The 113297-nt window shown below is 71.5% G+C and carries 94 protein-coding genes (2 of these 94 running past the window's edge); 36 read left to right on the top strand and 58 right to left on the bottom strand.

Annotated features, from left to right (window positions below; genetic code table 11):
• Nucleotides 1-1291, bottom strand: partial view of a MocR-like pyridoxine biosynthesis transcription factor PdxR gene (pdxR, locus tag SSP08S_RS06885; RefSeq protein ID WP_019066839.1) — the 5' portion only. The gene continues 113 nt to the left of window position 1, outside the view; 1291 of the gene's 1404 nt are visible here — the first part of the coding sequence; the start codon lies at nt 1289-1291; the stop codon falls past the left edge of the window.
• Nucleotides 1292-1337: 46 nt separating this feature from the next.
• Between pdxR and SSP08S_RS06880 the strand changes: the two genes are divergently transcribed.
• Together SSP08S_RS06880 and SSP08S_RS06875 are read left to right on the top strand one after the other, a co-directional pair.
• A complete protein-coding gene (locus SSP08S_RS06880) occupies nt 1338-1835 on the top strand; it encodes a carboxymuconolactone decarboxylase family protein (protein ID WP_019066838.1) in 498 nt (165 codons plus the stop codon).
• Complete coding sequence (locus tag SSP08S_RS06875) at nt 1832-2581, top strand: isocitrate lyase/PEP mutase family protein (RefSeq protein ID WP_019066837.1); 750 nt, start codon at nt 1832-1834, stop codon at nt 2579-2581. Before SSP08S_RS06880 ends, SSP08S_RS06875 begins: the two co-directional genes overlap by 4 nt.
• An 11-nt stretch (nt 2582-2592) precedes the next feature.
• Here the strand turns inward: SSP08S_RS06875 and SSP08S_RS06870 are convergent, their stop codons facing one another.
• The 5 genes from SSP08S_RS06870 to SSP08S_RS06850 form a co-directional block, all read right to left on the bottom strand.
• Complete coding sequence (locus SSP08S_RS06870) at nt 2593-3540, bottom strand: ABC transporter substrate-binding protein (protein ID WP_026178248.1); 948 nt, start codon at nt 3538-3540, stop codon at nt 2593-2595.
• Nucleotide 3541: 1 nt separating this feature from the next.
• Nucleotides 3542-5488 (bottom strand): ABC transporter permease, encoded by a 1947-nt coding sequence (locus SSP08S_RS06865; protein WP_019066835.1) that lies wholly within the window; start codon nt 5486-5488, stop codon nt 3542-3544.
• Complete coding sequence (locus tag SSP08S_RS06860) at nt 5488-6558, bottom strand: quaternary amine ABC transporter ATP-binding protein (protein ID WP_026178247.1); 1071 nt, start codon at nt 6556-6558, stop codon at nt 5488-5490. The genes SSP08S_RS06865 and SSP08S_RS06860 overlap by 1 nt, the downstream gene beginning before the upstream one ends.
• Nucleotides 6558-8087: a GMC family oxidoreductase gene (locus SSP08S_RS06855; RefSeq protein WP_019066833.1), complete on the bottom strand. Its 1530-nt coding sequence runs from the start codon at nt 8085-8087 to the stop codon at nt 6558-6560. The genes SSP08S_RS06860 and SSP08S_RS06855 overlap by 1 nt, the downstream gene beginning before the upstream one ends.
• Before the next feature lie 123 nt (nt 8088-8210).
• Nucleotides 8211-9767 carry an aldehyde dehydrogenase family protein gene (locus SSP08S_RS06850; RefSeq protein ID WP_019066832.1) on the bottom strand — a complete coding sequence of 519 codons (1557 nt, stop codon included), beginning with the start codon at nt 9765-9767 and terminating at the stop codon, nt 8211-8213.
• A 196-nt stretch (nt 9768-9963) separates the two neighbouring features.
• Between SSP08S_RS06850 and SSP08S_RS06845 the strand changes: the two genes are divergently transcribed.
• Nucleotides 9964-10875 (top strand): bifunctional helix-turn-helix transcriptional regulator/GNAT family N-acetyltransferase, encoded by a 912-nt coding sequence (locus SSP08S_RS06845; protein WP_019066831.1) that lies wholly within the window; start codon nt 9964-9966, stop codon nt 10873-10875.
• Here SSP08S_RS06845 and SSP08S_RS06840 read toward each other — a convergent pair.
• Nucleotides 10830-11804, bottom strand: coding sequence for a LysR family transcriptional regulator (locus SSP08S_RS06840; RefSeq protein WP_019066830.1), 975 nt, complete (start codon nt 11802-11804; stop codon nt 10830-10832). The two genes, SSP08S_RS06845 and SSP08S_RS06840, sit on opposite strands and share 46 nt — an antisense overlap.
• Before the next feature lie 103 nt (nt 11805-11907).
• Between SSP08S_RS06840 and SSP08S_RS06835 the strand changes: the two genes are divergently transcribed.
• Together SSP08S_RS06835 and SSP08S_RS06830 are read left to right on the top strand one after the other, a co-directional pair.
• Nucleotides 11908-13365, top strand: coding sequence for an MFS transporter (locus SSP08S_RS06835; protein WP_051105861.1), 1458 nt, complete (start codon nt 11908-11910; stop codon nt 13363-13365).
• On the top strand, nt 13347-14036 hold the full coding sequence (locus tag SSP08S_RS06830; protein WP_019066828.1) for a siderophore-interacting protein: 690 nt from the start codon (nt 13347-13349) through the stop codon (nt 14034-14036). Before SSP08S_RS06835 ends, SSP08S_RS06830 begins: the two co-directional genes overlap by 19 nt.
• Before the next feature lie 31 nt (nt 14037-14067).
• Here the strand turns inward: SSP08S_RS06830 and SSP08S_RS06825 are convergent, their stop codons facing one another.
• The gene (locus SSP08S_RS06825) at nt 14068-14886 is read right to left on the bottom strand and encodes a serine/threonine kinase C-terminal domain-containing protein (protein WP_019066827.1); all 819 of its coding nucleotides are present in this window, start codon (nt 14884-14886) and stop codon (nt 14068-14070) included.
• Between the two features lie 196 nt (nt 14887-15082).
• Between SSP08S_RS06825 and SSP08S_RS06820 the strand changes: the two genes are divergently transcribed.
• The 4 genes from SSP08S_RS06820 to SSP08S_RS58120 are packed head-to-tail and all read left to right on the top strand — an operon-like array spanning nt 15083 to nt 21914.
• Nucleotides 15083-15484 carry a CU044_2847 family protein gene (locus SSP08S_RS06820; protein WP_019066826.1) on the top strand — a complete coding sequence of 134 codons (402 nt, stop codon included), beginning with the start codon at nt 15083-15085 and terminating at the stop codon, nt 15482-15484.
• Nucleotides 15485-15487: 3 nt separating this feature from the next.
• Nucleotides 15488-17638: a VMAP-C domain-containing protein gene (locus SSP08S_RS06815; RefSeq protein ID WP_019066825.1), complete on the top strand. Its 2151-nt coding sequence runs from the start codon at nt 15488-15490 to the stop codon at nt 17636-17638.
• Nucleotides 17635-18585, top strand: a complete 951-nt coding sequence (locus SSP08S_RS06810) for an AAA family ATPase (RefSeq protein WP_019066824.1) — start codon at nt 17635-17637, stop codon at nt 18583-18585. The genes SSP08S_RS06815 and SSP08S_RS06810 overlap by 4 nt, the downstream gene beginning before the upstream one ends.
• A complete protein-coding gene (locus SSP08S_RS58120) occupies nt 18582-21914 on the top strand; it encodes an SAV_2336 N-terminal domain-related protein (protein WP_051105858.1) in 3333 nt (1110 codons plus the stop codon). Before SSP08S_RS06810 ends, SSP08S_RS58120 begins: the two co-directional genes overlap by 4 nt.
• Nucleotides 21915-21978: 64 nt before the next feature.
• On the opposite strand, the gene SSP08S_RS06800 is transcribed toward SSP08S_RS58120, so the two are convergent.
• The 5 genes from SSP08S_RS06800 to SSP08S_RS06780 all read right to left on the bottom strand — a co-directional run bounded on the left by SSP08S_RS06800 (nt 21979) and on the right by SSP08S_RS06780 (nt 26643).
• A complete protein-coding gene (locus SSP08S_RS06800) occupies nt 21979-22968 on the bottom strand; it encodes a malate dehydrogenase (RefSeq protein WP_019066823.1) in 990 nt (329 codons plus the stop codon).
• Nucleotides 22969-23295: 327 nt separating this feature from the next.
• Complete coding sequence (locus SSP08S_RS06795) at nt 23296-24462, bottom strand: helix-turn-helix domain-containing protein (protein WP_019066822.1); 1167 nt, start codon at nt 24460-24462, stop codon at nt 23296-23298.
• A 128-nt stretch (nt 24463-24590) separates the two neighbouring features.
• Nucleotides 24591-25043: a helix-turn-helix domain-containing protein gene (locus tag SSP08S_RS06790; RefSeq protein WP_019066821.1), complete on the bottom strand. Its 453-nt coding sequence runs from the start codon at nt 25041-25043 to the stop codon at nt 24591-24593.
• Between the two features lie 258 nt (nt 25044-25301).
• The gene (locus SSP08S_RS06785; protein WP_019066820.1) at nt 25302-25754 is read right to left on the bottom strand and encodes a DUF3017 domain-containing protein; all 453 of its coding nucleotides are present in this window, start codon (nt 25752-25754) and stop codon (nt 25302-25304) included.
• 34 nt (nt 25755-25788) lie between these two features.
• A complete protein-coding gene (locus tag SSP08S_RS06780) occupies nt 25789-26643 on the bottom strand; it encodes a bifunctional methylenetetrahydrofolate dehydrogenase/methenyltetrahydrofolate cyclohydrolase (protein ID WP_019066819.1) in 855 nt (284 codons plus the stop codon).
• Nucleotides 26644-26921: 278 nt separating this feature from the next.
• Here SSP08S_RS06780 and SSP08S_RS06775 point away from each other — a divergent pair, with 278 nt between their 5' ends.
• Together SSP08S_RS06775 and SSP08S_RS06770 are read left to right on the top strand one after the other, a co-directional pair.
• The gene (locus tag SSP08S_RS06775; protein ID WP_019066818.1) at nt 26922-27569 is read left to right on the top strand and encodes a hypothetical protein; all 648 of its coding nucleotides are present in this window, start codon (nt 26922-26924) and stop codon (nt 27567-27569) included.
• Nucleotides 27570-27793: 224 nt separating this feature from the next.
• Nucleotides 27794-28462, top strand: a complete 669-nt coding sequence (locus SSP08S_RS06770; protein WP_019066817.1) for an RDD family protein — start codon at nt 27794-27796, stop codon at nt 28460-28462.
• 84 nt (nt 28463-28546) lie between these two features.
• On the opposite strand, the gene purH is transcribed toward SSP08S_RS06770, so the two are convergent.
• On the bottom strand, nt 28547-30112 hold the full coding sequence (gene purH, locus SSP08S_RS06765; protein WP_019066816.1) for a bifunctional phosphoribosylaminoimidazolecarboxamide formyltransferase/IMP cyclohydrolase: 1566 nt from the start codon (nt 30110-30112) through the stop codon (nt 28547-28549).
• Nucleotides 30109-30738 carry a phosphoribosylglycinamide formyltransferase gene (gene purN / locus SSP08S_RS06760; protein WP_019066815.1) on the bottom strand — a complete coding sequence of 210 codons (630 nt, stop codon included), beginning with the start codon at nt 30736-30738 and terminating at the stop codon, nt 30109-30111. The genes purH and purN overlap by 4 nt, the downstream gene beginning before the upstream one ends.
• A gap of 275 nt (nt 30739-31013) precedes the next feature.
• On the opposite strand from purN, the gene SSP08S_RS06755 reads away from it, so the two are divergent.
• Nucleotides 31014-31808, top strand: coding sequence for a hypothetical protein (locus SSP08S_RS06755; RefSeq protein ID WP_019066814.1), 795 nt, complete (start codon nt 31014-31016; stop codon nt 31806-31808).
• A 13-nt stretch (nt 31809-31821) separates the two neighbouring features.
• Here SSP08S_RS06755 and SSP08S_RS06750 read toward each other — a convergent pair whose 3' ends face one another.
• The gene (locus tag SSP08S_RS06750) at nt 31822-33552 is read right to left on the bottom strand and encodes a cell division protein PerM (RefSeq protein ID WP_019066813.1); all 1731 of its coding nucleotides are present in this window, start codon (nt 33550-33552) and stop codon (nt 31822-31824) included.
• A gap of 96 nt (nt 33553-33648) precedes the next feature.
• On the opposite strand from SSP08S_RS06750, the gene SSP08S_RS06745 reads away from it, so the two are divergent.
• Nucleotides 33649-34785: a helix-turn-helix domain-containing protein gene (locus SSP08S_RS06745; protein WP_019066812.1), complete on the top strand. Its 1137-nt coding sequence runs from the start codon at nt 33649-33651 to the stop codon at nt 34783-34785.
• A gap of 226 nt (nt 34786-35011) precedes the next feature.
• On the opposite strand, the gene sucD is transcribed toward SSP08S_RS06745, so the two are convergent.
• The 7 genes from sucD to SSP08S_RS06710 form a co-directional block, all read right to left on the bottom strand.
• The gene (gene sucD / locus SSP08S_RS06740; RefSeq protein ID WP_019066811.1) at nt 35012-35896 is read right to left on the bottom strand and encodes a succinate--CoA ligase subunit alpha; all 885 of its coding nucleotides are present in this window, start codon (nt 35894-35896) and stop codon (nt 35012-35014) included.
• Between the two features lie 21 nt (nt 35897-35917).
• On the bottom strand, nt 35918-37096 hold the full coding sequence (gene sucC, locus SSP08S_RS06735) for an ADP-forming succinate--CoA ligase subunit beta (RefSeq protein ID WP_019066810.1): 1179 nt from the start codon (nt 37094-37096) through the stop codon (nt 35918-35920).
• A 363-nt stretch (nt 37097-37459) separates the two neighbouring features.
• Complete coding sequence (locus SSP08S_RS06730) at nt 37460-37675, bottom strand: hypothetical protein (protein WP_019066809.1); 216 nt, start codon at nt 37673-37675, stop codon at nt 37460-37462.
• A gap of 79 nt (nt 37676-37754) precedes the next feature.
• On the bottom strand, nt 37755-38615 hold the full coding sequence (locus SSP08S_RS06725) for a hypothetical protein (RefSeq protein ID WP_019066808.1): 861 nt from the start codon (nt 38613-38615) through the stop codon (nt 37755-37757).
• 82 nt (nt 38616-38697) lie between these two features.
• A complete protein-coding gene (locus SSP08S_RS06720; RefSeq protein ID WP_245607835.1) occupies nt 38698-39915 on the bottom strand; it encodes a VWA domain-containing protein in 1218 nt (405 codons plus the stop codon).
• Nucleotides 39916-40060: 145 nt separating this feature from the next.
• Nucleotides 40061-42715, bottom strand: a complete 2655-nt coding sequence (locus SSP08S_RS06715) for a DUF5682 family protein (RefSeq protein WP_019066806.1) — start codon at nt 42713-42715, stop codon at nt 40061-40063.
• Nucleotides 42716-42781: 66 nt separating this feature from the next.
• Nucleotides 42782-43921, bottom strand: coding sequence for an ATP-binding protein (locus tag SSP08S_RS06710; protein ID WP_019066805.1), 1140 nt, complete (start codon nt 43919-43921; stop codon nt 42782-42784).
• A 156-nt stretch (nt 43922-44077) separates the two neighbouring features.
• Between SSP08S_RS06710 and SSP08S_RS06705 the strand changes: the two genes are divergently transcribed.
• On the top strand, nt 44078-45430 hold the full coding sequence (locus tag SSP08S_RS06705) for an SWIM zinc finger family protein (protein WP_043259281.1): 1353 nt from the start codon (nt 44078-44080) through the stop codon (nt 45428-45430).
• Nucleotides 45431-45497: 67 nt separating this feature from the next.
• Nucleotides 45498-47102 (top strand): DUF5691 domain-containing protein, encoded by a 1605-nt coding sequence (locus SSP08S_RS06700; protein ID WP_019066803.1) that lies wholly within the window; start codon nt 45498-45500, stop codon nt 47100-47102.
• A gap of 58 nt (nt 47103-47160) precedes the next feature.
• On the opposite strand, the gene icmB is transcribed toward SSP08S_RS06700, so the two are convergent.
• On the bottom strand, nt 47161-47577 hold the full coding sequence (gene icmB / locus SSP08S_RS06695; RefSeq protein WP_019066802.1) for a coenzyme B12-dependent isobutyryl CoA mutase small subunit: 417 nt from the start codon (nt 47575-47577) through the stop codon (nt 47161-47163).
• A gap of 401 nt (nt 47578-47978) precedes the next feature.
• Here icmB and SSP08S_RS06690 point away from each other — a divergent pair, with 401 nt between their 5' ends.
• Nucleotides 47979-48845, top strand: a complete 867-nt coding sequence (locus SSP08S_RS06690) for an esterase/lipase family protein (RefSeq protein WP_019066801.1) — start codon at nt 47979-47981, stop codon at nt 48843-48845.
• Nucleotides 48846-49403: 558 nt separating this feature from the next.
• Nucleotides 49404-50912: a M23 family metallopeptidase gene (locus tag SSP08S_RS06680; RefSeq protein WP_043259293.1), complete on the top strand. Its 1509-nt coding sequence runs from the start codon at nt 49404-49406 to the stop codon at nt 50910-50912.
• Nucleotides 50913-50924: 12 nt separating this feature from the next.
• Here SSP08S_RS06680 and pcrA read toward each other — a convergent pair whose 3' ends face one another.
• Nucleotides 50925-53426 (bottom strand): DNA helicase PcrA, encoded by a 2502-nt coding sequence (pcrA, locus tag SSP08S_RS06675; protein WP_019066798.1) that lies wholly within the window; start codon nt 53424-53426, stop codon nt 50925-50927.
• Between the two features lie 231 nt (nt 53427-53657).
• Here pcrA and SSP08S_RS06670 point away from each other — a divergent pair, with 231 nt between their 5' ends.
• Together SSP08S_RS06670 and SSP08S_RS06665 are read left to right on the top strand one after the other, a co-directional pair.
• Nucleotides 53658-54467 carry a C40 family peptidase gene (locus SSP08S_RS06670; protein ID WP_019066797.1) on the top strand — a complete coding sequence of 270 codons (810 nt, stop codon included), beginning with the start codon at nt 53658-53660 and terminating at the stop codon, nt 54465-54467.
• Between the two features lie 125 nt (nt 54468-54592).
• On the top strand, nt 54593-55582 hold the full coding sequence (locus SSP08S_RS06665; RefSeq protein ID WP_019066796.1) for a tellurite resistance/C4-dicarboxylate transporter family protein: 990 nt from the start codon (nt 54593-54595) through the stop codon (nt 55580-55582).
• Here the strand turns inward: SSP08S_RS06665 and SSP08S_RS06660 are convergent.
• Entirely contained in the window at nt 55560-55913 is a 354-nt protein-coding gene (locus SSP08S_RS06660; RefSeq protein WP_019066795.1) for a hypothetical protein, read from the bottom strand. The genes SSP08S_RS06665 and SSP08S_RS06660 overlap by 23 nt on opposite strands.
• A 414-nt stretch (nt 55914-56327) precedes the next feature.
• Between SSP08S_RS06660 and SSP08S_RS06655 the strand changes: the two genes are divergently transcribed.
• On the top strand, nt 56328-57404 hold the full coding sequence (locus SSP08S_RS06655; protein WP_019066794.1) for a C40 family peptidase: 1077 nt from the start codon (nt 56328-56330) through the stop codon (nt 57402-57404).
• A gap of 57 nt (nt 57405-57461) precedes the next feature.
• On the opposite strand, the gene SSP08S_RS06650 is transcribed toward SSP08S_RS06655, so the two are convergent.
• Both SSP08S_RS06650 and SSP08S_RS06645 read right to left on the bottom strand, forming a co-directional pair.
• The gene (locus tag SSP08S_RS06650) at nt 57462-58181 is read right to left on the bottom strand and encodes a LuxR C-terminal-related transcriptional regulator (RefSeq protein ID WP_019066793.1); all 720 of its coding nucleotides are present in this window, start codon (nt 58179-58181) and stop codon (nt 57462-57464) included.
• The gene (locus SSP08S_RS06645; protein WP_174479370.1) at nt 58178-59506 is read right to left on the bottom strand and encodes an ATP-binding protein; all 1329 of its coding nucleotides are present in this window, start codon (nt 59504-59506) and stop codon (nt 58178-58180) included. Before SSP08S_RS06645 ends, SSP08S_RS06650 begins: the two co-directional genes overlap by 4 nt.
• Before the next feature lie 185 nt (nt 59507-59691).
• On the opposite strand from SSP08S_RS06645, the gene SSP08S_RS06640 reads away from it, so the two are divergent.
• Both SSP08S_RS06640 and SSP08S_RS06635 read left to right on the top strand, forming a co-directional pair.
• A complete protein-coding gene (locus tag SSP08S_RS06640; RefSeq protein WP_019066791.1) occupies nt 59692-61128 on the top strand; it encodes a PspC domain-containing protein in 1437 nt (478 codons plus the stop codon).
• Entirely contained in the window at nt 61115-61357 is a 243-nt protein-coding gene (locus SSP08S_RS06635) for a hypothetical protein (RefSeq protein ID WP_019066790.1), read from the top strand. The genes SSP08S_RS06640 and SSP08S_RS06635 overlap by 14 nt, the downstream gene beginning before the upstream one ends.
• A gap of 7 nt (nt 61358-61364) precedes the next feature.
• On the opposite strand, the gene SSP08S_RS06630 is transcribed toward SSP08S_RS06635, so the two are convergent.
• From SSP08S_RS06630 to SSP08S_RS06620, 3 genes are all read right to left on the bottom strand, one after another.
• Nucleotides 61365-61895, bottom strand: coding sequence for a DoxX family protein (locus SSP08S_RS06630; RefSeq protein WP_026178244.1), 531 nt, complete (start codon nt 61893-61895; stop codon nt 61365-61367).
• A gap of 140 nt (nt 61896-62035) precedes the next feature.
• Nucleotides 62036-62524, bottom strand: coding sequence for a hypothetical protein (locus SSP08S_RS06625; RefSeq protein ID WP_019066788.1), 489 nt, complete (start codon nt 62522-62524; stop codon nt 62036-62038).
• Between the two features lie 8 nt (nt 62525-62532).
• A complete protein-coding gene (locus SSP08S_RS06620) occupies nt 62533-63813 on the bottom strand; it encodes a hypothetical protein (RefSeq protein ID WP_019066787.1) in 1281 nt (426 codons plus the stop codon).
• A gap of 218 nt (nt 63814-64031) precedes the next feature.
• Between SSP08S_RS06620 and SSP08S_RS06615 the strand changes: the two genes are divergently transcribed.
• Nucleotides 64032-64925, top strand: coding sequence for a DUF4429 domain-containing protein (locus SSP08S_RS06615; RefSeq protein ID WP_019066786.1), 894 nt, complete (start codon nt 64032-64034; stop codon nt 64923-64925).
• A 16-nt stretch (nt 64926-64941) separates the two neighbouring features.
• Here the strand turns inward: SSP08S_RS06615 and SSP08S_RS06610 are convergent, their stop codons facing one another.
• Nucleotides 64942-65736 (bottom strand): class II aldolase/adducin family protein, encoded by a 795-nt coding sequence (locus SSP08S_RS06610; RefSeq protein ID WP_019066785.1) that lies wholly within the window; start codon nt 65734-65736, stop codon nt 64942-64944.
• Nucleotides 65737-65855: 119 nt separating this feature from the next.
• Between SSP08S_RS06610 and SSP08S_RS06605 the strand changes: the two genes are divergently transcribed.
• Entirely contained in the window at nt 65856-66329 is a 474-nt protein-coding gene (locus SSP08S_RS06605) for a pyridoxamine 5'-phosphate oxidase family protein (protein WP_019066784.1), read from the top strand.
• Between the two features lie 17 nt (nt 66330-66346).
• Here the strand turns inward: SSP08S_RS06605 and guaA are convergent, their stop codons facing one another.
• Nucleotides 66347-67915: a glutamine-hydrolyzing GMP synthase gene (gene guaA / locus SSP08S_RS06600; RefSeq protein ID WP_019066783.1), complete on the bottom strand. Its 1569-nt coding sequence runs from the start codon at nt 67913-67915 to the stop codon at nt 66347-66349.
• 386 nt (nt 67916-68301) lie between these two features.
• Here guaA and SSP08S_RS06595 point away from each other — a divergent pair, with 386 nt between their 5' ends.
• On the top strand, nt 68302-68559 hold the full coding sequence (locus SSP08S_RS06595; RefSeq protein ID WP_019066782.1) for a chorismate mutase: 258 nt from the start codon (nt 68302-68304) through the stop codon (nt 68557-68559).
• A gap of 592 nt (nt 68560-69151) precedes the next feature.
• Here the strand turns inward: SSP08S_RS06595 and SSP08S_RS06590 are convergent.
• Nucleotides 69152-70318 (bottom strand): hypothetical protein, encoded by a 1167-nt coding sequence (locus SSP08S_RS06590; protein ID WP_019066781.1) that lies wholly within the window; start codon nt 70316-70318, stop codon nt 69152-69154.
• A 176-nt stretch (nt 70319-70494) separates the two neighbouring features.
• Between SSP08S_RS06590 and SSP08S_RS06585 the strand changes: the two genes are divergently transcribed.
• The gene (locus SSP08S_RS06585; RefSeq protein ID WP_019066780.1) at nt 70495-71559 is read left to right on the top strand and encodes an LAETG motif-containing sortase-dependent surface protein; all 1065 of its coding nucleotides are present in this window, start codon (nt 70495-70497) and stop codon (nt 71557-71559) included.
• Nucleotides 71560-71633: 74 nt separating this feature from the next.
• On the opposite strand, the gene SSP08S_RS06580 is transcribed toward SSP08S_RS06585, so the two are convergent.
• The 4 genes from SSP08S_RS06580 to SSP08S_RS06565 all read right to left on the bottom strand — a co-directional run bounded on the left by SSP08S_RS06580 (nt 71634) and on the right by SSP08S_RS06565 (nt 77659).
• The gene (locus SSP08S_RS06580) at nt 71634-73412 is read right to left on the bottom strand and encodes a GMC family oxidoreductase N-terminal domain-containing protein (protein ID WP_019066779.1); all 1779 of its coding nucleotides are present in this window, start codon (nt 73410-73412) and stop codon (nt 71634-71636) included.
• Between the two features lie 29 nt (nt 73413-73441).
• On the bottom strand, nt 73442-75073 hold the full coding sequence (locus SSP08S_RS06575) for a succinic semialdehyde dehydrogenase (protein WP_019066778.1): 1632 nt from the start codon (nt 75071-75073) through the stop codon (nt 73442-73444).
• A gap of 148 nt (nt 75074-75221) precedes the next feature.
• On the bottom strand, nt 75222-76754 hold the full coding sequence (locus SSP08S_RS06570) for a serine/threonine-protein kinase (protein WP_019066777.1): 1533 nt from the start codon (nt 76752-76754) through the stop codon (nt 75222-75224).
• 44 nt (nt 76755-76798) lie between these two features.
• Nucleotides 76799-77659, bottom strand: a complete 861-nt coding sequence (locus SSP08S_RS06565) for an MBL fold metallo-hydrolase (protein ID WP_019066776.1) — start codon at nt 77657-77659, stop codon at nt 76799-76801.
• 102 nt (nt 77660-77761) lie between these two features.
• On the opposite strand from SSP08S_RS06565, the gene SSP08S_RS06560 reads away from it, so the two are divergent.
• Entirely contained in the window at nt 77762-78658 is an 897-nt protein-coding gene (locus SSP08S_RS06560; RefSeq protein WP_019066775.1) for an AraC family transcriptional regulator, read from the top strand.
• On the opposite strand, the gene SSP08S_RS06555 is transcribed toward SSP08S_RS06560, so the two are convergent.
• The 7 genes from SSP08S_RS06555 to SSP08S_RS06525 all read right to left on the bottom strand — a co-directional run bounded on the left by SSP08S_RS06555 (nt 78655) and on the right by SSP08S_RS06525 (nt 91472).
• On the bottom strand, nt 78655-78999 hold the full coding sequence (locus SSP08S_RS06555; RefSeq protein ID WP_019066774.1) for a hypothetical protein: 345 nt from the start codon (nt 78997-78999) through the stop codon (nt 78655-78657). The two genes, SSP08S_RS06560 and SSP08S_RS06555, sit on opposite strands and share 4 nt — an antisense overlap.
• Nucleotides 79000-79027: 28 nt before the next feature.
• The gene (locus SSP08S_RS54875; RefSeq protein ID WP_019066773.1) at nt 79028-80767 is read right to left on the bottom strand and encodes a LamG domain-containing protein; all 1740 of its coding nucleotides are present in this window, start codon (nt 80765-80767) and stop codon (nt 79028-79030) included.
• Between the two features lie 93 nt (nt 80768-80860).
• Nucleotides 80861-82447, bottom strand: a complete 1587-nt coding sequence (locus tag SSP08S_RS06545; RefSeq protein WP_019066772.1) for a serine/threonine-protein kinase — start codon at nt 82445-82447, stop codon at nt 80861-80863.
• Nucleotides 82448-82530: 83 nt separating this feature from the next.
• Entirely contained in the window at nt 82531-84186 is a 1656-nt protein-coding gene (locus SSP08S_RS06540) for a serine/threonine-protein kinase (protein ID WP_026178242.1), read from the bottom strand.
• Nucleotides 84187-84215: 29 nt separating this feature from the next.
• Complete coding sequence (locus SSP08S_RS06535) at nt 84216-85922, bottom strand: serine/threonine-protein kinase (protein ID WP_019066770.1); 1707 nt, start codon at nt 85920-85922, stop codon at nt 84216-84218.
• Between the two features lie 157 nt (nt 85923-86079).
• Nucleotides 86080-88887, bottom strand: a complete 2808-nt coding sequence (locus SSP08S_RS06530; RefSeq protein ID WP_026178241.1) for a serine/threonine kinase C-terminal domain-containing protein — start codon at nt 88885-88887, stop codon at nt 86080-86082.
• Between the two features lie 164 nt (nt 88888-89051).
• Entirely contained in the window at nt 89052-91472 is a 2421-nt protein-coding gene (locus SSP08S_RS06525; protein ID WP_026178240.1) for a serine/threonine-protein kinase, read from the bottom strand.
• A 170-nt stretch (nt 91473-91642) separates the two neighbouring features.
• Between SSP08S_RS06525 and SSP08S_RS06520 the strand changes: the two genes are divergently transcribed.
• Nucleotides 91643-92686 (top strand): serine hydrolase domain-containing protein, encoded by a 1044-nt coding sequence (locus SSP08S_RS06520; RefSeq protein WP_019066767.1) that lies wholly within the window; start codon nt 91643-91645, stop codon nt 92684-92686.
• 131 nt (nt 92687-92817) lie between these two features.
• Here the strand turns inward: SSP08S_RS06520 and SSP08S_RS06515 are convergent, their stop codons facing one another.
• Nucleotides 92818-94533 (bottom strand): glycerol-3-phosphate dehydrogenase/oxidase, encoded by a 1716-nt coding sequence (locus tag SSP08S_RS06515; RefSeq protein ID WP_026178239.1) that lies wholly within the window; start codon nt 94531-94533, stop codon nt 92818-92820.
• A 271-nt stretch (nt 94534-94804) separates the two neighbouring features.
• Here SSP08S_RS06515 and SSP08S_RS06510 point away from each other — a divergent pair, with 271 nt between their 5' ends.
• Together SSP08S_RS06510 and SSP08S_RS06505 are read left to right on the top strand one after the other, a co-directional pair.
• Nucleotides 94805-96013: a nucleotide sugar dehydrogenase gene (locus tag SSP08S_RS06510; RefSeq protein ID WP_019066765.1), complete on the top strand. Its 1209-nt coding sequence runs from the start codon at nt 94805-94807 to the stop codon at nt 96011-96013.
• A gap of 136 nt (nt 96014-96149) precedes the next feature.
• Complete coding sequence (locus SSP08S_RS06505) at nt 96150-96737, top strand: hypothetical protein (protein WP_019066764.1); 588 nt, start codon at nt 96150-96152, stop codon at nt 96735-96737.
• A gap of 678 nt (nt 96738-97415) precedes the next feature.
• Here the strand turns inward: SSP08S_RS06505 and SSP08S_RS06500 are convergent.
• From SSP08S_RS06500 to SSP08S_RS06485, 4 genes are all read right to left on the bottom strand, one after another.
• Nucleotides 97416-98540, bottom strand: a complete 1125-nt coding sequence (locus SSP08S_RS06500; RefSeq protein WP_019066763.1) for a GuaB3 family IMP dehydrogenase-related protein — start codon at nt 98538-98540, stop codon at nt 97416-97418.
• Between the two features lie 104 nt (nt 98541-98644).
• Complete coding sequence (guaB, locus tag SSP08S_RS06495; protein WP_019066762.1) at nt 98645-100150, bottom strand: IMP dehydrogenase; 1506 nt, start codon at nt 100148-100150, stop codon at nt 98645-98647.
• 161 nt (nt 100151-100311) lie between these two features.
• On the bottom strand, nt 100312-100899 hold the full coding sequence (locus SSP08S_RS06490) for a sigma-70 family RNA polymerase sigma factor (protein WP_019066761.1): 588 nt from the start codon (nt 100897-100899) through the stop codon (nt 100312-100314).
• A gap of 266 nt (nt 100900-101165) precedes the next feature.
• Nucleotides 101166-101777: a response regulator transcription factor gene (locus tag SSP08S_RS06485; RefSeq protein ID WP_003948568.1), complete on the bottom strand. Its 612-nt coding sequence runs from the start codon at nt 101775-101777 to the stop codon at nt 101166-101168.
• Nucleotides 101778-102157: 380 nt separating this feature from the next.
• Here SSP08S_RS06485 and SSP08S_RS06480 point away from each other — a divergent pair, with 380 nt between their 5' ends.
• Nucleotides 102158-102484: a WhiB family transcriptional regulator gene (locus tag SSP08S_RS06480; RefSeq protein ID WP_019066760.1), complete on the top strand. Its 327-nt coding sequence runs from the start codon at nt 102158-102160 to the stop codon at nt 102482-102484.
• A 51-nt stretch (nt 102485-102535) separates the two neighbouring features.
• Here the strand turns inward: SSP08S_RS06480 and SSP08S_RS06475 are convergent, their stop codons facing one another.
• Nucleotides 102536-103435 (bottom strand): LysR family transcriptional regulator, encoded by a 900-nt coding sequence (locus SSP08S_RS06475; protein WP_026178238.1) that lies wholly within the window; start codon nt 103433-103435, stop codon nt 102536-102538.
• Nucleotides 103436-103515: 80 nt separating this feature from the next.
• Between SSP08S_RS06475 and SSP08S_RS06470 the strand changes: the two genes are divergently transcribed.
• The 3 genes from SSP08S_RS06470 (at nt 103516) to SSP08S_RS06460 (ending at nt 105845) form a co-directional block, all read left to right on the top strand.
• Entirely contained in the window at nt 103516-104184 is a 669-nt protein-coding gene (locus SSP08S_RS06470) for an MOSC domain-containing protein (RefSeq protein WP_019066758.1), read from the top strand.
• Nucleotides 104185-104292: 108 nt separating this feature from the next.
• Nucleotides 104293-105066, top strand: a complete 774-nt coding sequence (locus tag SSP08S_RS06465; RefSeq protein ID WP_026178237.1) for an SDR family NAD(P)-dependent oxidoreductase — start codon at nt 104293-104295, stop codon at nt 105064-105066.
• A gap of 71 nt (nt 105067-105137) precedes the next feature.
• Nucleotides 105138-105845, top strand: coding sequence for an ester cyclase (locus tag SSP08S_RS06460; RefSeq protein ID WP_019066756.1), 708 nt, complete (start codon nt 105138-105140; stop codon nt 105843-105845).
• Between the two features lie 93 nt (nt 105846-105938).
• Here SSP08S_RS06460 and groL read toward each other — a convergent pair whose 3' ends face one another.
• The 6 genes from groL to SSP08S_RS06435 all read right to left on the bottom strand — a co-directional run bounded on the left by groL (nt 105939) and on the right by SSP08S_RS06435 (nt 110408).
• Entirely contained in the window at nt 105939-107564 is a 1626-nt protein-coding gene (gene groL, locus SSP08S_RS06455) for a chaperonin GroEL (RefSeq protein ID WP_019066755.1), read from the bottom strand.
• Nucleotides 107565-107679: 115 nt separating this feature from the next.
• Entirely contained in the window at nt 107680-107988 is a 309-nt protein-coding gene (groES, locus tag SSP08S_RS06450) for a co-chaperone GroES (RefSeq protein WP_019066754.1), read from the bottom strand.
• Nucleotides 107989-108305: 317 nt separating this feature from the next.
• On the bottom strand, nt 108306-108728 hold the full coding sequence (locus SSP08S_RS06445; RefSeq protein WP_019066753.1) for a hypothetical protein: 423 nt from the start codon (nt 108726-108728) through the stop codon (nt 108306-108308).
• 26 nt (nt 108729-108754) lie between these two features.
• Complete coding sequence (locus SSP08S_RS54870) at nt 108755-109204, bottom strand: hypothetical protein (protein WP_019066752.1); 450 nt, start codon at nt 109202-109204, stop codon at nt 108755-108757.
• Nucleotides 109165-109440, bottom strand: a complete 276-nt coding sequence (locus SSP08S_RS64760) for a hypothetical protein (protein ID WP_439654570.1) — start codon at nt 109438-109440, stop codon at nt 109165-109167. The genes SSP08S_RS54870 and SSP08S_RS64760 overlap by 40 nt, the downstream gene beginning before the upstream one ends.
• A complete protein-coding gene (locus tag SSP08S_RS06435; protein WP_019066751.1) occupies nt 109437-110408 on the bottom strand; it encodes a polysaccharide deacetylase family protein in 972 nt (323 codons plus the stop codon). Before SSP08S_RS06435 ends, SSP08S_RS64760 begins: the two co-directional genes overlap by 4 nt.
• 101 nt (nt 110409-110509) lie before the next feature.
• On the opposite strand from SSP08S_RS06435, the gene SSP08S_RS06430 reads away from it, so the two are divergent.
• Both SSP08S_RS06430 and SSP08S_RS06425 read left to right on the top strand, forming a co-directional pair.
• Nucleotides 110510-111700: a THUMP-like domain-containing protein gene (locus SSP08S_RS06430; protein ID WP_019066750.1), complete on the top strand. Its 1191-nt coding sequence runs from the start codon at nt 110510-110512 to the stop codon at nt 111698-111700.
• Nucleotides 111701-111740: 40 nt separating this feature from the next.
• Nucleotides 111741-112109: a S24/S26 family peptidase gene (locus SSP08S_RS06425; RefSeq protein WP_019066749.1), complete on the top strand. Its 369-nt coding sequence runs from the start codon at nt 111741-111743 to the stop codon at nt 112107-112109.
• Here the strand turns inward: SSP08S_RS06425 and SSP08S_RS06420 are convergent.
• A protein-coding gene (locus tag SSP08S_RS06420) for an RNA polymerase sigma factor (protein ID WP_019066748.1) crosses the window boundary here: on the bottom strand, nt 112106-113297 show its 3' portion. It continues 122 nt past the right edge of the window; the window shows 1192 of its 1314 coding nt (coding positions 123-1314); its start codon lies off the right edge, out of view; the stop codon is at nt 112106-112108. The two genes, SSP08S_RS06425 and SSP08S_RS06420, sit on opposite strands and share 4 nt — an antisense overlap.

Raw genomic sequence — 113297 nt, 5'->3', positions numbered from 1 at the left:
GGTAGGACGAGAGCGGGTGGAGGGCCAGGCCCTGCCAGGCGGCGGCCTGGACCACGGACTGTTCGGTGCCGGGCGGGAGGCTGAGGACCGCGTGGAAGCCGGCCGCGATACCGGTGACGTGGACCTCGGGGGCGTACTGGGCCAGGGCCTCGACGAGGCTGTCGCGGCGGCGGCGGTAGCGCAGGCGGGCGGCGCGGACATGGCGGTCGTGGGCGCCGGAGGTGATGAACTCGGCGAGGGTCAACTGGTCCAGGACGCCGCAGGTGTCGACGCCGCCCTTCGCCTTCACGACCTCCTCGGCGAGTGACGGGGGCAGGACCAGCCAGGCCAGACGGAGACCCGGGGCGAGGGACTTGCTGGCGGTGCCGAGGTAGACGACATGGTTGGGGTCGAGGCCCTGGAGGGCGCCGATCGGCTGACGGTCGTAGCGGAACTCGCCGTCGTAGTCGTCCTCCAGGACCAGACCGCCGGTGCGCCGGGCCCAGTCGACGACGGCGGAGCGGCGGTCGTGGCGGAGCGGGACGCCCATGGGGAACTGGTGGGCGGGGGTGAGCAGGACGGCCGGCTCGTCCGTCAACTGCCCCGGGTTCGTGCCCAGTTCGTCGAAGGGGAGCGGGCGGGTGCGCAGACCGGCCCCGTCGAGGATCCCCCAGTGCGCGGGCAGGCCGTAGGACTCCACCGCGATCGAGTGGGCGCCGCGGGCCCGCAGTGCCGTGCCGATCAGCCGCAGGCCGTTGGAGATGCCCGCGCTGATCACGATGTGCTCGGGGTCGGCGCGGACACCGCGGGCCCGGGCGAGGTAGGCGGCGAGGGCGGTGCGCAGTTCGGCACGGCCGCGGGGGTCGCCGTAGCCGAGGGCCTGGTAGGGGGCGGAGGTGAAGGCGCGGCGGGCCGCCTTGAGCCACTCGGTGCGGGGGAAGGAGGCGAGGTCGGGGGTGCCGGGGACGAGGTCGTAGGCGGGGCGGGTGTGGAGGCGGCGGGGCGGGGTCGTGTCGGCGGGCGGGACGACAGCGCGGTCGGCGACGCGGGTGCCGGAGCCCTGGCGGGCGGTGAGCCAGCCCTCGGCGACCAGGTCGGCGTAGGCGTCGGCGACGGTGTTGCGGGCCACGCCCAGGTCGGCGGCGAGGGAGCGGGAGGAGGGCAGCCGGGTGCCGGGAGCGAGGCGGCCGGTGCGGACGGCGTCGCGGAGCGCGTCCGTCAGGCCCCGGCGGACACCTGTGCCGGTACCCGTACTGGTGCCGGTCGGTTCGAGGTGGAGGTCTACGCCCAAAGTGGCCCATGATTTCGCCATGGAAATGGACCATACTCCTGGGCTGCCTGGCTTCTAGGGTCGAGACATGACCACAGCACAGGAAGCTCCTTACGCCCCCGAACACAGCCCCCGTCTCAACTGGGCCGAGCACGCCCCCGAGGTCTACAAGGCGATGGTCCGCCTCGACGCGGCGGCCCGTCGGGGGCTCGACCCGAAGCTGCTGGAGCTGGTGAAGATCCGCGCCTCGCAGCTCAACCACTGCGCGTTCTGCCTCGACATGCACACCAAGGACGCGCTGGCGGCGGGCGAGAGCGTGGAGCGGATCATCCAGCTGGGGGCGTGGGAGGAGTCGCGGCACTTCTACACCGAGAAGGAGCTCGCGGCGATCGAGCTGACCGAGGCGATCACGGTCCTCACGGACGGTTTCGTGCCGGACGAGGTGTACGACCGGGCCGCCGCCCAGTTCGAGGAGGCCGAGCTGACCCAGCTGATCGCCGCGATCACGGTGATCAACGCGTGGAACCGGTTCGGGGTCAGCACGCGGATGGTGCCGGGGCACTACAAGGCGGGACAGCACAAGTGACCGTGCGGGCACGGGGGTCGGGCGGCAGCGGGGTCGGGCTGTTCCGGAGTCTGCATCTGCGGCGGCTGCCCGGTGATCCGCTCGTGCTGCCCGGGCCCTGGGACGCCGTGAGCGCGCGGGTGTTCGTCGACGCCGGATTCCCGGCGCTGGCCACGCCCAGTGCCGGGGTCGCCGCCTCGCTGGGGTACGAGGACGGGGCGACTCCGGCGGACGAGATGTTCGCGGCGGTCGCGCGGATCGTGCGGGCCGTGGACGTTCCGGTGTCGGCCGATGTCGAGGGCGGATACGGGCTCGCGCCCAAGGAGTTGGTGGAGCGGCTGCTGGAGGCGGGTGCCGTGGGGTGCAATCTTGAGGACTCCAACGGGGGTGTTCTCAAGGACCCACGGCACCACGCCGAATGGCTCGCCGAGGTGCGGGCGGTGGCGGCGGACCAGTTGTTCGTCAACGCCCGCGTGGACACCTTCCTGCATGGCGACGGCGATCCCGAACGGGCCATCGAGCGGGCCGCGTTGTATGTCGCGGCGGGTGCGGACTGCGTCTATCCGATCGCGGCGCCCACCGCGGTGCTGCCGTTGCTGCGGTCCGGTATCCAGGGGCCGGTCAACGTGTTCGCGCGGGCGGACGGCGAGGGCCCCTCGCCCACCGAACTCGGTGAACTCGGGGCCACGCGCGTGACGTTCGGCCCGGGGCTGCAGCGGTGGACGGCACGCGCGTTGCAGGGGATGGTGGCCGGGCTGAAGCGCTGAGCCGGCAGCCGTCAGGACAGCCATGCCTTCCACGTGGCGGGGTGGCTGTCCACCCACTTCTTCGCCGCGTCGGCCGGGGACAGCTTCTGGTCGGCGATCATCAGGGAGACCTCGTTCTGGTCCTCGGTCGTCCACTTGAACTTCTTCAGGAAGGCCGCCGCCTTGCCACCCTTCTTCGCGAAGTCCGTGTTGAGGTACTTCTGCAGCGGGGTGTGGGGGTAGGCGCAGGCGACCTTGGCGGCGTCGGCGTCGCAGCCCTCCTTGTAGGCAGGGAGCTTGACCTCCGTCATGGGCACCTTCTTGAACAGCCACTGGGGTGCGTACCAGTAGGTGAGGAAGGGCTTCTTCTCCTTGGCGAACTGCTTCATCTGGGTGATCTGCGCGGCCTCCGAACCGGCGAACACCACCTGGTAGTTGAGCTTCAGGTTGGCCACCAGCGCCTTGTCGTTGGTGACGTAGGAGGGCGAACCGTCCATCAGCTGGCCCTTGTTGCCGCTCTCCGCGGTGCGGAAGAGCGAGGAGTACTTGTCGAGGTTCTTCCAGTCCGTGATGTCGGGGTGCTGCTTGACCAGGTACGTCGGAACGTACCAGCCGATGTGCCCGGTCACCCCGAGGCCGCCCGCACGCGTGATCGTCTTCTTGTCGTCGACGTAGCGCTTCTCCTGGTCGGGGTGGCCCCAGTCCTCCAGGATCGCGTCGACCCGGCCCTGGCTGAGCGCGTCCCACGCGGGGACCTCGTCGACCTGGACGGTGTCGACGCGGTAGCCGAGCTTGTGCTCCAACAGGTACTGCGCGACGGCCACGTTGGCCTGTGCGCCGACCCAGGACTGGACGGAGAGCGTCACGGTCTTGGCGCCCTGCGCGTTGGCGAAGGGCGAGGCCTGCTTGGTCATGTCGGCGGCGCCGCAGCCGGTGAGCAGCACCAGCGACGCCACGGCAGCGGTCGTACGGACTCGCATGTCAGGCTCCCTTCCTGGTGCGGCGTTCGGTCGGCTGGGTCACGCGGTCGAGCATCAGGCCGAGGCAGACGATCGCGGCGCCCGCGACCAGGCCGGTCGCCAGGTCGCCCTGGGCCAGGCCGAACACGGCGTCGTAGCCGAGCGCGCCGCCGCCGACCAGGCCGCCGATGATGACGACGGCGAGGACGAGGACGACACCCTGGTTGACGGCGAGGAGCAACGCCGGGCGGGCTAGCGGGAGTTGGATCTGCCGCAGCTGCTGGGCGCCGGTCGCGCCGAGCGAGCGGGCCGACTCCAGGGCGGCCGGGTCGACCTGGCGCAGACCCTGGGTGGTGATGCGGACGACGGCGGGCAGCGCGTAGACGACGGCCGCCGCGACGGCGGGGGCGCGGCCCACGCCGAAGAGGGCGACGACCGGGATCAGGTACACGAACTGCGGCATCGTCTGGCAGACGTCGAGGACGGGGCGCAGGGCCCGTTCGAAGCGGTCGCTGCGGGCGGCGGCGATGCCGGTCGCGAAGCCGAGGACGAGGGTGACGGCCACGGCGGCCAGCACCTGCGACAGCGTGTCGAGCGACGGCTTCCACACGCCGAGCACACCGATCGCGGCCATGGCGAGGACGGCCGTGAGCGCGGTGCGCCAGGTGCCGATCACCCAGGCGAGGGCGGCGACGATCAGCAGCACCGACCACCAGGGCAGCCATTGCAGGCCGTCGCGTACGGGGTCCAGGACCCAGGTGGTGAAGTGGCCGGCCCAGTCGGCGGTGCCGCCGAGGTAGGGGACGCCGGAGTAGAGGTGGGCGGTCATCCAGTCGACGACGCGGTTCACCGGTTCGGCGATGTCCAGGGTCCAGCCGGAGGGCCAGTCGAGGGCGCCGGCGAGCCGGACGGCCACCGCCACGGCCACGGTGGCGCCGAGTGCGTACAGCCACCGGCGCGGGTCCGAAGCCGTGGGTTCGTCGGTCTGCTCGCCCGCCGCCGCCGTGACCCGGTCGAGTACGACGGCCAGCAGCACGATCGGGATGCCGGCGGCCAGGGCCGCGCCCACGTCCACGGAGGCGAGGGCCTGGTAGACGCGGTCGCCGAGGCCTCCGGCGCCGATCACGGAGGCGATGACGGCCATGGAGAGGGCCATCATGATCGTCTGGTTGAGGCCGAGGAGGAGCTGTTTGCGGGCCAGCGGCAGCCGCGCGGTCAACAGGCGTTGGCGTCCGGTGGCGCCCAGGGACTCGACGGCCTCCAGGACCTCCGGGTCGGCGTTGCGCAGGCCGAGCGCGGTGAGGCGGGCCATGGGCGGGGCGGCGTAGACGACGGTGGCGAGGACGGCGGCGGGGACGCCGATGCCGAAGACGAGGACGACGGGGAGGAGGTAGGCGAAGGCCGGGAGCACCTGCATGGTGTCCAGGACCGGGCGCAGCGCGCGGTCCGTGCGCTCGGAGAGGCCGCCGGCCAGGCCGAGCAGCAAGCCCACGACGACCGAGGTGAGCACCGCGACCACCATGAGCGCGAGCGTCTGCATGGTCGGCACCCACATACCGAGCAGCCCGCAGACGAGGAAGGCGACACCGGTCCCGACCGCGAGCCGGACGCCCGCGACCCGCCAGGCGACGAGCGCGCCGAACGCGGTGACGCCCGCCCAGCCCGCGGCGAGCAGCACCAGGTAGACGGCGCGTACGGAGAGGACGACGGCGTTGCTGATGTAGCCGAAGAAGTAGAGGAACAGCGGGGAGCTGTCGCGGTTGTCGATGATCCAGTCGTTGGCCCGGCCCAGCGGACCGGACAGGTCGACGGTGAGGGCGCCCGGCCAACTGCCGCTGGACCAGTGGGCGTCGGCGAGCGGTACGAGGACGGCCGCGGCGAGCGCGAGCAGCAGCAGCTTGTGTGCGGCCCGGTGCCGGAGGATTCCGGGGAGGGCGAGGCGCGGGACGGATGCGGTGACCGTGGCCATCAGACCGCCTCCTTGCCGATGCCGGCGAGCTCCGCCCCTGCCACGACGTCCAGCAGTCGCGCCTGGTCGACCACGCCCAGACAGCGGCCGTTCTCCACGACACAGGCGGGACGGCCGCTGCGGGACACGACCTTGATCGCCTCGGCGACGACCGCGTCGGCCGCGAGCGCACCGGGGTGCTCCGCTCCCCCGCAGTCCCCGGGCCGCATCGCCGTACGGACCGTCATGACGTCCGCGCGCGGTACGTCCCGTACGAACTCGCGGACGTAGTCGTCGGCCGGGGAACCGACGATCTCCTCGGGGGTGCCGAGCTGGACGATCCGGCCGTCGCGCATCAGGGCGATGCGGTCGCCGAGTTTCAGCGCCTCGTTCAGGTCGTGGGTGATGAAGACCATCGTGCGGCCCTCCTCGTGGTGCAGCCGGACGACCTCCTCCTGCATGTCACGCCGGATCAGCGGGTCGAGCGCGCTGAACGGCTCGTCGAAGAGGAGGACTTGGGGGTCGACCGCCAACGCCCGGGCCAGGCCCACGCGTTGGCGCTGGCCGCCGGAGAGCTGGGCGGGGCGCCGCTGCTCCATGCCCTCCAGGCCGACCTTGGTGACGACCTCGGCGGCCCGGCGGCGGCGCTCGGCCTTGCCGATGCCCTGGATCTCCAGGCCGTAGGCGACGTTGTCGAGGACCGTGCGGTGCGGGAGGAGGCCGAAGTGCTGGAAGACCATCGCGGCGCGGTGGCGGCGGAGTTCGCGCAGCCGGGACCTGTCCATGGCGCGGACGTCCTCGCCGTCGATGGCGATCGAGCCCGCGGTCGGTTCGATGAGGCGGGTGAGGCAGCGGACCAGGGTGGACTTGCCGGAGCCGGACAGGCCCATCACCACGAAGACCTCGCCCTTGCGCACGTCGAAGGAGACGTCACGGACGGCGGCGGTGCAGCCGGTGCGGGTGCGGAGTTCGGCGGTGCCGAGGGCGGCGAGTTCGGGGTCGGCGGGGATGTGGTCGGCCTTCGGGCCGAAGACCTTCCACAGGCCCTCCACGGAGAAGACGGGACTGTTCGCGGCAGTTGAGGTACTCATCACGCACCGCCCCCGATCAGGTCGACGGCCCGTTCGCCGACCATGAGCACCCCGATCATCGGGTTCACGGCGGGCATGGTCGGGAAGACGGAGGCGTCGGCGATACGGATGCCGTCCAGGCCGCGGACCCTCAACTCCGGGTCCACCACGGCCAGTTCGTCGGCCTCGGCGCCCATGCGACAGGTGCCGGCCGGGTGGTAGACGGTGTGCGCGACCTTGCGGGCGTACTCGCTCAGCTCGGCGTCGCCCAGGATCTCCGGGCCGGGGGCCACTTCCCGCTTGAGCCAGCCCGCGAGGGGCTCGGTGCGGGCGACCTCACGGGCGATGCGGATGCCGTCGACGAGGGTGCGGGCGTCGTAGTCGTCCTCGTCGGTGAAGTAGCGGAAGTCCAGGGCGGGTTTGACGGCAGGGTCGGCGCTGGTCAGGTAGAGGCGCCCCCGGCTCTTCGGCTTGGGGATGTTCGGGGTCATGGAGACGCCGAACTCGGGGCGTTCGTAGCCGAGGCGCTCGGGGTTGTCGGTGAAGGGGACCTGGTAGAAGTGGAACATCAGGTCCGGGCCCGGGCGCCCCGGGTCGCGGCGGACGAACAGGCCCGCGTCGGAGTCCATCGCGGAGTTCTCCGGGATCGGCCCGTTCGTCTCCCAGACGATCACCGACTCGGGGTGGTCGAGGAGGTTCTCGCCGACGCCCGGGAGGTCGACGGCGACCGGGATGCCGAGCGCTTCGAGGTCCTTGCGGGGGCCGATGCCCGAGTGCAGGAGCAGGCGCGGGGAGTCGACGGCCCCGGCGCAGAGGACGACCTCGCGGCGGGCGCGTACGAGAAGTTCCTCGCCGTCCTTGGTGCGGACGTGCACGCCCTCGGCGCGGGTGCCGTTCAGCTCCAGCCGGTGGGCCCAGGTCTCGAGGAAAAGGGTCAGGTTGGGGCGCTCGTCCATCACCGGGTGCAGATAGGCCACGGACGCGCTGGACCGCTTGTTGTTCTCGGGGTGGTAGGCGAGGTCGAAGAAGCCGACGCCGTCCGTGAAGGGGGCCTTGTTGAAGCCCTCGACGCGCGGGACGTCCAGCGCCTGCTGCGCCGCGTCGACGAAGTCGCGGGCGATGGCGTTCCGGTCCTTCTCGTCGACCGGGACGATGTTGTTGAGGAGGCGGGCGTAGTACGCCTCCATCGAGATCGCGCCCCAGCCCTTGGCGCCGGCCGCCTCCCACTCGTCCCAGTCGGACGGCAGCGGCTTGAAGGCGATGAGGGTGTTGTGCGAGGAGCAGCCGCCGAGGACGCGGGCACGGCTGTGCCGGATGTGGGAGTTGCCTCGCGGCTGCTCGGTGGTGGGGTAGTCGTAGTCCAGTTCGCCGCCGAGGAGGCCCATCCAGCGGCGCAGGGTCAGTACGTCATCGCGGCCGACGTCGCTGGGGCCGCCCTCGATGACGGCGACGGTGACGTCGGGGTTCTCGGTGAGGCGGGAGGCGATGACGGAGCCGGCTGTTCCGCCGCCGATGACGACGTAGTCGTATACGTGGGGGGTCTCAGGCATGGAGCAACTCCGGGTAAGGGTGGTCTCGTCGGGTGCGGGTGCGTTGTGGCTGGTCGCGCCCACGCGGCGGAGCCGCATATCGGCACAGTCCCGCGCCCCTTAGGTGGGCTGCAGATTCCGGCGTCAGCCGGCGAACCAGCGCACCGGCCCCGGCGCCAAGTTCTGGTAGACGTGCTTTGCCTCGCGGTACTCGGCGAGGCCGGCGGGGCCCAGCTCCCGGCCCACGCCGCTCTTTCCGAAGCCGCCCCACTCCGCCTGGGGGAGGTAGGGGTGGAAGTCGTTGATCCAGACGGTGCCGTGCCGGAGCCGTCCGGCGACGCGGCGGGCGCGGCCCGCGTCGGTGGTCCAGACGGCGCCCGCGAGGCCGTAGTCGGTGTCGTTGGCGAGCGCGACGGCCTCGTCCTCGGTGCGGAAGGTCTCGACGGTGAGGACCGGTCCGAAGACCTCCTCGCGTACGACGGTCATCTCGCGGTGGCACTGGTCGAGAACGGTCGGCTCGTAGAAGTAGCCGGTGGCGGGGCGTTCGGCAGAGGGCTCGGGGCGCCGGCCGCCGGAGCGCAGCACCGCGCCCTCGGCGAGGGCACCGGCGACGTACGACTCGGTCCTGGCGCGCTGCTGTTCGGAGACGAGCGGGCCGCACTCGACGCCGTCCTCGGTGCCGCGGCCGAGGCGGATCTTCGCGGCGCGGCGGGCGAGTTCGGCGACGAAGCGTTCGCGGACGGTCTCCTCGACGATGAGCCGGGAGCCGGCCGAGCAGACCTGGCCACTGTGGATGAAGGCGGCGTTGAGGGCCTGGTCGACGGCGGTGTCGAAGCCCCCCTCGGTGGCGCAGGCGTCGGCGAAGACGACGTTGGGGTTCTTGCCGCCGAGTTCGAGGGCGACCTTCTTGACGGTCACGGCGGCGGCCTGGGCGACCTTCGTGCCGCTGACGAGGCCGCCGGTGAAGGAGACGAGGTCGACGTCGGGGTGTTCGGCGAGGCGTGCGCCGACCGTGTGGCCGGGGCCCGTGACGATGTTGGCGACACCGGCGGGCAGTCCGGCCTCGACGAGCAGGTCGATGAGGGCGATCGTCGTCAGCGGGGTGATCTCGCTGGGCTTGACGACGAAGGTGTTGCCGGCCGCGAGGGCCGGCGCGATCTTCCAACTCGCCTGGAGGAGAGGGTAGTTCCAGGGGGTGATCAGCGCGCACACGCCGACGGGCTCGTGCACGACGACGCTGTGGACGTCGGGCGTGCCCGCGTCGACGACCCGGCCGGGGGCCTCGGCCGCGACGAGGTCGGCGAAGTAGCGGAAGGCGTCGGCGACACAGTCGATGTCGACCCGGCCCTCCTCGACGGTCTTGCCCGCGTCCCGGCTCTCCAGCAGGCCGAGCCGTTCGCGGTCGCGCACCAGCAGGTCGGCGACGCGGCGCAGCAGGGCGGCGCGCTCGGCGACGGGGGTGCGCGGCCAGGCGCCCTCACCGCGAACCCCCGCACCACCGCCCGCCTCGCCCCCGTCGAAGGCGGCGCGGGCGGCGGCGACGGCTATGTCGGTGTCCTTCTCGTCGCCCTCCGCGACCACGGCGAACGGCAGCGCGTCCGCGGGGTCGATGATCTCGCGGGTGGCGCCGGAGACCGCTTCCAGCCACTCGCCGCCCGCGTGAATGGTCTTCCCCGCGTGCTGTTCCGTCGTGTCGGCCATGATCGGTATTGCCTTCCGTTCCTGTTCAGCGCCCGAGCGTCACCTAACTGTCACTCTCGGGGACTGCGAGCGCCTGCCCGGACCGTCCGTATGCATGCGCGATCCCTGGCCGAAAGTGGTCCGGATCACTGAACAGGGGCACAAAAGCCGCACCACCATGGACTCCGACGACTCCTTTGACTAAAGTCAAAGAAATATGGAGCCAGTAACGGAATCCGCGCCGGTACGACCGGAGGACATCGCCGCCCTCCGCCGCTTCAACCGCTACTTCACCCGCCGCATCGGCGCCCTCGACGACCACTACCTCGGCCAGGACCGCCCGCTCGGCGAGGCCCGGCTGCTCTTCGAGATCGGCGACGGCGCCTCACTGCGGGAGCTGCGCGCCCGGCTCGCCCTGGACGCGGGCTATCTGAGCCGGATGGCGAAGGCCCTGGAGGCGCAGGGCCTGGTCCGGCTGACCGTGCCCCCGCACGACACCCGGCTGCGCCTGATCGAGCTGACGGCCGCCGGACGGGCCGAGGTCGAGGAGCAGCACCGCCGCGCCGACGCGCTCGCCACCGGTCTCCTCACCACCCTCACCGCACCCCAACGCACCGAACTCACCCACGCGTTGGCGACCACCCAGCGCCTGCTCCGGCTGGCCGCCATCACGGTCGCCCCGGTCGACGGCGCCGCCGAGGACGCCCGCGCCTGCCTCGACGCCTACGCCGCCGACATCGACGCCCGCTTCCCCGAGGGCTTCGACAAGACCGATCTCGTACGGCCGGAGGAGGTCACCGGGGAGGCGGGCGCGTTCTTCGTCGCGTACGAGGAGGGACGGCCGGTCGCGTGCGGGGCGCTACGGACCCTGGAGCCCGGAGTCGGCGAGATCCGGCACGTCTGGGTCCACCCCGACGCCCGCCGCCTGGGCCTCGCCCGCCGCATCCTCACCGAACTCGAACTCGCCGCCGCGGCCCACGACTTCGCCGTTGTACGACTCGACACGCACGCGACGCTCACGGAGGCGCAGGCGATGTACCGGGCGTGCGGCTACACGGAGATCCCGGCCTACGTCGACCATGTCTACGCGTCCCACTGGTTCGAGAAGCGGCTGGCCGGCGCCCGCTGACCCACCTCCCCCAGCAACTCCCTTACGCAGGCCCGCAACCACGCGTGCGCCGGGTCGGCGTCATGCCGTGGATGCCAGGCCAACCCCAGCTTCAGGACGGGGAGTCGCAGCGGCACGTCGAAGGTGACCAGGCCCAGGGAGGCCGCCAGCGGAACGGTCCAGTAGCTGATCAGACCGATCAGGTCGGTGTCGCGCAGCACGAACAGTGAGGCCGGGAAGGTGCCGACGGTGCCCACCACCCGGCGTTCCAGGCCGAGTTCGGCGAGCCGCTCGTCGACGGGACCGTGCAGCTTGCCGCGCCGCGAGACGATCAGGTGGTCGGCCACCCCCGCGAACCGCTCGGGCGTCAACTCCCCCTCCAGCAGCGGGTGTCCGGCCCGGACGACGCCGACCATCCGGTCCTCGTAGATGAGTTCGTGGTGCACCTCGGGCGACGTCGCGTCCACGACCCCGACCTCCAGGTCCGCGGTCCCCTGCCGCAGGACGGGCGCGTCCACATGGCTCTCGGCGAGGAAGCGGATCCGGATGCCCGGCGCCTCCTCGGCGGCCCGCGCGAGCAGCCGGGCGCCGTAGAGGGCGGCGAGCGCGTCGTGTCCGATGATCGTGAGCGTCCGGCTGACGGTCCTGAGGTCGGCGCCCCGGCCCGGCGCGAACAGCGCCCGCGCCCGCTCCACCACCGCGCTCACCTCGGCCCGCACGGCCAGCGCGTGTGGGGTCGGCACCATCCGGCGCCCGGCCCTGACCAGCACGGGATCGCCGAGCGCCTTGCGAATGCGGCCCAGGGTGCGGCTCATCGCGGGTTCGGAGAGATGCAGCCGCCGGGCCGCGCCCTGCACGCTCTGCTCCTCGAGCAGCACGTCCAGCGCGACCAGCAGATTGAGGTCCAGGCTCCCCGGGCCACCGGAGCTCACGGATTGCGTCACACGCATTCGCCCCTTGCAAAGGTTGCACTGGATAGCAGGTCAGTGCCGAGCCTACGGTGACAGGGCATCCCCCACCACACCGACGCTCCCCGGAGGAGCCATGTCCGCCATGCCCGCGCCCGCCCTGAAACGGTCCACCCTCCTCACCCTCTGCGCCTGTGTGCTGGTCGCGCAGAGCATGGTCGCCGCCATCAACCTCCTTATCCCGCAGCTGAGTTCGTCCGCCCTGCACCCCTCCCACACCGAACTCCTGTGGACCGTCGACGCGTACGTCATCGTGTTCGCCGGGCTCCTCATCCCGGCCGGCGCGCTCGGCGACCGGCACGGCCGCAAGGGCGCGCTGCTCGCCGGGCTCGCCCTGTTCGCGGCGGGCGCCGCCACCAGCGCGTTCGCCCAGAACCCGGCGACACTGATCGCGGGCCGCGGGCTGTCCGGCGCGGGCGCGGCGCTGATCACCCCGGCGACGATGTCGATCCTCGTCCACCTCTCCGCCCCGGAGAACCGGGCCCGCGCGATGGGCAGTTGGACGCTCGCGCTCGGCCTCGGCGGTCTCGCCGGGAACCTCGGCGGCGGCCTGGTCGGTCAATTCCTGTCCTGGCGCGCCCTGTTCGGGGCGATGGTCCCACTGGCCGCCCTGCTGGCCCTCGCGGTCGTCCTCACCACACCCCGCACGGAACGCGCCGCGCACAGCAACCTCGACCCCACCGGCACACTCCTCCTGACCACCGGCCTGGTCGCGGTCCTCTTCGGCATCATCGAGGGCCCGACCTACGGCTGGACCTCACCCCGCATCCTCACGGCCTTCACGACAGGCGCCGCCCTCACAACGGCCTTCACCCTCCACGCCCTCCGCTCCCGCACCCCGCTCCTCGACCCGCGCGTCTTCACCTCCCCCACCCTCCGCGCGGCCACCCTCGGCACGGCCACCGGCTTCTTCGGCCTGTTCTCCCTCTTCTACGTCAACTCCCAGTACCTGCAAGGCATCAAGGGCTACGGCGCCGCCGTCACCGGTGTCGCGATCGTGCCGTTGACGATCGGCATGGCCCTCGTCCCGAAGCTCGCCGTCCGCTGGTCGCACCGCCCGCGTCCCGTCATCGGCACGGGTCTCGCCCTCATCGGCCTCGGTCTGCTCGGCGCGTCCACCGCCGACGCGGGCACGCCCTACTGGACGTACGCCTGCTGGCTGCTGGTGATCTCGGCGGGCACCGGCCTGTCGATGCCCGCGCTCACGGTCGGCGTCGTCACCTCGCTGCCGCCGCACCGGACGGGCCTCGGCTCCGGCCTGGGCACCTCGGCCCGCGAACTCGGCGCGGCCCTGGGCGTCGCGGTCACCGGTACGATCCTGGCCGCCCACCCCGACCTCGCCCACGGCATGGGCCCGGCACTGCGCACGGTGGCCCTGATCGTCCTCGCGGCGACGGCAGTTGTGATCGTCGGCTACCGCGACCGCACCACCACACGTACTATCGCGTCCGGCGAGAAACGCGTAATATCGCGTCGCATCCGATCATCAACTCCCCTCACGCACCGCCCAGTTGAGGAGCCCCCGTGCCCACCGCCCTCCTGAACCCCGTCCTCGACCTGCTGACCCTCCGAGCCACCCTCACCGCCGCCGAACCGTTCACCGCCCGGATGCGCCGCCTGCGCGTCGAGGGCGACACCCTCGCCGGCCTCGACGTCCGCCCCGGCCAGCAGGTACGCGTCCTGGTCGCCGGCCTGACCCTTCGTACGTACTCGGTGTGGCGCTACGACCCGTCCGGCGCCGTCGAGTTGTGCGTGCTGGACCACTCCGAGGGGGGACCCGGGGCCCGTTGGGGGAAGAGCGTCGGCGTCGGTGAGCAGGTGCGGCTGCGGAAGCCCGAGGGCACCTTCACCCTCCGGCCCGACGCCACCCACCACGTCTTCGTCGGCGAGGAGACGGCCTCCGTCGCCTTCGGCGCGATGCTGGCCGCGCTGCCCGAGGGGGCGCGGATCTCCGGTGCCGTAGAAACGGAGTCGGACACGGACCGGCTGCCGCTGGCCCACTCCGACCACCTCAACTGGCTGACCAGGGGCGGGACTTCACTCCCGGACGCGGTGCAGGACCTCGCCCCCGAGCCGGGCGGGATCGCCTACGTCGCCGGGGAGGCCAGGACCGTGCAGGCCGTACGGCAGGTGCTCGTACGGGAGTTGGGCTGGGACCGGAGGTCCGTGCTCACCAAGCCGTTCTGGGCGCCGGGGAAGCGGGGGCTGGAGTAGGGGCAGCGGGTCGGCAAGTCGCCCCCGCCGGTCAGCAGTTCGCGCCCGCCGGACAGAAGGAACCGATCGCGGCGGTGAGCGGGGCGCGGACCAGCGCGGGATCGACGGACTCGGGGCCACTGGACCGGATCGCGTAGAGCGAGCCGTCCACCGCCTCGAAGCGGTGGTCGATCACCCGGCGGGCGCCCTTGTCCTGGTCGTCGTAGCGGTAGGTGAGTTCGGCCCAGGTGGGGCCGGAGGCGCGGTCGAGGACCCGGTAGCCCGGCTGGCCGGTGAAGCCGTAGCCGGGGTCGTTCTCGGCGAGATCGAGCGACACGGCCGGAGAGTTCTCGGTGATCCGGAAGATCTGCAGGCGGCGGGTGCCGTCCGGGGAGTCGTAGGAGATCACCGGGGCCTTGGCGCCCTGCCGTTGGGCGCGGGTCCAGCCACGAGGGATCTCAACGGTGTAGCCGGTGGGGTCCTGGGCGGTGCGGTAGGACGATCCGGGCCCGGTCGCGCCGCCACTCGCGCCCGCGCTCGTCCCCGTACCCCTGCCCGCACCAGCGCTCGCGCTCGTGCTCGTGTCCACGCGGTCATGGGTGACGCGCTCGTGCGTGAGGTACCAGAAGCCGCCACCCGCACCCGCGCCCAGCACCACCGCGGCGACGACCGCGAGGACCACCCGCCGGACCCGATGGTCGGGAGCGGGGGCGGGAGTGGAAACCGGGGCCGGGACAGGGGCCGGCGGCGACACCCACGCCGGCGGGGTGAGCGAGGTCTGGGTCTCCGCCGTCGACCACACCGACCAGGGCGCCTGCCCTCTCTCCTCGCTCGGCCCGCGCTCCGCCCCGAAGCCGTTCCAGTTGCTCATCACGAAACCCCCGAATCGCGCCACCCTGTACTGCCCCGTACTGCCTGCGACGGTAGTGACGGAAAGAGGAACGATCATGTTTCGTCGCAAACCGGGACAGTGCGCTTGCAGATTTGTGACGGCGAAGTGACCGAAGGCGACGATCAGGAGCTGTGAACTCGCTGTCCAATGAAGCGGGTTGGTCCACAATGTTGGCGTGGTCACCGCGATGCAGTCAGAGTTCGACGACGGTACGCCCGTACGGTTCCTGCTCTCTCCCGCGCCACCCGGTGCGGCCTCCGGGCGGGACGACGATCTCCCCGAGGGAATGGGGACGGCGGTGCCCGTGGCCGCCGGGCGGCGGGGCGTCGCCGACTTCGCGACCGGTGCCCTGCGCAGTGCCCTGGCCCCGCTCGGCGTACTGCTCCAGGAGGTGCACGGCACCGTCAACGCCGTGGCGGAGCCGCCGAGCGAGATGAGTGTGACGTTCGGCGTGCAGGTCGGGCACGACCTGAAGTTCGGGATCGTGAGCGGTGGCGGGCAGGCGCATCTCACGGTCACCGCGACGTGGCAGCCGCCCCGGGCCGACGGAGGCACGGCGACTCCGGGCACGGGGTGAGCCATGGGCTGGTTCCTGATGGCCGGGACGGCACCGGACGACGATCCCGCCCGCCATGTCGTGACCGTGCGGCGTAAGGACGACGGACTGGTCGCGGGGGCGGGCCTGGTGGTCGGCGCCGACACCGTGCTCACCTGCGCCCATGTCGTCAACGACGCGCTGGGGAGGCCCCTGTTCGACCCCCGTGAACCGGAGCGGTCGGTGATCGTCGTGGAACTGCACGGGATGCTCGGCGCCCGTCAGTACTTCGCGCACGTCGAGCACTGGATCCCACCGCGGTCCGAGGACGGCGGGCGGGTACTCAAGGGAGACGTCACCTGGCTCGGCGACCTGGCGGTGCTGCGGCTCCAGGCGACCGCCGGTGAACTGCCCGCACCACCGCGCCGGACCGCGATGTCGCCGGACCAGAAGGTGCAGGCATGGCACGGCAGCGGGAACGAGGCCACGTTCGCCGACCTCACCGTGACCCTGCTCGTCGGCCCCTTCGGCTACGTAGACGGATCGCCCACCGGCATGGCCGTGGGCCCCGGCTACAGCGGCGGCCCCCTGTGGTCCCCGTACCACCGTGCCGTGGTCGGGCTGGTGGCCGCGGCCTTCCTGCCGGGCCGGGACCCTGACTCCGGGGCCCAACTGCCGTACAGCCCCCAGGACATGACCCGCCGTAGCTGGGCCATCCCCTGGCAGCGCGTCGAGGCCGAACTGCGCGCGCTGGGCTTCCTGGACGCGCTGTCGCCCAAGCCCGTCGACCCGGAGGACCCGGCGTTCGGGATACTGGCGGACCTCGTCGCGGACCTGCTGCCTTCGGGGAACACGCGTGTCGAGTTCGGCCGTCGGCTGGCCCGCGCGTGCGGTGTCCGGTACGGCAGCGACGTCACACCGCCCACACCCGAGGAGTTCGCCTCCTTCCTGCTCGCGCATCCGCGGGCCCTGGCCGCGCTCGCCGCGGTGCTGCGCCGCGAACCCGGCGGCGCCTCCCGGCGGGTCCTGGCCGCAGCCGGTCTGGTCCGCTCCGCCAAGCTGCTGTCCCCGCAGGAGTACGTCGAACTGCGCGAGCGGCTGCGGCTGTTGGACCCCGCCGTGCTCGGGCGGCTGGCCGAGGCGGTGCGGGCCGCGCTGCCGCATCTCGCGGTCTTCCCGGACGGCGAGGATCTCGACGCGCTGCTCGACCAGTTGGAGGCACACCCCGGCGACGGCCGTTCCGCCGGCGGGGAGGCCAGGGTGCCGGCGCTGCTGCGGGTCATGGAGTACGTCGCCGCGCTCTGTGTGGAGCCCCAGCAGTCGGAGCTGCGCCTGTGGGCGAACGGGGTGACCTCGCGGCTGGGTGTCGCACAGGCCGCCCTGGACGAGCGGCGCTGGGACGCCAAGGTGTGGGCCCGCTCGGTGCGGGACCGGGCCACGCGCGGGCGGGTCCTGGTGGAGGTGACCCGGGCCGAGCGCGGCCGCCACCGGCTGGGCATCTGGTGCGACGAGGGCTCCGGGCCCCGCCGGGTGTCGGCCGAGAGCGTCGGATCGTACTCGTCGCCGGAGGCGGCCAGGGAGGTGCTGCGGGTCGTCACCTCCCTCACCTCCGACGCCAAGGACGCCCGGCCGCCGCTGGTCGAGGTGCTCGTGGACCGCAAGAGCCTCGATCTGCCGGTCGACGAGTGGAAGGCCCGGGTACCGGGCGAACTGGTGCCCGGTGTGCTCGGCGTGGAGTTCCCGCTGGTCGTGCACTGCCCCGAACTCCTGCGCCGGCACGGACGGTTCCTGCCCCACTGGCGCACCCGGTGGAGCCGGATCGACTCGGGGCGGACGTTCCTGGTCGACGAGTCCACCGACCCGGACTCGCTCTACCCGACTCTGCTCAACCAACTCGACACGGTCCGCGTCTCCGTGGACGTGAGCCCGGGTCCGGCGCGGGACCGGATCGTGCAGACGTGTCTCGTCCTGGGCATACCCGTGGTGGTGTGGGACCGCAGTGCGGACGGGCGGTCGCACGCCGTCCAGCACATGGCGGAGCTCGCCACCCGGGAACTGCCAGACGGGGTACGCAGCTACCGCGCGGACGCCTTCGCCAACCGGCCCGAGTTCCCCGGCCGTCCGGTCCTCGCCTGGGCCGACGCCGACCGCACCGTGCCCCGACTCCAACTGACCGAACCACAGGAGAGCGCATGACATCGGCCCCCGAGGCGGACTGGCGCCTCTTCCGCGGCGACGGCGTCCCCAGGGCCGTCGCGCTGCCGTCCGCCCCGCCGTGGCGCCGCTTCACACCCGTGCCGGCGCTGCGCCCCGAACTGCCGTATCTCATCGAGCGGCAGCACGCGGACGTCGTCAACGCCGCGCTGCATCTGCGCCGTCCGCTGCTGGTCACCGGTCCGGCCGGCACCGGCAAGTCGTCGCTGGCCCACGCGATCGCGCACGAGCTGCAGCTGGGCGAGCTGCTGGAATGGCCGGTCAACAGCCGCTCCACCGTCAAGGACGCCCTGTACCAGTACGACGCGATCGGCAGGCTGCGCGAGACCACGCTCAGCCGGGACGCCGGTGAACGGGAGCCGTCCATCGGCACGTTCGTCCGGCTCGGCCCGCTAGGCACCGCGCTGGTGCCGTCGGACACCCCGCGCTGTCTGCTCATTGACGAGATGGACAAGGGCGACGTCGACCTGCCCAACGACCTGCTCACCGTCTTCGAGCGTGGTGTCTTCGACATCCCGGAGCTGACCCGGCTCCCGGAGGACATGGCCGACGTCGAGGTGCAGACCTACGACCACGGGGGCACCGCCCAGGTGCACCAAGGGCTCGTTAAGTGCCCCGATTTCCCCGTCGTCGTCATCACCAGCAACGGCGAGCGGGACTTCCCGCCCGCGTTCCTGCGCCGCTGCATCCGGCTCCAGTTGCCGGTGCCGGACAAGGAGCGGCTGCGGGCCATCGTCGAGGCGCATCTGGGCGCGGAGGCGTTGCGCGCGGCGGACGACCTGATCGACGCGTTCCTGCGCCGCCGCGCCCCGGGCGAACTCGCCACCGACCAACTGCTGAACGCGGTGTTCCTGCGCACCGGCGGCGTCGACCTGAACGCGGAGGGGCTGCTCGACGCCGTACTGCACCAGTTGACCGGGGCGATGTGACCGTGGCGGGCGGCGAGGAGCGGTTCGGCGAGGCGCTGCGGGTTCTGGCGGCCTGCGGCCACGACCTGGACGCCGACCAGATCCTCGACGTGCTGTGGCTGGCTGCCCGGCTGCCGGTGGGCGAGGACGCGCCGCTGCGCCCCGAACCGTCCGCCGACCGGCGCCCCGCCCCGCCGCCCGCCCCCGAGCCGGACCGCCCCGCCGAGCAGCCGCCGCCCGACCCCGACGACCCGGACCTGCCGGACCTCATCCCGCCGACCCTGTACGCGGCCGCCCGCCAGACCCCGGCCCCGCGGCCGCGCTCCGGGCGGACCGGCCCGGAACCTCGCAGGGCCATGCCGGTCCGGGTGCCCGAGGGCAAGGCGCTCACCGAGGAACTGGCCGTCAGCCGGGCGCTACGGCCGCTCAGGCGCCGTCTGGACAGCCGGCACCGCCTGGAGATCGACGAGGAGCGCACCGCCACCCAGTTCGCCGAGACCGGGTTGCCGGACGTGGTGCAGCGCCCGGTGCGGGAGCGCTGGCTGCATCTGGTGCTGCTCGTCGACGACGGCCTGTCCATGCTGCTGTGGCACCGGCTCGGCGCCGAGCTGAGGGTTCTGCTGGAACGCCTGGGCGCGTTCGCCTCCACCCGGGTCCTCGGCCTCGACACGCGCGGACGCCGGCCGCGCCTGCACGCGGGCCCGTTCCGGCCCGACAGCCCCGAACTGCCGCTGAGCACCGTCAACGACCCCTCGGGCCGCACCCTCCTCCTCGTCGTCAGCGACGGCATGGGCGCCGCCTGGCGAGCCGGCTCGATGCACGCCCTGCTCGCCGGGCGGGCGGCGCACGGACCGGTCGCGGTGCTGCACACCCTGCCGCCGGAGATGTGGGAGGCGTCGGGCATCGCCGCCGAGCACTGGCAGATCACCACCCGGCGGATCGGTGGCGCCAACACCTCCTGGGAGATCTCCGACCCGGTACTGCCGCCGGGTCTTGGCGCGTTCGACGGCGTACCGGTGCCGGTGCTGGAGCCCACAGCGGTGTCGCTGCGCGCCTGGGCGCATCTGCTCGCGTCCCCCGGCACCTCCGCGGAGCTGCCGCTGCTGACCCGCCCCGGCGGGCAGGGTGCCGTCGGCGCCGCGCGCAATGTGGGCAGCGCCCAGCACTTCAGGGACGCGGCCACTCCGGAGGCGTACCGGCTCGCAGCCCATCTCGCGGCGGTGTCTCCGCTGTCAGTGCCGGTGATGCGGCTGGTGCAGCGGGAGGTGCTGGCCGCACGGCCCTCGCACCTGGCGGAGGTGTTCCTCGGCGGTCTGGTACAGCCGCACCCGGCACCCGTGCCGGGTCCGCTGCCCGCCAAGCACCGCGTGTTCGACTTCTCGGAGGAGTCCAAGGCGGTGCTGCTGGACGCCGTGCCGCAGGCCGAACTCCTGCGCACCGGACGGCTGATCGGCCACCGCCTCAGTGAACTCGCCGGAAACTCCCCGGACTTCCCCGCCTGGCTGGCCCACCCGGACGGCACGGCCCAACTGCCCACCTCCCACCAGCCGTTCACGAGTGTCGAACGGCGGCTGCTCGCCCGGTTCGGGGTGTCCTTCGACCGCGCCTCCCCGCTGGCCCTGCAGGAGCGGCTCGTCGACACCGGGCCGGCGGACGACTGGGGGCCGTTGACCCCCGAGGACCCCGTCCGGCTCGGCCCGTACGAACTGCGCGGACGCCGCCGAGGCCGCCGTACGGTGCTCTACCGGGCCGTCACCACGGACGGCGCGGAGGCCGTGCTGCGGGTGCCGCGGCCGGACCTGCCCGCCGCCAACTCCCGGTTGCTGGAGGTGGAGGCGGAGGCGCTGACCCGGATCCAGGGGCCGTACGCACCCGCGCTGCTCGCCACCGGGCTCGAGGACTCCCCGCCCTGGATCGCGATGGCGCTGATCGCGGACAGCGAGGCACCGCTCGCCCGGCCGCCGCAGCTCGTCGACTTCGTCAACGAGGCGATCCGGTCGGGCACCGCCCCCTTCGACACGCTGCGCGGGCTCCTCGTCGCCTACCACCTGGCCAGCGCGCTCGCCCTGTGCCATGCCTCGGGTCTGGTGCTCGCGGACCTCAACGCCGACGGCGTCTACGTGCTGCGCCGCACAGTGATCCTCGGCGGGCTCTCGGACTGCGCCGTCGACGGACGTCACTTGGGCCCCGGCCCGGTGCCGACGGCAGCGGACAACATCCGCTCACTCGGCGGACTGCTCCAACTCGTCAGCACCAAGGCCGGGTTGCGCCTGGCGGGTCTGGCCGAAGGCATGCACCTGTGGCAGGGCGGCACCTGGGAGTCCCTGCGCAAGCTGGTGCTGCGCTGCCTAGACGCCGATCCCCGACAGCGGCCGACGGCGAGCGAGATTGCGGACCTGCTGGCCCGGTACATCGCCCAGCACCGGACCCCCGGCTCGCAGGCCGCCGCCGTACGGACCGGCGCGCGCCCGGCGGCCCGGGTTCCGCTCACCACGCCCAGGCCGGCCGGGGACCGCCGCGGCCCGCTCCCGCTGCGGCTGCCCCGCTTCGGCGCGGGCCGCCGGGAGATGGAGGCGCGCTTGGAGCGGCTGCGGGTTCCGCTGCCGTACAGCAGGCGGCTGACCCTGCTCGGCGCCTATCACTACAGCGGGCGGTCCACGACGACGGTCGCGCTGGGCTCGCTGCTGGCGGCGGTACGGGGCGAGCCCGTGCTGGCTCTCGACGGCGCCCCTTCGGAGGGCGCGCTCGACGAGTTCCTCGGCGACCGCAACCCGGGCACCGTGCGGGACCTCGCCGACCTGCCGCCCGACCCGTCCTACGACGCCGTGCGCGCGCTGGCCACACCGCTCGCGTCCGGTCTCGACGTGGTCGCCCACCGCTCGGGCCGCTACGGCCCGAACCCCTTGCACGCGCAGGAGTACTCGCGCGCGCTGCAACACACCGCGCGCTACTACTCGTTCGTGCTGACCGACTGGTCACCGCAGCGGCTGGACGCGTCCGCCGACGTGGTCCTGGACCACACGGACCAACTGATCCTGTGCTCCGGCACCGCCGACTGGTTCCTCGACGGGGCCGCGCGCATGCTCGGCGCGGTACGGGAGCAAGGCCGCGGCCACTTGGCCACCGAGGCGATCCTCGTGACCACGCAGCCCGCCGGCAGCCAGACCGGCACGGGGCACCAGCACTCGAGCTTCGCCCGGCGGTTGGGCATCCGCCCGCACCGGATCGTGGACGTGCCCTTCGACAACGCCCTGCGCACGACGCGCTGGGAGCTGGAGCAGTTGCGGGTGGCGACGACGAACGCCTTCCTGGAGCTCGCGGAGCTGGTCGTGGGACCCGGGCCCGCCTGACCCACCCACCGCACGACAAAGGTCCCCGGCCGCCTGACCGACGGCCGGGGACCTTCGCGGAACGTCAGATCAGACCGAGCGACCGGACCGCGTCGCGCTCCTCCTCGAGCTCCTTCACCGACGCGTCGATGCGGGCGCGGGAGAACTCGTTGATGTCCAGGCCCTGGACGATCTCGTAGACGCCGTCCTTCGTGGTGACCGGGAAGGAGGAGATGAGGCCCTCGGGGACGCCGTAGGAGCCGTCGGACGGGATGCCCATGGAGGTCCAGTCGCCGTCCGCCGTGCCGTTGACCCAGGTGTGGACGTGGTCGATGGCGGCGTTCGCGGCGGAGGCCGCGGAGGACGCGCCGCGGGCCTCGATGATCGCGGCGCCGCGCTTGGCGACGGTCGGGATGAAGTCCTCGGCCAGCCACTTCTCGTCGTTCACGGTCTCGGCGGCGTTCTTGCCGGCGACCGTGGCGTGGAAGATGTCGGGGTACTGGGTGGCGGAGTGGTTGCCCCAGATGGTCAGGCGCTTGATGTCGGCGACCGTGGTGCCCGTCTTCTTCGCGAGCTGGGTCAGCGCGCGGTTGTGGTCCAGGCGGGTCATCGCGGTGAAGCGCTCGGCCGGTACGTCCGGGGCGGCGGCCTGCGCGATGAGCGCGTTGGTGTTGGCCGGGTTGCCGACGACGAGGACCTTGATGTCGTCCGCGGCGTTGTCGTTGATGGCCTTGCCCTGCGGCTTGAAGATGCCGCCGTTGGCGGAGAGCAGGTCGCCGCGCTCCATGCCCTTGGTGCGGGGGCGGGCGCCGACAAGGAGGGCGACGTTGGTGCCGGCGAAGGCGACGTTCGGGTCGTCCGTGATGTCGATGCCCTGAAGGAGCGGGAAGGCGGAGTCGTCGAGCTCCATCGCCGTGCCCTCGGCGGCCTTGAGCGCCGGGGTGATCTCCAGGAGACGCAGCCGGACCGGCACGTCCGCGCCGAGCAGCTGGCCGGAGGCGATGCGGAAGAGCAGGGCGTAACCGATCTGGCCGGCCGCGCCGGTGACGGTGACGTTCACGGGAGTGCGGGTCATGGCGTTCTCCGTTATGACAGCTGGCGGTGGGGCGGCACTGCCCCGGGGTGCGGGACGTACAAATGATCGATCTCTTGGCGTCAAGAGATCCACCGGTCAGGCTATCGCGCATCCGGGATCGCGGACTGCCGGGTCTGTGTGGCCCACCCCACAGCGCCCGGATTCGGGGCACGGAAAAGGCGGCCGTCCGGCTCGGGAGAGGAACACCGGACGACCGCCGTGGGGGCACCGGGGTCCGGACTCCCGTGGGGGTGCTGACCGCCTGCCCCGATCCGGGACGGGCATTCCCCACGTTCACCAAATCCCCACATGCGCGCCCTGTGTGCGCTAGGTCGTGCACCCCTTCTGGCCCGACGCCAGCGTCACGCAGGCCTTCGCCTCGCCGGCGTCCTTCACCGCCACCATCGGGGTGTACGCGATGTTGTCACCGGCCGCCGTGATGCTGTCGCTCTCCTTGGTGGTGCCCGCGCTCACCCGCACGGAGTCCCCCGGGACACCCGCGGTGATACGGCCCCAGGCGGCGCCGCAGGTCTTGCTGTACCGGACCTCGACGACAGTCGTACCGACGGTCGCGGTCTTGGCGGTCGTCGCCGCGCCCGCGTCCGTGGTGCAGCCCATCGCCTCGGCGTCCTTGCCGGTGCACCCGGCGCCCACGCACTTCACCCCGGCCGGCAGGTCGGGGTTCGTGCTGACGGACGGCGAGGCCGAGGTGTGCGTGGCGGTCGTCTTCTTGTCCCCGTCACCCCTGTTGGTGAACAGGAACACGGCCGCGATCACGACCATCACCCCGACGACTCCGGCACTGAACATGAGCAACCGCCGCCTGGTGCCGGCCAGTCCGTCCGGCGGCCCCGGCCGGGGCGCCCGCGGCAGCTCGCCGTGCGGCACCGGAGACTCCGGCACCTGCCCGGCCCCCGGTCGCGCACCCGCGCCACCGGACTGCCCCGCCGACCCCGCATACCCGGCCAGCCCCCACGAGTTGCCGACCTGCGAGGCACCTTCCCGTACGTCGCTCTCGGGCGCCGCGGGCTGCGGCGGCACCGTCGGTGACACCCCCGCCGGGCCCGCGATCCCCGGGGTCGCGGTGGCACTCCCGCCCTTGCGGGCCGTCTTGCCGCCCTCGGCCTTGCCGCTCTGGGCCTTACCGCTCTGTGCGTTGGACGGAGGCGCCCCGAACTCGCCGAGCGCGGCCCGCGCCTGGGAGATCCGCATCGCCTCCATGGTCATGTCGTGCCGCATCTCCGAACGGCTCCAGGCCCGCTCGGCCAGCTCCCACATCGTGGTCAGATGGACGGGATGGGTGCCGGTGACCTCCGCGAGGGCGACGATCGCCCCCTTCGGCGCGAGGAGCCGGCCATTGAGATAACGGTCCCAGGACGTCTTGCTGTAACCCGTGCGGTCGGCCACCGCCGCGACGCTCAGGCCGCTGCGGTCCACGAGCCGGCGCAGCTGACCCGCGAACTCCTTGACCTGCGGATCGAGTTCATCCGGCAAGGCCCTCCAACGAGGCATTGCTTTCCCCCCTCTGCCCTGAATTGCCCACGCTAACGCGGTTGTTGGTCGAGTTCGTTGCAAATCCGCAAACTTGTCAATACATCGACACACTGGGCACATACCGGCGTTCACCCGAGCAAGACGGCCCCCACGACAGTCACGAGAAGCATCAGAACCAGCAGCACCAGCGCGTACCGGAGCAGTCGTCCGTCGGGCCTGCTCTCCCCCATCTCGGGCGGGGTGTCCCACCAGGGCAGGGTCGGATCGTCCCGGTACTCCTCCCCGCCCGGCGCCCGCTCCGGGACGGTGACCGGGCGGGGCCAGGCCTGGACCGCCAACTCCCAGCGCACCCCGATGCGTTCGGGGTCGGTGCCGGCCACCCGGCACAGCGCGACGACCGCCTGCCGGGGCGGGGGCTGGCCCGCGTTGAGATAGCGGTGCCAGGAGGACTTGCTGTACGCGGTGCGGGCGCCGAGTGCGGCCAGGCTCAGCCCGGTGCGGTCCTTGAGGAGGCGCAGGTGTTCCACGAAGTGCCGTACCTCCGCCGGGAGATCGTCCGGCAGCGGCTGCCAGCCGCTCATCGCACCTCCACCGCCCGCCCGCTCGTCGGCTCGTCCCACTTGCCCGTTCCGAGCGGAATGACGACGCCGGAAGGGGAACGGTTCCCTCGTCGCGGCGGGGTGCGGAGCGCGTAGCGAAACGGTCACCTCCCTGCCACAGCGCGCTGACAGCCGTTGAACAGCCCGCTCACCGCGCGGCACGCTGAGACGCAGACGGCGGCGCGTCCTTGCTCGGGGGAGGGGACGGGCCGCCGTCGTGTGTCGTGAACCGACCGGCTGTCAGCTGGTGTTGACCGTGTAGTGCAGCGTGTCCTTGAGGAACGGGATGACCAGCCACGGCTTCGGCTGCGCCATCATCGCCAGCAGGACGATCGCGAGGCCGAGCACGCAGTAGGTGACGACGTCGGTGAAGCGGGAGCGCACGGCGAGCATGCCGACGTCCGGCAGGACCCAGCGCAGGACGGCGCCGGCCAGCAGGGCGGCGCCGATGAGCAGGGTGCCGTAGCGGAAGACGTCGAAGGCGGTCAGCAGGAGGCCGAGGCCGACCGTGCCGAGCACCGCGAGGATCGGCCACTGGCGGGCCGGTGCCGGGGCGGCGCCGGACGCGGCCCGGCCGCCGCCCTCGGGGCGGGCGGTGTCGCGGGTGAAGAGGGGGAAGCGGCGGGTGGTGCGGCGCGGGACGCCGTCGGCGCCGGGGGCGCTGACGGGGTCCGTCACCTCGATGTCGTCCACGGCTTCCGTCCTCCTGCCGGCCGGTTCCTTGCTGTCAGGCGACACTGCGCTCCGCCGCCTCGACCACGTTGACGAGCAGCTGGGCGCGGGTCATCGGGCCGACTCCTCCGGGGTTCGGGGAGATCCAGCCGGCGACCTCGGCGACGCCCGGGTGGACGTCGCCCACGATCTTGCCGTCGGCGTTCCGGGAGACCCCGACGTCGAGGACGGCGGCGCCCGGCTTCACGTCCTCGGGCCGGATCAGATGGGCGGAACCGGCGGCGGCCACGATGATGTCGGCGCGCTTGAGGTGCGAGGAGAGGTCGCGGGTGCCCGTGTGGCACTGGGTCACGGTCGCGTTCTCGCTGCGCCGGGTGAGCAGGAGCGGCATCGGGCGGCCGATGGTGACGCCGCGTCCGACGACCACGACCTCGGCGCCCTTGATCTCCACGCCGTAGCGGCGCAGCAGGGTCAGCACGCCGTTCGGGGTGCAGGGCAGCGGGGCGGGCTCGTTGAGGACGAGGCGGCCGAGGTTCATCGGGTGGAGGCCGTCGGCGTCCTTGTCCGGGTCCATGAGTTCCAGGATGCGGTTCTCGTCGATGCCCTTGGGGAGCGGGAGTTGGACGATGTAGCCGGTGCAGGCCGGGTCCTCGTTGAGCTCCCGGACGACCGCCTCGATCTCCTCCTGCGTCGCGGTGGCGGGCAGTTCGCGCTGGATGGAGGCGATGCCCACCTGGGCGCAGTCGCGGTGCTTGCCCGCGACGTACTTCTGGCTGCCGGGGTCGTCCCCGACCAGGATCGTGCCGAGGCCGGGCGTGACGCCCTTCTCCTTCAGCGCCGCCACGCGGGCGGTCAGATCGGACTTGATCGCGGCTGCGGTGGCCTTGCCATCGAGAATCTGGGCGGTCATGACCCCATCCTCGCGGATGACCGGGCCCCGATTCCAATCAGGCGTCTCCACAACGCGTACGGAAGATGCGGAATATACGCAATATGCGGAATTCCGCTGGACGGGGGCAGCCGCCTCCAGAACCATGGGGACACAGTGCCGCGTGCAGTACCGGGGGAACGCAGCGCGTCCGTACCATCCGCACCATCCGCTTGATCCACTTGCTCCACAGGGCTTTCCTCCAGTCGGTGCCGCACGCCGTCCCCGCACTCGTCAGAGGCAGACGGAGGAGAGACGCCATGAGTTACGGCGACCCGAACAACCCGTATCCGTACGGACAGCCGCCCCAGCCATCACAGCCGCCCCCACCGCCCCAGCAGCCCCCCACCGCTCCCGGCTACACCTACGGCTACGGCTATCCCCAGCAGCAGCCGTACTCCGGCTACGGCTACGGCTACGGCTACCCGGGCGGCGCGACGATGCCCGCACAGTCGATGCCCGGGCTGCTCATGACCGCCCGCGTCTTCCTGTTCATCATCTCCGCGACGCAGATCCTGGCCGGTGTGGCCTGGCTCTACGTCGGCGCCTTCGTCAGCGATGTGACGGACGACGCCACCTCCGTGGTCCCGATGAAGTCGGTCGGCGACGCCGGTCACGCGCTGGCCGGTCTCCTCATCTTCTTCGGGCTCGTCAGCCTCGCCTTCGCCGCCCTGTCCATCACCCTGGGCGTCAAGTTCGGCCGCGGCGGCCAGGGCATCCGCGTCACCACGGTGGTCTACGGCGCGCTCGGCACGCTCGTCGGCTTCGTCTTCCTGATCGTCGCCCTCGACAACGGACCGGCCGCCGCGGTCCTCTACACGCTGCTGTGGGTCGGTTTCGGCGCGGTCATCACGGCGGCCCCGATGGTCGCCAGTGGCACGGCCTGGTTCGCACGTCCGCGCTACTGAGGACTCCGAGAAAAACAGGCGAACACTTTCGGTCACCCAGCGAAATTGATGTTTCGCTTACACAACACATGAGGATTCCAACTGGACAAAAAGTGATCACCCCCACGAGCATGAGCGGCGCAGTACCGCGGTTCATGTTCGGGGGGAAAACCGCTCAAGCAACGACGTTCCTCCGCGCAACCCGCATCGTCCCCACCAGACAGTGCAGACGGAGGAACCTCGCCATGAGCTTCGGCGATCCCAACAACCCTTACGGGCAGCCCCAGAACGCCCCGCAGGGCCAGCCCGGTTACGGCTATCCGCAGCAGCCCCCGCAGCAGGGTTACGGCTACCCCCAGGGCGGCCAGCCCGGCTACGGCTACCCCCAGCAGCCCGGCTACGCGGGCGGCCCCGGCGTGCCCGGCGCCCCGCGCATAGCCTCGATGGGCCGGCGTTTCGGCGCCCGCCTGATCGACGGCCTGATCCTCTTCGTCATCTACTTCGTGCTCTCCCTCGCGGGCGTCGCCGGCTCGATCAGCGCCATCAAGGACTGCGACCCGAACGCCTCCGACTACCAGTCCTGCGTCGACGACGCGGCGAGCCACATGGTGGGCGCGATCGGCGCGGTCGTCGGCGCCCTGATGATCTGCAGCCTGCTCTACGAGTGGCTGATGATCGGTCTGGTGGGCGCGACCCTGGGCAAGATGGCCGTCGGCCTGCGCGTGGTGAAGGCCGACACCGGCCAGAAGCCGGGCCTGGGCTCGTCGATCATCCGCTGGGTCATCCCGCTGGTCGGCAGCATCGCCTGCGGCATCGGCCAGCTCGTCGTCTACCTGTCCCCGTTCTGGGACAAGTCCGGCCGCCAACAGGGCTGGCACGACAAGGCCGCGAGCACGATGGTCATCCAGAACTGACGGTCCCCATACGGCTCAGGGCCGTGCCACCCGATTCCTCGGGGGCACGGCCCTGAGCCGTGTACAAGGCCGCAGCGGGCGACCTCAGTGGAAGAAGTGCCGCGTCCCCGTGAAGTACATCGTGACGCCCGCCTTCTTCGCGGCCTCGACGACGAGCTCGTCACGGACCGAACCGCCGGGCTGGACAACGGCCTTGACGCCGGCCGCGGTGAGGATCTCCAGCCCGTCCGGGAACGGGAAGAACGCGTCAGAGGCCGCGAACGAACCCCGCGCCCGCTCCTCCCCCGCCCGCTCGACCGCCAGCTTCGCCGAGTCGACGCGGTTGACCTGGCCCATGCCGACGCCGACCGAGGCACCGTCCTTGGCCAGCAGGATCGCGTTGGACTTCACCGCGCGGCAGGCCTTCCACGCGAACGCGAGATCGGCGAGGTCGGACTCGGACAGCGCCTCGCCCGTCGCCAGCGTCCAGTCGGCCGGGTCGTCGCCGTCGGCCTGGAGGCGGTCGGTGACCTGGAGCAGCGCCCCGCCGTCGATCGCCTTGAACTCGACCGCGTTCGAGGGGCCGCCCGGGGCCTTCAGCACCCGGATGTTCTTCTTCTTGGCGAGGGCCTCGAGCGCGCCCTCCTCGTAGTCCGGCGCCACGATGACCTCGGTGAAGATCTCGGCGACCTGCTCGGCCAGCTCCTTGCTGACCGGCCGGTTGACGGCGATCACCCCGCCGAACGCCGACAGCGGGTCACACGCGTGCGCCTTGCGGTGCGCCTCGGCGACGTCCGAACCGACCGCGATACCGCAGGGGTTGGCGTGCTTGATGATCGCGACACAGGGCTCGGCGTGGTCGTAGGCGGCACGGCGCGCGGCATCCGTGTCCGTGTAGTTGTTGTACGACATCTCCTTGCCGTGCAGCTGCTCGGCCTTGGCGAGACCGCCGCCCGAGGCGTCGACGTAGAGCGCGGCCGGCTGGTGCGGGTTCTCGCCGTAGCGCAGGGTGTTCTCGCGCTCCCAGGTGCCGCCGAGGAAGTCGGGGAACTGCGACTCGTCGACGGGCGCGTAGGCGCTCGCGAACCAGCTCGCCACCGCCACGTCGTACGACGCCGTGTGCTGGAAGGCCTCCGCGGCGAGCCGCTTGCGGGTGGTGAGGTCGAAGCCGCCGTTCTGTACGGCGTTCAGGACGTCGGCGTAGCGGGCCGGGCTGGTGACCACGGCGACCGAGGGGTGGTTCTTGGCGGCGGCACGGACCATCGACGGGCCGCCGATGTCGATCTGCTCGACGCACTCGTCGGGAGAGGCGCCCGAGGCGACGGTCTCCCGGAACGGGTAGAGGTTGACGACCACCAGGTCGAAGGGGGCCACGCCCAGCTCGTCGAGCTGCTGCCGGTGGCTCTCCAGCCGCAGGTCGGCGAGGATACCGGCGTGCACCTTCGGGTGCAGGGTCTTGACCCGGCCGTCCAGGCACTCGGGGAAGCCGGTCAGCTCCTCGACCTTGGTGACGGGTACGCCGGCGGCGGCGATACGGGCGGCCGTGGAGCCCGTGGAGACGAGTTCGACGCCCGCCTCGTGCAGGCCGCGCGCCAGCTCCTCGAGGCCGGTCTTGTCGTAGACGCTGACGAGCGCCCGTCGGATGGCTCGCTTGTTGCTCTCGGCGGTCACTGGATAACTACCTTTCGTCCCTCGATGCGATAGCCGTTGCGGGCCAGCCGCCCCACGACATCGACGAGCAGCCTTCGCTCGACTTCCTTGATCCGCTCGTGCAGAGCGCTCTCGTCGTCCTCGTCCCGGATCTCGACAACGCCCTGAGCGATGATCGGCCCGGTGTCGACGCCGTCGTCGACGAAGTGGACGGTGCAGCCGGTGACCCGGGCGCCGTACGCGAGCGCGTCCCGTACGCCGTGGGCCCCCGGAAAACTGGGCAGCAGGGCGGGGTGCGTGTTCACGACCCGGCCGCCGAAACGGGCGAGGAACTCCTTGCCCACGATCTTCATGAACCCGGCCGACACGATCAGATCGGGCTCGTACGCCCCGGTCGCCGCCGCGAGCGCCGCGTCCCACTCCTCGCGGGTCGCGAAGTCCTTCACCCGGCACACGAAGGTGGGCAGTCCGGCGCGCTCGGCACGGGCCAGGCCCTCGATGCCCTCGCGGTCCGCGCCCACGGCCACGATCTCGGCTCCGTACGCCGCGTCGCCCTCGGTCGCGATGGCGTCGAGCAGCGCCTGCAGATTCGTACCGGAACCGGAGACCAGCACGACAAGGCGCTTGGCCACGGGCTTGGCGGCCACGGCGGGGCCCTTTCTCGGGGGAGCGGGGTGCGTGCGGGCGGCCCGTTCGTGCATTCATACGAATGCTTCGCGCCCCGGGATACGGGGAAGTCTACGAAGCGGCCGACCGTCAGCAACGATACCGGCACACCGGACAGCCCCCACGGGACGGGGGCGTGGCCGGAAGGTAGCGTCTGGGGAGAGCGGGTTCGGGAACGCCGTTGTCGTGCGACGCGTTCACGAAGTGACAGCTCATGTCGGAGAGACGTATTCAACAAGGGGAAGACGCTCACTTGATGCCGGACCGCAGTCCCCGACTCCTCACGTTCCCCCCGCAGTCCTTGCAGGGAGGGGAGCGCGGCACCGTGCTGCTCCGGGAGCGGCCCTCGTCGCCGCCGGACGCGCCCTCGGAGGGACAGAGCGGTGCGGGGTCGGACGACAATCCGTTCGCCCCGCCGCCCGAGGGCACTCCGGACCGGCCGTGGCAGCCGCGGCGCCCGGAGGGTCGTGACGGCGACGACTCCTCGCAGGGTGATGGTGGCGGTCGTTCGCCGTGGGGCAGTCAGTGGAGCGACCGGCAGCCCGGGCGTTCCCAGGGCGGCTTCGGCGACCGGCCCGGCGGACAGGGCGGATCCAGCGGCGGCCCCGAGGGCCCGAACAGCGGCCCCGGCCCCGGCCAGGGCATGCGCTGGGACCCGACGGACCCGGCCCAGCGCCGCGCCCGCTACGCCCTGCTGAGCGGCATGTGGGCCTTCTTCTTCGCCCTCTTCAGCTGGCCGTACGTGGCCCTGCTGCTCGGCGCGCTGGCCCTCTACTGGGGCGGCAGCGCGCTGCGCGCCAAGCCCCGCCCCGGCGACCCGGACACCCCGGCCGCGCCCGAGGCACCGGGCCGCCCCCAGACGACGGCGGCGGTGAGCGGCCTGGTCACCGCGTCCCTCGCCATCGCCCTGGTCGCCGCGATGTTCGTCGCGCAGCTGGCCTACAAGGACTTCTACACCTGCACGAACGACGCCCTCACGAACGAGGCCAAGCAGTCCTGCAACCAGCTCCTGCCGAAGGATCTGCGGGGCTTGCTGGGAACCGCCAACTGACGGACGACACCGGTCAGTTCGGCCCGGGCTCGTCCGTGGGTTCCGGGTGTTCCGGTTGTTCCGGTGGAGTCGCCGCCTCCCTCAGAGCCGCCCAGCGGGCCTCGCGGGAGGCGTCGTCGTACCAGGGGGTCGGCGAGGGCCCCGACGGGACGTCGACGGGCAGGAAGTCGTACGGGTCGAACGTCGGGTCGTGGTCGTAGGCGAGGTACGGCTGGTCGACGGGGGCCTGGACCGGGACGGGTACGGGCGTCACCTTCGGCCTGCGGGTGAACCGCCCCCGGACGGCGGTGAAGGACTTCAGGAACCGGCGTCTCGGCGGGGCATCCGGCGCCTTCTCGGCCGCACCCTCCCTCGGCTTCCCGATCGTCGGCTTCGGCGCCCTGGGTTCCCGCAGTCGCCAGGCCCGCAGCCCCATCGCCGTGGGCACCGCGACCACCGCGAGCCACGCCAGTGCCGCTCCCCCGGTCTGCCACCACACGGGCCCGAACCGGGCGAGCGCGGCACCCCCGAGCGGACCGCCCGACAACTCCGCGAACAGCGCGAGCGCTACGGCGCACAGGGCGGCGGCGAGCAGTGCGGTGGCGGCGGTGCGGCCCTGCGGCCAGGGTGCCGACGCCGGACCGCCGGTGCCCCCCGGCTTCGTCAACTCGCCTTCTCCGTCGCCCCGTTGCCCCACCGCGACCCGTGCCACGAACCACCCGACCATCAACCCGGCGGCCAACGGCACCAGTCCCGCCAGCCAGTTGAGCGGGGTTCCGGTGCCCGCGTCCGGGACCGCCGCGAGGAGCGGGAACGGGGGAAGCAGGGGCGCCGGGGCCGAGTTGAGGGGGTCCACCGTGTGGTGGGTGCCGAGCGCGAAGCCGGGGCCGAGGGCGTAGGCCGCCGACCAGACCGCCGCGTTCGGGATCAGCGCGAGGCAGAGCAACAGCACGGCGAACCGGCCCGACAGCGCCTCCGTCAGCCGTAGGAACGACGTCTGCGCCGCGCCGCCGTGCCACACCAGGGAGGCCGTGAGCAGCAGCGCGCCGCCCCCGACGAACACCGCCGTGCCGATCCCGGCGGCGCGCAGCGCGGTGCCGATCCGGGCCCGGGACTCGCGGGCCTCCGGGCCCAGGACGAGCCGCCGTAGCCCGGCCGGCAGCAGGACCAGCACGCTCAACACCGGTTCGCGCGGGCGCCCGTACGCCGTCCACACGCCCGACCCGGCCGCGCCCGCCGCGAGCAGCGGCAGGCACACCGCCGTCCAGCTCCAGGAGGGGGAGAGTTCGCCGCCGGACGCGTAGAGCGCGGCGGCGGTGCCGACGGCGAGGTAGCCGAGGGCGACGCCGGTCCAGGCGGTGCGGGCCGGGACCGGTGGGATGTCGGTGTCCTCGTCGGCTCCGCCCAGCACCGCGTCCCGGGCCGCCCGGTGCAGCAGCCAGACCGGCAGGACGAGGAGGAGCAGCGGGGTCACGCCGACGGGGGCGGGGATCCCGGAGAGGGTGTCGGTGCGGACCAGTTCGACGCCGTGCGCGAGGAGCCAGAGCGCGGCGGCCATGTGCAGCGCGCCGCCGGGTCCGCTGTCCGGGTACGGCGAGCTGATCCACAGCACCATCACGAGCACGGCGAACGAACCGAGACCGAGCCCCGCCGCGACCGCGCCACCCAAGAGGCTGGCGGCCAGTCCGGGGGATCGGTCGCGCATCCGGGTGAGGAGGGGCGACAACGACGGTCGGCGGTGGGTCATCGGCATCACGACCGCCATGCTCCCAACGACACGCGCTTTTCCGTCGTAACAGGCGAACCCCCGAAGTGTCGCTCAATATACATTTATGTACTTTTTCGTACGAAGGGGCACCCGGTGACGCAGACCCCTGCAACCCCGCTCCCGCCGCCCAAGGAACGCCGACGGCTGCGCGAGGCCGCGTCCCTGACGCAGGCTCAGCTCGCCACGCGGGTCGGCGTCAGCCGCGAGACGGTGCGCGCGTGGGAGACCGGCCGCACCTCACCACGCGGCCGGAAACGGGAAGCGTACGCGAAGTTGCTCAACGACCTGACCGAGGACTCCCCCGCAGTGGAAGAGGCAGAGGTGGATGCAGCCGAGGTGGAGGAGGCGGCGCCGGAGGCCCAACCGGAGCCGCCGCACGCCGACATCGTCGTGGTCGAGATCCCCGTACCGCACACCGATCCGGCGCCCGCCCCCCTGACCCCCGCTCAGGCCTTCGACGCGCTCTACGCGTTCTGCGCGCCCTCCCTCGTACGGCAGACCTATCTGCTCACCGGGCGGCGCGAGTTGGCACGGGAGTCCGTCGAGCGCGCCTTCCAGACCGCCTGGCAGCGCTGGCCCGAGGTGGCGGTCGACCGCGACCCGGCCGGCTGGGTGCGCTCGGTCGCGTACGAGTACGCGCTCTCCCCCTGGCACCGCTTCCGCCCCAGATACCGCCACCCGGAACCCCCACCCCCGGCCCCCGCCGACCGCGCCCTGCTCACCGCCCTCCTCAAGCTCCCCCCGTCGTACCGCCGAACCCTTCTCCTCTACGACGGTGTCGGGCTCGGTCTCGCGGAGATGGCGGCGGAGACGGAGGCGAGCACGCCGGCCGCGGCGAACCGGCTGCTGCACGCGCGCGAGGCGCTGGCCGCGCGGCTCCCCGAGCTGTCCGACCCGACCGAACTGCACCGGCGGCTGACCGAACTGGCCTCCACGGGGCGGTTGCACGCGGCCAAGCCGCCGGTGGTTCGTTTCGTGGGTGAACGCCGAACCGTGTTCTGGACCCGGGCGGCGATCGCGTTCACCGTCACGATCATCGGCGCGACGACGCTGACGCTGCGGACGGCGCCGACACACTATGAGCCGCCGGTGCCGTTGGGGCAGCGGGTGGAGGGGGTGCCGGCGCGGGTGGTGCAGGGGGCGTCGTCGGAGGAGGAGGTAGCGCTGAGGGACCGGCTGCGTAGCGGGATGACCGCTGGGCCCGAAAGGCTGCTTCCGTTGAGTCGTTGAGTGCGGCCCGGTGGGGGCTGGTCGCGCAGTTCCCCGCGCCCCTAAAAAACACCGGCCCGCTCTGTTCTCTTACAGGCACCGGGATCGCGCGACCAACCCCCACCGGGCCTGTTCTTTAGGGGCGCGGGGAACTGCGCGAGCAACCACGACGCACCCGCACCCGACAACGCACCGATGGGCCCGCTCCAACCCACGGAGCGGGCCCATCGACGTGCAGCTAAGAAGCTCAGCCGGCCAGAATCTCGCGCGCCAGCTTCGCCGTCTCGGTCGGCGTCTTGCCGACCTTGACGCCGGCGGCCTCGAGGGCCTCCTTCTTCGCGGCGGCCGTACCGGAGGAACCGGAGACGATGGCGCCGGCGTGGCCCATGGTCTTGCCCTCGGGCGCGGTGAAGCCCGCGACGTAACCGACGACCGGCTTCGTCACGTTCTTCGCGATGAAGTCCGCCGCACGCTCCTCGGCGTCGCCGCCGATCTCGCCGATCATGACGATCAGGTCGGTGTCGGGGTCGGCCTCGAACGCGGCGAGCGCGTCGATGTGCGTGGTGCCGATGACCGGGTCGCCACCGATGCCGACGGCGGACGAGAAGCCGATGTCACGCAGCTCGTACATCATCTGGTACGTCAGCGTGCCGGACTTCGAGACCAGGCCGATACGGCCCGGCTTGGTGATGTCGCCCGGGATGATGCCGGCGTTGGACTGGCCCGGGGTGATGAGACCGGGGCAGTTCGGGCCGATGATCCGGGTCTTGTTGCCCTTCGCGACCGCGTACGCGTAGAACGCGGCCGAGTCGTGGACGGCGATGCCCTCGGTGATGACGACCGCGAGCGGGATCTCGGCGTCGATCGCCTCGACGACGGCGGCCTTGGAGAAGGCCGGCGGTACGAAGAGGACGGATACGTTCGCGCCCGTCTTCTCGATCGCCTCGGCGACCGTGCCGAAGACCGGGATCTCGGTGCCGTCGACGTCGACGGACGTGCCGGCCTTACGGGGGTTGACGCCACCGACGATGTTGGTGCCGTCCGCCAGCATGAGCTTGGTGTGCTTCATGCCCGTGGAGCCGGTCATGCCCTGGACGATGACCTTGCTGTCCTTGGTGAGGAAGATAGCCATGGCTGTTTTGTCCCTCGTCCCTTACTTCGCAGCCGCGAGCTCGGCGGCCTTGTCGGCCGCGCCGTCCATGGTGTCCACGCGCTGGACCAGCGGGTGGTTGGCGTCGGAGAGGATCTTGCGACCCAGCTCGGCGTTGTTGCCGTCGAGGCGGACGACGAGGGGCTTGGTGACTTCCTCGCCCTTGTCCGCGAGCAGCTGCAGCGCCTGCACGATGCCGTTGGCGACCTCGTCGCACGCGGTGATGCCGCCGAAGACGTTGACGAAGACCGACTTGACGTCGGGGTCGCCCAGGATGATCTCCAGGCCGTTCGCCATCACGGCCGCGGACGCGCCGCCGCCGATGTCGAGGAAGTTGGCCGGCTTCACGCCGCCGTGGTTCTCACCGGCGTACGCGACGACATCCAGGGTGCTCATGACGAGACCCGCGCCGTTGCCGATGATGCCGACCTCGCCGTCGAGCTTGACGTAGTTGAGGTTCTTCGCCTTGGCGGCGGCCTCGAGCGGGTTGGCGGAGTCGTGGTCGACCAGCGCCTCGTGCTCCGGCTGACGGAACTCGGCGTTCTCGTCCAGCGAGACCTTGCCGTCGAGGGCGATGACACGGCCGTCGGCGACCTTGGCGAGGGGGTTGACCTCGACGAGGAGGGCGTCCTCCTTGACGAAGGTGTCCCACAGCGTCACCAGGATCTCGGCGACCTGCTCGGCGACGTCGGCCGGGAACTTCGCCTGCGCGACGATCTCGCGGGCCTTCTCGATGCTCACGCCCTCGTTGGCGTTGACCGGGACCTTCGCGAGCGCCTCGGGGTTCTCCTCCGCGACGACCTCGATCTCCACGCCGCCCTGGACGGACGCCATGGCGAGGAAGGTGCGGTTGGTGCGGTCGAGGAGGTACGAGACGTAGTACTCCTCGACGATCTCGGGCGCGGTCTCGGCGATCATCACCTTGTGGACCGTGTGGCCCTTGATGTCCATGCCGAGGATGTCCGTCGCACGCGCGACGGCCTCGTCCGGGGTGGCGGCGAGCTTCACGCCACCGGCCTTGCCACGGCCGCCGACCTTCACCTGGGCCTTGACGACGGACTTGCCGCCGAGACGCTCTGTGGCTGCGCGGGCCGCCTCAGGCGTGTCGATGACTTCACCGGCCAGCACCGGTACATCGTGCTTGGCGAAGAGGTCCCTCGCCTGATACTCGAACAGGTCCACGCGCTTCCGTCCTCAGTGATCTCGCGGTTCGTTGGATGCGTGGGCGTGCCGCGAAGGGCAACGTGACGTCCGCTGTCACAAGGGAGGCGCACACGGTGACCGAGCGCGCGGCATGTCCGTCTCGCAGGTTATCGCTGCTTGCGGAGGGCCTCTAAATCGAGGGTCACACCTGAGCGGTGATACCTGTCACATGATGCCGGGATTCGTGACACGCAGTGCCGTGGACGGGGCTTACGGGCGGGTTGTTCGGGCGGAGTCCCCGCCGGGTTGGGGCTGGCCCGGCGGGGACCCCAGTACCGCGAGGCGCACCCCGGACAGGCCGACGGCATTCGGCCGTCCGGGGTCACTGCCTCACGGAGTCTGTTACTCCCAGCGACGGACGGTCCGGGTGCACACAATGTGTGCGGCGCGTGCGGTCCGCGCGGCCCGTGCGCCCTGGATGGCCGCGGCGGCCCTTACCCGGGACCCTCGCGGGACGGAGACCACGGCATCGACGAGACGCCGTCGGACTTCGGCCGGGGTGATGTCGGCGCTGGTGGTCGTGCTTGTGGTCGTGCTCGTGCTCGTGTTGTTGCTCATCGGTACGTCAGTTCCTCAGGCGTTCCAGAAAAGGAGACATGGCGACATTCCGGGCAGACCAACTGCCGGAAGGCCCTGCCTAGCCTGGGAAAACGGGAACGTCCCGGTACCTGTCCCTGGTCTCCGCCGCGTCCGCACCCTCGGCGACGCCACGCACGAACCGCACGGCCACCCTGGTGCCCGACGTCACAGCCTGCGCGTCACAGTGCCGCGAGGTGCCGCCGTCCATGGCCTGCTGATCGCGCGGTGCGCCACCCGGGTCACCGTCGGGCGCCTGGTGCGCCGGGGCGTGCCTGACGGACGGCACATGACGTACGGCCGCATGCCCTACGGCGCCGATCTCGCCGGCGGCGACGCGCGGCCCGTACGTCACGTCTGTGCCTACGGCCGCCTTGGCGGGCCTCGCCTTCGAACGATGTCCGCCAGTCGAAGAGTGCGGGGCCGACCGGACGGGCGTCGGCACCGCCACCGGCGTCGTGTGCGCCGGAGGCGTCTGGACCGGAGGCACGGGCTGACTCGGCACCACGGGGACCGAGGGCAAGGTGGGCAGCGAAGGCAACGAGGGTAACGAGGGCAACGAAGGCGCCTCGGCCAACACCGCGGTCACCGTCTTCGTCACCACGTCACTCACGGGCCGTACGACCCGCTCCACGGTGTCCGCGACCGGAGCGACCACTGGAGCCAGTACTGGAGCGACAACAGGAGCCTGGACCGGAATCGAGACCGGAACCGGCTTCACCACCGGGGTCGGCGAGGCCACCGCCGGGATCCCCGGCCGCTGTCCCGGCGCCCCGTCCGCCGCCTGTGCCTGACCTCCGCACACGAGGCCGAGCACGAACAACCCGCCCACCAGCAGCGCCAGTTGGAGCACACGCCGCCCCACCGCCGTACGCATCACGCGCAGGGCGGCACCGGGTATCGCGGCGGCGGGCCAGATCATGAGGCGACGATCCTCGCACGGGCCACCCGAGGACGCGCAACCCCCCTGTCTCCCAAGCCCGTTGTCGCCCCGGGCCCGTTCGTCAGGCCGTGTCGGGTATCGGCAGCGGCCGCTTCTCGATCGCCGCCGCCATCACCTCCGGGAAGAGGTCGGGCGTACAGGCGAAGGCCGGCGCCCCCAACGCGGCCAGCGCGGCGGCGTGTTCGCGGTCGTACGCCGGTGCCCCCTCGTCGGACAGCGCGAGCAGCGTCACGAACTGCACCCCCGACGCCTTCATCGCCGCGACCCGCTTGAGCATCTCGTTCCGTATGCCTCCTTCGTAGAGGTCGCTGATCAGCACGACCACCGTCTCGGCGGGGCGGGTGATCTGCGACTGGCAGTACGCGAGCGCCCTGTTGATGTCCGTACCGCCGCCGAGCTGTGTCCCGAAGAGCACGTCCACCGGGTCGTCGAGCTGGTCGGTGAGGTCGACGACCGCCGTGTCGAAGACGACGAGCCGGGTGTCGATCGACCGCATGGACGCCAGCACCGCCCCGAACACGGAGGCGTAGACGACGGACGCCGCCATCGACCCGGACTGGTCGATGCAGAGGACGACCTCCTTCTTCACGGACTGGGAAGCCCGCCCGTATCCGATCAGCCGCTCCGGCACGATCGTCCGGTACTCCGGCAGGTAGTGCTTGAGGTTGGCCGCGATCGTGCGGTTCCAGTCGATGTCGTGGTGGCGCGGCCGGTTGATACGGGCGCTGCGGTCGAGGGCGCCGGTGAGGGTGGCCCGGGTGCGGGTGGCGAGCCGCTTCTCCAGGTCCTCGACCACCTTGCGCACCACCGCCCGCGCCGTCTCCTTCGTGGTCTCCGGCATCGCCTTGTTGAGGGAGAGCAGCGTGCCGACCAGGTGCACGTCGGCCTCCACCGCTTCCAGCATCTCCGGTTCGAGCAGCAGCGCGGACAGCCCGAGCCGGTCGATGGCGTCGCGCTGCATGACCTGGACGACCGAGGAGGGGAAGTACGTCCGGATGTCCCCGAGCCAGCGCGCGACGGACGGCGCCGACGCCCCGAGCCCCGCCGAACGGTCCTTCCCCGCCCGCTCCTTGTCACCCCTGCCGTACAGCGAGGCCAACGCCCCGTCCATCGCGGCATCCCGCCCGGACAACGCACACCCGGTGCCATCGGCCGCGTCACCCCCGAGCACCAGCCGCCACCGCCGCAGCCGCTCCTGCCCCGGGTCAGCGACTCCGCCGGCCCCCGCCACCCCGTCAACCGTCACGGCCGTCGCCGCCGTCGCGCCCGTCGCCGTCATCCGCGCACCCCCGCCCGCAGCCCTTCCCACAAGGGCACGACCCGCACGGCAGTAGCCGGACGGTCCTCGGACCCCCGCCCAGCACCCGCCGCCTGAGCCCGCTCCCCCGGCTTCCTCGTGCCCTGCCTACCGCAGCTCGCCGTCATCATCCCGCCACCCCCACCAGCTCGTTGTCGCTGTTCCCCACCAAGTCGTCCAGCCCCAGCATCAGCCGCAGCACCGGCACCACCGCATCCGCCCGCCCGGCGTCCAGCTCCGCGCCGAACCCGGATATCCCGACCGCCGTCGCCACCGCCCCGACCTGCTTCCCGGGCCCGCGCCGCACCAGCTCGCCGAGCGTTCTGCGCACCCCCGACTCGTACGCCGAGAACGTGCGCCGCAGCAACGGCAGTACGTCCGTGAACGCCTCCGCCGACACCCCGGTCAGCCACGCGTCCACCAGAGCGAGCAGCCGCTCGTCGTGCACGAGGAGCAGCCCGCCCCCGCCGCCGACGAAGCCCTCGATCCACGCCGCCGCGTCCGCCGGCGGCGTCCCGGGCGAGAGCACCAGCCCCATCAGCCGGGCCGCCTCGTCCGCCCCCAACTCCCCACCGTCCAGCAGCAGTCGTACGGCACGTCCCCGGATGACACCCGGCACGGTGTCCCGCGCGGAGAGCGTCCGAAGCACCGCACACCAGCGCCGACGCAGGTCGCCGTGGCCGGGGGCGCGGGCGGTGGCATCAGCGCGCCCGCCCGCGGAGGCGTTGCGCCGCTCTGGTCCGGGGTCCTCACCTGACGCGGGACCGGATCCTTCGCCGTTGCCCGGCACTGAGGCGTCGCCATTCCCGGGCGCAGATACTTCGCCGCTGCCCGGCGCCGAGGCATCGCCATGCCCAGGTCCGGCTGCGCCCCCGTCTCCCGGTGCGGGGGCACCACCATGCCCAGAGCCGGCGGCGTCACCACGCCCAGCCTCCGATGCCGTACCCCGCTCGGCACCTGAGGCTTCGGTCTGCTCGGCCCCGGAGGCCGCACCCCGCCGACCCCCACCGGCGTCCCCCAGCAGTGCCACCGCCCCGTGCACCGCGTCCACATGGCGTCGCATTTCATCCGCCGCGTCCGCGTCGAGGGCCGTGCAGGCCGGGGGCAGGCCGACGAAGATCCGTTCGGCGAGGCCCGCGGCGACCTCCGTCAGCGCGCCGGTGTCGGTGCCGCGTACGTCGCCGTAGCGCAGCGAACGGACCAGGGCGGGCAGCGCCTGGGCGAGGTGGCCGACGTCGGTGTCGAGGGCGGCGCGGTCGGCGAGGACCCGCATCACCACGGGGAGCGCGTCCGGGAGTTCGGCCAGCAGGCAGTGCTCGGCGAGGGCGGTGACGTCGGCGAGGCTCTGTGCCGCGACGGCGTCCGCCTCCGCCTTTGCGTTCGCCGCGGCGAGCACGGTGGTGCCCCAGACGCCCGCCTCGGCGACCCGCACAGCCAACTCCGGTTCCCAGCGCAGCCGCCACGTCTCCCGGAACGTACCCGTGCTCCCCCGCGAGGCGATCGGCTCGCCCCACTCGACACCCAGCAGCCGCAGCCGGTGCAGCAGTCTGCTGCGCGCGGCGTCGGTCTCCTTGCGCAGGTCGAGCTCCAACTCCCGCTCCAGCGCCTCCGGTTTGATCCGCAGCCTGCGCTGCTGCCGGTCGAGGTCGCGCTGCAACGGCACAGCGGGGGCGCCCGGCGGCACCTCGCCCAGCACATCCCCGACAACGAGCCGGTCACGCACCAGGGACAGCGGAACGTCCGAGCCCTCGCACATCACCGCGCGCACCGCGTCGGTGGTCTCGCCGAGCCCCGGCAACGGCCTGCCGCGCATCACCGCGAGGGTCTCCGCCAGCCGTACCGCCTCGATGACATGGGCCGGGGAGACGATCCGGTCCTCCTCCCGCAGCAGCCCCGCGACCTTGGTCATCCACCGCTCGACCGGCCGGTCCGGCGCCGCGAAGAGATGGCCGTACCAGCCCGGCGAGTCGATGCCCGCGCCGTACCCGCCGGCCCGGGACAGCCTGCGGTGCGTCCACGGCACCCAGGTCAGCTCGGCCTTGACCTTGGGCAGCCCCTTCAGCAGTGCGCGGTCCGCTGCGACAGCCGTCCGCTGCCGCAGCGCGGGGACGTGCCAGGCCCCGCACACCACGGCCACGCCGTCCTCGAACTCCCGCTGTGCCGCGCGCACTTGGAGCCGCATGTACGCCTCGCGCACCAGGTCCCGGTCGTGCCCACCGGCCCCGTACGTCTCACGCAGCGCCCCCATGGCCTCCTCCAGCGCGGTGAACGGCGCGAACGGATCCCGCTCCCCCACACCCCGGTGCTCGACGACGTCCTCCCACCAGCGCTCGGGGTCGTCGTACCCCGCGGTCTCGGCGAGTACGGCGAGGGGGTCGACGCGGATGTCCGGGCCAGAGGGAGCCTCCGGGTTGGTGGGGCCCTGTTCCTCGCCCGTGGGTTTGTCCTGCGTCCCCCACGCCAGCGTGTGCGCGGCCGGAAGGTCGATGAAACGGGCCGGTACCCCGTGCTCCAGGGCCCAGCGGATCGCGACCCATTCCGGGGAGAACTCGGCCAGCGGCCAGAAGGCCGAACGGCCGGGCTCGTCCACGGCGTGGGCGAGGAGCGCGACCGGCGGTCGCATGTCCTCCTCGGCGGCCAGCGGAATCAACGCGTCGGCCTCGGGCGGCCCCTCGATCAGCACGACCCGCGGCCGGGCCGCCGCCAGCGCGGCCCGCACGGCCCGCGCCGAACCGGGCCCGTGGTGCCGCACCCCGAGCAACAGCGGCTCAGCTCCGGTCACTTCGTCCCCCTCCCCTCCGGGTCCAGCTCCACGTGGAGTCCTCGTCGACGGTCACCCCGGCCGCGCTCACGCGCTCACCTCCCGGCAGGCCCGGTAGAAGTCCTTCCAGCCGTCGCGCTCCCGGACGACCGCTTCCAGGTACTCCTGCCAGATGACCCGGTCGGCCGCCGGGTCGCGGACGACGGCGCCGAGGATGCCCGCGGCGACATCGCTCGGCCGCAGCAGCCCGTCGCCGAAGTGGGCTGCCAGGGCAAGGCCGTTGGTGACGACGGAGATCGCCTCGGCCGTCGACAGCGTGCCGCTGGGGGACTTCAGCTTCGTCCGCCCGTCCGCCGTGATCCCGTCGCGCAGCTCACGGAAGACGGTCACCACCCGGCGGATCTCGTCGACCCCCTCGGGCACCGCCGGCAGGTCGAGCGAGCGGCCGATCTGGTCGACGCGGCGGGCGACGATGTCGACCTCGGCGTCCGCGCTCTCCGGCAACGGCAGCACCACCGTGTTGAAACGGCGGCGCAGTGCACTGGAGAGGTCGTTGACGCCGCGGTCGCGGTCGTTCGCCGTGGCGATCAGGTTGAAGCCGCGGACGGCCTGCACCTCCTGCCCCAACTCCGGTATGGGCAGCGTCTTCTCCGACAGGATCGTGATCAGCGAGTCCTGTACGTCGGCGGGGATCCGGGTCAGTTCCTCGACCCGTGCCGTCATCCCCTCCGCCATGGCCCGCATGACGGGGCTGGGCACCAGGGCGTCGCGGCTCGGGCCGTTGGCGAGCAGCTGCGCGTAGTTCCACCCGTAGCGGATCGCCTCCTCCGGGGTGCCTGCGGTGCCCTGGACGAGCAGCGTCGAGTCGCCGCTGACCGCCGCCGCGAGGTGTTCGGAGACCCAGGTCTTGGCGGTGCCGGGCACGCCGAGCAGGAGCAGGGCGCGGTCGGTGGCGAGTGTGGTGACGGCGACCTCGACGATGCGGCGCGGGCCGACGTACTTGGGCGTGATCACCGTGCCGTCCGGCAGGATGCCGCCGAGGAGATAGGTGGCGACCGCCCACGGCGACATCTTCCAGCGGACCGGGCGCGGCCGGTCGTCCTGTGCGGCGAGCGCCGCGAGCTCGTCGGCGAAGGCGTCCTCGGCGTGCGGACGCAGTGCCTCCGGCGGCTCGGCCGTCTGCTTCTCACTCGCCTGCGCGTTGATGGGTTCTGCGGACACAGTCATGGCTGAGGCCCCCTCCAGCTCGGCCGGTTCAGATCTGGTGTCCACCGTGCACCACGCCACTGACAATCCGTTCTGACCTGCGGAAATGCGTTGGCGGAGCCATCCGCCGAACCGCCCGCAGGCCGATTGTCAGTGCCGGGATCTACCTTCGATGTCATGACTCAGCAGGGGGTGCGCTGGACGGCTGACCAGGTGCTGGCACTGGCGCCTGACGCAGCGTCACGCAAGGCGGGAAGCAAGCTCGGGGCGGCGGGGCCGTGGTCCGAGGCGGGGAGTTCTGACGAGGGGACGGTGTGGGGGCTGTGCAAGGGCAGCGGCAGCAAGCCGTATCAGACGGTCGTCGACATCGCGGACACCGCGGGTCCGGCGTACAAGTGCAGTTGTCCGAGCCGCAAGTTCCCGTGCAAACACGCGCTGGGACTGCTGCTGTTGTGGGCGGGCGAGGACGACGCGGTGCCGGCGGGGCAGGCGCCGGACTGGGCCGAGCAGTGGCTGGCGGGGCGGCGGAAGCGGACGGAGGAGAAACGGGCGGCGGACGCGTCCGGTTCCCCGGCCGCCGCTGATCCGGAGGCGGCGCGGCGCAGGGCGGAGCGGCGGGCCGAGCGCATCACCGCGGGCGCGGGCGAGTTGGAGCAGCGGCTGACGGACCTGCTGCGCACCGGGCTGGCCTCGGCGGAGCAGGCGGGGTACGGGGTGTGGGAGGAGACCGCGGCCCGCATGGTCGACGCGCAGGCGCCCGGACTGGCCGCGCGGGCAAGGGAGTTGGGGGCGATACCGTCCTCGGGACCCGGCTGGCCGGTACGGCTGCTGGAGGAGTGCGCGCTGCTCCACCTCCTCGACCGGGCCTGGCTGCGCCGCGAGCGGCTGCCCGACGGTCTGGCGGCGACGGTCCGTTCCCGTATCGGCCTGCCCGGTTCGGCGGACGGCCCGCCGCTGCGCGACAGTTGGCTGGTCCTGGCCCAGTACGACACGGCGGACTCGAAGCTGACGACGCGCCGCATATGGCTGCACGGCACGGCCTCGGACCGCACGAGCCTGCTCCTCTCCTACGGCGCGGCGGGCCGCGCCCCGGAGCTCGCGCTGCCGGTCGGGCTGGCACTGGAGGCGGAGGTGTCCGCTTTCCCCGGTGCCGGGCAGCTCCGGGCGGCCCTGGGCGAGCAGTTCGCGCCACCCGGGCCGACGACGGCACGGCCGCCGGGCGTGACGACGGAACAGGCCGCCGTCCGCTACGGGGAGGCGCTGCGGGACGACCCGTGGCTGGACGCGGTCCCGGTGACCCTGGACCGCGTCGTACCGATCCCGGACGGCGATTCCTGGCAACTGGCGGACGCCGACACGGAGTCGGCGCTCCCCCTCACCCCCACCGCCCGCTCCCGGCCCGGCCTGTGGCGGCTCGTCGCGCTCTCCGGCGGCGCCCCGGTCAAGGTCTTCGGCGAGCTGGGCCACCGGGGCTTCACCCCGCTGACGGCCTGGCCGGACGCGACCGGAGAGCCGGTGTCCCTGTGCTGAGCGCATCCACCAACTCACCGGTGTCGCCGTGCTGAGCGCACCCACCCACCCGACGGAAAGGCACCGCATGAACAGCACCTCCGCCCCGGGCGACTGGGAGGACCTCGTCACCACGGCGCTCCTCGGCACGGACCGCCGTACGCCTCCGTGGTGCGCGCCGGGCCAGGACGCCCCCGTGGCGCTGCTGGACGCGGCGGCCGTGGAGACCGTACGGCGGCGGGCGGGGCTCCGTCCGGCGCGGGCGGCCGAACGGCCGGAGCCGGCCGTGCCCGACACGCGTCCGGCGCTGCCCGCGCCGGCGGCCCGCCGACTGGTGATGCTGCTGACCGACCGTCCGGGTACGGGCGGCGGGGGACGCCGGGGCACTTCGCCCGATCTCATGGAGCTGCTGCCCCAGTGGCTCGCGGCGGCCAACGCGCGCGGTTTCGGCGCGCCCGTCCAGGTGCTGCCCGCGCTGCTGGACGCGGCCCGGGGGCGTACGGATCTGCGGCCGGCGGCGCTGGAGTTCGCGGGCCCGCGCGCGTTGTGGCTGGCCCGGCTGAATCCGGACTGGCGGTTCGCCCTGCGCGCCACCCCGGGCGGCGGGACGGCCCTGCCGGACCTCGACGACCCGGGCCAGGTCCAACAGCTGTGGCAGGAGGGGCTGTTCGCCGAGCGGGTTGCCCTGCTGGCGGCGATACGCGCTCAACGGCCGGTGGTCGCACGGGAGTTGCTCGTCACCACATGGGCGACGGAGCGGGCGGAGGACCGGCTGATGTTCCTCGACTCGCTGCGGACGGGGCTCACGGCCGAGGACGAGCCCTTCCTGGAGCAGGCGTTGGCCGACCGGAGCCGCAATGTCCGGGCCACGGCTGCGGAGTTGCTGTCGGCGCTCCCGGACTCGGCGCTCGCCGCGCGGATGGCGGTCCGGGCCGCGGCCTGTGTGGCGGTGGACCGTACGGGCGAGGCACCCGGCCTGGTCGTGGAGGCTCCGCACGAGTGCGACCCGGGCATGGAGCGGGACGGTGTGGTCGCCAAGGCTCCGGCGGGGCGCGGTGAACGGTCGTGGTGGCTGGGCCAGTTGGTGGAGGCGACACCGCTCGGGACCTGGGAGCGGCGGCTGGGCGGCCGTACGCCCCGGGAGATCGTGGCGCTCGCGGTGGCGGACGACTGGCGGAGCGAACTGCACGCCGCGTGGTGCCGGGCGGCGGTACGGCAGCGGAACGCGGAATGGTCCCGGGCGTTGCTCGGGTCCCCGTCGGCGCCCGAGGCGGGTGGGCCGGGGGCGGTGTCGCTGGCCGAGCGGGCGAAGCTGCTCAGCACGCTGGGCGGGGGCGAACGGGCCGAGTGGGTGGCCGGGTTCATCGCGGCGCAGGGGCTGTCCGAGGCGTTTCAGCTGCTCGGGGTGTGCGCGGTGCCGTGGGCCGCGCCGCTGGGACGGGCCGTGGTGGACGCGCTCAACATCGCGCGGGACGCGGGGAGTTACCCATGGAGTTTCAGTGGGGTGATGGGGCTCGCCGAGCGCTGTCTCGATCCGGCCGAGGCGAGCCGGCTCGACGGGTTGCTGGCGGTGCCGGACGAGTCGGAGGACGCGGCGCCGGGAGCGGGGGGTTATTGGGCGGAGGCGTTCCAGCGGCTGGTGACGACGTTGCGGTTGCGGGCGGCGATGGCACGGGAGTTGGAGGGGCCGTAGAGACTCGGGCCAGAGAAATGACCGGCGCCGAGACGCGAACCCCCGCTCGCCGCAGGCCCTACGCCCCGGCCGGTTGCCGCACGTTCTCCCGCACCCAGTCGACGATGGACTGCGTGGTCGCCCCGGGAGTGAAGATCTCCGCGACACCCTTCTCCTTGAGGGGGGCGATGTCCGCCTCGGGGATGATCCCGCCGCCGAAGACGAGGATGTCCTCCGCCTCGCGCTGCTTCAGCAGGTCGATCACGGCGGCGAAGAGCGTGTTGTGGGCGCCGGAGAGGATGGAGAGGCCGATCGCGTCGGCGTCCTCCTGGATCGCGGTGTCGACGATCTGCTCGGGGGTCTGGTGGAGGCCGGTGTAGATGACCTCCATACCGGCGTCGCGCAGCGCCCGCGCGATCACCTTGGCCCCGCGGTCATGGCCGTCGAGCCCCGGCTTGGCCACCACCACGCGGATCGGACCGGCTGCCACACCCATCACTGCCTCCATGAAGCGACTGCGTTCATCCCTACCGACGGGTACCGCGGCACCCGCTCCGGCGCGGGGAGTGAACGAACGTTATCTCCAGCATCCCGCAACCGGCAGTTTCGCGGTGGATACCGAGGGGGAAATCACACGATGGGACACGTTCACCGCGCAGCGTTCCAGCGGGAACAAGCGCAACGGGAGCCGCAACGAGGTCGTCGCACCACCGCGCCGCAGGCCGCGCGCCGTGGTGGTGCGGCGCATCGGCGCAGGCACGAAGGGCACGCAGGGCAGGTGCGCCACGCCCGCCCCGCGCGTACCCCTCGCGCTCCGTCGGTGGTCCTCGAGGTGGCCTCCCACGAGGGCACACGGGGGACGGAGCTGTCGTTCCGTGTGCCGACAGGAGGTCGGCCATGAAGGTCACCAGGGCGGTGCAGCCCTTTCTCCCCCTCTGTCAGCGTCTTCTGCCCAGCAGGCTGGCGGGGCTCTCCATGACCCTCCTGAAAGCGACGGCCCTCGAGATCGCGATCCTCGCGGGCCATCTGCTCCTCTATCCGTCCGGCATCACCCAGGAACGCAGGCTGCCGCTTCCTCCGGCCCCCTCCCCGGAGGACGCGGCACCGCTGCCGACCGAGGCGAAACCCCCGGTGGTGCTGTTGCACGGGTTCATCGACAACCGCTCGGTGTTCGTGCTGCTGCGCCGGGCCCTGGCCCAGCACGGCCGCCGCCCGGTCGAATCGCTCAACTACTCGCCGCTGACCTGCGACATCCGCACGGCGGCCGAGCTGCTCGGCCGGCACATCGAGGAGATCTGCGAGCGCACGGGCAGTGAGCAGGTGGACATCGTCGGGCACAGTCTGGGCGGGCTGATCGCCCGCTACTACGTGCAGCGGCTCGGCGGTGACCTGCGGGTCCGCACGCTGGTGACGCTCGGGACCCCGCACTCCGGCACCGCCGTGGTCCCGCTGGCCAACGCCCATCCGATCGTCCGCCAGATGCGGCCCGGCTCGGCGGTGATCGAGGAACTGGGCCTGCCCGCCCCCGGCTGCCGCACGCATTTCGTCAGCTTCTGGAGCGATCTCGACCACCTGATGGAGCCCCTGGAGACCGCCCGCATCGACCACCCCGACCTGATCGCACAGAACGTGCAGGTCAGCGGCATCGGCCATCTCGCACTGCCGGTACACCCGGCCGTCGCGTCGGGCATCCGCCAGGCCCTCGACACGCCACGGCCGGAGGCCCCGGCCGCCACTCGCCGGAGCGGCCTGACGGTGGCCTGACCGGCACCGCGCTTCAGGGGCGCGCGACTCCTACTGGTAGCAAGGATTCCCGCACCGAACACTGACGGTGCCCGACTCCGCAGCCGGGAACACCGTCGCGTGCGTCGGCGCGGGCCGGTGCGCGCGGCTGATATCCCACGGCGCGGGGGCGGCCGATGCCGCCGGGCCCACGAGGCCGACCGTCGCCGCGGCGAGCACGACAGCGATCCCCGCGCGTTTCCACACCCTCATGACGCTCTCCCCACGTCGAATGCCGTCGACCGCAGTCAACGCGCCCGGCCTCCGGCACGGGAAGCATTTCCATGCTCTTCGAAGCGTCCGCACAGGGCGCCTACAGCGGCTGAACAGCCACCAGCCTCGAACGCTATTCGAACGCAAGGCCAAACCCGTGCCCGCCGTCCCCCGAAACACGGCCGAATGCCCGTTTCCGGCGGACGCGAAACCAGAGGAAGATTGTCGGGCCCGCGTACCGCCGGGTACAGTCGCCGCACTGCTCTGGCAGCCCCTGTTGTCGAGGCGAAAGAGAAGTTGGTGAACGACCGTCACCCGTCGGGGATCATGACCACCCCGGCCCCGGCTTCCGATGCCACCTCGGCGCAGTACGCGTCGTACGGCGGGCAGGACGCTCAGTACGGTGACTTCACCACGTACGGCGACCACTCCGCCACGGGTTTTCACCCCGGCGCGGACAGCGGCCACGCCACCTCGAGCTTCGCCACCGACCCGCTCTTCGGCGACATGCAGAGCCACGACACCGGCTCGCACGCCACCGGCGCGTACGACTCCTCGGCCTGGTCCACGGGCGGTCAACACACCCTGAACTACGACCCGTACGCGGCCCAGCACCACGCCGCCTACAACGACACGGGCGCGTACGAGACCACCGCCTGGTCGGCCGACTACCAGCAGCTGTCCGCCATCCCGCCGCAGGCCGGCGGCCCCGACCACAGCGGCCAGTGGGACGCCAACGCCTGGCTCCAGCCCGACCAGTCGGCCCATTCCGCCGCCCCCGCCGACCAGACCCAGCACTGGGAATGGGGCACGCAGGCCTTCGACACGGGCGCCTACGACGCCACGCAGTGGAACGCCGACGGCACCCCCGCCGACGCGACCACCGCCTTCGAGCAGCCGTCGTACGACGGGACGCACGAGGAGTCGTACGACGAACTCGCCCCGGACGGCGGCGAGTTGACGGCCACCGGTGAGATGCCGGCCCTCGACGAGGCCGGGCAGGACCGGGACGGGACCGAGTCGCAGCCCGAACTCCTCGAGGACCAGGAGGAGTTCACCCCGGCCCCGGCGACCGCCTCGCGGGCCGCGGGCCGCAACGGGAGCCGTTCGCGGCGCCGCACGCCTCCGAAGCGGTCCGCGCTGATGACGATCGCCGTGCCGTCCGCGTGTGTGATGGGGGTCGCGGGGATCGCCGCCGCGTCCGTCGGCACGCTGACCGGCGGCAGCGACTCGACGGCGTCCGCCTCCGACGCGACCTCGGTGAAGCCGTCCGTCGCGAACAACAAGCTGGACGCACAGATCAAGAGCCTCTCGGCCGGCGCCGACGACTTCGCCGACCGGGCCAGCCGTACGCAGGAACGTATCGACCTCAAGGCCCAGCAGGAGGCCGAGAAGAAGAAGGCGGCGGCGGAGGCGGCCCGCAAGGAGCGGCTGCGCCCCAAGTACGTGCTGCCGGTGACGCAGAAGGGCCTCAGCGCCTACTTCGGCCAGGCCGGCGTCAACTGGATGTCCGTGCACACAGGCATCGACTTCCCCGTCTCGTACGGCACGACGGTGATGGCCGCGACCGACGGCGTCGTCAGCACGAAGTGGAACAGCGCCTACGGCAACATGCTGATCCTCACGGAGAAGGACGGCACGCAGACCTGGTACTGCCACCTCTCCAGCTATCGCGTCCCTTCGGGGACGACGGTGAAGGCCGGCGACCCGATCGCGTACTCCGGGAACTCCGGCAACTCCACCGGCCCGCACCTGCACTTCGAGGTGCGCCCGGCAGGCGGCGCGGCGATCGACCCGCTCCCGTGGCTTCGCAGCCACGGGCTCGACCCGACGTAACTCCCGCTCCCCCTACAGCTTTTCCACCGGCGCGTACCGCAGCAGCAGCCGCTTCGGCTTTGCTTCTCCGAAGTCGACCGTCGCCTCCGCGTTCGCCCCCGTGCCGTTCACGCCGACGACCGTCCCGAGGCCGAACTGGTCGTGGGTGACCCGGTCGCCGACGGCCAGGGACACGACCGGCTTCTCCGAGGCCCTGCGGGTGGCGAAGCCCGAGGCGCCCGAGGCCGAGGAACGCGAGCGGGTCGAGGACAGCGAGGCCGCGATGCCCGAGGCCGGGCCCGTGGACGGCGGGGCCGCCATGGCGCCGGTCCGCTTCCACTCCACATGTGCCGCCGGGATCTCCTCCAGGAAGCGGGAGGGCGGGTTGTACGACGGCTGTCCCCAGGCGCTGCGCAGCGACGAGCGGGTGAGGTAAAGGCGTTCCCGCGCGCGGGTGATGCCGACGTAGGCGAGGCGCCGCTCCTCCTCCAGTTCCTTGGTCTGGCCGAGGGCGCGCATGTGCGGGAAGACGCCGTCCTCCATGCCGGTGAGGAAGACGACCGGGAACTCGAGTCCCTTGGCGGTGTGCAGGGTCATCAGGGTGATGACTCCGGAGCCGTCCTCGTCCTCGTCGGGGATCTGGTCCGAGTCGGCGACCAGGGCCACCCGCTCCAGGAAGGCGGCGAGCCCGACGGGCGTCTCGCTCTCGCCGTCCTCCGCACTGTTTTCCTGTTCGAACTCCAGGGCCACGGCGGCGAGTTCCTGGAGGTTCTCGATGCGGGTCTCGTCCTGCGGGTCGGTGGAGGCCTGCAACTCGGCGAGATAGCCGGTGCGTTCGAGGATCGCCTCCAGGACCGTCGCCGGTCCGGCGCCGGACTCGACGATCGTACGGAGGTCCTCCATCAGCGTGTTGAACTTCTTGACCGCGTTCGTCGACCGCGCGGCCATGCCGTAGGCCTCGTCGACGCGCTTCAAGGCCTGCGGGAAGCTGATCTTCTCGCGCTGTGAGAGGGCGTCGATCATCGCCTCGGCGCGCTCGCCGATGCCGCGCTTGGGGACGTTGAGGATGCGGCGCAGCGGGACCGTGTCCTCCGGGTTGGCCAGGACGCGGAGGTAGGCCAGGACGTCCCGGACCTCCTTGCGCTCGTAGAAGCGGACGCCGCCGACGACCTTGTAGGGCAGGCCGACGCGGATGAAGATCTCTTCGAAGACACGGGACTGGGCGTTCGTCCGGTAGAAGACGGCGACGTCTCCGGCCTTGGCCTCGCCCGCGTCGGTGAGACGGTCTATCTCCTCGGCGACGAACTGCGCCTCGTCGTGCTCGGTGTCGGCGACATAGCCGGTGATCTGCGCGCCCGCGCCCGCGTTGGTCCACAGGTTCTTGGGGCGGCGGGACTCGTTGCGCTCGATGACCGCGTTGGCGGCGGAGAGGATCGTCTGGGTGGAGCGGTAGTTCTGCTCCAGGAGGATCGTCGTCGCGTTCGGGTAGTCCTCCTCGAACTGGAGGATGTTGCGGATCGTCGCGCCCCGGAAGGCGTAGATCGACTGGTCGGCGTCGCCCACGACGCACAACTCGGCGGGTGGCAGGTCGTGTTCGCCCGGCGGTACGTCCTCGTCGTGCGTGCCGGTGCCGACGAGTTCCCGTACGAGCGCGTACTGCGCGTGGTTGGTGTCCTGGTACTCGTCGACCATCACGTGGCGGAAGCGGCGGCGGTAGTGCTCGGCGACGTCCGGGAAGGCGCGCAGCAGGTTGACCGTCGTCATGATCAGGTCGTCGAAGTCGAGGGCGTTGGCCTCGCGCAGCCGCGACTGGTACATGGCGTAGGCCTGGGCGAGGGTCTTCTCGAAACCGTCGGCCGCGCGGGCGGCGAAGTCCTCCTCGTCGACCAACTCGTTCTTCAGGTTGGAGATCTGGGCGCTGAACGACTTCGGCGGGTAGCGCTTGGGATCGAGGTCCAGGTCGCGGCAGACCAGGGCCATCAGGCGCTTGGAGTCGGCGGCGTCGTAGATCGAGAACGAGGAGGTGAAGCCGAGCTTCTTGGACTCGCGGCGCAGGATGCGGACGCAGGCGCTGTGGAAGGTCATCACCCACATCGCGTTGGCGCGCGGGCCGACGAGCTGTTCGACGCGCTCCTTCATCTCGCCCGCGGCCTTGTTGGTGAAGGTGATCGCGAGGATCTGGCCCGGGTGCACATGGCGCTCGCCGAGGAGGTGGGCGATGCGGTGGGTGAGCACGCGGGTCTTGCCGGAGCCCGCGCCGGCCACGATGAGCAGCGGGGTGCCGGAGTGGACGACGGCCGCGCGCTGGTTCTCGTTCAGCCCGTCCAGGAGGGCTGCCGGGTCCACCGCCGGGCGCGGGGCGCCGTCCCGGTAGTAGGCGTCCCTGCTCGCGGGCACGTCGAACTTCCCGCCGAACAGGTCGTCCGGAACCGGCTCCGGTCCGTGCTCGTCCTCGGGCGGTGGCGGGGGCTCTTCCTCGTGGGCCCGAGGGGCCTTGAGATCCGCCAGGAAGCTGTCGTCAAAGAGGCTGCTCATCGCCCTCCGAGTTTAGGGCGCCCCACTGACAACCGGCCGCCACCCCGAGAACTGGGGAAAAATCACGGTCCAGAACCGGTCGATAGCGATCAGCGACGACCAGACCCACTCATGACCGAGTTCACACAAACGTATCGGGCATATCAGCCATCGACCTTCACACAAGCCACACAAGTTGGTTAGCGTTCGATCAAGCTTCCCGCCCCCCCGACTTCGGAAGGAGTCGCCCCCTTGGCGTCGTCGCACCGCAAGCCGCGTTCCGCCGGCTCGCGCATCGCAGGCATATGGACCCCCGCCGCCGACGGCGATCCGCGTCTCGGAGAGGTCGAGAAGAAGATCGACGACCTCTACCGGCGGGCGGATTCGGCGACCGAGAGGACCGACGCGGCCAGGCGCACGCCGAAGATCAACTCCCTGCGGAAAAGGCCGAGTTCCTTCACCGCCACCCCGCACGACCACTACGAGCAGGCCCAGTTGATGAGCCGGCTGGCCGCCCGCCGCAAGGACGCGGTCGCCGCACACCTCACGGAGCGGTCCACCGCAACGGGGAAGCGTCTCCAGGCCCCTGACGGGACGCAGAGCGACCCGAGGACGGCCAAGGCCGCCGTCCAGAAGAAACTCTCCACCGCACGCGCGCTGTTGTCGCAGTCGGCCGCACGGCAGCAGCGCCAAGAGGCGGCAGCGGCACTCGCTCGGCAGGCCGTCGTCTTCGCCCGCGCCCAGGTCGGCAAGCCGTACGTCGTGGGAGCCGCGGGCCCTGGCTCGTACGACTGCTCGGGCCTCGCCCAGGCCGCCTGGAAGGCCGCCGGAGTCACCCTCCCGCGCGCGACCACCGCCCAGGCCAACGCCGGCACGACGGTCCCCCTGGCCGACGCGCAACCCGGCGACCTGGTCTTCTTCCACGACGACGTCAGCCACGTCGGTGTCTACGTGGGCGACGGCATGATGATCCACGCCCCGAAGCCCGGCACCTGCGTCCGCGAGGAATCGATCCACTACGGGGGCACGTCGGCCATCCACAGCGTGGTGCGGCCGGCCTGAGCGGAATCCGTGGGCACGCGCGCGTGCGGCTGTTTTTGACGGCCACACACGCGTGCAGGTGTTTTTGAGGTCCACGCGCGCGTGGCCCCCTGTCGGCACCGGGGCGGCTCCCTAGCATCGGACCCATGTCCGGTACCGGTACCTCCCGCTTCCGCGCCTGGTGGGCGCAGCGTCCGCCGGCGGCCGGGGCCGTCGTCATGGCGACCGGCATCGTCTCGGTCGGCCTGCATCTCACCGGCTACGAGGTGCTGTCCGGTATCGCCTTCGCACTGGCCTGCGCCTTCTGGCTGGGACTGGCCGCGGACTTCGCCGTACGGCTGCTGCGGGACCGGCGGAGGTGGCTCAGCGAGGCGGGAACCCCCGGTGCGCTGACCGCCGTCGCCGCGACCGCCGTACTCGGAACGCGATTCTCGATGGCCGGCTGGCAGACCGTGGCCGAGGCGCTGCTCGCGCTGGCCGTGGTGCTGTGGCCGGGGCTGCTGGTGCGGGTCCTGGGGAACTGGCACGGGCGCATGCCCGGGACGGTGTTCCTCGGCTGTGTGGCCACGCAGTCGCTGGCCCTGCTGGGGGCCACGATCGCGGCGGCCGAGTCGGTGGCCTGGCTCGCGCACACGGCGCTGGTGCTGTTCTGGTTCGGGCTGGTCCTCTACGGGTTCGCGCTGGCCCGTTTCGAGTGGCGGCAGGTGATCGTCGGGGCCGGTGACCACTGGATCGTCGGCGGCGCGCTGGCCGTCTCGGCGCTGGCCGGGTCGAAGCTGATCGCCGCCGACAGCGCCCGCCTGTATCTGTGGAACTCCGACGACCGGGGCGTCCTGCGGGCCGTGACCGTGGCGCTGCTGGTGCTGGACGTGGCCTGGTGCGTGGTCCTGCTCGCCGCCGAGATCGTCTGGCCCAGACTTCGCTACGACGTGCGCCGCTGGTCGACGGTGTTCCCGCTCGGGATGACCGCGGCGACCACCCTGTCCGTGGGCACCGCCGTGGACGTCTCGTGGCTCAGGACGCCCGGGCAGGTGGTGCTGTGGATCGCGGTGGCGGCCTGGCTGGTGGTGGCCGCGGGGACGGTACGGTTCTATCTCGCCGGCACGTCCGGGGTCACGTCCACAGGACCGCGATGAAGATGTTGACCATGGTGAGGCCGCCGACCAGCGCGAACTGGTTCTTGTCGACCGTCTCCTCGTCCCGCTTCACATAGACGAGTCCCAGGATCACGACCAGCAGCGCGAGCTTGATGCCGATCTTGATGTTGTTGACGTGCTGATCGTCGGCCTGGTTGAGGCCGACCAGGATCGCGCCGGTGACCAGCATGGTCAGCGCGCCGTGCAGCATGCCGGGGACGAAGCGGGCCGTGCCCTGGCCCATCGCCTTCATCTGGGTGAGGAAACCGCCGAGCAGCGCGGCGATGCCGATGATGTGCAGGCCGACGAAGAGATGGATGAGTACGTCCATGGGTCCGGAGCCTATGCAGGGGCTCGGGACCGGCCGACACCGGGCCGCCCTGTCGCTCACCGGACCTTGCATATATGCGGCCCATAGCACCGCGTCACCTGCCCCCGCGCGGGAACCGCCGCATCGGTCAGCGCGCCGCGTGAAGGCGGTGGCCCCGGACCGGAATCACAGTCACTTGACGTCAATGGACGATCACCTCACGTCATTTCCGTACATGCGTTACCGGGCCGACATCTTCAGGTTTAGCGTCCTCCACCAGGTGACCGGCTCCCCACCGCCGCCCGGACCAGGGGCGGCCGTCGGACACCACCGCCGAGAAGGTCCGGCGGCGGCGCGCTCCCCCTGTGCGGGCCGCCGCCGGACGCGCAAACCGCCCGCTCCCCCGGCGGTCGTACGAAAGGACGTGCAGTCCACGTGGCAGCGCACCGCAAGCCCCGACAGCGCTCGCTCAGCGGCCATACGGCCCGCACCGCCGCCACGATCGCCCTCGCGGGCGCGGCGACGGCGACCGGCTTCGACGGGACCTCGCACGCCGAGCCACAGCTGACACCGGCACAGGTCAAGGCCAAGGTGGACAAGCTGTACCAGGAGGCGGAGGTCGCCACCGAGAAGTACGACGGCGCGAAGGAGAAGGCGGACGCGGCCGAGAAGCAGCTCAACACCCTGCGGGACGAGGCGGCGCGCAAGACGGAGAAGCTCAACTCCGCGCGGGACGACCTGGGTTACGTCGCGGCGGCCCAGTACCGCAGCGGCGGCATCGACCCCGCGGTGCAGCTCATGCTCTCGGACGACCCCGAACAGTATCTGGACGGCGCCGAGTTCGCCGACCGGGTGGGCCACCGCCAGACGGCGGCCGTCGCTCTCGTACGGCAACAGCTGCGGGAGATCGAGCAGTTGCGCGGCGCCGCGCACATCGAGCTGACCTCGCTGAAGTCGCGGCAGGCGGAGCTCGGCAGGCAGAAGAAGACGATCAACGGCAAGCTGGACCAGGCGCGGCGGCTGCTGTCCGCGCTGCCGCCGCAGCAGCGGTCCCAGGTCGAGCAGACCGCCGGCACCTCGGGTCGCGCGTCCCGGTCGGCGACCACGGCACGGGACGGGCTGCACGCGCCCGGCTCCTCCGCGGCCTCGGCCGACGCCCCCAACTCCCGTGCGGCGGCGGCCGTTTCCTACGCCTACCAGAAGCTCGGCAGCCCCTACGTCTGGGGCGCGACCGGCCCCAACGCCTTCGACTGCTCGGGCCTCGTCCAGGCCGCCTACAACTCCGCCGGAGTCTCGCTGCCCCGCACGACCTACGCCCAGATCAACGCCGGCCAGCGGGTCTCCCGGGACGAACTGCGCCCCGGCGACCTGGTGTTCTTCTACTCGGGCATCAGCCACGTCGGCATCTACGTCGGCGACGGCCAGATGATCCACGCCCCGAACCCGAGCGCTCCGGTGCGGCTGGCGCCGATCGACCAGATGCCGTTCGCGGGGGCGACGCGGGTGGTGTGACGGCCCCCGCCGGCCCCGGCCGCGCCCGATGCTCCCCCAGGTGAACTCCCTTACGGGTCACACCAGTCGGCGTGCCGTGGCCCATCGGGTCAGCTCGTGCCGGTTCGACAGCTGGAGCTTGCGCAGCACCGCCGAGACATGGGACTCGACCGTCTTCACCGAGATGAACAGCTGCTTGGCGATCTCCTTGTAGGCGTAGCCGCGGGCGATCAGGCGCAGGACCTCGCGCTCGCGCTGGGTGAGGCGGTCGAGGTCCTCGTCGACCGGCGGGGCGTCGGTCGACGCGAAGGCGTCGAGGACGAAGCCGGCCAGGCGGGGCGAGAAGACCGCGTCGCCCTCCTGGACCCGGAAGACGGAGTTGACGAGGTCCGTGCCGGTGATCGTCTTGGTGACGTAGCCGCGCGCACCGCCGCGGATCACCCCGATCACGTCCTCCGCCGCGTCCGACACGGACAGCGCGAGGAAGCGGACGGGCTGCTCGGCGTCGCTCATCAACGGGGCGCAGCGGCGCAGGACTTCGACCCCGCCGCCGCCCGGCAGATGGACGTCGAGGAGGACCACTTCGGGGCGGGTCGCGGTGATGACCGTGACCGCCTGGTCGACGTCCGCGGCCTCGCCGACCACCTCGACGCCCGTCTCCTCGGTCCGGCCGATCTCCGCCTGGACCCCCGTACGGAACATGCGGTGGTCGTCGACGAGGACCACGCGCACGTGCCGCCCGCCCGCGCTCCCGCCGGTCGGCTCCAGAGGCTCGTTCGTCTCGGTCGCGTCGCTCATGACGTCTTCTCCGCCCTCTCCATCTCCAGCTCGACCTCGGTACCGCCGTCCGGCACCGCGCGCAGCCGTGCCGTACCGCCGTGTCGCTCCATACGGCCGATGATCGATTCTCTGACGCCCATGCGGTCGGCGGGTATCGAGTCCAGGTCGAAGCCCGGTCCGCGGTCGCGGACGGACACGAAGACCTTCTTCCCCTCCACCTCGGCGTAGACCTGCACGGCGCCGCCCTCGCCACCGTACTTGGCCGCGTTCACCATCGCCTCGCGCGCGGCCTGCATCTGGGCACCGATTCTCTCGTCGAGCGGACAGTCCCCGACGATGACGACCTCGATGGGGACGCCGTGCTTGTCCTCGACCTCGGCGGCGCTGCGCCGTACCGCCTCGGCGAGGGTGTCGGGTTCGTCGGCCTCGTCCTTGCCGGTGCCCTCCGGTTTGTAGAGCCAGGCGCGCAGATCGCGCTCCTGGGCGCGGGCCAGGCGGCGCACCTCGTTCGGACTCTCGGCGTTGCGCTGGATCAGGGTCAGGGTGTGCAGGACGGAGTCGTGGACATGGGCGGCGACCTCGGCGCGTTCCTGGGCGCGGATGCGCATCAGGCGCTCCTCGGAGAGGTCCTGGGTCATCCGCACGAGGTACGGGCCGGCGAGCAGGGTGATGCCGACGAGGACGGCGAGGGCGGCCTGGAGCACCGAGCCGAGGTGGGCGGCGGAGCCCTGCAGCACGAAGATCGCGGTGGCGCCGGCGGTGACCAGCAGGACGCCGCCGCCCGCGCGCAGCAGGCTGAGCGTACGGCGCCGGCCGCCGACCTCGGCCCAGCGGGCGCGGCGGGCGTTGTCCGCCTGACGCCAGACGAGAGCCACGCCCGCGCCGACGAGGACGACCGGGAAGAGATAGGCCTTGGCGCCGTCACCCAGATTCACATTGCCGACGAAGACCAGCGCCACGACGACCATGAGGAGCAGGGCGACGATCTGGCCCTTGTCCGGCTTGCGGGCGACGAGTCTGCGGCGGCCGTCCGGCGAGGTCTCGGTGGAGACGAGCGACGGGGGCCGCTGACCGGCGACGCCGCCGACGCCGAGCGGCACGAAGAACCAGAACGAGGCGTACAGCAGCGCGCCGAGTCCGTCCGCGAGGAACAGGCCCACGAACACCAGCCGCACCCAGATCACCGGCAGGCCGAGATGCCCGGCGAGCCCCCGCGCCACTCCGCCGAGCCAGCGTCCGTCGCTGCTGCGGTAGAGCTTGCGCGGCGGCCGCGGGTCCTCGACTGGCAATGCTGCGGCTTCCGGCATGCCACCGATGTTCACACGCCCCGCCGCCCAGGGCATCAGGGTCGGCCCCGGAGACTCCCCTGATCTTCGGAAATGCCATGGCTCAGGGGCCTTTCGCGGTGTCGGAGCGGGTGTCGGGGTCGCGGTCGAACACTCCCCCGGTCCCTGTCAGGGCGGATTTCAGGGTTCGGCCAGGGTCGTCCCGACTGCCATCGGCGCCTCGCGGCGGGCAGCATGGACGCATGACAGATCACGAGCACGCCGCGACGGGTCAGGGACCCGGCTCCGGCCCCGGCCCGGCAGCGGGCGGCGGGCCGCAGGACGCCGTGCCCGCCGCGGGTGCCGCGTCCTCGCCGGGCGCCGCGTCGCCGGGCGCCGCGCCCGGCGACACGATCACGGCCGCGCCTCCGCACCGGTTCCGGCGGGACCGGCGGACCAAGGTGCTCGCGGGCGTGTGCGCGGGGCTCGGGCGGCAGTGCGACATGGACCCGGTGATCTTCCGCATCACGCTCGCGGTGCTCTCGGCGACGGGCGGCATCGGCCTCATCTTCTACGGCTTCGCCTGGCTCTTCGTCCCTTACGACGACGAGGAGGAGAACGAGGTCCGCAAGCTCTTCACCGGCCGCGTCGACGGCCAGGCCCTGGCGGCCGTGCTGTTCGCGCTGGTCGGCTGCGGTGTGTTCCTGTCGATGCTGAGCAACGGCAGCGTGCTCACCTTCGCCGTCGTCCTCTCCCTCCTGCTGGCGGGCGCGGGGTACTGGTCGAAGCAGCGCGGCGCCCCCGACCCCGACCCGCTGGCCGCGCAGGCCGTCGCCGACGCCCCGCCGGAGGCCCAGGCACCGCCGGTGCCCGCCGCCTACCCCTCCTGGTGGCGCGACCCGATCGTCAAGGACGGCACCCACGTCGGTGGCACCGGCTATCTCTGGGGCCCCGGCGACTCCCGCACCCGCGACATCACGGACGCGGTCCATATCAGCCTCGGCCCTTCGTACCCGCACTGGCCCCAGGATCTGCGGCCCCCGCGCCCGCCCGCCCCGAAGCCGCGCGGTCCGCGCTGGATCGGCGGCTGGGTCTTCCTGCTGGCCCTGTTCGCGGGTGCCCTCGGCACCGCCGCGCGATGGGACGACCAGGCGCTGGGCACCAGCCTGCAGATGGGCCTGGCCTGCGCGCTCGTCGTGTTCGGCCTGGGGATAGCGGTCAGCTCCTTCCTGGGGCGTACGGGGGCGGGCTCGGTGTTCCTCGCGATCGTCACGGCCGGCCTGCTCGCCGCCTCGGCGGCCCTGCCCAAGGACCTCACCACCCACTGGGAACGCCTCACCTGGCAGCCCGCGGCGGTGGCCCAGGTGCAACCGCACTACGACCTGGGGAACGGGGTGGGCACACTCGACCTGACCCGGCTGCGGCTGACGAAGGGACAGACGGTGGCGACGTACGCCCAGGTGGGCATCGGGCAGTTGAAGGTGATCGTGCCGTCGGACGTGACGGTGAGGCTGAGTGTGGACGTGGGCGTCGGGGACATCCAGTTGCCCGGTGACGACAAGGAGGACGTGGACGTGGAACCGGGCAGGCACAAGCAGGTCACTCTGACCCCGGAGACGGGCGTGAAGAGCACCGGCACGCTGGACCTGGACCTCCGGGTCGACGTCGGACAGGCGGAGGTCAGCCGTGCTGCGTCATGAGTTCCAGCCGGGGAAGCTGGTCGTCGGTCTCTTCCTCGTCGCCGCGGGCGTTGCCTACGCGGGGGACGCGGGCGGGCTGTGGGTGACCAAGTGGTTCGCGGCGATCCCCCTGGTCGTCGCCGGCCTGGTGCTGGCCGGCGTGGTGGCAGGCGTCAACGGGGCGATCCGCAGACGACGCAGGGCCGGCCGTACGAGCACGGCCGACCCCGGTCCTGAGATATCGGGCTGACGGCTGACTACCGGTAGCCACCCGTCCGTTGCCTTCGCCTCGCCCGTAGTGCCGAGTCCAGGGAGAACACGGAGGCGCCGGCGAGGACGAGGGGCAGCCAGGCCATCAGGTAGGCGAGGTCGTTGCCGTAGTAGTACGGGTCGGACTGCCAGCTGATGGTCAGCCACAGGCTGAGGGAGATCAGCGCGCCGCCGAGTGCGGCGATGCGGGCCAGCAGGCCGATCAACGTGCCGATGCCGACGGCGAGTTCACCGAAGGCGATGGCGTAGCCGAAGCCGACGGGGCTCTTCAGGGACAGGTCGACCAGGGCCGGGATGGCGGACGAGTCGCGCACCGCGCGCATCGTCTCGCCGACCGACCCGGCGCCGGAGGCCTTCATGAAGGCGCTGTCGGTGAGTTTGTCCAGGCCCGCGTAGATGAAGGTGACGCCCAGGAAGACGCGCAGTGGGAGAAGGGCGTACCGGGTGGCGGTGTCGCGCCAGCTCCGGTCGCCGTCGAGGTACGGGGTTTGCGTATCCATTCGAGTGCCGTGAGTCATCGCCCTTAGCCGCCTCTCGCCCGCCGTTGACCCCTCAACAGACCATACGTACGAAAAGGGGGACCCGCTCAACCATGCTTCGGACAGTTTTTCGGACTTCGGCCGAGTTCGGGCGGCGGTCGGCCGCGTTCTGTGGATATTCAGATGTGGGCGCGGATCTGCCGCACAGGGTGCCCGAGGGCTTCAGCGACGGCCGACAGCTCGTCGTCACCGAACCAGATGAGGCGTCCCGGGTTCCAGACGGCGATCTCGAAGCGGGCGAAGCCGCAGGGCCAGTCGTACTCGAGAGCGTCCAGAGAGGTGGCGGCGGAGCAGCAGGGGGCGGTCACGGCGAGGGTCGGGAAGCCGTCGGGGTGGTGCTCGACCAGGTCGGCGTACCACTCCCTGTCGATCGACGCGCTGCAGTGGGGACAGCCGATGCGTTCCAGGTTGCCTCCGCAGTCCACGACGGTCGGGATCGCGTACCAGTCGACGTCGATCTGCGGATCGTCGTCGGCGTCCAGGGCGTCCGCAGCGGCCTGGTGGCGCGAGGACAGCCGGGTCACCAGGGCTGCTGCGCGCTCGCCGGCCTCCCGCCCGGGCTGCCAGTGGGGGTCGGTCGGGACTACCGACAGGACGTCGTCGCTCATCGGCCGGCTCAGTCCGTCACGTCGACGACGCAGGCGTTCGTCTCCACGCCCGCCGCGGTCACGACCTGTACTTCCACGCGGCCGGGCTCGACGTCCACGGGGACCGGGACGGTGAGGAGGGTGTCGGTCGGGTTGGAGAAGCCGCCGGTGACCGGGACCAGGGGGACGTGGACATTGACCGGGCCGATGCGGACGACCATGCGGGAGAGGCGGTCCGCGGTCTGGGCGCCCGGGGGGACGAAGCCGGCGCCGCGGATCTCGATGTCGTCGCCGGTGCGGATGGGGGCGTCGAGGTCGCCCGCCTCGCGGGAACGCACCACCGAGAGGATGACCGGGCGGCCGCCCTCGGCGTACTTGCCGGCCAGGTATGTCGCGGCGGAGATCAACACCACCACCGCCAGGCCCCAGGGCAGGTCGGGCAGTTGGTCGGGGCGGCGGGCGAGTCTCACGGCCGCGAAGACGAGGGCGACGGCGCTGATCGCGACGTACTGGATGTCGGCGAAGGTGCCGCGGCCGGCGTCGTCGGTGAGGAGGTCGGCCGCGCGCGGGCGGTCGGCGGGGATCTTCTGGAGGCGCTGGCCGAGGACCCGCAGGCCGACGACCCGGCGCACGAGTACGGCGATCGCGCAGACCACGGCGAGGACGGTCACCACACCGGCGCCGCGGGCGAGTTCGAGGCCGGAGATGAGGGCGTCGCGTTCGGCGTGGTCGGAGGCGGCGGCGAGGCGGCCGGCCAGGACCAGCACCGCGTACGCCACGAACAGCACCCAGGACACGGCCACGGCACGGGAGGTCGACAGCCGGTTGTCCTCACCGATGACGGGGGCCAGCGCCCCGCCGCGCGCCCGGTGGAACCAGGAGGCGGCGCTCAGCGCGCCGGCGATCACGAGCGCGGCCAGCAGTCCGGCCGTACGGGCCGCCGACCAGCCCGCGCCGATCGCGGTGAGCGCCTGCACCAGGAGCAGGACGACGAAGCCGCCCCACACGGCGAAGGCCGTGCGGTGCCACAGGCGCGCCAGCCAGGCGCCGCCCTCGGCCCGACCGCGTTCGGCGACGGCGTCGGCGGACTGGGTCAGTTCGTCCGAGACCCACTGCCGGGAGGCGGACGCCGAGTGCGCCACCGCCGCCGGCAGCCCCTCGCCGGCCGCGAAGCCGTCCCGCTTGACGAGGAACGCGGCGACCGCGCGCCGATGCCCCTCGCGTGCTCCGTGCGGGCAGTCCCCGCAGGTGCAGCCACCTCCGTGGGCACCGATGTGCTCGCCGCCCTGTCTCGCCTCCTGCACCGCCACGCCCGACGCCTGCCTTCCCCACGACCCTCATGGTCCTCGGCCCTCGAAACCGGGCCCTCATGTTCGGCGACCGGCTCCGAAGCCTTTGGCCACCGCCTTGCAACTCCCGCACGACAACAGCGGATTGTGCCCTACGGGACACGGCCCGCGTCCGGCAGGTCTGGTCAGCGCGGGTGAAGCGATCGCCGCCGTGTTGACCCGGCTGCGAGAATTTGCGTATGGCCGAGATCATCCAGCGCGACGGGACCTGGGCCTTCGACGGCACAACGGTCAGGATCACACCGGGACTTCACCGTTCCGTGCCCCTGTTCCGGCAGACGTACGGCGAGATCGCGGTGCCCCTCGAAGCCGTCGCGGGCGTCGTCTACGAACCCGAACGCAAGCGTGGCCGGCTGCGGCTGAGGCTGCGGGAGGGTGCCGACCCGCTGTTGCAGGCGACGGGTGGGCGGCTGCCGGACGCGGCGGATCCGTACCGGCTGATCGTGGACATCGACCGGTCCGGAGTCGCCGAATACGTGGCGGAGGAGATCCGGCACGCGCTGCTCCTGGACCAGATCCCCAAGGAACCCACCAAGGCCTATCTGCTGCCGGGCCCGCCGGTCCCCGTCTCGGTCCGGTCCTCGGACGGCACGGTGTCCTTCGACGGCGCGCAGGTGCGGATCGACTGGGCGGACACCTCCGAGCGCGTGAAGCGGGCGACCGGGCCGCGGATAGTCGCCGTGGGGGATCTGGTGCAGGTGGAGTGGCTGCCCAACTCCGGTTACGAGGACGGGTTCATGCGGTTCGTGACCCGGGAGACGGTGTTCTCCAAGCTGCCGCCGGAGAAGGACCCGTACGCCCTCGACCTGTGGGGCAGCACCCGCCGTGATCTGCTCACCGCGCTGGTGGCGACGGCGGTGACCGCGCGGCTGCCGCATCCGTCGGTCCGTGAGCGGGAGAACGGCGAGTTCACGGACCGGCCCCCGCGGGCGGCCACCGTTCCGCCTCCGGCCGACCATCACGACGTACTCCTGCGCAGGCTGCGGGAGTTGGGCGAGCTGCACCGGGAAGGGGTGCTCACGGACGAGGAGTTCACGATGACCAAGGCGGCGGTGCTGCGCGGTTTCAGATAGATCGGGCAGAGGGACCTCAGCTGAGGAGGTCGGGTTCGCTGCGGCTGATGTCCTGCCACAGGGGCTGGTAGTTGATCCACGCGACGAGGTCGCCGCCGGTCTGTTCGCGGGTGGCGACGGCGAGTTTGTGGTCGATGAGGAGGGGTCTGCCGGCCGCCTTCGCGAGGAGCTGGACCTGGCAGGAGCGTTCCATGGACAGGAACCACCAGGCCGCCGCGTCCACCGAGTCGCCGACGGTCAGCAGGCCGTGGTTGCGCAGCACGAGCGCCTTGCGGGAGCCAAGACCGGCGGCGATCCGCTTGCCCTCCTCGGCGTCGACGGAGACACCGCTGTAGGCGTCGTAGAGCGCGTGGTCCTCGTAGAAGGCGCAGCTCTCCTGGCTGATCGGGTCGAGGAAGTCGCCGAGGGCGGAGAGGGCGCGGCCGTGCACGGAGTGGCAGTGGGCGACGGCGACGACGTCCGGGCGGGCGGCGTGGACCTGGGAGTGCACGGTGAAGGCAGCCTGGTTGACATGGTGGCCGCCCTGGAGGACCTGGCCCTCGGAGTTGGCGAGCACCAGGTCGCTGACGGTGACGTGCCGGAAGGGCATCCCGAAGGGGTTGACCCAGAAGCAGTCGGTGAACTCGGGGTCGCGGGCGGTGATGTGCCCCGAGACCCCGTCCTCGAAGCCGAGCCGGCCGAACAGGCGCAGGGCGCCAGCGAGCCGTTCCTTGCGGTGCCGGCGTTCGTCCTCGACCGACTCGTGCATCGGCGGCATGGCGAACCGCAGCCGGTCGGTGGGCAGGGGGGAGGGCGGCGTCGGCCCGTGCATCGGTCCTCCAGCACTGGGTTTGTCGTAAGGGCGAGAAGTTACCGCCGGTCGGTCGAAAAGGGCAGTGCAGGTCTGCAAAGAAGACAGAGGTTGTCGGATATCGGCGGAACACTCGCCGTATGACAGCGAACTGGGCCACCTTCACCGCCGCCGAACCGGACCTCGCCGCGACCGTCGAGGAGCGGTTCGGCGCCTTCACGCATCACGTTCTCGCGACCCTGCGCAAGGACGGGTCGCCGCGTACGGCCGGGCTCGAAGTGCGGTTCCTGGACGGCGAGTTGTGGCTCGGGATGATGCCCGACTCGCTCAAGGCGCTGGATCTGCGGCGTGATGCGCGCTTCGCGCTCCAGGCGAATCCGGGACCGGGGACGGACACCCACGGCGGGGACGTACGGGTGAGCGGGCGGGCGGTGGAGGTGACGGACGCCGGGGTGAAGGGGGCGTACATGAAAGAGGTGGAACCGCCGGAGCCGTTCCACCTCTTCCGCACCGAGTTGACGGAGGTCGTGCGGACCTACGTCGAGGACGAGAAGTACCTCGTCGTGCAGGTCTGGAAGCCTGGAGGGCCGGTGCGGACCCTCAAGCGGACCTGACCATCACAGAGCGGGAATTACTCCCACTCGATGGTCCCCGGGGGCTTCGAGGTGATGTCGAGGACGACTCGGTTGACGTCGGCGACCTCGTTGGTGATGCGGGTGGAGATCTTCGCGAGGACGTCGTACGGCAGGCGGGACCAGTCGGCCGTCATGGCGTCCTCGGAGGAGACCGGGCGCAGGACGATCGGGTGGCCGTAGGTGCGGCCGTCGCCCTGGACGCCCACGCTGCGGACGTCGGCGAGGAGGACCACCGGGCACTGCCAGATCTCGCGGTCCAGGCCGGCCGCGGTCAGTTCCTCGCGGGCGATGGCGTCGGCGTCGCGGAGCAGGTCGAGGCGGTCCTTGGTGACCTCGCCGACGATACGGATGCCGAGGCCGGGGCCGGGGAAGGGCTGGCGCTGGACGATCTCGTCCGGGAGGCCGAGCTCCTGGCCGACCATGCGGACCTCGTCCTTGAAGAGCTTGCGGAGCGGCTCGATCAGCTCGAATTCGAGGTCTTCCGGGAGGCCGCCCACGTTGTGGTGGGACTTGATGTTGGCCGTGCCCGTGCCGCCGCCGGACTCGACGACGTCCGGGTACAGCGTGCCCTGCACCAAGAACGCGACCTCGGGGCCCTCGTCCGCGATGATCTCGGCCTGGGCCTGCTCGAAGACGCGGATGAACTCGCGGCCGATGATCTTCCGCTTCTGCTCCGGGTCGGAGACCCCGGCGAGCGCGGTGAGGAAGCGCTCCTCCGCGTCGACGACGACGAGCTTGACGCCGGTCGCGGCCACGAAGTCCTTCTCGACCTGCTCGGTCTCGCCCTTGCGCATCAGACCGTGGTCGACGTAGACGCAGGTCAGCTGGTCGCCGATGGCGCGGGCGACGAGCGCGGCGGCTACGGCGGAGTCGACGCCGCCGGACAGACCGCAGATGGCGCGCTTGTCGCCGACCTGCTCGCGGATCGCGGCGACCTGCTCGTCGATCACATTGCCGGTGGTCCAGGACGGGGTGAGGCCCGCGCCCCGGTAGAGGAAGTGCTCCAGGACCTGCTGGCCGTGCGTGGAGTGCATGACCTCGGGGTGGTACTGGACGCCGTAGAGCTTCTTCTCGTCGTTCTCGAAGGCGGCGACCGGGACGACGTCCGTGGACGCCGTGACCGTGAAGCCCTCGGGGGCGGCGGAGCAGGCGTCGCCGTGGGACATCCACACGGACTGCTCGTCCGGGGTGCCCTCGAAGAGAGTGGAGGACGAGCGGGAGACGTGCAGGGGCGTACGGCCGTACTCGCGGGCGCCGGTGTTGTCGACGGTGCCGCCGAGGGTCGTCGCCATCAGCTGGAAGCCGTAGCACATGCCGAAGATCGGGACGCCGGCCTCGAACAGCTCGCGGTCCAGGCGGGGGGCGCCCTCCGCGTACACGGACGAGGGGCCGCCGGAGAGGATGATCGCTGCCGGGTTCTTGGCGAGCATCTCGGCGACCGGCATGGTGCTCGGCACGATCTCGCTGTAGACCCGGGCCTCGCGGACGCGGCGGGCGATGAGCTGGGCGTACTGCGCGCCGAAGTCGACGACCAGGACGGTGTCGGGGGCGGGGGTCGCTGACACGGGAGCGTGGCCTTCCGGCGGTGGGGCGGGGAGTCTGGGTACCGATTCTAACGGGGTCGGCGTGGGGCACCTGGTCGTACCGGGGGCTCCGCCCCCGGACCCCCGGGACCTATGCCCACCCACCGCCCGACTCGGTCGGCTCGATCGGCACCGTCAAAGGCAAAAAGACAGCGGGCGCCGTCAAAAGACTCTGTGGCATACTCGCCCCCATGCTCACGCACCCGACCTTCCTCTTTACCTATGGCAACCGGCCCGCCGGCTGCCATGGTCGAGCTGCTTGAGCTACTGACAAGCGACTTTCCAGGCGCCCCGGGCCGACAAGGCCCGGGGCGCCTGTCGTTTCCCGGTCCGTCGGTCCAGGCGTTCCAAGCCACCAGGAGCCCCTCATGACCACCTCCACCCCCGAGCAGACCATCGCCGACGCCCGTGAGCGGATCGACGCTCTCGACGACCGGATCATCGGGCTGATCCAGGAACGGGTCGCCGTGTCCGCCGTCGTGCAGGAGACGCGGATCGCGTCCGGCGGACGGCGGGTGCACCTGTCTCGGGAGAACGAGATCCTCGGCCGCTACAGGGACGCGCTCGGCAAGCCCGGCACCTCGCTCGCGATGACGCTGCTCGAACTGTCGCGGGGGCGGATCTGAGTTCGAGCCCCGTCTCACCCGTACGGCGCGTGACCGCCCCGGGAACCGCTTCGTTGGTGGGGGTGTCCGTGTCAGCCAGGGGCGGGCCCGAAAGAACCACGCGTGGCTCGCTGGGGCGATGAGACGTACGGATCGTGCCGTACGTCGTGGGACCTCGCTCCAGGGTCGTGACCGGACGGCAGGGGACAGCAGCCCGGTCACCCAAGAGAACGGTCGGCTCCGGGGACGCCCGGGGCCGCCCGGCGGAAACTGCAAAAATGCACAAAGCCGGATCGAACGGTTGCGATCGTCGTCTCCATCCAGCACGATGCCTAGAAGCCCCCCGAGCTCTCCTTCGAGCCCCAAGTCCCATAGCAGCCAACCGCATTGCGGTGCACCGTCCCACTGCCAAAGGTCGAGACCAAGCGCGCGCCCCGTGTGCGCCGGGGCGCCGACCCGGGGCACGGAAGACAACTTGAGACCAGCGGCGCAACCCCCCGGCGCCGCTCCCAGGCACCGGCGCTGCCCTGACGTCGGTGCTGACGGAGAAGGGCCCCGCGGCTCCGTCCCGCGGGGCCCTTCGCTTGCCCGTCGGCCATGACCGTGACCGGGTCTAGGTCCGGCTCACCGTCCCGCAGGTGCCCTGGTCCTTGCTGATGTCCTTGCTGCGGTCGTACGGGTCCGTCGTCGGGCCCGAGGGTGTCGCGCCCGTGGGGGACGACGTGGCGTCGGAGTCGAACTGCGGGTGCAGATAGCCGTCGTAGATGTCGCAGGCCGAGTTGCCGAAGTCCGCGTTGTTGCGGGTGAGGGTCAGCAGGCCGGGGGTGGCCTGGTAGCGGGCGGGGTCGAGGATCTCGGTGTCGATCACCCGGCGGACGATGGTGCGGGCGACCTCGGTCGAGCCGTCGGTCCGGACCAGCGGGTAGACGAAGGTGTAGTCGGCGTGGACGGTGACGCCCCCGCTGGAGTCCTTCGCGAAGGTGATGCGGCCGCGGGTCTTCACCACCTTGCCGACCAGCCGTACGTCCTTGGGGTCGAAGCGGCTGAACAGCAGCGTGGGGTCGTTGTCCTTGGTCGGCAGGATCAGGGAGGCCTTCAGCTCGGCGAGCACCTTGGGCTGCTTCGGGTCGAGGACGGCGAGCGCGGCGGACGGGCGGGCGCCGCCGATCGTCTTCGGGTCGAGGTTGGACGCGACGAGCAGGATCTTCGTCTGCTGGAGGGCCAGTTCGACCCGGTCCTTCGAGAAGCCGCCCACGGCGGTCGCCTTCGGCAGGATGATGCCGGCCGCGCCGTCGGCCCAGTTCAGGGCGGGTGAACCGGCGAACGGCCGGTCCAGGGTGGGTATTTGGGGGTCGACGGTGGAGGGCGCGGCGGTCGGGGCGGCGGTCTCCGGGGCGAGCGGGGACGCGGAGTCCGAGTCCGCCTTGGCGCCGAAGGGGTCGCCGGGCAGCAACGAGGGTTTCATCGCGACCACGGCGACGGCCACGGCGAGCGGGACGCCGAGTACGGCCCACAGGCGACGCCTGCGCCGGGACCGCCCGTTCATCTCCTGCCAGGCCGGACCGGTGCGCCAGCCCTCGGGCTGCTCGGCCTTCTTCAGCCGCTCGGTCACCTGGCGGGCGCGCGCGGACGGTTCCTTCTGTGCGGAGGCCCGGATGTCACGCTCCGTGTCACGGGCGAACTTGTCCCAGACGTCGTCGGGGATCTCCGGGGTCGAGGACGGTTCCTCGGACGGTTTGTCAGACACCAGGTAGTTGTAGGCGCCCGAAAGCGTGTTCACAAGCAGAACCTGGGTGTGACACAGCCCACATAAGGATTAGGTGAGGATTCGCACAACCATTCACAGGTTTCCCGGGTCACACCTGCATAACAAGGGCCACACCCGCGCCCCACACGCGGAGCCCTCCGACCCAGCGTGCTGCACTGTCGCAGCACTCCGGACTTCTTGAGGACTTCATGAAGCTTCGCCGTGTCATGGCCACGGTCGCCGCGACGGCCGCCATCGCCCCCCTCGCCCTGCTGTCGGCGCCGGCCGCGTTCGCCGACGGCGACTCGCCGGTCACGTCGTCCAGCAGCCCGGCGGCCGAGGACAGCACCCCGGCGGCCGACGCGAGCACCCCCGCGGCCGACGACAGCACTCCCGCGTCGGACACGAGCAGCCCGGCGGCGGACACCAGCACCCCCGCCTCGGACACCAGCTCCCCGGCGGCGGACACCAGCAGCCCGGCCGCGTCGGACTCCCCGAGCGGGAGCACGTCGCCGAGCCCGTCCGCCTCGCCGAGCAAGCCGTCCGACGACTTCGACCCGTACGCGGACTGCAAGACGTTCGACCTGGACGAGAAGCTCTCCGCGTCGATCACCGGGCTGCCGAACAAGATCGTCGCCGGTTCCGGCTGGCACACCTTCAAGTTCGTGGTGAAGAACGCCTCGGACAAGGACCTGCAGAACGTCTGGATCAACGCGCTCACCGAGTACAGCGACGACGTGAACGAGGACTCCTCGCTCATGCTCGACCTGGCCGAGATCCAGCTGAAGCAGGACGGCAAGTGGACCGACTCCTACCAGGAGACCGTCGGCACCGGCAGCGACGAGACCACGCTGTCCGGCAGCATCGTCGCGGTGCTGCCCACCCTGGAGAAGCAGTCCTCGACCACGCTCGACCTGCGCGTGAAGATCAAGTCCTCGGCCCCCGCGGGCTCGTCGTTCGCGCTGAGCCAGGCGGTGTACGCGGGCAAGGGTGAGTCCTGCTACGTCAACGGCGACTACTACGAGTTCTCCGTGCTCGCCGCCGGCAGCAGCGAGCCGGGCGACGTCGGCGAGGCCAAGCCGACCGGCCAGAAGCCGACCGGGACCAGCGACGTGAAGCCCCAGGGCTCGGTCAACGAGGCCACGGGCAACCTGGCCGAGACCGGCTCCAGCTCCGCCCTGCCGGTGATCGGCCTCGTGGGCGGCGCGGCCGTCGTCGCGGGTGCCGCCGCCGTGGTCATGGTGCGCCGCCGCAAGACCGGAGAGAGCGCGTAATCACGTAGCTCGCTCGACAAAGGACCTGCGCTCGGAGGGGGGCGCAGGTCCTTCTGTTTGTGCCGAACACCTTTCTACGACTTCGGCGGCACCGTCGGCATCCCCAGGAACGGCAGCTTCAGCGCGCCGAACGCGCCCTCGGGGACCGCCGGTTGGCTCGGCTCCACCGGCTTCAGCCGTTCGTACGACGCCCCTTGGCGCGGACGCGGGTCGGGCTCGCCCTTGTTGGGCCAGTACGACATCGCGCGCTCGGCCTGCGCGGTGATGGTGAGCGACGGATTGACGCCGAGGTTCGCGGAGACGGCCGCGCCGTCGACGACCGAGATGCCGGGGTGGCCGTAGAGGCGGTGGTACGGGTCGATCACGCCGGTCTCGCGGGAGGCGCCGATGGGGCAGCCGCCGAGGAAGTGGGCGGTGAGCGGGGTGCCCATCAGTTCACCGACGTTGGAGCCGGCGAAGCCGTTGATCTCGGCCGCGATGGCCGCCGCGGCCTCCGAAGCCGCCCTGATCTGCTTGGGGTTGGGAGCACCGTGCCCCTGACGGGCCGTCAATAGCCCTTTCCCTACCCCATCTTGCTTCATATATGTGGTCAGGGAGTTGTCCAGCGACTGCATCACCAGGCCGATGATGGTCCGTTCCGACCAGCGGCGGTTGGAGAGGGAGCGGAGGACCAGGAGCGGGTGGCGGGCCGCGTTCGCCAGCCAGGCCAGCACCCTCGACGAGCCCTCGGCGTACGGGACTTGGAGGATCGAGAGGCCGCCCATCGAGTTGGAGCCCTTGCCGTAGCGGACCGGTTCGATGTGGGTGTTCTCGTCGGGGTGGATCGAGGAGGTGATGGCGACTCCGCGGGTGAAGTCGGCCTTCGGGGTGCCGGTCGCCCTGCGGTAGCGGCGGTCGTTCGTCTGGGCGCCGACCAGCGCCTCCGAGTTGGTGCGGGTGAGTTCGCCCAACTTCTCCGAGAGGTACGGCAGTTGGCCGCCCGCCTTCATGCGGTGCAGCAGGGTCTGGGTGCCGTAGGTGCCTGCGGCGAGGACGACCTGGCGGGCCTTGAAGGTGCGGCCCTCGGACTTCCGGCGAGCGTCGGTCGGCAGGGTCGCGACCGCGTAGCCGCCCTGCGAGTCGTCCGTGACGGACACGACCGTCGTCATCGGGTGGACCTCGGCGCCCGCCTTCTCGGCGAGGTGGAGGTAGTTCTCGTTGAGGGTGTTCTTGGCGCCGTGCCGGCAGCCCGTCATGCACTCGCCGCACTCGGTGCAGGCCTTGCGGGCCGGGCCCGCGCCGCCGAAGTACGGGTCCGCGACCTGCTCGCCGGGCCTGGCCTTCGCGGTGCCGTCGGCGTCCTCGCCGTCACCGAAGAAGACGCCGACCGGGGCCATGTGGAAGGTGTCCCCCACGCCCATCCGCTGCGCCGCCGCCTTCAGATGGACGTCGGACGGGGTCATCGTCGGGTTGAGCCGTACGCCGAGCATGCGGCGGGCCTGGTCGTAGTACGGGGCCAACTCCTCCTGCCAGTCCGTGATGTCGCGCCACTGGGGGTCCTCGAAGAACGGCTTCGGCGGGACGTACAGGGTGTTGGCGTAGTTCAGGGAGCCGCCGCCCACGCCCGCGCCGGCGAGGACCATGACGTTGCCCAGCAGGTGGATGCGCTGGAGGCCGTAGAGGTTGAGCCTGGGGGCCCAGAGGTAGTTCTTGAGGTCCCAGGAGTTCTTGGGGAGCGTCGATGGGGTGAAGCGGCGGCCGGCTTCCAGGACACCTACGCGGTAGCCCTTCTCCGTCAGGCGCAGGGCGGTTACGGAACCACCGAAGCCCGAGCCGACGACGATGACGTCGTAGTCGTAGGTGTCCTGTGACACATGCTCTCCTCGTTGAGAAGCAGGGACTGCTACTTGAGACGCAGGGCCTTCATCACCCTCAGGCTGCGGCTCATGAACTGCGCGTACGCCTCGTCGGTCATCCCCAGCGAAGGCGCCATCGGCAACAGCCGCTGCTGCGCGACCGTTTGGGCCTCGGTGTACTTGAGGATGCCCTCGGAGCCGTGGCGGCGGCCGAGGCCGGAGTCCTTCATGCCGCCCATGGGGGACTGGACGCTGCCGTAGGCGGAGGCGTAGCCCTCGTTGACGTTGACCGTGCCGGTGCGCAGGCGGGCGGCGACGGCGCGGCCGCGGCGGCCGTCCTTCGTCCAGACCGAGGAATTGAGGCCGTAGGACGTGGAGTTGGCCGCTTCCACCGCCTCGTCCTCGGTCGTGAAGCGGTAGATGGAGACGACCGGGCCGAAGGTCTCCTCGCCGCACACCGACATGGGGGCCTCGACGCCGTCGAGGATGGTCGGTTCGAAGAAGTACGGGCCGATGTCCGGGCGGGCGACTCCGCCCGCGAGCACCTTGGCGCCCTTGGCGACGGCCTCCTCCACGTGGCGCGTCACCGTCTCCAACTGGCGCTCCCCCACGAGCGATCCCATGTCGGCGCCGTAGGCGAGGGAGGTGCCCAGGCGCATGGCCTTGGTGCGGGCGGCGAAGCGCTCCAGGAAGGCGTCGGCGATCGACTCGTGGACGTACAACCGCTCGATGGAGATGCAGAGTTGGCCGGCGGAGGAGAAGCAGGCGCGGACCGCCCCGGCCGCTGCCTTGTCGAGGTCGGCGTCCTCCAGGACCAACATGGCGTTCTTTCCGCCGAGTTCGAGGGAGACACCGACGAGGCGGGCGGCGGCGCCCTGCGCGACCTCGCGGCCCGTGCGGGTGGAGCCGGTGAAGGAGACGTAGTCGGCGTGCTTGACGACCTCGGGGCCGACCACCGGGCCCTCGCCCAGGACGACCTGGAAGACGTCGGCGGGCAGGCCGGCCTCGATGAGGAGGTCGCGGGCCCAGAGGGCGGTCAGGCAGGTCTCCGTGTCCGGCTTCATGACGACCGCGTTGCCCGCGACGAAGGCCGGGAGGGCGTCGCCCACGGAGAGTTCGAGCGGGTAGTTCCAGGGGGCGATCTGACCAACTACTCCGCGCGGGTGGCGGAGTTCGGTGACCTTGGTGAGGGTCGGGACGGCGCCGGTGTGCCGCTTGGGCTTGAGGTAGGCGGGGGCCTTGCGGCCGTAGTGGCGGGCCGCGACGGCGACGGCCTGGACCTCCTCGTGCGCGTGCAGCCGTGCCTTGCCGGTCTCCAGCTGGATCAGGTCGAGGACCTCGGCCTGGCGGGCGAGCACCAGGTCGTGGAAGCGGAGCAGAACGGCCGCGCGCTGCCGTACCGGCGTCTGTACCCACAGGGCCTGGGCGGCGCGCGCCGCGTCGAAGGCCTTCGCCACGTCCTCGGGGGTGGACTCGGGCAGGTCGGCCAGCTTCTCGCCGGTGAACGGCGTGTGGTTGGCGGTCCGCCCGGAACCGGCCACACCCTTCGTGAGCTGGGCGATCAGCTCCGGGGTGACCACGTCGGCGGCGGTACGGGCGCCTGTGGGGGCCGGCGCGAGGGGGTTTGTGCCGGTCGTCGTTTCCGTACCGGTCTTTTCCGGGGCCTGCGAGTCCGTCATGTGCGGCAGGGTATGCCGCCACGAGGGGTTTGGGTACCCGTCGGTAATCGGGATTCACCAGGCGCTCACACCGCGCCAGCGATCACTGGCAACGAATGTGCTGATCAGGGCGTTGTGCGGGGACGATCATCACGGGATCCCCTCCGGCTCACTTTTTCGGGAGGGCGAGCCGGGCCCGGGCGCCCTTGAAGAGCGCGGTGCCCTTCTTCTCCGCGGGTGTCCCCTTGGGCATGTCCACGCGCAGCTCGTACATGCGCTGGTCGGCGGTGCGGACGATCAGGGCCATGGCGCGGGTCGGGACGCCGGACTGCGTGTAGGTGGTGTCGGCGAGGACCGCGTCCTTGTTCCCGCGGAAGCTGGTGCGGGTGTACTGCGGGTTCGCCGTGCCCCGGCCCAGGGCGCGCGCTTCGGCGAGGGGCGGGTCGGCGGCCTTGTCCCACTCGATGAGGCTGACGCGGAGGGCGCCGGTGCCGTAGGTGACGGTGCGGGTGCCGGCTGCCGCCTGTGTCTCGAGAAGCTGGTACTGGGGCGGGAGGAAGAGGACCGCGTTCATACCGTCCCGCTGGTGAGCGGTCCAGGAGTCCGAGTCCTTGCCGAGGAATCTCTCCAGGACGGTGCCGAGGACGAGGCCCGCGAGGAGGAGTGCCCCGAGGGTGATGAGGAGGGTGCGGCGGGGGCGGGACTTGGGCTTGGGCTTGGGCTTGGATTCGGGCTTGGGCTCAGATTCGGCTTCGGGTTCGGGTTCCGGTACGGCTTCGGGGGCGGTGGCCGCTTCTTCAAGCTCGGCGTCGGGCTCCGCGTCGTGCTCCGCGTCCTGGACGGCGACCGTCGGATCCGGTACGTCCTTCCCCGCGGCCACCGCCTCCAGTACCGCGCCGACCTCCTCCGCCCCCGGCCGCTCCTCCGGGTCGCGGGCCAACATCCTTACGATCAGCGGTCCGAGAGGCCCCGCCCGGGTCGGCTCGGGTGGTTCGCCGGACAGGATCGCGCCGAGGGTGGACTCCACGGTCGTACGGCGGAAGGGGGAGGCGCCTTCGACGGCCGCGTAGAGGAGGACGCCGAGGGACCACAGGTCGGAGGCCGGCCCGGCGCCGGTGCCGGACATGCGCTCGGGGGCGATGAATTCGAGCGAGCCGACGAACTCGCCGCTGGCGGTGAGGGATTCCTCGCCCTGGATGTGCGCGATGCCGAAGTCGGTGAGGACGACCCGCTCGTGGGGGCCGAGCAGGACGTTGGCGGGCTTCACGTCACGGTGCACTATCCCCACGGCGTGCGCGGCGCTCAGGGCGCCGAGGACGGCTCGGCCGATGCGCGCCGCGTCGGCGGGGGCGAGGCGTCCGCGCCTGAGCAGTTCGTGCAGGGACTCGCCACGCACCAACTCCATGACGATCCAAGGGAGTTGGTCGTCCTCGATGACGACGTCGTGGATGGCGACGGCGGAGGGGTGGTCGACCCTGGCGGCGGCACGGGCCTCGCGGTAGAGGCGGTGGGCGGCGCGCTGGAACTCCTCGTCCTCCGGGTCGCCGGGCAACCGCGGCTGTTTCACGGCGACTTCGCGGTCCACGAGTTCGTCGAAGGCCCGCCATACGGTGCCCATGCCGCCGGAACCGATCCGTTCGAGCAGCCGGTAGCGACCGCCGACCAGCCGTCCGTCGCGCACCTGTTCGCCGACTTCGCTCATGCCCCATCAGTACCGTGCCGGATACGGCCTTGTCGACGCGCGTCCTACTTCCCGAGCGTCAGCGTGTCGCCGACCCGCCGTACCTCCGCGACCCCGCTCCCGCCGAAGTGCGCCGGAATCACCAACTCCCCGTCGTCCGCCGCCCGTTCGAGCACGCGCCGACGGCTCCGGGCGGCCTGCCGGGGGTCGAGGCAGAAGCAGCTGCTGCACTCGGGGTGCGCGATCTGGACCGGACTGTGCAGCAAGTCCCCGACGAACACGGCCCGTTCACCGCCCGAGGCGACCCGGAGGACGGACGACCCCGGAGTGTGTCCGGGCGCGGACTCCAGCGTGAGGTGTTCGTCGACGCGGTGGGTGCCGTCCCACAGGGTGGCAAGACCGGCGCGGTGCACGGGCGCGACGCTGTCCTCGTAGGCCAGGCGGTCGTCGGGCCGCACCCCGCCGCCGTAGTTGTTCTCGGGGCCGAAGTGGAAGTCGTCGGCGGCGGGGAGGAGGTAGCTCGCGTTGGGGAACAGCGGCTGCCAACTCCCGTCCACGTCATGGGTGTTCCAGCCGATGTGGTCGCCGTGGATGTGGGTGTTGACGACGACGTCGACCTCCTCCGGCCGTACGCCGGCCCGCGCCAGCCGGCCCGGCAGGTCGCCCTGGCTCATGTGGAACAGCGGATTGCCGGGCCGTTCCCGGCCGTTGCCGACGCCGGTGTCCACGAGCACGGTCCGGCCGGCGCTGCGCAGCACCCAGGTCTGGAGCGCCACGACAGCGGGCGTCTCGTGGTCGTCCGGCCACGCTTCGGGGGGCAGGTCCGGGACGAGGGTCAGGACAGGCACGTAGGGCCTCTCCCACTCGACGACTCGGGCGACTTCGACGTCACCGATCACGAAGGTCTGTACGTTGTTCTCGGTCATGGAAATGAGCCTAGGAGGCCAGAGATGAGTGTCTCAATGCGAGATCTGCTCACTTGGATACGCATACGGCTCACCGGCGCACCCCTGTCGTAGGGTGGCCGTATGGACGTGGTGAGCGACGCGATCTCCGCCGTACGGACCGGGCGGGCCTCCTCCAACCGGCTGCGGGTGGGCGGGAGTTGGTGCACGCGGCTGGCGCCGTACGCGGGTGCGGGGTTCCATGTCGTGCTCGCGGGGAGTTGTCGGCTGGTGCCGGACGGGGGCGGTGAGCCGGTCGCGCTGGGCGCCGGGGATGTCGTACTGCTACCGCACGGTGCGGGGCATGTGCTGGCCGATCCGTCCGGCGACACGGCACGGGCGGTGCCGTTCGAGGAGATGCGCCGGCCGGTCGGGGACGGGCCCGAGGTGGAGCTGCTGTGCGGGAAGTACCGGCTGGACCGGAGCCGTACGCATCCGCTGATGGCGGAGCTGCCGGAGGTGGTCCATCTGCCGAACCGGGTCGGCCGCCATCCCGAACTCCGGGCCGCCGTGGACCTGTTGGCACAGGAGTTGGACGAACGGCGGCCGGGGGCCTGCCTGGCGCTGCCGAGCCTGCTCGACCTGCTGCTGATCTACATGGTGCGGGCGTGGATGAGCGAGGCGGAGAACGGCAGTTGGCCGTCGGTGCTGAGCGATCCGGTGACCACGGCCGCGCTCCGGGCGCTGCACTCCGACCCGGCCGCCCCCTGGACCAACGACCGGCTGGCCGCGGCGGCGGGCGTGTCCCGGGCGACGCTGGCCCGCCGGTTCACCGCGCTGGTGGGGCGGGCGCCGATGGCGTATCTGACGTGGTGGCGGCTGACGTTGGCGGCGACCCGCCTGCGGGACACGGACGCCTCGCTGGCAACTGTGGCCCGTGAGGCGGGATATGGGAGCCCGTACGCCCTGTCGCACGCGTTCAGCCGGGAGTTCGGGGTGACGCCGGGGAAGTACCGCGACTCGGGCGAGGTCCGGGCCTAGTCGCCGTCGGGATCGTCGTACTCCTCCGCGAGCCGGAGTCCGAGGTCGGACTCCCACTCCAGGGCCCACTGCCGCAGTTGCTCGGTCTGTTCCGCGTCGAGTCCGTGCGTCGCGAACTCCTCGTCGCTCATCCAGACCACGCCCTCCAGCCGGTCCCGCAGGCCGAGGAGGTCGAACTCCGGTCCTGCGTACCGCAGTCCGAGCTGTTCGAGTTCGACGACGGAGAAGTGGCGGCAGGCCGCGCGCACGGCGAGCACGTCCTGCGGCAGACCTCGGTCGGCGAGCGCGCGCACGCTCGCGACCGCCAGGTCCTCGTGACTCGTCGTCTCCGGTGTCCCCACCGCCAACTCCCCTTACCCCAGCGCCCGGTCAGGCATCCGAGCCGCCCAGTCGCAGCATCGCCAGCCGGGTCTGGTCGAGCACGCCGGCGTAGGTGTGGACCTCGTCGAGCTCACCGGTCAGGTAGTCCGTCCCGGTGCCCGCCGTGATGCTGCGGCCGATCTGGAGGTCGCCGGTGGGGGTCCAGGTGTCCTTGCCCGTCACGCTCGCGGAGTCGGAGGCGTAGATGTCGTCGACGTACAGGCGGAGTTGGTCCGTCTTCTCGTCGTAGACCACGGCGAGGAACTCGTCCTCCCCCGCCCCGAACGGCGAGACGGGCGCGGTGACCGTGGTGGTCGGTGCGTCGGCGCTGTCCTCGTGGGCGACCACGGCCTGCCAGGACTGGGACGCGGCGACATAGCGCAGGGTGAACAGGCTGGTGTGCAGCCCGGGTTGGGACAGAAGGGTCATGTCGTGCGTGGCCGTGCCCCCGTCGATGCGGACGTGGGTCGTGACGGAGAAGCCCGCGTCGGTCGGGCGTACCGCGTCCGGGGTGGTGGCGTAGTCGCCGTCGCCGTCCAGGAGGAGGTCGCCGTAGCCCACCATGGGGTACCGATCCGGGGTGCAGTCGGGGTTCACGTCGCAGTCGTCGGCGGCCGTGTAGATCGACGCGTCGCCGGCCAGGGTGAGCGGCGCACCGCCCGCGTACTCGGGACTGCTGCCGCCGGTCGCCGTCTCCAGGTCCCAGTAGCCCTGGCGCTGCGGGGTGCGGGTGGCGGCGGCCGTGATCTCCCCGGGGACGTAGACGCGGTCCCAGACGTTCACGTCGGTGAGCAGGCCGTGCCAGTGCGCGGTGCCGTCGGTGGCCCCGGTGTCTCCGGTGGCCCCGGTGGCCCCGGTGTCGCCTTCGGAGCCGAGCCGCAGGGGACCCGCGCCGCCGGCTGCGACCGTGTTCCCGTCCGTGGCCACGAGGTCGCCGTCGACGTAGAGGCGGGCCGTGTGCTGCTCGGCGTCGTACACGCCGACGAGATGGGCCCACTCGCCCGGCTCGGGGGAGCCGCCGGTGAGGTGTACGGAGCCGCCGCTCGTGGTGGGCAGCGAGAAGGACCAAGTGGGCGCACTGCTCGTGGAGTTGGCCGTCAGACCGAGGGTGAAGCCGGTGCGGCTCACGGCGGTCATGTCGGCGTCGAGCGTGTCCGGGCGGACCCAGGCGCCGACCGAGAAGATCTTCGCCGTGTCCACCGCAGAGCCGAGCGTGGCGTACGCCTCGTCCGTGCCGTCGAACCGGGCGGCGGAGGCGATGCTCGTCCCGGTGGGGCCCTGCGCGTCGGGGGTGACGCCGGTGCCGGTGTCCGCGCCGGAGTCGTGCTGCGGGTCCCAGTGGGTGACCGCCGCCCGGCCCGACTTGACCCGGACGAAGTAGGTCGTCCTGGCGCTGACGTTCCCCGCGGCGTCGATCGCCTGGGCGTAGAGGTACGTCGGGCTGTTCGTCTGCGGCAGCCAGCGCAGGGAGACCGCGGCGCCGGGCTCGGCCGGCTTGAGGGTCTGTGGAAGGCCGCCCATCCACTCGTAGCGGTACGACACCACGTCGTCGGACGCCGAGTCGAAGACGAAGGTGCCGTAACTGCCCACCCCGTCATGCTCGTTACTGTCGTCCGGGTACTCCGCCGACGAGACCACCGGCGCCTGTGGCGCCTCGGTGTCGCCCGCCGCCGTCGCGACTCCCGTCATGGTGGCGGTGGTCAGTGCCACGGCCGCGCAGGTCACCGCGGCGCGTCTCCACTCGGACATCCTCAAGGTCAATCCCCTCCCAAGATCCGGCAAAGAGAGAATGACCTCAACTGCCGCCACTGGCAACGCAATTGAGCTCGGTGAGCCCACCGCTCACAGGCTGTCGACGTCCAGGTTGGCGATCGCCGCCCTCGCCACCTCGCGGCCACGGGCGGTGAAGTCGCCCTTGCCCGGGTAGCTGACGGTGAGCCGGTACATGTCCCCGGCGGAGGTCTTGTAGTAGAGGATCCGCAGCTCGCGGGGCAGGGGGTTCAGGCTGTCGTCGGAGTCGTAGACGACCGTGTTCTCGGCGGACGGTTCGCCCCGGTAGGTGCCGGTCGGCTTCGGGACGGTCGTCGCGGCCTTGCCCATGTCGAGGTCGACGCTGCCGTTGGTCTTGAAGTCGCCGTTGTCCGAGTACATTTCGGCCGCCGCCGAGTCCTTGATGTACCCGTTGGTGTCCTCGGACTTCTTGTCGAGGCTCAGGAAGACCCAGATGCTGCCGCTCGGGTCGGTGTACGTGACCCAGTGGCTCTTGTCCGAAGTACGGTCGGGAGTTGTCCTCTTGTATGCGGCCGGGACGGCGAGCGTCGCGGCCACGTCGGACTCGTGATGCTTCTTCCAGCCGTCCGGCAGCGGCCCCGCGAACGGGTTCGCGAACACCAGGTACGCGGCCGCCACCGCGCCCGCGACGACCACGGCACCGAGCCCGAGCCACGCCTTGCGGCCCAACCGGCGCTTTCCCGGGGCCCGTTGGACGTACCGCACCTCCTGCGTCGACGCCGGAGCCGGCGGGTTCGCCACCGATTCGAGTACGGCGCGCACCCGGGCCGCGTCCGGGCGGCTCGCGGGGTCCTTGGCCAGCAGGACGGTGATGAGCTCGGCGAGCGGACCCGGCGCCGAAACCGGCGGCGCGGGCACGGAGTTGAGGACCGACTGAAGGGTGGCGGGGGTGTTGCTGCGGCGGAACGGGGAGACGCCCTCCGTCGCCGCGTACAGGACCACGCCGAGGGACCACAGGTCGGAGGCGGGTCCCGGGCGCTGGCCCAACACCCGTTCCGGCGCGATGTATTCGGGCGAGCCGACGAAGCCGCCGGTGTCGGTCAGGTTCGTCTCGCCCTCGATCTGGGCTATCCCGAAGTCGGTCAGCACGACCCGGTCGTGGCGGCCGAGCAGGACGTTGTCCGGCTTGACGTCACGGTGCAGGACGCCCGCCGCGTGCGCGGCTTCCAGGGCGCCCAGCACCTGGAGGCCGATCCGGGCCGCGTCGCGCGCGCCGAGGGTGCCCTCCTGCAGCACCTCGCCCAGGGAGCGGCCGGTCACCAGCTCCATCACGATCCACGGCCGGCCGTCGACGACGGCCACGTCGTGCACGGTCACGACAGCAGGGTGATCGAGCCGGGCCGCCGCGCGTGCCTCGCGGCGCATTCGTTCGAACGCGTTGTCACGTTCGCGTTCGGGAAGGTTGTCCGGAACACGAGGTTCCTTGACGGCGACCTCGCGGTCCATCGTCTCGTCCCGGGCGCGCCACACCGTGCCCATACCACCGTGCCCGAGCTTGCCGAGCAGCCGGTAGCGCCCGGCGATCAGACGTCCGGTGCCGGTGTCCCGCGCGGGTTGCGGCACCTTCGGTCTCGGCGGTTGCAGAACAAAACTCGTCGTCTCGTCGGACCCGCCGCCCTGACCCCCGTCGCTGCTCATGGGTCCATCCATATCGCGGCGACCGCTCCCGTATCCACAGGGAACGCGTTCCGGTCACACACCCGTGACTCGAACGGTCACCTTTATTGCTTTTGCTCCGGTACGAACGTGTCCAGCGCCACGTCGAAGTACTCCTTCGCCTCCCGCACCTTCCCGACCGGCGCCGACACCCACACGTCGTACATCCGGCCACCCGCCTCCCAGCACAGGTCGTAGGTGTGCCGGGGCCCCTCCGCCGTGCTGAAGCCGTTCCAGGTGAACTCCCAGAGCGCGGCGGGGTGTCCGTAGTGGGTGGTGTCGGTGACCTTGCCGTCGTGGTAACCGGGGTTCGTGTCCGCCCCCTTGGCCGCCGCGCTCTTCATCACCGCGAGCGGGCCGCCCGCCGCGGGGTCCGACATCTTGATGCCGAGCCGGAAGGTCTCCCCCGGCGACATGTAGAAGATGCGCTCGCCCTGCGGGACGCGCGTGAAGTCCTCCGGTACGGCGAGCGCGAAGCCGTCGGGGTCGTGGGCGACGCGGTAACCGGAGGGCGCGGTGGGGGTGTTGGCGGTCTTCGAAGGCGAGGGCGTGGCCGAACGGGTGGGTGACGGTGACGTCGTACCGGCGCTCGTGGAGGTCAACGGCGCCGAACTCACCGGCGGGGAAGCCTCCTTGTCGTCCCCGCGCATCAACAGCGCCGCCGCCGACACCCCCGCACCCGCCATCGCCGCGACCAGCAACGCGGCCACGAGGACACCGCGCGTGGAACGCCGAGGGGGCGGCACTTCCGTGGCGGGGGGCGTGGGTGACGGTGTCGACGGTTGGGGTGGTGGCGCCAACTCCCGCAGCGGAACGTCCTTTTGGGTCGGCGTATAACCGGGCGAGGCACCCCCGGCCGCCGCCTTCGGTGTGCGCCCCGTCTTCAGGAAGGCGCGCAGCATCCGCTCGGCCTCCGCCGCCCCCAGCCGCCGTTCCGGATCGCGTTCGAGCAGTCCCCGTACGACGGGCAGCAGCGGCCGGGCCTCTTCGGGTGGCCGGATCTCGTCGAAGACGACGGCGTGCAGGATGCCGCCCAACGAGTCGCGCCGGAACGGCGATTCGCCGCTCAGCACCGTGCACAGCAGCGCGCCCAGGGACCACAGGTCGGACGCGGGACCGGTCCGCACGCCGGACATCCGCTCCGGCGCGGTGTACTCGGGCGAGCCGACGAACGCGCCGTTCTCGGTGAGCGTCGTGGCGCCCGCGACCTGCGCGATACCGAAGTCGGTCAGGACGACTCGATCGGCGTCGGCCTCGTCGGAAGCGGTCTCCAGCAGCACGTTCGCCGGTTTGATGTCCCGGTGCAGGACGCCCGCCGCGTGCGCCGTGCGCAGCGCGCCGAGGAGGGCGACACCGATCCGCGCGGCTTCGGCGGCGTCGACGGGGCCGTGCGTGGAGATCCGGTCGGCGAGCGAGCCGCCGTCGATCAACTCCATGACGATGTACGGCCGTTCGTCCTGCTCGACGACGTCATGGACGACGATGATGTGCGGATGCCGCAGCTGCGCGACCGCCCGCGCCTCGCGCAGCGTCCGGTCGCGGTGCTGCCGGGCCTCCTCCTCGGAGAGCGAGTCGTCCTGCGCGATCTCCTTGACGGCGACCTGCCGGCCCAGCAGTTGGTCGGTCGCCCGCCACACGACGCCCATGCCGCCGCGCCCGAGCCGCTTCTCCAGTCGGTAGCGCCCGGCGATCACCCGGACGCTGTCCCCCTCGGTCCCCATGCGCACCATCATGACGCAAGCGGAAGCGGTCAGCCCGAGTCGGGGCTCCAGCTCTGCAGGACCGACTTGAACTGTTTGCTCGTCGTGGCCCAGTCCGCGGCCGGCGCGGACATGTAGATCGCGTACTCGATCCCGTCACGGGAGGTGTACGTCTCCTCGATGGCGCGCCGCGGCCCCGGGAAGGGCGTGTCCTTCGCCTGCGCGGTCCAGGTGTAGTCCCACAGCGAGCCGGGGCGGTCGCGGTAGGTGTTCGCCTCCAGGGTCACCCGCCGGTAGTCGACCAGCCGCTGGAGCTGTACTTCAAGATCCAGCTGGTGGGCGTTCGCGGTGGGGAAGTCCGGAGAGGGGTCGATGGCGATACGGACGAAGTGCTCGCCCTTGTCGGGCGTGTAGTCGACCTGCTTGATACCGCCGGAGTCGCTGTAGACCGTCCGCACCCAGCCCTTGGGGAGCGATATGTCGAAGCCCCAAGGGTCGTGGTAGGTCCGCCAGTTGGCAGCGGGATCCGTGCTCGGCGCCGAACTCGGCGTGGAACTCTGCGAGGCCGACGCGCCCGGGGTGCCGCCCTGGTCCCGGTCCTGGTTCCACTTCTGCAGCCCCAGCGCCGTACCGCCGCCGACGAGCGCGGCGAGGACGACCACCAGGACCACCGAACGGAACCGGCGGCGCTTCGGCGGAGCGGGCGCGGCACCGCCGGGACCCACGAGGGAGACGGGCGGCGTGTGCTGCTGGTACGTGCCCCCCGTCGCCGACGCGTACGACGGCGCGCCCGTGCCTGTGTACGGCGTCGCGCCCGTGCCCGGGTACGGCGTCGGACCCGTGCCGGGATACGGCGTCGCGCCGGTGCCGGGCGTGTCCGTGAAACTCTCCGCCCGTGAGCCCACCCGCTGCGTCGGCAGCCACTCCTCCGCCGACCGCGGCCGTCGTCCCTCGGCGGCCTCCGCGAGCATGTGCTCGGTCTGGTCCGCGTTCGGCCGCAGGTCGGGGTCCTTGTTCAGCAGCGCGGCGATGACGGGCGCGAGCGGACCGGCGTACCGCAGTTCGCCGGCCTCCTCCTCGACGACGGCCTGCATCGTGGACAGCGGCGAGGTGCGGCGGAACGGCGACCGGCCCTCGACCGCCGTGTACAGCGTGGCGCCCAGCGCCCACAGGTCGGAGGACGGTCCCGGGTCGGCGCCGCGGACGCGCTCGGGGGCCAGGTAGTCGACGGAGCCGACGACCTCTCCGGTCCGAGTGATCGTGCTGTCGCCCTCGATCTGCGCGATGCCGAAGTCGGTGAGCAGCACCCGCCCGTCCTGCCCGAGCAGTACGTTGCCCGGCTTGACGTCACGGTGCAGGACGCCGGCGGCGTGCGCGGCGCGCAGGGCGCGGAGCACCCACATGCCGATGCGCGCGGCCTCGGCCGGCTCGATACGGCCCTGCTCCTTGACCTCGTCGGCCAGCGAGTTGCCCTCGACCAGCTCCATGACGATCCACGGGCGGCCGTCGTGTTCGAGGACGTCGTGCACGGTGACGACGGCGGAGTGGTTGATGCGCGCGGCGGCGCGCGCCTCGGCGCGGGTGCGCGCCAGCAGTCTCGGCTGGTCGCTCTCGGAAACATAGAGCGCGGCCGTCAACTCCTTGATGGCGACGGCCCGGTGCAGCACCTCGTCGTGCGCACGCCACACCCGGCCCATGCCGCCGCTGCCGATCGATTCGGCGAGCCGATAGCGCCCCGCGAGGAGCAGGCCCTGCATCTGATTCACGTTGCCCCGCAATGCTCTTGACAGGCTCAGCGTAAGGACCGGCCCTCCGACAGGGAACCAGCGGGGTACCAAGGAGACCGCACTGTGACGGTTGTCGCTTCTGCGCCCGAACGGGAACCATTCGGCTCCGGCGCGCCGCCTCCGAAGGTCAGCCGGTGTACTGATAGGTCGACGACGCCTGCTCGTACAGCCGTGTCACCTCGTCCCGTTGGGCCTCCGGGCCGCGCACCTGAACGATGTGGTAGCGGCCGTCGATGAGGAACGCCATGTTGCGCACGAAGAGGTCGCCGCCCTGGCTGTCCGTCCAGGTGAACTGCCCCTCGGCCATGGTCTTCCCGCCCACCGTGATGGTCCGCAGGCCGGTCGCCGTGGCCCAGCTGGAGTTGCGGTAGGGCTGCAACTCCCGCTCGTTGTCCCGCTGGTAGACCATCGGGTCGCTGCCGTACGTCGACGCGCTGTCCCGCCCGGCCACGACGATCAGCTCGAAGTCGCCGTGGGAGTAGACCACTTGGCCGCTGCCGTTCTTCGGCGTACGGGTCCAGCCCTTGGCCACGGCGACCTGGAATCCCACGGAGTCCTTGCGCAGCACGAAGCCGTCGGCGACGTTCGAGCCGGTCTGCGTCTCGGTCGAACCGGCCGAGCTGGAGGGGGTGTTGGAGGCTGCGGGTGACGTCTGGTCGGGCTGCGGCTGACTGCTCGCCGGGGCCGAGGACTGGCTGGGCGCGGGGCTGACGTCCCCCGCCGCTCCCGTCTTGTCCCCCTGCCCGGCGCCGGTGTCCTCCCCGGACTTGGGCAGGAAGAGCATGGCGTACGCGACCGCGCCGGCCAGCAGCAGGAAGATGAGCAGCAGCAGGGTCCGGCCGAGGCGCCGGGGCGACCCGGTGACCTCCTGCTTGGCCCGCTTGTGCCGCCCGTGCGGACTGGTCGCGGGCAGCCCGGCCCGCCGCCTGCGCACCAGCTCGCCGCGCCGCCGCACGATCGGCAGCCGCCGCGGGTCGGTCGGCGGGGTGGCGACGACATGGGCACCGGCCTCGGGCTCGGGCGCCGAACGCACCAACGACCGCAGCCAGCCCCGCAGTTCCTCGAAGTCCAGCCGCTCGGTCGGGTCCTGCCGCAGCAGCGACTCCACGACCGGCCGCAGCGGCCCGCACTCCTCCGCGAAGGCGGGCGGCTCCGCGCACACGAGCTGCACCAGCTCGGCGGTCGCCTCCTCCGGATAGGGAGCGTGCCCCTGTACGGCCCGGAAGAGCAGCGCGCCGAGCGCCCACAGGTCGGTGGCGGGCCCGATCGGCGCGGCCAACTGCCAGTTCTCGTGCACCGGCACGGCCTGCTCCGGCGCCCACCGCTCGGTGACGGGCCCCACGACGGTCATCCGCACCTGCCGGGCACGCTCGGCCGCCAGCGCGGTCGCGGGACCGCGCCGCACGGGGGCTCCGGCGGCGGCCAACTCGTCCCAGCGGGCGGGGGGTTGGGGGGAGTTGTCGGGAGCGGGGACTGGGGTCGCGGTGGGAGGGACGGGCTTGCTGAGGCTGGGGACGTGCGGGTTGCCGGTGCCGGCAGGGGGCTGGCCGGGGAAGTAAGGGGCGGCCGTAGGAGCCGTGTTGGGCTGGCCGGTGGTCGTGCGGTCGCCGTGGGCCGAGGCGCCCGCACCGGTGAACGTGTCCGTCGGCGACGGCGCGCCGGGGCGCGGCGCGGCACCGTGCCAGGAGGCGGTGTTGCGGACACCGTAGGGGTCGGCGATCTGCCCCGGCGGCGTACTGCCACCCGCGTGCTCCACTCCATGGCCACCGGCATACGGCAGTGGCGCCGACGGCAGCGCGGCCGAACCGCCCGGCTGCGCACCGCCGTTCTCGCCCTCGGCGGCGGGCCGTGCACCGGGCAACGCCGGCCGTCCCGGCTGCTGGGCCTCCTGCACCCGGGCGGCGGCACGCGCTCCCGCCCGGTACGCGGCGATGGCCCCGGCCCGCGCGGCCCGGACGTCACCGCCGGTGTCCACTTCCCTGCGGGCCAGCGCGGCCGACGCCCCGCTCCCGCCACCGCTCTCCATCCCGACTCCGGGCAGCCCTCCGGCGGCCCTGGCCTCGATGGCGGCCCGCCGAGCGGCCTCGGGGTCCACACCGGCGGGACTCACGGCACGGCTTGGGGCACCGGGGCCTTCACCGTGACGCGCAACGCCGGTTCCGGTCCCGGCTCCGGTTCCGCGGAAGTCACCGGGGATCGCAGGGGTCGTAGAAGCGGCGGGTGCGGTAGAACCCGTAGGAACTCGGGGAGTTGGCGGAGCCGTAGCACCACCGCGCTGTCCCGGGTGTCCGCTGCCGCCCTCGGTCTCGCCGTCCTGCGGGGGCACCGGGTCGTAGCCGCACAGTGCTTCCTCCGCCGCGCCGACCGCGAGGCCGGTCAGCATGACTCGGCCGTCGTCGCAGACGAGTACCGTGCGGGCGGTGATGTTGCGGTGCACCCAGCCGTGCGCGTGCAGCACCCGCAGCGCCATCAGCACGTCGGCGGCGACCTCGGCCGCCCGGTACGGCGACAACGGCTTCTCGACGAGCAGCGCGGACAACGGCTGGGCGGACACCAGTTCGCTCACTATCCACAGCGAACCGCCTTCGGCGAACACGTCGAAGACCTGGTCCAGCCGGGGGTGGTCAGGGATCCGCGCCGCGGCCTGCGCGGCCTCGACCGCACGCCGTACCGCCGGATCGGTGGGCCGCCGCGTGGCGGTGCGCGCCGCGGCCGGACGCCGGGCGCCCCGGTCGCGGGCCGTGAACCCGTCGGGCAACCCGTCCTCGCCGAGCACCTCAGCCTCGACGACCTCCGGCAACGGCACCTGGCGGACCAGGACTTCCTGCCCGCTGTAGGTGTCGAAGGCCCGGGTCTCGGTGAGTTCGTACTCGTCGGAGGGCGGCAGCGGCAGGCGGTAACGGTCGGCGAGCACCCGACCCGCATAGTCGTCCACGTTGCCTCCCCCGGCCGCCCGGTTGGTCAATTCCGTTCGCCTTGCGCCCCGTTCCGCCTGCATACCTGGATGCGTACGGTCCGCAACCACTCACGATACGTGCCGGAGGCAACCCACAAAGAGGGGTTGACGGATCTGGCGCGCCAAACCCTGACCCACCCGCCTCACGACTTCGGTTCGAACGTCTTCGTCAGTGTCGTCCAGGTGTCCTTACGCAGCTCGCTGTCCCAATTGGCGGCTTTCGCGGTGTACATGAGCGCATAGCCGAGATGGCTGTTGACGACGAAGCCGCGGTCGATGGTCCGGTACTTCGTCCCGCCGTCCGTATAGGTGAACTCCCAGTCGGCCGTGTTCCAGCCCCGGTAGCTCACCCCCGCTATTCGGATCCGCGTGTACCCGGAGCGCGTCATGTACTGCTCCTGGTTCTGCCAGTCCGCCACCGGATTGTTCTTCGGCGTACTGGTCCAGGCGATCAGCAGCTTCTGCCCGTCGGGGCCGACCAGCCGGACTCCGGCGGAGTCCGTCGACTGGTACGACCAACCGGCGGGCAGGCCTATGGAGAACCCCTGGCTCCCCTTGTACGTCTTCACGACCGCCGCACCGCCCGAGGCGCCGTCGGTCTGGTCACCGCTCCCGCCGGACGCGTTCGTACCGGTGGACGTCGACGTGCCGCCCGAGGCCGACGCCGTCGACGAGGAGTCGGCCTGGTCGCCGCCCGTGCTCGCCGTGTCGCTGTCGTCCTTCTTGGTGTCGGTTCCACCGCTGGCACTCGCGCTCGCGCTGGCGACCGCCTTGCCGCCGCTGTTCTTCTTCGACCCCTTCGAGCCGCTGTCGTCACCGCCGCCGAGCGTCAGCGCCAGCACGGCACCGATCACCGCGAGCACGACGACCACCGCGATGATCACCAAGGTCCGCTTCGGCACCACATCGGTGAGCGGCGCCCTCGGCACGGACCGCGGCGGAAGATCCGGCGGCGTCATCACGGGCCACCCTGAACTCCGCCCACCCGAACCCGAGTTGGCCCCCCGCGCACCCACCTCGTGCGTCGCACCCGGGTCCTTGGCACCGGAGTCCCGCAGCCCGGTCTCCCGCAGCCCCGACGCCTGCACACCCAGGTCACGCGTCCCCGGGTCACGCGTACCCGAGTCCGCCGCACCGGCCTTCGCCGCCGAACCAGCCGCGGCACCCGAACCGGCGGTCACCGCACCGGAAGCACCAGCCGACCGAGCCGAAGGCACCGCGGGCGTCCGAGGCCCAGCACCAACGGGCCCTGAGCCAGCCGCCGTTGCGCCCTTCGCACCACTGGAGCCACTGGAGCCACCAGTCTCCGAAGTACCCGAGCCACTCGTACCCGACTTACCCGAGGCGCTGCCCGAGCCGTCCGCACCGGTCCCGGCACCCGCACCCGAACTCACGCCACCCGGCTTACCGGCAACGGCAGTTGAAGCCGCACCTTCAGCGGAATCCACACGCGTGGCCGAACCCGCAGCCGCAGCCGCAGCCGCACTCGAACCCGCGGCCGCCGAAGTCGCCGCCCCGGCCCCCGCCGAACCCCCGGCGGCCTTCCGCATGGACCGCAACGCCCCACGCAAGCGCTCGGCCCCGGCCGAAGCCCCGCCACCGCTCTTCTTGCCGCCGGACTCGGCGGACCCCGGCTGCGCGGGCAACGGCACGACCGTCGTCGCGTCCACCGGCACCGGCTCCGGCTCGGCCTTGGGCTCGGGCGCGTGGATCACCGCGTTGAGCATCGCCCGGGCACCGGCGTCGTCGAGACGCTGAGCGGGGTCCTTGTTGAGCAGGCCGTAGATGACGTCCTTCAACGGCCCGGCGTTCTTCGGCTCCTCCAGCGGCTCGGTCATCACCGCGGTGAGCGTGGCGATCGCGGAACCCTTGTCGTACGGCGGCGCGCCCTCGACCGCCGCGTACAGCAGACCCCCGAGCGACCACATGTCGGCCGCCGGACCCGGCTTGTGCCCGCGGGCCCGCTCCGGGGAGATGTACGAGGGCGCGCCGACGAGCATGCCGGTGGAGGTGATCGACGGGTCGCCCTCGACCTGCGCGATGCCGAAGTCGGTGAGCACGACCCGGCCGTCCTCGGCGATCAGCACGTTCGACGGCTTCACGTCGCGGTGCAGGATGCCCTCGCGGTGCGCGGACCGCAGGACGTCGAGTATCGCGAGCCCGACCTCCGCCGCGCGGCGCGGCTCCAGCAGGCCGTCCTCGCGAATGGCCTCGGCGAGCGACTTGCCCTCGACCAACTCCATGACGATCCAGGGCCGGTCGTCCTCGTCGACCACGTCGAAGACCGTCACCGCGCTGGTGTTGCGGATCCGCGCGATGGCCTTGGCCTCGCGCAACGTCCGTGTGATCAGCCGCCGTTTCTCGTCCTCGTCGATGCTGGACGGGAACCGCAGCTCCTTGACGGCGACCGTCCGGCCCAGGGTTTCGTCCTCGGCACGCCACACCGTGCCCATGCCTCCGCGGCCGAGCACTTCTCCCAACCGGTACCGCCCGGCGAGAAGACGCTCGTTCTTGTCCCGACGAGTGTCCTGACGGGATGTCCCCGCCCGCTCCGCCTCCGACATGCGTCCCCTCATGCAACCCGCCCTGACAGAGCCTCCATTGTCCCCCACCGAACAAGTGCCCAACGCCCAGGGGGCCTCTCGTCGCGCACCCCCGGCACATCCCGTCGGATATCCGGCGCAGGTCACACAGCCAAGCCGGGCAGGATGACCGCCGAGAACGGAGGTTCGCGATGCCCGCCCCTCGGACACTGCTGGTCATTCCGGTGTCTTTGGCGCTCCTCTGCCTGTCCACAGCCGCTTCGCAGGCAGGCCCGCCCCCGGCCACGAACGCCCTGGTCCGACTGCTGGTCACCCGGGGCAGAGCCCCCGCCGCGGCGCTACTGGCCCACAACGGGACGGACTTCCGCTACACCCAGGCCGGAACCGGCATCGGCCGTGCCGACCACTTCCGCGCCGGCAGCATCACGAAGACCTTCATCGCGACGGTGGTCCTCCAACTGGCCGCCGAACACCGGCTGTCCCTGTCCGACACGGTGGAGCAGCACCTGCCGGGCCTGGTGCGAGGAGCGGGCAACGACGGGCGCGCGCTGACCCTCCGTTCCCTGCTCACCCACACCAGCGGCCTGTACGACTTCACCGCGACCACCGGGGGCACGGTCCCCGAGTCACCTCTCGCCGCCGTCCGTATCGCGCTCACCCACCCTCCGGCCGACCGCGGCCGCTTCTCCTACTCGAACACCAACTACGTCCTGCTCGGCCTGGTGATCCGGCAGATCACCGGCCGCTCGTACGCCACCGAGGCCGAGCGCCGCATCATCGCTCCGCTGGGTCTGACGGGCACCTCCTTCCCGGGCTCCCGCACCACTCTTCCCGTGCCGCACGGCCGCGCCTACGCGGCCGACGGCTCCGACGTCACCGATCTCGACCCGCGGGTGGCCGGCGCCGCGGGCGAGCTGGTGACCACGCTCGCCGATCTGGACCGCTTCTACTCGGCCCTGCTCGGCGGTCGGCTACTGCCCTCGCGCTGGCTGCGCGAGATGCTCAACACCCGTACCGCACACGGCTCGTACGGCATGGGGCTGTTTCCGGTGAAGCTGCCGTGCGGCACCACGGTGTGGGGGCACAACGGCCGGATCTCGGGCAGCTACGTGCGCACCGCAGCCACCGTCGACGGCCGTCATGTCCTCACCTTCCGGGTGAACACGAGCGAGATAGCGGACCCCGGCCTCGAACCGACCCTGCTCGCCGCCGAGTTCTGCCCCCGCACCTCGTAGAACGGCCGGGTTCCGGACAAAGATCCCAGCTCACGACACTCGTTCGAGTGAAGCCGACGGCGAGTGAAGCAGCGGTGCGCGCCCGGCGGAGTCCCAGTAGCCCGGTCTCGCTCGGTCGCCCTCCATCGCTCTCAGTCGCCCTCCGTCGGCACGATGTCGGGCGCCCCCAGCCGCGCCGCGTCCGCCGTCAGGTCGTCGGGCTGGCGCTGCGACTCGCGCTCGGCCTCGACCCGCTTCTCGTAGTGCTCGACCTCGCGCTCGATCTGGTCCTTGTCCCAGCCGAGCACCGGCGCCATCAGCTCGGCGGCCTCGCGGGCGCTGCGGGTGCCCCGGTCGAAGGTCTCGATGGAGATGCGGGTGCGGCGGGTCAGCACGTCGTCCAGGTGCCGTGCGCCCTCGTGCGAGGCGGCGTAGACGACCTCGGCGCGCAGATAGTCGTCGGCGGCCTGGAGGGGTTCGCCCAGCGTCGGGTCCTTGGCGATGAGGTCGAGGACCTCCTCAGCCATCGAACCGAAACGGTTCAGCAGGTGCTCCACGCGCACCACGTGGATGCCGGTCTGGGCGGCGATCCGCGCTCGCGCGTTCCACAGCGCGCGGTAGCCCTCCGCGCCGAGCAGCGGCACGTCCTCGGTGACGCACTCGGCGACCCGCATGTCGAGCCCGTGCACCGCCTCGTCCACCGCGTCCTTGGCCATCACCCGGTACGTCGTGTACTTGCCCCCCGCCACGACGACGAGCCCCGGCACCGGATGCGCCACGGTGTGCTCGCGCGACAGCTTGCTGGTGGCGTCGGACTCGCCGGCCAGCAGGGGCCGCAGCCCCGCGTACACGCCCTGGACGTCGTCTCTGGTCAGCGGTACCGCGAGGACCGAGTTCACATGCTCCAGGAGGTAGTCGATGTCGGCGCTGGAGGCGGCCGGGTGGGCCTTGTCGAGGTCCCAGTCGGTGTCGGTGGTGCCGACGATCCAGTGCCGGCCCCAGGGGATGACGAACAGCACGGACTTCTCGGTGCGCAGGATCAGTCCGCTGCTGGAGTTGATGCGGTCCTTGGGGACGACCAGGTGGATGCCCTTGGAGGCGCGGACGTGGAACTGCCCGCGCTCGCCGACCATGGCCTGGGTGTCGTCGGTCCACACACCCGTGGCGTTCACGATCTGCTTGGCGCGGATCTCGTACTCGCCGCCCGCCTCGACGTCCTCCACCTTGGCGCCGACCACCCGCTCGCCCTCGCGCAGGAACCCGGTCACGCGCGCGCGGTTGGCGACCTTCGCGCCGTACGACGACGCCGTGCGCACCAGGGTGGCCACATAGCGGGCGTCGTCCATCTGGGCGTCGTAGTACTGCAGGGCCCCGACCAGGGCGTCCTTCTTCAGCGCCGGTGCCACGCGCAGGGCGTGACGGCGGCTCAGGTGGCGGTGGGTGGGCAGGCCGCGTCCGTGGCCGCGGGCCATCGACATGCCGTCGTAGAGCGCGACGCCCGAGCCTGCGTACAGGCGCTCCCAGCCCTTGTGCTGGAGCGGGTACAGGAACGGCACCGGCTTCACCAGGTGCGGGGCGAGCCGCTCCAGGAGCAGTCCGCGTTCCTTCAGGGCCTCGCGGACGAGGGCGAAGTCGAGCATCTCCAGGTAGCGCAGGCCGCCGTGGATGAGCTTGCTCGACCTGCTCGATGTACCGGACGCCCAGTCGCGCGCCTCGACCAGTCCCGTGGAGAGGCCTCGGGTCACGGCGTCCAGGGCGGTGCCCGCGCCGACCACGCCTCCGCCCACCACGAGCACGTCCAGTTCGCGCTCGGCCATTCCCGCCAGTGCCTCGGCCCGCTGCGCCGGACCCAGTGTCGCTGTCCTCACCGCTGCCTCCCGCTATCGGTAGCGCCGGCCGCACCCGTTCGGCGAAGCCCGGTTCGTATCCCTCCTGCCCAAATTCTGACCGGGTTGCCCGACTTCAGCCACCACTCGCCCCCAGCCTGTGGACAACAATCACAGGACTGCCGAAAAACACAGCCGTCCAATACCGCATAACGGTCATATTTACTCCTAGTCTGACATTGCGCTCGCTCGTTCTGTCCACAGGGCTTGCGCACCTGTCCCGCTTCGGTTACTGGGAAGGACGGCCCACGCCATGCCCGCAGATCTCGCCGTCATCGGACTCGGTCCTCTCGGCCTGCCCCTGGCCCAGGCCGCTGTCGCCGCCGGTATCGCCACGGTCGGCTTCAAGACCGGCCCCGAGGCCGGCTCCCTCAGCCCCGCCGAACTGCGCCGGATGCTCTCGGGGGGCTTCCGGCCTGCCACGAACCCCGCCGAGCTCGGCCGCGTACGCACCGCCGTGATCTGCGCGCCGACACCCCCGGACGCGGACGGCGGCCTCGACCTCAGCCAGGTGGAGACGGCCGCCCGTGCCCTCGCGGCCAACCTGCGCCCGCACACCACGGTGATCCTGGAGTCACCGGTGCACCCCGGCACCACCGAGGACTTCCTGCGTCCCCTCCTCGAAGAGGGATCCGGTCTCCGCGCGGGCCGCGACTTCCACCTCGCCTACTCCCCCAGCCGCGTCGACCCCGGCAACCGCGACTTCACCCCCGCCAACACCCCCAAGGTGATCGGCGGCCTGACACCGGCCTGCACCGAGTCCGCCGCCGCCTTCTACGGCAGGCTCACCGACAAGGTGGTACGCGCGCGTGGCCTGCGCGAAGCGGAAACCGTGCAACTACTGGAGACCAATTTCCGGCACGTCAACATCGCCCTCGTCAACGAAATGGCCGTCCTGTGCCACGACTTGGGCGTCGACCTCTGGGACGTCATCCGCTGCGCCGAGACGAAACCGTTCGGCTTCCAGGCCTTCCGCCCCGGCCCCGGCGTCGGCGGCCACGCCGTCCCCCAGGACCTGACGGCCCACGGCGGCCGCCCGCTCCGCATGGTCGAACTCGCCCAGCAGGTCAACAACCAGATGCCGCGTTACGTCATCCAGCGCGCCGCCACACTCCTCAACGAGCACGGCAAGTCCGCGCGCGGAGCACGGGTGTTGCTGCTCGGCGTCACCTACAAGGCCGACCTCGCCGACCAACAGGCCACCCCCGCCCAGGAGATCGCGATCCGCCTCATGGAACTCGGCGCCTCCGTCAGCTACCACGACCCCCACATCCCCTCCTGGAGCGTCCTCGACCGCCCGGTCCCCCGCGCGGACTCCCTCTACGAGGCGGCGGCCGACGCCGACCTGACGATCCTGCTCCAGCAGCACCGGACGTACGACCTCCAAGGCCTGTCGGTGAAGGCGCAGTTGCTGCTGGACACGCGCGGGGCCACACCGACCGGCGCGGCACACCGGCTCTGAGCACGAAAACGACTGGTCACAGGGTCACGTCGACCTGCTAATCTCCCCACACTCGTCGCACAGTTGTCGCATATCCGTGCGCACGCATCCCTGCTTCGCCTTTCCTGTCTTCGCATCCCGTGGGGGGATTTCTGTCATGAGCCAGTCAGCCACGCCACCACAGCAGCCACAGCCGCAGCCCGAGGCGCAGGCCCCGGCCCAGCCACAGGCGCCCGCGCAGCCGCAGCCGCAGCCGGTCGACGGCAATCCGTACGCCCAGCAGCCCGGCGCCGTACCGCCGCCTCCGGCACCGAGCGCGCCGTACGCCCCGCCCGCTCCCCCGAAGAACAACATCGCGCTCGGCCTGGTGACCGCCGTCGCCGTCGGGCTGGTGGCCGCCGGCATCTACGGCGTCGTCATCGGCACCACCAAGCACGAGATCGGCTGGGCGGCGGTCGGCGTCGGCTTCGTCATCGGCCTGGCCGCGGGCAAGCTCGGCGGGCGCAACCCCGCGCTTCCCGTGGTCAGCGCCGTGCTGGCCCTGGGCGCGGTCTACCTCGGCCAGTTGGTCGGCGAGGCGATGCTCATCGCGGATGAATACGGCGTGAGCTTCGGCAAGGTGTTCTTCGACCACTTCGGCGTGGTCCAGGACGCCTGGAAGGCCGACTCCGACCCGCTCACCTTCGTCTTCTTCGCCATCGCCGCGTTCGCCGCGTTCTCGGGGGCCAAGAAGGCTGCGCTCTGACACCGGCGCGCGGGTTGCGCAGGGGGGCGCTTGGGGCGGGGTGTGCGTCGGGGGCTGGTGGCGTGCGACTCGCGGCGCCGGTACCGTAAGAAACAGGTGGAACCTGCCGTAGCGGGCGATGCGGCAGGCTCTTGAAAAGTGAACGGAGTGTCCACCCCTAGTCCTTATAGGGGTGGCCGCTGACCTTCCACCAACAAGGTGGAGCCCACCGCAGCGGTCACTGCGGCAGGCTCCTGAAAAGTGAACGGAGTGTCCACCCCTAGTTCTCGTGGGGGTGGCCGCTCACTTTCCTCCATAGATCCACAAGATGCACCTCCTCCGGAACTTCACCAGCCGAAGCCAAGTTCGGTCCCATCGGGTGGGCTTGCGGTGACGATCCATGGGTGCGCCCCCTTCCACGACGCCACCCATTGACCCGGTAGGCGGCTCGTCGGAACTCGGGCCGGGCCCCGAGAGCCCGGGTCCGGAACGACGTCCCTGGAAGGGGGCGACCCAAAAGAACTGGGCCGCCGATCAAGGACACTAGCCGCCCGACACGGCCATACCGCGGGTAATCACCCCGAACGCAACCGTGCGCCCCCTGTCCCAACACGCGCCCCACCAGCCCCACTTGGGCACACAAAAGGACCCGGACCACCCAGGCCCGGGCCCTTCGAAGCGTCGTAGAAGCGGCTATGCCTACCGCTTGTGCTGCGAGTCGGCCACCGTCACCTCGACACGCTGGAACTCCTTCAGCTCGCTGTAACCCGTCGTCGCCATCGCGCGCCGCAGCGCCCCGAAGATGTTCATCGAGCCGTCCGGGATGTGCGACGGACCCGTGAGGATCTCCTCGATCGTGCCGACCGTGCCGAGGTCGACCTTCTTGCCGCGCGGGAGTTCCTCGTTGACCGCTTCCATGCCCCAGTGGTGGCCCTTGCCGGGGCCGTCCGTGGCGCGGGCCAGCGGGGAGCCCATCATGACCGCGTCGGCGCCGCAGGCGATCGCCTTGGGGAGGTCGCCGGACCAGCCGACACCGCCGTCGGCGATGACGTGCACGTACCGGCCGCCGGACTCGTCCATGTAGTCGCGGCGGGCCGCCGCCACGTCCGCGACGGCCGTGGCCATCGGGACCTGGATGCCCAGGACGTTGCGCGTGGTGTGCGCGGCGCCGCCGCCGAAGCCGACGAGGACACCGGCGGCGCCCGTGCGCATCAGGTGCAGGGCCGCCGTGTAGGTGGCGCAGCCGCCGACGATCACCGGGACGTCCAGCTCGTAGATGAACTGCTTCAGGTTCAGCGGCTCGTGTGAGCCCGACACGTGCTCGGCCGAGACCGTCGTACCGCGGATGACGAAGATGTCCACGCCCGCGTCGACGACGGCCTTGGAGAACTGGGCCGTGCGCTGCGGGGAGAGCGCGGCGGCGGTGACCACGCCCGAGTCGCGCACCTCCTTGATGCGCTGCCCGATCAGCTCCTCCTTGATGGGAGCCGCGTAGATCTCCTGGAGGCGGCGGGTCGCGGCGTCCGCGTCCAGCTCGGTGATCTCGTCGAGGAGCGACTGCGGGTCCTCGTAGCGGGTCCAGAGGCCTTCGAGGTTCAGTACGCCGAGGCCGCCGAGTTCGCCGATGCGGATCGCGGTGGCCGGGGAGACGACGGAGTCCATGGGGGCGGCCAGGAACGGCAGTTCGAAGCGGTAGGCGTCGATCTGCCAGGCGATCGAGACCTCCTTCGGGTCCCGCGTACGGCGGCTGGGGACGACGGCGATGTCGTCGAAGGCGTACGCCCGGCGGCCGCGCTTGCCGCGCCCGATCTCGATCTCAGTCACGTGTGTGGCCTTTCCTTCTGCGTCTCAGCGTCTTCCAGTATCGCCGACGGGCACGACAAGGGCGGCCCCGGAGTGTCCGGAGCCGCCCTCGGGAAGCCTGCCGACTACTTGCTGCGGCTGTAGTTCGGTGCCTCGACCGTCATCTGGATGTCGTGCGGGTGGCTCTCCTTGAGGCCCGCCGAGGTGATCCGGACGAAGCGGCCCTTGGTCTCCATCTCGCCGATGGTGGCCGCGCCCACATAGCCCATGGTCTGGCGCAGCCCGCCGACGAGCTGGTGCAGCACGTTGGCCAGCGGGCCGCGGTAGGGCACCTGGCCCTCGATGCCCTCGGGGACGAGCTTGTCGTCGGAGGCGACCTCGGCCTGGAAGTAGCGGTCCTTGGAGTACGACCGGCCCTGGCCGCGGGACTGCATCGCGCCGAGCGAGCCCATGCCGCGGTACGACTTGAACTGCTTGCCGTTGATGAACTGCAGCTCGCCCGGGGACTCCTCGCAGCCCGCGAGGAGGCTGCCGAGCATCACCGTGTCGGCGCCGGCGGCGAGCGCCTTGCCGATGTCGCCGGAGTACTGGAGGCCGCCGTCGCCGATGAGCGGGACGCCGGCCGCGCGGGCGGCGAGGGAGGCCTCGTAGATCGCGGTGACCTGCGGGACGCCGATGCCGGCGACGACGCGGGTGGTGCAGATCGAGCCGGGGCCGACACCGACCTTGATGCCGTCGACACCGGCGTCGACCAGGGCCTGGGCGCCGTCGCGAGTCGCTACGTTGCCGCCGATCACGTCGACGCCGACGCTCGACTTGATCTTCGACATCCAGCTGAGGGCATTGCTGTTGTGGCCGTGCGAGGTGTCGACGACCAGGAAGTCGACGCCCGCCTCGGCGAGGGCCTGGGCGCGGTCCAGCGCCTCGGGGCTGGCGCCCACGGCGGCGCCGACGATGAGGCGGCCCTCGGCGTCCTTGGCGGCGTGCGGGTACTGCTCGGCCTTGACGAAGTCCTTGACCGTGATGAGGCCCTTGAGGACGCCCGCCTCGTCGACCAGGGGAAGCTTCTCGATCTTGTGGCGGCGCAGCAGCTGCATGGCGTCGGCGCCGGTGATGCCGACCTTGCCGGTGACCAGGGGCATCGGGGTCATGACCTCGCGCACCTGACGGGAGCGGTCGGTCTCGAAGGCCATGTCGCGGTTGGTGACGATGCCGAGCAGCTTCTTGTTGCCGTCGGTCACCGGGACGCCGCTGATGCGGAACTTGGCGCACAGGGCGTCGGCCTCGGCGAGCGTGGCGTCCGGGTGCACGGTGATCGGGTCGGTGACCATGCCGGACTCGGAGCGCTTCACGAGGTCGACCTGGTTGACCTGGTCCTCGACGGACAGGTTGCGGTGCAGGACGCCGACGCCGCCCTGGCGGGCCATCGCGATGGCCATCCTGGACTCGGTCACCTTGTCCATCGCCGCGGAGAGCAGCGGGATGTTGACCCGGACGTTGCGCGAGATGCGGGACGAGGTGTCGACCGCGTTCGGGAGCACCTCGGATGCGCCCGGCAGCAGCAGCACGTCGTCGTAGGTCAGCCCCAGTGTCGCGAATTTGGCGGGCACTCCGTCGACGTTGGCAGTCATGACACCTTCCCCAATGGCCTTGATCGGTGCGGATGTCCATGCTAACGGGAAGCGGGGGCCGCGAATTCCATGATTCGACGGCTACGCCCGACTCCGGGCTTCGTATATTCGTACGGAACCCGGCGCCCGGCTGTTCAAAAAAGGCGCCGCCCGTGCCGGTGTTACTGCTCGGCCAGTGCCCGCAACCGGCTCAGCGCGCGGTGCTGTGCGACCCGGACGGCGCCGGGTGACATTCCCAACATCTGGCCGGTCTCCTCGGCCGTGAGGCCTACGGCGATGCGCAGCAGGAGCAGTTCGCGCTGGTTCTCCGGGAGGTTGGCCATGAGTTTCTTGGCCCATTCGGCGTCACTGCTGAGCAGGGCGCGCTCCTCGGGGCCGAGGGAGTCGTCCGGCCGCTCGGGCATCTCGTCGGAGGGGACCGCCGTAGAACCCGGGTGGCGCATCGCGGCGCGCTGGAGGTCGGCGACCTTGTGGGCGGCGATGGCGAAGACGAAGGCCTCGAAGGGGCGGCCGGTGTCCTTGTAGCGGGGCAGTGCGAGGAGGACCGCCACGCAGACCTCCTGGGCGAGGTCCTCCACGAAGTGCCGTGCGTCGCCCGGGAGTCGGGACAGCCGGGTGCGGCAGTAGCGCAGGGCCAGTGGGTGTACGTGGGCGAGCAGATCGTGCGTCGCCTGCTCGTCTCCGTCGACCGCGCGAAGGACGAGCCCACCAATCGCCCCCTGGGGACTGGCCCCCTCGTCGTCACGCATCGGTCCATGGTGCCTTGCGGCCGTGTGGTCCGTGGCACCGCGTCCGTTGTTGTGCACCGAAGCGTTATGAGCAGGTGCGCCGGAACTCATCTCCTGCGCCCTCCCCTCCCGCTCGACCGACTCGTCCCCGAGGAACTCCACACCTCAAGGATGCGGCATCCGCGGCGAAACGAGCAGCGGGCGCCCGGCGGGCCCCTTTGCCGCCCCCGCCCGCCATGAGGCAGGCGGGGATTCCCGTACCCCCGCTACGACCCACTGACCTGGCCCTAACGGACCAGACCCCAGCGGAAACCGAGCGCCACGGCGTGCGCCCGGTCCGAGGCGCCGAGTTTCTTGAAGAGCCGCCGGGCGTGGGTCTTGACGGTGTCCTCGGAGAGGAAGAGCTCACGGCCGATCTCCGCGTTGGAGCGGCCGTGGCTCATGCCTTCGAGGACCTGGATCTCGCGTGCGGTGAGCGTCGGCGCGGCGCCCATCTCGGCGGACCGCAGCCGGCGCGGGGCCAGTCGCCAGGTCGGGTCGGCGAGGGCCTGGGTGACCGTGGCCCGCAGTTCGGCGCGCGAGGCGTCCTTGTGCAGATAGCCGCGGGCGCCGGCCGCGACCGCGAGGGCCACGCCGTCCAGGTCTTCGGCGACGGTGAGCATGATGATGCGTGCGCCCGGGTCGGCGGAGAGCAGCCGCCGCACGGTCTCGACACCGCCGAGTCCGGGCATGCGTACGTCCATCAGAATGAGGTCCGAGCGGTCGGCGCCCCAGCGGCGGAGGACTTCCTCCCCGTTGGCCGCGGTCGTCACGCGCTCGACACCGGGTACGGTCGCGACCGCCCGGCGGAGCGCCTCTCGGGCAAGCGGGGAGTCGTCACAGACGAGGACGGATGTCATGGCCGCCCTCCGCAGCTGATGCGCGTCACCTTGAGCCTCCAGGCTGGTACGAAATCGTCACCTGTGCGGTCGACCGTCTCGGACGCCTGCCCGAGCACTTGTGTTTGCAACCGCCTCGCACTCTCAACGACGGTCACTCGAAAGAGTTACGGGGCCGTGTGTCGTCTTCGGCACTCTACGTGAGGGTGCGGACACGGTGGAGGCGTGCGCGGCCGACCCTCAAGCTTTCATCACAACCGGTGCCCCATTCAGCCCTATTTCTTCCCTTTTACTGGTGTCTGAGGCTAGATTCGCAATGAGTCATATTTTCATCTCCTTAGATCGTAGTTGTACGGTCGTGGACACCGTATCCGCCCATAACGGCTACAAGGGGTCACGCAATGGCAGATTTCTCCCGCCTTCCCGGACCGAACGCGGACCTGTGGGACTGGCAGCTCCTGGCTGCCTGCCGAGGGGTCGACAGCTCGCTCTTCTTTCATCCCGAGGGCGAGCGCGGTGCGGCACGAAGCGCTCGTGAGAACTCGGCCAAAGAGGTCTGCATGAGGTGCCCGGTCCGCGCACAGTGCGCGGCGCACGCGCTGGCGGTGCGCGAGCCGTACGGCGTCTGGGGCGGCCTCACCGAGGACGAGCGCGAAGAACTGATGGGGCGGGCCCGCAACCGGCTGGTGTCGGCCTCGACCGCCGGGGACATGGCTTCGAACAACTGAAGGAACGTTTCTTCAACAGGTTCTCCACCGGGGCACGCATGCGCGTGCCCCCTACTTTTCGCGCGCCGCCCGCGCCAGCTGGTCCAGCGTCGCCGCCACCGCGGGCACCTGCGCCAGGTCGGGCAGGGTCAGCGCGACGATCTCCCGCCGCACCGCCGGTTCCAGCGTCACCGTCCGCGCGCCCCGGGGCCGTACGGACTCGATGGCGAGCTGGGGCAGTACGGCGACGCCCAGGCCCGCGCTCACCAGGCCGACGACCGCCGGATAGTCGTCGGTCGCGAAGTCGATGCGCGGGGTGAAGCCGGCTCTCTCGCAGGCCTCGACCAGCTGGCCGCGGCAGCGCGGGCAACCGGCGATCCAGGGTTCTCCGGCGAGTTCGCCGATGGCGACGGACTCCGCGCGCGCGAGGCGGTGCTTTTCCGGGACCAGGGCGACCAGGCGGTCGCGGAGCAGGGGTCGAACGACCAGGTCGGACCAGTCCTCGGTGCCCGTCGCGGTCTCGTAGCGGAAGGCGAGGGCGATGTCGCAGTCGCCCTCGCGGAGGAGGTCGACGGAGTTCGGCGGCTCGGCCTCCTCCAGGAAGACGCGGGTGCCGGGGTGGGCGGCGCGCAGGGCGGCGAGGGCGGTGGGGACGAGGGTCGAGCTGCCGCTCGGGAAGGAGACCAGGCGGACGCGGCCGGCGCGCAGGCCCGCGATCGCGGCGACCTCCTCCTCGGCGGCGGTCAGCCCGGCGAGGATGCCGGCCGCGTGCCGGACCAGGGACTCGCCCGCCTGGGTCAGGCGCATCTCGCGGCCGGTGCGGATGAGGAGTGGGGTGCCGACGGAGGTCTCCAGGGCCTTCATCTGCTGGCTCACGGCGGGCTGGGTGCAGCCCAGCGCCCGCCCGGCCGCCGAGAAGGAGCCGGTGGCGGCGACGGCGCGCAGCACTCGGAGATGTCGGGCCTCGATCACCCACCGAGCATAAGCCGACCTTGGGGGTACGGGTGAATAATGCGGCGCACCTTTGGGGCGCTCTCGCCTACCGTGACGTCATGAAGCTTCTCTCGCTGAATCTGGGCCGGGCCACGGCCGTGCCGTACACGGACCAGCCGGACGGCGTGACGGGGATCGACAAGCGGCCGACCGACGGGCCCGTCCGGGTGAGCGCGCCCGGCCCCAAGGGGATCGCCGGGAGCGGGCTCGCCGGGGACACGGTGTGTCATCTGCGCCACCACGGCGGCGACGACCAGGCGGTGTACGCGGTCGCGCGCGAGGATCTCGACGACTGGGAGCGGGAGTTGGGGCGCCCGCTGGCCAACGGTTCCTTCGGGGAGAACCTGACGACCCTGGGGGTCGACGTGTCCGGCGCGCGGATCGGGGAGCGGTGGCGGATCGGTTCCGAGGTGGTCCTCGAGGTCAGCTCCGGGCGGATTCCGTGCCTGGTCTTCCAGGCCCATCTGGGTGAGAAGCGGTGGGTGAAGCGGTTCACCCAGAAGGGCGCGCCGGGGGCCTATCTGCGGGTGATCGAGCCCGGTGAGATCCGGGCGGGGGACGCGATCGAGGTCGTGCACCGGCCGGGCCACGAGGTGACGGTGGCCCTGCAGTTCCGGGCGGTGACGACCGAGCGGGCGCTGCTGCCGCGGCTGCTTGCGGCGGGCGAGGCGCTGCATCCGGAGGCTCTCGCGCAGGCCCGGAAATATGTCGCGGAGCACGCGGGCTGAGCTGCCGTCCCGGCCTGTTCGACGCCTTGTTCGACACGTGTTCGTCACGGATCGGGAGGGCCTGTGCAGAGAGCTGGCCCGGTCGCTGCGGATCACTAATCTTGCGCCATGACAACGGCATTGATTACGGGATCGACCGCGGGGATCGGTGCCGCGTTCGCGCGGCGGCTCGCGGCGGACGGACACAACCTCGTGCTGGTGGCGCGGAACACCGCGCGGCTCGGCGAGCAGGCCACCGAACTGCACGACCGGCACGGCATCGAGGCCGAGGTACTCACCGCCGACCTCGCCACGGACGAGGGCATCGAGACGGTGGCCGCCCGGCTCGCGGACCGCAAGAACCCGGTCGACCTGCTGGTCAACAACGCGGGCTTCGGCAACAAGGGCCGCTACCTCGACGTACCGATGGCGGACGAGCTGAAGATGCTCAAGGTGCACTGCGAGGCGGTGCTGCGGCTGACCAGCGCGGCGACCGAGGGGATGCGGGAGCGCGGGCGCGGCGGGGTCGTCAACGTGGCGTCGGTGGCGGCCTTCGTGCCGCGCGGGACGTACGGCGCGTCGAAGGCGTGGGTCGTGCAGTTCACGCAGGGGGCGGCCAAGGACCTGGCCGGGACCGGCGTACGGCTGATGGCGCTGGCGCCCGGTTTCGTGCGGACCGAGTTCCACGAGCGGGCCGGGATGGGCACGGACAACATCCCGAACTGGATGTGGCTGGACGCGGACAAGCTGGTCGCGGCGGCGCTCGCGGATCTGGCGCGCGGCAAGTCGCTGTCGATCCCGGACCCGCGCTACAAGGCGCTGATGGGCCTGGTGAAACTCACTCCGCAGTCGGTGCTGGGCGGGATCTCGTCGAAGACCGGGCGGAAGTACGGGCCGCAGTGACGAGGTGACGGCGCCGCCCCGGTGGGACAATGGGGACCTCTACCGGACCCAGGGGGGCCGGAGGCGGTGTCATGACGTTCGTACAGCTCATCGACTGCAAGACCAGTCGGTTCGACGAGATGAACCGGCTGATGGACACCTGGGTCGAGCAGACCAAAGGGAAGCGGACCGCCGGCCACAGCGTGATCGGCAAGGATCGTTCCGACGCCTCCCACTTCGTGGAGATCGTGGAGTTCCCCTCGTACGAGGAGGCGATGCGGAACTCGAAACTGCCGGAGACCGACCGGATCTTCCGGGAGATGGTCGCCCTGTGCGACGAGACGCCGACGTTCACGGACCTGGACGTGGTGCGGGACGAGGCGCTGTACGCGGCCACCGTACGGCGGTTCTTCGAGACGGTCGCCGTGCCGGGCGAACTGCCGCCGCTGGACGATCTGGTCGCCGAGAACTATCACGACCACGATCCCTCGAACGAGCAGGACACCGTGGGGATGGACCAGCTGCGGGCCGAGGTCGGTGGGTGGCGCGGCGGCTTCGACATGGCGTTCACGGTCGAGGACCAGATCTCCCAGGGCGACCGGGTGGCCACCCGCTGGACCTGGAACGGCACCCACACCGGTGACTTCATGGGGATTCCGGCCACCGGCAAGAAGGTCGTGATGACCGGGACGACCACCTTCCGGTGCCGGGACGACGGGAAGATCGCCGAGGGCTGGTGGCAGTACGACCGGCTGGGGCTGATGGCTCAACTGGGAGCGCTGGACGCGCTGGAGCGCTGAGCGCGTCGGGGCAGGACCCCGGCAACAGGACCGCCCGCGAAGGGAGAAGCCCCCGTTCCGCACCGGAACGGGGGCTTCTTCGTGCGGGGTGACTCAGTGGGAGTGGCCGTGGCTGTGACCACCGGCGGCCGGCTCCTCCTCTTCCTTCTTCTCGACGACCAGGGTCTCGGTCGTGAGGAGGAGGGAGGCGATGGAGGCGGCGTTCTCCAGGGCGGAGCGGGTGACCTTGACCGGGTCGATGACGCCGGCCTTGACCAGGTCGCCGTACTCGCCGGTCGCGGCGTTGAAGCCCTGGCCGGGCTCGAGGTCGGCGACCTTGGAGGTGATGACGTAGCCCTCGAGGCCGGCGTTCTCGGCGATCCAGCGCAGCGGCTCGACGACCGCGCGGCGCACGACCGCGACACCGGTGGCCTCGTCGCCGGTCTTGTCGAGGTTGCCCTCGAGGACCTTGGCGGCGTGGACCAGGGCGGAGCCACCACCGGAGACGATGCCCTCCTCGACCGCGGCGCGGGTCGCGGAGATGGCGTCCTCCAGACGGTGCTTCTTCTCCTTGAGCTCCACCTCGGTGGCGGCGCCGACCTTGATCACGCACACGCCGCCGGCCAGCTTCGCGAGGCGCTCCTGGAGCTTCTCGCGGTCCCAGTCGGAGTCCGTGTTCTCGATCTCGGCCTTGATCTGGTTGACGCGGCCCGCGACCTCGGAGGCGTCACCGGCACCGTCGACGACGGTCGTGTCGTCCTTGGTGACCGTCACGCGACGGGCGGAGCCGAGCACGTCCAGGCCGACCTGGTCGAGCTTGAGGCCGACCTCCTCGGCGATGACCTGACCGCCGGTGAGGGTGGCGAGGTCGCCGAGCATCGCCTTGCGGCGGTCGCCGAAGCCGGGGGCCTTGACCGCGACCGCGTTGAACGTGCCGCGGATCTTGTTCACGACCAGGGTCGACAGGGCCTCGCCCTCGACGTCCTCGGCGATGATCAGCAGCGGCTTGGAGGCGTTGGCCTGGATGACCTTCTCCAGCAGCGGCAGCAGGTCCTGGATGGAGCTGATCTTGCCCTGGTGGATGAGGATGTACGGGTCCTCGAGGACCGCTTCCATCCGCTCCTGGTCCGTCACGAAGTACGGCGACAGGTAGCCCTTGTCGAAGGCCATGCCCTCGGTGAAGTCCAGCTCCAGACCGAAGGTGTTGGACTCCTCGACGGTGATGACACCGTCCTTGCCGACCTTGTCCATCGCCTCGGCGATGAGCTCGCCGACCTGGCTGTCCTGCGCGGACAGACCGGCGACGGCCGCGATGTCGGCCTTGTCGTCGATGGGCCGCGCGGTGGCGAGCAGCTCGTCGGAGACGGCCTTGACGGCGGCGTCGATGCCCTTCTTCAGGGCGGCCGGGGAGGCACCCGCGGCAACGTTGCGCAGGCCCTCGCGTACGAGCGCCTGGGCGAGCACGGTGGCGGTGGTGGTGCCGTCACCCGCGATGTCGTTGGTCTTGGTCGCCACCTCCTTCACCAGCTGGGCACCGAGGTTCTCGTACGGGTCGTCGAGCTCGACCTCGCGGGCGATGGTGACACCGTCGTTGGTGATGGTGGGGGCGCCGAACTTCTTGTCGATGACGACGTTGCGGCCCTTGGGGCCGATCGTCACCTTGACCGTGTCGGCAAGCTTGTTGACGCCGCGCTCGAGGGCGCGACGGGCGTCCTCGTCGAACTTCAGGATCTTCGCCATGGGAGCGGTTCAGCCCTCTCGGAAAACGTGGGTGAAACGAACTACGCCCCCGACGCCCGGCTTCATAAGGTCGCGGGGGCCAGGGGCGCAGCTCACATACAGAGTGTGAAGCGAATTACTTCTCGATGATCGCGAGCACGTCGCGGGCCGAGAGGACGAGGTACTCCTCGCCGCTGTACTTCACTTCGGTGCCGCCGTACTTGCTGTACAGCACGATGTCGCCGGTCTTGACGTCGAGCGGCAGGCGCTCGCCGTTCTCGAAGCGGCCCGGGCCCACGGCCAGGACGACGCCCTCCTGGGGCTTCTCCTTGGCGGTGTCCGGGATGACCAGGCCAGAGGCGGTGGTCTGCTCGGCGTCGAGCGGCTGGACCACAATGCGGTCCTCGAGCGGCTTGATGGCAACCTTGGAGCTGGTGGTCGTCACGATCCGACCTCCCCCTTCGGAGATCTCACGGGGTTAACTGTCTGAGGTGGCGACCAGGTGGATCCGTCGTCGCGGGTGCCGGACCTGCCCGTCGCTATTGGCACTCTCCAGGGGGGAGTGCCAGACCTGAGACTATGACTGCGATTAGCACTCGGTCAAGCGGAGTGCCAATGCCTGCGGCGCTTGGGCGGAATTTTGGTGACCGTCGGCTGTGGTTGCCGTCCCTGGGGGCTGCGCCCCCAGACCCCCGCTATCGGCCTTCGGCCTCGTCCTCAAACGCCGGACGGGCTGATTTTGTGATCGGCGTTTGAGAAGTGCTAGTCCGCCGTGCATCCCCAATAGCCGATCTCCGCCGGCTCGCCGTCGCGGTAGAGGATCGTGCAGCGGCCGGTCCCACGGCCCGGGAAGGTCGCGGCCCCGCTGCGGAGCGCGGCGGCCCAGTGCTCGCGGGTGGGTCTGCCCTCCGGTGCCCAGTCGCGGACCTCGTCCTCGGTCAGGGGTCGCATCATGGCGAACTCGTCCCCGGACGCGGCGTCGACGAGGTCGTAGAAGTCGAGCACGGAGGAGGTGCCGCCCGTCAGGATGTACTCCGCCCAGCTCTCGTCCTCGCACAGATCGAGGATGTCCCGCCCCGGGAACCCGTGGTCGTTCTCGGCCAGTTTCTGTTGCTGCGCCTGCCGGAACGCCGACTCGAGATCCTTCTGGTACGGACCAGCGGAGGTCCACTCGTTGCCGCCCATCGCAGCCCCTTTCCGTGCACCGCAGGCTAGAGGTAGTCCTCCAGGCGGCCCACCGTCAGGCCCCGCTCCTGGATTCCCCGGAGCAGTCGGGCCGTTGTGTCGGTCGGGGTGATGCGGACGATGTCGCCGGGGGTGAGGCGGTGGGCGCCGCGGGCGTAGGTGAGGGTTCCGGTTGTCGTGGAGGCGCGCCAGAGGACCAGGGCGGAGATGCCGCAGTCGGCGGCGGCCCGGCGGGTGGTCGTGTCGTACGTGCCGTAGGGGGGCCGCAGGAGGCGGGTCCGGGCGGCGCAGATCTCGGTGCGCTGGGCGTCGTAGGGCAGGCCCGCTACCGGGCGGCGGTCATGGGCCGTTCCGAACTCGGTGACGGGCAGGCGCAGTTCGCGGACCATGGTGGCGAAGCTCGGGTCCCGGCGGGCGCCCGCGTCGTGGTCGTAGGTCAGGAAGACGACCTTGTCGCGGGTGCGGACGTGGTCCACGACGGGTGGGAGGGCCGGGCCCGCCGAGCGGGCGGGGGGTTCGGGGACGGTTTGGGGGCGGGGGCCAGGGGGGCCGTCAAACCCCAGTGGCGGTACGGCTGTTCGCGGGACGGGCCGTGCGGGTGGACGCGCTGGGCGGCCTTCTTGCCGAGCCGTTCGATGGGGTCGACGGACTGGGCGCAGCCGGTGAGGAGGGTGGCCGCCAGGGCGACGGCCACCGGTACCCGGACCCTCACAGGTAGTCCTCGAGGCGCGCCACCGCGTACCCCTCGGCGGTGGCCTTGCCGAGGAAGCGGCGCATGTCGTCGACCATCGTGCCCTTCCAGTCCGCGCGGCCCCGGAAGTGGGTCAGGACGATGTCGCCGGGGTGCAGCTCCTGGTCGTCCTCGCGGTACTCCCAGTGGTCGACGTACACCTCCTCGTCCCAGATCGGGGCGTACTTGATGCCGCAGGACTTGGCGGCCACGAGGGTGTCGTGGTTGTAGTTCCCGTACGGCGGCCGGAAGACCGTCGGCGCCTTGCCGAACTGCTTCTTCATGACGTCCTGCATGCCGCAGATCTCGCGCTTCTGCTCGGCGTAGGACAGGCCGGGCAGGTAGGGGTGCGTGAGGGTGTGGTTGTTGAGCGTGTGGCCCTCGGCCTGCATCTTCTTGAAGTAGCCGTAGTCGTCCTTGACCAGGTAGTTGCTCAGGAAGGCCGTGTACGGGATCTTCAGGTCGCTCATCATCCGCAGGAACGCGGGGTCCTTCTCCTCGCCGTCGTCGATGGTGAGGAACACGATCTTCTGCTTGGTGGGGATGGTGGTGAAGACCGGCGGGAGGTTCAGTTCCTCCTGGTCGTCCACCTCGAAGCCCTTGCGCGCGGTGATCTCCGGCTTGTGCGCGGGTGCCGGCGGGGCCTGGAGCGGCACCTTCGCCAGCCCCCAGCGCTTGGCGGCGGCGACCCGGGCGGCGTGGGCGGCGCGCAGCCTGGAGGCGTAGGAGTCGAGCGCGCGGGCCGGGGGCGCGTGCAGGGGCTGCGCGCCGTGCGCCGGAGGGGCGGCCTTGTCGGCGCCGCCGGGCTGGGTGCAGCCGGAGACGACGGCGGCGAGCGCGAGGGCGGCGAGCGCGCCACGGACGCCCGCCCTCCGACGCCGAGTTCCCCGATTCCCGTACGCCCGGTTTCCGTACGCCCGATTGATGTCATTTTGTACGACTACTCGCATGACGTCGGATCTTTTCAGGCCCCGGCCCCGATCCCGCGCCGACACCGCCAACACACCGCCACCGGAGGCACACCGTCCACCGACTGGCCCACAATGTCCCGGTGAACGACCCCGTACTCGCCTTCGCCGCCCTGCTCACCCCCGAGGGCCGTGCCCTCCTCGACGAGGTCCGCGGCACCGACCCGGCCAAGGAACTCGCCGTCGCGACCCGGCTGCGCCGCGAGCACCCCGCCGACCTCGTCTCGGCGGCCCTGGGCCAGGCCCGGTTGCGACAGCGGGCGGCGGTGGCGAAGTTCGCACCCGAGGACACCGACCGGATGTTCTTCACCCCGAACGGCTTCGAACAGTCCACCCGCGCGACTGTCGCCACCTACCGCGCCGGACGCCTGCGCGAACTGGGCGTGACCTCCGTCGCCGACCTGTGCTGCGGCATCGGCGGCGACGCGATCGCGCTGGCACGGGCGGGCGTACGCGTGCTGGCCGTCGACCGCGATCCCCTCACGGTCGCGGTGGCCCGCGCCAACGCGGAGGCGCTCGGCCTGGCCGACCTGATCGAGGTGCGCGAGGCGGACGTCACGGACGTCGACACGTCCGCGTACGACGCCGTGTTCGTCGACCCCGCGCGCCGGGGCGGCCGGGGGCGCATCTTCGACCCCGAGGCGTACTCGCCCCCGCTGTCCTGGGCCGTCGGCGCTGCTACGACGGCCCCGCTCGCCGCGCTGAAGATCGCGCCCGGAGTGCCGCACGAGGCGATCCCGGCGACGGCCGAGGCGGAGTGGATCTCGGACGGCGGGGATGTGAAGGAGGCGGTGCTGTGGTTCGGGACGGGGGTGCGGCCGGGTGCCGTACGGGCAACTCTCCTCCCCGGCCCACGAGTTCTGCACGGACGCGGACTGCCCGACCCCGAAGTCCGTTCCGTGGGCCGTTACTTGTACGAGCCCGACGGCGCCGTCATCCGCGCCCACCTCGTCGCCGAGGTCGCCGAGGAGCTCGGCGGCGGGCTCGTCGACGAGACCATCGCGTACGTCACGGCCGATGACCTACGACCGACCGCGTACGCCTCCGCCTACGAGATCACCGACCAACTCCCCTTCGGCGTCAAGAAGTTGAAGGCACTGCTCCGAGAGCGGGAGGTCGGCGTACTCACCGTGAAGAAGCGGGGCTCGGCCGTCGAACCGGAGGAACTGCGACGGAAGGTGAAGCCCCAGGGGCCCAACTCGGCGACGGTGTTTCTGACTCGGGTGGCGGGGGCGCCGACGATGCTGATCGGGCGGCCGGTCACGGACAAATAAATCGGTGGGGTGACGCGCGGGAACCTGCCACGCTCGTCGAATGGGTGCACTGGATGCGGTGGCGGACAGAGTCGCCGGTGGGGCCACCGTGACGTTCCGGCCCAGCGGCTCCTCGATGGTTCCGCTGATACGCAGCCGGCAGCGGGTGGTCGTCGCTCCGGTCGACCCGTCGAAGCTGGAGGTCGGAGACATCGTCCTCGCCCGTGTCGCGGGGACGGTCTACCTGCACCTGGTGTCCTCCGTGGACCTCGCCGGGAAGCGCGTGCAGATCAGCAACAACCGTGGCCGCGTCAACGGCTGGACCGGCCACGACCGCGTCTTCGGCATCTGTGTGGCGGTCGACGGCGCCGCCCGGTCGGGAGCAGCGGGCAGGACGGTCTCGGGCGACGGGAGCAGAGCGGCCCCCTAGGACCTGTCCGCCTCTTCGGCCCTGCGCAGCAGGAGTTGGCGTTCCCGTTCGTTGCGGGCCAGTGAAGCCGCCCGTACGAACTCCGCCCTCGCCTCCGCAGTACGGCCGAGGCGCAACAGCAGGTCGCCACGGACGCTGGGCAGCAAGTGGTAGTCGCGCAGGGCGGGTTCGGTGGTGAGGGTGTCGATGATCTCCAGGGCCGGGGCGGGGCCGTCGGCCATCGAGACGGCCACCGCGCGGTTCAACTCGACCACGGGGGACGGGGATCGGGTGGCGAGGAGGCCGTAGAGGGTGGCGATCGTCGGCCAGTCGGTCTCGTCGTAGGTGTACGCGTGGGCGTGGCAGGCGGCGATGGCGGCCTGGAGGGCGTAGGGGCCGGGGGCGCCGGTGGACACGGTGTCGGCGCGGCCGAGGGCGGTGATGCCCCGGGCGATGAGCAGGCGGTTCCAGCGGCGGCGGTTCTGGTCCCTGAGGAGGACGGGGTCGCCGTTCGGGGCGGTGCGGGCGGCCGAGCGGGAGGCTTGGAACTCCAACAGGGCGGCCAGGGCGTGTACTTCGGGTTCCTTCGGCATCAGGCCCGCCAGCAGACGGGCCAGTCTGAGCGCGTCCTCGCAGAGGCCGGGGCGGAGCCAGTCGTCGCCGGCCGTCGCCGCGTAGCCCTCGTTGAAGATGAGGTAGATGACGTCCAGGACGGAGCCGAGGCGGGCCTCGCGGTCGGGGCCGTAGGGGACCTCGAAGGCGACGTTCCTGGTGGCCAGGGTGCGTTTGGCACGGACGATGCGCTGGGCGATCGTCGGCTCGGGGGCGAGGAACGCGCGGGCGATCTCGGGGGTGGTGAGACCGCCGAGGAGGCGGAGGGTCAGGGCGGTGCGGGCCTCGGGGGACAACACCGGGTGGCAGGTGGTGAAGACCAGGCGGAGGAGGTCGTCGTCGATGTCGTCGGGGGCTGAAGGCTCCTCCGGTGGGGCCGTCGTCTCCAGGGTGCGGCCGATCTCCTGGAGCTTGCGGGCGTAGTTCTCCCGGCGCCGGACCAGGTCGACGGCGCGGTGTCTGGCGGTGGCCATGAGCCAGGCGCCCGGGTTGTCGGGCACGCCGTCGCGGGGCCACTGCTCAAGGGCGGCGACCAGGGCGTCCTGGGCCAGTTCCTCGGCGATACCGACGTCGCGGACCGTGCGGGTGACGGCGGCG

It is taken from the genome of Streptomyces hokutonensis, from assembly GCF_000376565.1.
GTDB classification, from domain to species: Bacteria; Actinomycetota; Actinomycetes; order Streptomycetales; family Streptomycetaceae; genus Streptomyces; species Streptomyces hokutonensis.
Note: the sequence above shows the minus strand (reverse complement) of the source record. Positions and strands in the feature narration are given on the sequence as shown.

What these genes read in the sequence shown, in the direction of transcription:
- SSP08S_RS06880 (WP_019066838.1), top strand. Translation starts at nt 1,338, where the DNA reads ATGACCACAGCACAGGAAGCTCCTTACGCCCCCGAACACAGCCCCCGT.
- SSP08S_RS06870 (WP_026178248.1), bottom strand. Translation starts at nt 3,540, where the DNA reads ATGCGAGTCCGTACGACCGCTGCCGTGGCGTCGCTGGTGCTGCTCACC.
- SSP08S_RS06865 (WP_019066835.1), bottom strand. Translation starts at nt 5,488, where the DNA reads ATGGCCACGGTCACCGCATCCGTCCCGCGCCTCGCCCTCCCCGGAATC.
- SSP08S_RS06860 (WP_026178247.1), bottom strand. Translation starts at nt 6,558, where the DNA reads ATGAGTACCTCAACTGCCGCGAACAGTCCCGTCTTCTCCGTGGAGGGC.
- SSP08S_RS06855 (WP_019066833.1), bottom strand. Translation starts at nt 8,087, where the DNA reads ATGCCTGAGACCCCCCACGTATACGACTACGTCGTCATCGGCGGCGGA.
- SSP08S_RS06850 (WP_019066832.1), bottom strand. Translation starts at nt 9,767, where the DNA reads ATGGCCGACACGACGGAACAGCACGCGGGGAAGACCATTCACGCGGGC.
- SSP08S_RS06845 (WP_019066831.1), top strand. Translation starts at nt 9,964, where the DNA reads ATGGAGCCAGTAACGGAATCCGCGCCGGTACGACCGGAGGACATCGCC.
- SSP08S_RS06840 (WP_019066830.1), bottom strand. Translation starts at nt 11,804, where the DNA reads ATGCGTGTGACGCAATCCGTGAGCTCCGGTGGCCCGGGGAGCCTGGAC.
- SSP08S_RS06835 (WP_051105861.1), top strand. Translation starts at nt 11,908, where the DNA reads ATGCCCGCGCCCGCCCTGAAACGGTCCACCCTCCTCACCCTCTGCGCC.
- SSP08S_RS06825 (WP_019066827.1), bottom strand. Translation starts at nt 14,886, where the DNA reads ATGAGCAACTGGAACGGCTTCGGGGCGGAGCGCGGGCCGAGCGAGGAG.
- SSP08S_RS06815 (WP_019066825.1), top strand. Translation starts at nt 15,488, where the DNA reads ATGGGCTGGTTCCTGATGGCCGGGACGGCACCGGACGACGATCCCGCC.
- SSP08S_RS06810 (WP_019066824.1), top strand. Translation starts at nt 17,635, where the DNA reads ATGACATCGGCCCCCGAGGCGGACTGGCGCCTCTTCCGCGGCGACGGC.
- SSP08S_RS06800 (WP_019066823.1), bottom strand. Translation starts at nt 22,968, where the DNA reads ATGACCCGCACTCCCGTGAACGTCACCGTCACCGGCGCGGCCGGCCAG.
- SSP08S_RS06790 (WP_019066821.1), bottom strand. Translation starts at nt 25,043, where the DNA reads ATGAGCGGCTGGCAGCCGCTGCCGGACGATCTCCCGGCGGAGGTACGG.
- SSP08S_RS06780 (WP_019066819.1), bottom strand. Translation starts at nt 26,643, where the DNA reads ATGACCGCCCAGATTCTCGATGGCAAGGCCACCGCAGCCGCGATCAAG.
- SSP08S_RS06775 (WP_019066818.1), top strand. Translation starts at nt 26,922, where the DNA reads ATGAGTTACGGCGACCCGAACAACCCGTATCCGTACGGACAGCCGCCC.
- SSP08S_RS06770 (WP_019066817.1), top strand. Translation starts at nt 27,794, where the DNA reads ATGAGCTTCGGCGATCCCAACAACCCTTACGGGCAGCCCCAGAACGCC.
- SSP08S_RS06755 (WP_019066814.1), top strand. Translation starts at nt 31,014, where the DNA reads ATGCCGGACCGCAGTCCCCGACTCCTCACGTTCCCCCCGCAGTCCTTG.
- SSP08S_RS06750 (WP_019066813.1), bottom strand. Translation starts at nt 33,552, where the DNA reads ATGGCGGTCGTGATGCCGATGACCCACCGCCGACCGTCGTTGTCGCCC.
- sucD (WP_019066811.1), bottom strand. Translation starts at nt 35,896, where the DNA reads ATGGCTATCTTCCTCACCAAGGACAGCAAGGTCATCGTCCAGGGCATG.
- SSP08S_RS06730 (WP_019066809.1), bottom strand. Translation starts at nt 37,675, where the DNA reads ATGAGCAACAACACGAGCACGAGCACGACCACAAGCACGACCACCAGC.
- SSP08S_RS06725 (WP_019066808.1), bottom strand. Translation starts at nt 38,615, where the DNA reads ATGATCTGGCCCGCCGCCGCGATACCCGGTGCCGCCCTGCGCGTGATG.
- SSP08S_RS06720 (WP_245607835.1), bottom strand. Translation starts at nt 39,915, where the DNA reads ATGACGGCGACGGGCGCGACGGCGGCGACGGCCGTGACGGTTGACGGG.
- SSP08S_RS06710 (WP_019066805.1), bottom strand. Translation starts at nt 43,921, where the DNA reads ATGACTGTGTCCGCAGAACCCATCAACGCGCAGGCGAGTGAGAAGCAG.
- SSP08S_RS06705 (WP_043259281.1), top strand. Translation starts at nt 44,078, where the DNA reads ATGACTCAGCAGGGGGTGCGCTGGACGGCTGACCAGGTGCTGGCACTG.
- SSP08S_RS06700 (WP_019066803.1), top strand. Translation starts at nt 45,498, where the DNA reads ATGAACAGCACCTCCGCCCCGGGCGACTGGGAGGACCTCGTCACCACG.
- icmB (WP_019066802.1), bottom strand. Translation starts at nt 47,577, where the DNA reads ATGGGTGTGGCAGCCGGTCCGATCCGCGTGGTGGTGGCCAAGCCGGGG.
- SSP08S_RS06690 (WP_019066801.1), top strand. Translation starts at nt 47,979, where the DNA reads ATGAAGGTCACCAGGGCGGTGCAGCCCTTTCTCCCCCTCTGTCAGCGT.
- SSP08S_RS06680 (WP_043259293.1), top strand. Translation starts at nt 49,404, where the DNA reads ATGACCACCCCGGCCCCGGCTTCCGATGCCACCTCGGCGCAGTACGCG.
- pcrA (WP_019066798.1), bottom strand. Translation starts at nt 53,426, where the DNA reads ATGAGCAGCCTCTTTGACGACAGCTTCCTGGCGGATCTCAAGGCCCCT.
- SSP08S_RS06665 (WP_019066796.1), top strand. Translation starts at nt 54,593, where the DNA reads ATGTCCGGTACCGGTACCTCCCGCTTCCGCGCCTGGTGGGCGCAGCGT.
- SSP08S_RS06660 (WP_019066795.1), bottom strand. Translation starts at nt 55,913, where the DNA reads ATGGACGTACTCATCCATCTCTTCGTCGGCCTGCACATCATCGGCATC.
- SSP08S_RS06650 (WP_019066793.1), bottom strand. Translation starts at nt 58,181, where the DNA reads ATGAGCGACGCGACCGAGACGAACGAGCCTCTGGAGCCGACCGGCGGG.
- SSP08S_RS06645 (WP_174479370.1), bottom strand. Translation starts at nt 59,506, where the DNA reads ATGCCCTGGGCGGCGGGGCGTGTGAACATCGGTGGCATGCCGGAAGCC.
- SSP08S_RS06640 (WP_019066791.1), top strand. Translation starts at nt 59,692, where the DNA reads ATGACAGATCACGAGCACGCCGCGACGGGTCAGGGACCCGGCTCCGGC.
- SSP08S_RS06630 (WP_026178244.1), bottom strand. Translation starts at nt 61,895, where the DNA reads ATGACTCACGGCACTCGAATGGATACGCAAACCCCGTACCTCGACGGC.
- SSP08S_RS06625 (WP_019066788.1), bottom strand. Translation starts at nt 62,524, where the DNA reads ATGAGCGACGACGTCCTGTCGGTAGTCCCGACCGACCCCCACTGGCAG.
- SSP08S_RS06615 (WP_019066786.1), top strand. Translation starts at nt 64,032, where the DNA reads ATGGCCGAGATCATCCAGCGCGACGGGACCTGGGCCTTCGACGGCACA.
- SSP08S_RS06610 (WP_019066785.1), bottom strand. Translation starts at nt 65,736, where the DNA reads ATGCACGGGCCGACGCCGCCCTCCCCCCTGCCCACCGACCGGCTGCGG.
- SSP08S_RS06605 (WP_019066784.1), top strand. Translation starts at nt 65,856, where the DNA reads ATGACAGCGAACTGGGCCACCTTCACCGCCGCCGAACCGGACCTCGCC.
- SSP08S_RS06595 (WP_019066782.1), top strand. Translation starts at nt 68,302, where the DNA reads ATGACCACCTCCACCCCCGAGCAGACCATCGCCGACGCCCGTGAGCGG.
- SSP08S_RS06585 (WP_019066780.1), top strand. Translation starts at nt 70,495, where the DNA reads ATGAAGCTTCGCCGTGTCATGGCCACGGTCGCCGCGACGGCCGCCATC.
- SSP08S_RS06575 (WP_019066778.1), bottom strand. Translation starts at nt 75,073, where the DNA reads ATGACGGACTCGCAGGCCCCGGAAAAGACCGGTACGGAAACGACGACC.
- SSP08S_RS06570 (WP_019066777.1), bottom strand. Translation starts at nt 76,754, where the DNA reads ATGAGCGAAGTCGGCGAACAGGTGCGCGACGGACGGCTGGTCGGCGGT.
- SSP08S_RS06565 (WP_019066776.1), bottom strand. Translation starts at nt 77,659, where the DNA reads ATGACCGAGAACAACGTACAGACCTTCGTGATCGGTGACGTCGAAGTC.
- SSP08S_RS06560 (WP_019066775.1), top strand. Translation starts at nt 77,762, where the DNA reads ATGGACGTGGTGAGCGACGCGATCTCCGCCGTACGGACCGGGCGGGCC.
- SSP08S_RS54875 (WP_019066773.1), bottom strand. Translation starts at nt 80,767, where the DNA reads ATGTCCGAGTGGAGACGCGCCGCGGTGACCTGCGCGGCCGTGGCACTG.
- SSP08S_RS06545 (WP_019066772.1), bottom strand. Translation starts at nt 82,447, where the DNA reads ATGAGCAGCGACGGGGGTCAGGGCGGCGGGTCCGACGAGACGACGAGT.
- SSP08S_RS06540 (WP_026178242.1), bottom strand. Translation starts at nt 84,186, where the DNA reads ATGGGGACCGAGGGGGACAGCGTCCGGGTGATCGCCGGGCGCTACCGA.
- SSP08S_RS06535 (WP_019066770.1), bottom strand. Translation starts at nt 85,922, where the DNA reads ATGCAGGGCCTGCTCCTCGCGGGGCGCTATCGGCTCGCCGAATCGATC.
- SSP08S_RS06525 (WP_026178240.1), bottom strand. Translation starts at nt 91,472, where the DNA reads ATGTCGGAGGCGGAGCGGGCGGGGACATCCCGTCAGGACACTCGTCGG.
- SSP08S_RS06520 (WP_019066767.1), top strand. Translation starts at nt 91,643, where the DNA reads ATGCCCGCCCCTCGGACACTGCTGGTCATTCCGGTGTCTTTGGCGCTC.
- SSP08S_RS06510 (WP_019066765.1), top strand. Translation starts at nt 94,805, where the DNA reads ATGCCCGCAGATCTCGCCGTCATCGGACTCGGTCCTCTCGGCCTGCCC.
- SSP08S_RS06505 (WP_019066764.1), top strand. Translation starts at nt 96,150, where the DNA reads ATGAGCCAGTCAGCCACGCCACCACAGCAGCCACAGCCGCAGCCCGAG.
- guaB (WP_019066762.1), bottom strand. Translation starts at nt 100,150, where the DNA reads ATGACTGCCAACGTCGACGGAGTGCCCGCCAAATTCGCGACACTGGGG.
- SSP08S_RS06490 (WP_019066761.1), bottom strand. Translation starts at nt 100,899, where the DNA reads ATGCGTGACGACGAGGGGGCCAGTCCCCAGGGGGCGATTGGTGGGCTC.
- SSP08S_RS06485 (WP_003948568.1), bottom strand. Translation starts at nt 101,777, where the DNA reads ATGACATCCGTCCTCGTCTGTGACGACTCCCCGCTTGCCCGAGAGGCG.
- SSP08S_RS06480 (WP_019066760.1), top strand. Translation starts at nt 102,158, where the DNA reads ATGGCAGATTTCTCCCGCCTTCCCGGACCGAACGCGGACCTGTGGGAC.
- SSP08S_RS06470 (WP_019066758.1), top strand. Translation starts at nt 103,516, where the DNA reads ATGAAGCTTCTCTCGCTGAATCTGGGCCGGGCCACGGCCGTGCCGTAC.
- SSP08S_RS06465 (WP_026178237.1), top strand. Translation starts at nt 104,293, where the DNA reads ATGACAACGGCATTGATTACGGGATCGACCGCGGGGATCGGTGCCGCG.
- SSP08S_RS06460 (WP_019066756.1), top strand. Translation starts at nt 105,138, where the DNA reads ATGACGTTCGTACAGCTCATCGACTGCAAGACCAGTCGGTTCGACGAG.
- groL (WP_019066755.1), bottom strand. Translation starts at nt 107,564, where the DNA reads ATGGCGAAGATCCTGAAGTTCGACGAGGACGCCCGTCGCGCCCTCGAG.
- SSP08S_RS06445 (WP_019066753.1), bottom strand. Translation starts at nt 108,728, where the DNA reads ATGGGCGGCAACGAGTGGACCTCCGCTGGTCCGTACCAGAAGGATCTC.
- SSP08S_RS06435 (WP_019066751.1), bottom strand. Translation starts at nt 110,408, where the DNA reads ATGCGAGTAGTCGTACAAAATGACATCAATCGGGCGTACGGAAACCGG.
- SSP08S_RS06425 (WP_019066749.1), top strand. Translation starts at nt 111,741, where the DNA reads ATGGGTGCACTGGATGCGGTGGCGGACAGAGTCGCCGGTGGGGCCACC.